Source organism: Micromonospora sp. NPDC005161, from assembly GCF_053599855.1.
This window is the reverse complement of sequence record NZ_JBSFYQ010000001.1, coordinates 115,344-228,900: the sequence shown is the minus strand read 5'-3', so window position 1 is coordinate 228,900 and position 113,557 is coordinate 115,344. Positions and strand designations below refer to the sequence as shown.

The window sequence follows — 113,557 nt, the reverse complement described above, 5'->3', positions numbered from 1 at the left end:
CCGAAACTGCTCGCCTGGGTCCGTGAGGTCGCGGAACTGACCACCCCCGACCGGGTCGTCTGGGTGGACGGGTCCGACGAGGAGTGGCGCCGCCTCACGGATGAGCTGGTCGAGGCCGGCACCCTGATCCGGCTGAACCCGGAGAAGAAGCCCAACTCGTTCTACGCGCGCACCGATCCCACGGACGTCGCCCGGGTCGAGGAGCGCACCTTCATCTGCTCCGTCGACGAGGCGGACGCCGGCCCCACCAACAACTGGATGGCGCCGGCCGAGATGAAGCGGACGATGAACGACCTGTACCGCGGTTCGATGCGCGGTCGCACCATGTACGTCATCCCGTTCGTCATGGGCCCGGTCGAGGCCGAGAGCCCGATGTTCGGCGTCGAGGTCACCGACAGCCCGTACGTGGTCGCCTCGATGCGGATCATGACCCGGATGGGCGCCAGGATCCTCGAGGCGATGGGTGACGACGCGGACTTCGTGCACGCGTTGCACTCGATCGGCGCCCCGCTCGCGCCGGGCCAGGAGGACGTCGCGTGGCCGTGCAACGAGACGAAGTACATCTCGCACTTCCCGGAGACCCGCGAGATCTGGTCGTACGGCTCCGGGTACGGCGGCAACTCGCTGCTCGGCAAGAAGTGCTACTCGCTGCGGATCGCCAGCGTGATGGGGCGCGACGAGGGCTGGCTTGCCGAGCACATGCTGATCCTCAAGATCACCTCGCCGGAGGGGAAGGTCTACCACATCGCGGGGGCGTTCCCCTCCGCCTGCGGCAAGACCAACCTGGCCATGGTGGAGCCGACCATCCCGGGTTGGAAGGTCGAGACCATCGGCGATGACATCGCCTGGATGCGGTTCGGCGAGGACGGTCGCCTCTACGCGGTCAACCCGGAGTACGGCCTCTTCGGCGTCGCGCCGGGCACCGACTGGAAGACCAACGCCAACGCGATGCGGACGCTGGACCGGGGCAACTCCATCTTCACCAACGTGGGCCTCACCGACGATGGGGACATCTGGTGGGAGGGCATGGGCGAGCCTCCGGCGCACCTGATCGACTGGAAGGGCAACGACTGGACGCCGGACAGCGACCGCCTCTCCTCGCACGCGAACAGCCGGTTCTGCACCCCGATCACCCAGTGCCCGATCCTGGCCGAGGACTACTACAACCCCAACGGCGTGCCGATCGACGCCATCCTCTTCGGCGGCCGCCGCCGGGACACCATCCCGCTGGTGACCGAAGCTCGGGACTGGGTGCACGGCGTCTACATGGGTGCGACCCTCTCCTCGGAGACCACCGCCGCCGCGTCCGGCGCGGTCGGCGTGGTGCGTCGGGACCCGATGGCGATGCTGCCGTTCATCGGCTACCACGCCGGTGACTACTTCCGGCACTGGATCGAGATGGGCAAGGGCACCGACGGCGACGAGGCCAAGCTGCCCAAGATCTACTACGTCAACTGGTTCCGTAAGGACCCGGACGGCTCGTTCCTCTGGCCGGGCTTCGGCGAGAACTCCCGGGTGCTGAAGTGGGTCGTCGAGCGGATCGAGGGCCGGGCCGCGGCGGTGGAGACCCCGATCGGCATGGTTCCGGCCCCGGACGCGCTGGACGTCGAGGGCCTGGACATGACCCCGGAGGACGTCCGGATCGCGCTGAAGGTCGACCCGGACGAGTGGCGCAACGAGCTGCCGCTGGTCACCGAGTGGTTCGAGAAGTTCGGTGACAAGCTGCCCGGCGTGCTCTGGGCCGAGCTGGACGCGTTGCGGGCCCGACTGGACGCCGCGCAGCCGCAACGGTAGGTGTGAACATCGCCCCTGCCGGGCATCATCGGATCCCATGAGGACGGCCGCCGAGACCGAGGTCCGGCGGCCGTCCGCCGTCCGGGTGCTGACCATCCTGCTCGCGACGACCGCGGCGGCCACCGTCGTGGTCGAGCTGCTCAACTGGTGGTACGCCCCGGAGCCGGGCTTCGGGCTGGCGGTGCGCACCGGCTGGGCGATGCTGCGCTCGTTCGGTTTCCTGCTGCTGATCGGGCACGTCCGGCGGGGGCGTACGGCCGCCCGCCCGTTCGGGCTGATCCTCGCGGTCACCACGATCTTCGCCGTCGGCCGGCTGATCGTGCCCCGGCAGGGAGTGCCGCCACTGCCCGGGTTGCTCGGCTTCGCCGCGCTCACCGCGCTCTGCGCGGCGGTGGTCTGGCTGCTCTACCACTCGCCGGCGCTGACCGGGCACCTGGTCCGGCACCGGCCGCGACTGGTGATCGACCGGGCCGGCATCTCCTGGCGGGAGACGCCACCGCGCCGGCCGGAGGCCAGTGGCTGGCTGTTGACCAGTCGGGTGGCGGCGTTCACCTACAGCCCGCTGATGCTGGTGCCGGCGCTGGTGGCCGGAGGATCCATCCTGGACGATCGCCTGACCGCGGTGCCGGCCGTGCTGTTCTGGTTCGGCGCCGGGATCACGGCCAGCTACGCGGTGCTGTTCTGCACCGCGTTCCTGATGCGCGGCAAGCACTGGGCGCGCGGCCTGCTGGTCGTCGTCACGATGGCCGTACTCGCCGTGGACCTGCCGCTGTGCTGGTGGCTGTTGGGGCTGGACGGACTGATCCGGGACGGTGGCCCGCTGCTCGCTGCCGCGGCCCTGACGCTGTACGGGCTACGGCGCGCGGCTCGCGCGAAGGATGCCGCGGCCCCGGCCTGACCCCGCGTGGCGCGGCTCCGTTCGGGCCTGCCACGCCTCTCTGGTGCCCTGTCGAGCTGCCCCGGAAATGGGCCGCCGGGCACTTCGGCCGTTTGCGTGGCCCGCTCGCGGGCAGCTTCTCCGGGCACCTGTCGAGCTGCCCCAGAAATGGGCCGCCGGGCACTTCGGCCTTGCATGCCCCACAGGTGGGGCAGCTCTACAGGGCCTGGGACATGCACATACCCCGGGCTGCCGCGGCAGCGTGCGGCACGAGGGGGTGCCGGCCGGTTGGGGCGTTCTGGCCAGATCGGGCGCTTCGGTGTCGGTCGACCCGAGCCGGCAGGAGGCAGGATGGCGGGTGGCGTCGGTCACAGACCGGCGTCGGCGGCACGGGCGGATCGCCGGCGGGGCGGGACGGGCCGCGTCGCACCGGCCGGAGGGAGGCTCGCGGTGGGCGACGAGTTCGACGTGGTGGTGGTGGGAGCGGGGCCGGCCGGAGCGGCCGCCGCGCTGACGGCCCGCCGGGCCGGTGCCAGCGTGCTGCTGCTGGACCGGGCCGACTTTCCCCGGGACAAGGCGTGTGGCGACGGGATCGCCGCGCACTCGGTGGACGTTCTCGCCGAACTGGGGGTGGCCGAGGCGGTGGCGGGCTACGCGCCGCTGCCCGCGCTGCGCATGATCGCCCCGGGCGGGGGCGCGGTGGCGCGGGCGTTGCCCCGCCCGGCGTACACGGTGCCCCGGCAGGTCTTCGACGCGCGGTTGGTGGCGGCCGCGGTGGCCGCCGGCGCGCAGTTGCGCCGGCACACCGTCCGGCGGGTGGAGCCGCGCGCCAACCGGGTGGTGCTCGACGGGGAGTTGTCCGGCCGTGTGGTGGTGGGCGCGGACGGCGCCGGGTCGGTGGTGCGCCGGGCGCTCGGCCACCCGGTGAACCCCGACCGGCACCTGGCGCTGGCCATCCGGGGGTACGCGCCGGCGCTGCCCGGCCCGTCCGAGCAGCTCATCGTCACCTCGCAGGCTCACTGGCCGGCGTACGCCTGGTCGTTCCCGATCGGCGACGGACGGGCGAACGTCGGGTACGGGGAAGTGCTGCGCGGGGAGCCGCTGAGTCGGGCGTACCTGCTGGACCGGCTGGCCGCGCTGCTGCCCGGCACCGACCTCGCGACGGTGACCGCGCTGCGTGCCCACCACCTGCCGTTGTCCACCCACCGGCCGGCACCGGCGCAGGGCCGCACCCTGCTCGCCGGGGACGCGCTGTCGCTGATCAATCCGTTCACCGGGGAGGGCATCTTCTACGCGCTGCTCTCCGGTGCGCTGGCCGGGGCGGCAGCGGCCCGCGCACCCGAGGCCGCCGCCCGCCGCTACGCCGACGGACTCCGTCGCCGCCTCGGCACCCACCTGCGGCACAGCTCGGTGGCGGCCTGGTTGGCGCGGCGCCGGTGGGTGGTCGACGCGGCGGTCCGGGCGGCCCGTCGGGACGATCGGGTGTTCGACGACGTGGTCGAGCTGGGGCTGGGCGACGGGCGGCTCACCGCCCGTACCCTGGCCATGATCGGATTCGGGCTCTCCGGCGGGGATCGGCCTCCGAGGCGGTGATCCGCCCGGCGGGTCGCTACGCTGCTAGGTGATGACGCTGCGGAACCTTATCTACTCCCTGTACGAGCGCCGGCTCACGGCGAAGCTCGCGGGTAAGCCGGTGCCCCGGCACGTCGGGGTGATGTGCGACGGCAACCGTCGGTGGGCGAGGGAGATGGGCTTCGTCGACCCGAACGACGGGCACCGGGTCGGCGCCGCGAAGATCAAGCACGTCCTCGGCTGGTGTGACCAGGCCGGTATCGGGCACGTCACGCTCTACCTGCTGGCCACCGACAACCTGCGCCGGCCGGCCAGCGAGCTGGACCCGCTGCTCAAGATCATTGAGGATCTGGTGGTGGAGCTGGCCGAGGAGGGCAACCCCTGGCGGCTGCGCATCGTCGGGGCGCTCGACCTGCTGCCGGCACAGACCGCGGCGGCGCTCAAGGGCGCCGAGGAGCGCACCCGCGAGCGCAGCGGCGGCGCCGAGGTCAACATCGCGGTGGGCTACGGCGGCCGGCGGGAGATCACCGACGCGGTGCGCTCGCTGTTGCTGGAGCACGCCGCCTCCGGCGGCACCATCGAGGAGTTGGCCGAGGTGCTGGACGTCGAGCACATCGCCGAGCACCTCTACACCCGCGGCCAACCCGACCCCGACCTGGTCATCCGCACCAGCGGCGAGCAGCGGCTGTCCGGCTTCATGCTGTGGCAGTCCGCGCACTCGGAGTTCTACTTCTGCGAGCTCAACTGGCCGGATTTCCGGCACATCGACTTCCTGCGTGCGCTGCGCTCGTACGCCACTCGGCAACGTCGCTACGGCGCCTGACGTCAGGGCAGGTGGGTCAGCGCCCGGGTGAGGAAGTCGCCCAGGGCGGCCGGGGACTCGATGGTCAGATCGGCGGCGTTCGCCACCTCCTGGCCGGTCTCCGGGTTGGCCACCGCCACGCAGACGCCGAAGAAGTCCGGGTCGGCCGCGGCTCGGGCGCGCAGGGCGGCGAAGGCCTTGATGTCCGAGACGTCGTCGCCGAAGTACCAGGCGCCGGTGGCATCCCGGATCACCTCGCCGATCACCATGCCCTTGTCCCCGTCGACCGGCGGCTTGAGCTCCAGCACCATCCGCCCGGCCTGCACACGCAGCCCCAGACGGTCGGCCTGGGCCTGCCCCCACTGCTGCATGGTCGGGCCGAGCTGCGGCGCGGTACGCCAGTGCAGCGCGACGGAGAGCCGCTTGTACTCGACCAGCGTGCCGGGCGGCAGCTCCGCACGGGCCAGGTCGGCCAGCTCCGCCATGGTCGGCACCCAGGGCAGCGCGGTCGGCTCGGTGACCGTCTCTCCGCCGGAGTGGCTGTGCTCCAGCCCGTAGAGGCCGTACAGGTCCACGCCTGCGAGCCCGCCGAGATGGTCCCGGAGGAACTCCACCGGTCGGGCGGAGACGATCGCGACCCGCTGCACCACCGGGGCCAGTGCCTCGATCGCGGCCAGCGCCTTGGGAGCGGGGCGTACCGCGGTCGGATCGTCGTCGACGGGCGCGAGCGTGCCGTCGAAGTCGAAGAAGAGGACGGTCCCGGCGGCCCGGCCGGCGGTGATCCGCCAGGCCTGGTCGGCGTTCAACGGGGTCCTCGGGTGCTGATTGCCCAGATTCAACGGCGGCACGCGCGTCAGCGTACCCCGGCGAAGGAGGCTCATTCCTGGCCGAGCGGGCACACTCGGCGGCGCGTGGTCAGCGTTCGGCGGCTCCTCGTCCGCGACGGCCGAACGGCACCACCGCCGCCTCCTGGCCGTGACTCAGCAGATAACCCTCCACGAACCCGGTGTTGCGATCGCCGGTGTGGTTCTCGATCTCGTTGAGCCGTGCCACCAGGAACTCGGTGAGTGCGCTGATCCGGTCGTTCAGCCGCTCGTGCAGCTCCGCCATGACGGCCAGGATGACCGCGGTGCCGGCGCTGATGAGCACGAGGAGGTTGACGAGCAGCGGAAGCTGCCCGCCGTTGACCACGAGGGTCACCGCGTTGCCGGTCGCCCACAGTGTCATCGACACCGTGGCGACCACGACTGCCAACCACTTCAGGGTCATGGACAGACGCCTCCTTCTGTCCCGCAGGGCTGGGTTCGGCCTTGTCCCGTCCCCCGCCGACGACGAGCCCAAGCAGTACGAATAGGGACGCTAGCGTGCCCGTTCCGGCCCCGGAGCCAAACGAATGAACCTGACCAGGCGTTCTTTCGCCATCTGAGGAACTAGCCGGCCTGATTCCCTCTTTTTCGAACGTCGACCGGCAGCGTCGGGCGATATGCGAGGTATCGAATGGTTTCGCGGATGTGGAACTTCTCCGCGTCCGACACGTTCGGATCGACCAGCCGCCGCAGCAGTGCCTCCACGTCCGGGTCCATCGGCGGTGCCGGTTGGCCGGCGCGCGGGCCCGCGGCGGTGCGGTCCCAGCCGAGGGCGGCGAAGGCCGCGGCGGGGTTCAGCCCCAGACCCTCGCAGAAGGCGACCACACGTTCGGCCTCCGGGTCGCTGGCCCAGTCGCCGCGGACCCACCGGTTGATGGTCTGCCGGGAGACGCCGGTGCGCCGGGACACCTCGGTGCCGCTCCAGGCCCGGGTCGCCCGGGCCTCGTCGAGCGCGCGCCGGACGAAGGTGGCGAAGGCGATCTTCCGCGCATTGGCCGTCTCGGTCACCCCGTGACGGTACGGCCAGTCGGTCGTCGGCGCGCGCCCGGGCGCGCCGTCGTCACGCGAACGTGACGGGTTCTTCGGATTTCCGGTAAACGATCCAGTGCCACTGTTGAGGGGTGTCACCCGGGCAGAATAGATGCCTTTAGGGGCGGCGGTAAACGGACGAAAAGCTGATACTGTCACGCCCATGGGACAATCTACGGTGTGTCACGTGCATGAGACGACTGGTGCTCACATGCGTCACGCCCCCGGCGCGAGGGGGGTGCGGTGACCGAGCTCGCCACCCGAGCCCAGGCCTTCGGGCTGATTGCCGAAGGGGTGGCCGCAGGGCTGACCGCTCCGTGGCGCCTCTACGTCGCCCGAGGCTGCCGCTACCTGTCGCTGAGCGTCGGCGACCGCACCGAGTGGAACGCCTGGCGTACCCATCTCGGTTGCCCGGAGCTGAGCGTGCGGGTCTACGACGCGGGCGGAGAGATCCGCCGCTCCTCCGTGGCCGAGGTCGTGCTGGACGGCTGCCGGATCAGCGTCGAGCTGGTCGAGGAGGTCAGCACCGACGACCTGGACCGGCTGCTCGTCGCGGATCCCACCGCGGTCGAGCCGGAGGAGCGATGACCGGGCGTCCGGGCCGGGCCGGGGCCGCCCGATGAGCCCGTTCCTGGCGGTCTTCCTCGTCCTGGTGCTCGGCGCCACCAGCTACGCGGCCGGCCGGCTGCACGGCCAGCTCAGCTACCGCATCGGCTACCGCTTCGGCTACCGGCAGGGCTACTTCGACGGTGACCGGGGCGCGTGGAACCGACGGCGGCGCGACGCCCAGGCGGCCATCGCCTCCGCCCTGTCGGTCTCCCCCGCGGGCGTCGTGCGCTCAGCGGGCACGGTCGCTCGCCCCGGCACCACCTACACCGGCTCGTCGTTCACGGCGCCGGCCGCCCCGATCACCGGGCGGCACCCGACCGGCACGCTCGTCCGACGGACCGGCTGAGGCCGGTCGGCGAGCCGCCGGGGGCGGTTCCGCCGACCGGCGCCACGAGCGCGGTGCGTCGTCCGCGGCGGACACGCACCGTCGGGGCCACGTCAGACCGGTGACGGTGGCCCCACCGGCCGGGATGCACGCAGGGGGCATGCATCCCGGCCGGTTCCGCCGCGCCCCGTCGGCGCCGGCCCGGCCGCCGCCGCGTCGGGCTGTGCGCGTTCACACGGCGGTCACCGGAGATCCACGATCGCCCTCTAGCCGGGACGGTCCGCCGCCGCTAGCGTCTAGGCATGGCACGGGGTTCTCCCGGGCCAGCCGGTCCGCCCGGATCTGCGACCTCGCGCATGGGGTTCCGCATCCGACCCCGTGTCCCCGGGCACCGGAGGAGGCGGAACACGGGTGGCGGGTGCCCATCCGTCGGAGCAGGCCTGTGACGACTCGCCGTTCGACCGCCGGTGCCGATCAGACCCCGGCCGCGACTGCCACGACCCGCCGCGCCAGCAGGGGCCGCCGTGCGGCGGGCGCCGCGCCGGCCGACCCCAAGGAGCCGCGACCAACCGGCCAGGCCTTCGTCCTGGACACCTCCGTGCTGCTGTCCGACCCGGCGGCCTTCCACCGCTTCGAGGAGCACGAGGTGGTCCTGCCCCTGGTGGTCATCACCGAACTGGAGGGCAAGCGGCACCATCCGGAGCTGGGCTGGTTCGCCCGGCAGTCGCTGCGGATGCTCGACGAACTGCGGATTAGGCACGGGCGACTCGACCACCCGGTGCCCGCCAACGACAACGGCGGCACGTTGCGGGTGGAGCTGAACCACACCGACGACGGGGTGCTGCCGCCCGGGTTCCGCACCGAGAGCAATGACGCCCGGATCCTCTCCGTGGCGCTCAACCTCGCCGCCGAGGGGCGGGAGGTCACCCTGGTCAGCAAGGACATGCCGCTGCGGGTCAAGGCCGCCTCGGTGGGCCTGCGGGCCGACGAGTACCGGCACGGCCAGGCCAGCGACCCGACCTGGACCGGCATGTCCGAGCTGGAGCTGGGCGAGGAGCAGATCGGCCGCCTGTACGCCGGCGAGACGCTCGACGTGGACGAGGCGGGTGGGCTGCCCTGCCACACCGGCCTGGTGCTGCACTCGGGGCGCGGCTCCGCGCTCGGCCGGGTGCTGCCGGACAAGTCGGTCCGGTTGGTCCGGGGTGATCGGGAGGCGTTCGGGCTGCACGGCCGCTCGGCGGAGCAGCGGATCGCCCTCGACCTGCTGCTGGACGAGTCGATCGGGATCGTCTCGCTGGGTGGACGGGCCGGCACCGGCAAGTCGGCGTTGGCGCTCTGCGCGGGCCTGGAGGCGGTGATGGAGCGCCGCCGGCACAAGAAGGTGATCGTGTTCCGCCCGTTGTACGCGGTCGGCGGCCAGGAACTGGGTTATCTGCCCGGGTCGGAGTCGGAGAAGATGTCGCCCTGGGCCCAGGCGGTCTTCGACACGCTCGGCGCGGTGGTGCACGAGAACGTGCTGGAGGAGGTGACCTCGCGGGGCATCCTCGAGGTGCTGCCGTTGACCCACATCCGTGGGCGCAGCCTGCACGACGCCTTCGTGATCGTGGACGAGGCCCAGTCGCTGGAGCGAGGCGTGCTGCTGACGGTGCTGTCCCGGATCGGGCAGGGCTCCCGGGTGGTGCTCACCCACGACGTGGCCCAGCGGGACAATCTGCGGGTCGGGCGGCACGACGGCGTGACCGCGGTGATCGAGGCGCTCAAGGGCCATCCGCTCTTCGCCCATGTCACGCTCAGCCGTTCGGAGCGGTCGCCGATTGCCGCCATGGTGACGGATCTGCTGGAGGACATCCCGCTCTGATGGTGTTTATGTAGGGATTCGTCCGCATTTTCGGTGTGGCGCAGATCACAAACGAGTCGGTTGGTTTCCCATCGGTCTCACTGTGCGCGATGGTGTCCAACGAGCGCCCACGCACCACAGGAATCGTTGATGATCGTTCGTCCCGAGATGGACGACATCGGCGAAGGCCGGTGCGGCGGCGCGACCGGCAACCGGTCGGGGCGCTCGCGGCACGGCTGACGGCCCTCGTGTGGCCGGCGCCGCGCCCCGTCCTTGCCCCCGACGAAGGGACCACTTCGTGAGTCGGCTGTGGAGCCGGTTGGGCGCCCGTACGGCTGCTGTCGCGCTGCTCTCCGTGGGCGTTGCCGGTGGCTTCTACCTGGGCGAAGACCGCGAAACCCAGCAACAGGGCCTGACCGCGCAGGTCGGCCTTGAGGTCGACCGCGCCGATTTCGCCTACCAGCGCGAGCGCCAGGCCGCCCACCGGGTGAAGTTCGCCAAGCAGCGGGCCGCCGAGTACGAGGCCAAGCTGCGGGCGGCCCAGGCCGCCAAGGAGGCCGCCGAGCGGGCCCGCAAGGCCAAGGCCGCCGCGGCGTCGCGCAAGGCGGCCGAGCGGAGGGCGGCGGAGCAGCCCAAGCCGTACGACGGGCCGATCCCGGCGTCCTGCGCCGAGTACAGCGGCAACCGCAAGGTCGGCTGCGCCATGATGATCGAGGCGGGTTTCGGCATCGCCGAGTTCCCGTGCCTGGAGAAGCTCTGGACCAAGGAGAGCGGCTGGAACCACAAGGCCAGCAACTCCGGGTCCGGTGCTTACGGAATTCCGCAGGCCCTGCCGGGCAGCAAGATGGGTACGGTCGCCGACGACTGGCGGACGAACCCGGCCACCCAGATCAAGTGGGGCCTGGGCTACATCAAGGGCAGGTACGACACGCCCTGCGGGGCCTGGGGTTTCTTCCAGAGCAACGGCCACTACTGACGGTGTCGATGGCGGGGCGGGTGGGCGACCATCCGCCCTGCCGTCGTCCGTACCGGGCCGGCGCGGACGGGACGCGAGTGGCGGCCGGCCCCATTTGCTGATAGCAGTTGGGGGGTGACCCTGCACCCTGGAAGCGGCGACCCCCACCGGTTCGGCACCGAGGCGTTCTACGCCGCGCTCGGCCGGGCCTTCGTCGCGATGTGCGCGGTGGTCCCGTTCCTCTTCCTCATCGAGGCCGTCGACCAGGGGCTGGAGTTCGGCCTGGACGCCACCGCCGGCATCATTCCGAAGCGTATCGACGGGCTGGACGGGGTCTTCTTCTCGCCGTTCCTGCACCATGGCTTCGACCACCTCTACAGCAACAGCATCCCGCTGATCCTGCTGGGCACCTTCGTGCTGGCCGCCGGCGCCCGGCGGTTCCTCTGGTCGACCCTGATCATCATCCTGGTCAGTGGGCTCGGCGTCTGGTTCACCGGCTCGCCCAACTCGGTGGTGGTCGGTGCCAGCGGCGTGATCTTCGGATACCTGGGCATCCTGCTCACCCGGGGCATCTTCGAGCGCAGTTGGTGGAACTTCGCCGTCTTCCTGCTGGTTGGTCTGCTCTACGGCTGGCAGCTGGTCGGCATCCTCCCCACCGACGAGCGGATCTCCTGGCAGGGCCACCTGTTCGGGCTGCTGGGCGGGGTGGTGGCCGCGATCCTGTTCCGTCGTCGCCGGCCGGTCGTCGGCGGCTCGGACTACACGGGGTCCACGCTCAGCCTGCCCTGACCGGTTCCCTCGGCGCGCCTCTGGGACGTGCTTGCCGGACCGCCGCCACCCGCCTACCGTCGTGATCAGCAAGCGTTGATCCGTGAGCGGAAAGCGACGGTACGCCATGCGCGAGGTCGATGTCGCCGTGATCGGGGCCGGTCCGGCCGGCCTCTTCGCCGCGTACTACGCCGGGTTCCGAGGGCTGTCGGTGGCGGTGATCGACGCGCTGCCGGAGCCGGGCGGTCAGGTCACCGCGATGTACCCGGAGAAGCTGATCCTCGACGTGGCCGGTTTCCCCGCCGTCAAGGGCCGCGACCTGGTCGCCAACCTGGTGGCTCAGGCCGCCCCGTTCGGCCCGCACTACCTGCTCGGCACCCGGGCCGAGAAGCTGTCGTACGCCGAGGAGCGGCCGGTGCTCGGGCTGGCCGGTGGCGAGCAGCTCGGCTGCGGCGCGGTCGTGATCACCGGCGGCCTGGGCAGCTTCAGCCCTCGGCCGCTGCCCTGCGCCGACAGCGCGCCAGGCGCCGGCATCGTCTACTTCGTACCGGAGCCGGCCGAGTTGGCCGACCGGGACGTGCTGATCGTCGGTGGCGGAGACTCCGCGTTCGACTGGGCGTTGACGCTGCAACCGCTGGCCCGCTCGGTGACCCTGGTGCACCGGCGGGAGAAGTTCCGGGCGCACGCCTCCACGGTCGCCCGGGTGCTGTCGCTGCCGGTGCGGGTGGTGGTCAACGCCGAGGTGACTCGGCTGTTCGGGGAGGCCACGGTGACCGGCGCCGAGGTGACCGTGCGCGGTGGCGCGACCGAGACGCTGCCGGTGGACACGGTGGTGGCCGCGCTCGGCTTCACCGCCGACCTGGGCCCGCTCGCCGAGTGGGGGCTGCGGCTGGACCGCCGGCACATCCTGGTGGACAGCGCCATGGCGACGAACCTGCCCCGGGTCTACGCGGCCGGTGACATCACCGAGTACCCGGGCAAGGTCCGGCTGATCGCGACCGGCTTCGGCGAGGCCGCGACGGCGGTCAACAACGCCGCGGTGGCCATCGACCCGAGCGCCCACCTGTTCCCCGGGCACTCGTCCGACGCCGGCTGACCGCGGTGCCGGCCGCGGACCGGTTCGCGTCGGTGGCGATCACTGCGGGCGGGGCAGACCGATCAGGTCGGCCAGCAGCCCGACCTGGTGGTCGAAGTACGCGTCCCGGTGCGCGACGGTCCGGTTGAGCCGGCCGAACAGCTCGAAGCTGATCAGCCCGAAGAGCTGGGTCCAGCCGGCCATGCCCCGGGCCAGCAGGGCGGGGGGCATTCCGGGGAAGAACGTGTCGGCCAGTTCGGTCAGGTCGTCGTGCAGCGGCGCCGGTAGCTCACCGGCGGGCGGCGGGCTGAGCAGCCCCGCGTCCAGCCCTTCCCGGAGCAGGCCGACCAGGGTCAGTGGGGGGCGCTGGGCCGGGCCGACAGTGTCGTCCGGGGCGGCGTACCCGGGGACCGGGCTGCCGTAGAGCAGCGCGTATTCGGCGGGGTGAGCCAGCGCCCAGTCCCGGGCCGCCCGGCAGGCCGCCTGCCAGCGGGCGCGGAGGTCGAGTCGGTCGGGCACGGCCTCGGCCGCCTCCACCGCGTCGCCGAGTGCGTCGTACGCCTCGATGATCAGCGCGGTGAGCAGGTCGTCCCGGCTCGGGAAGTAGCGGTAGATGGCGGACGAGACCATGCCCATGTCCCGGGCCACGGCGCGCAATGAGAGGTTCGCGCCGTCGGTGGCGAGGTGCCGGCGGGCGACCGCCTTGATCTCGCCGAGCATCTCGGCGCGGACCCGGGCGCGGATCGAGGAAGCGGGCATGGGGCCAGTCTGCCACGGTTTGGAGCACCAATCAAAAAAGAGAGCACTGCTCTTGACTATTGCCACGGTGGCAGGCCATGCTGGACGAGCAACCGAGAGCACCGCTCTCGCTTCATTTCCCCGCTCGGAGGAGTTCCCATGGCACTGCACGTGATCGTCGGCACCGGCCCGGTCGGCACCGCGACCGCCCTTCTTCTCGCCGAACGAGGTGAACGGGTCCGGGTGATCAGCCGCCGAGGCGCCGGGCCGGAGCACCCCGCCATCGAACGGATCGCCGCCGACGCCGCCGACGCCGACCGGCTCAGCGTGCTGACCGACGGCGCGCAGGCGCTGTACAACTGCGCGAACCCGGCCTACCACCGCTGGCCCATCGACTGGCCGCCGCTGGCCGGCGCGCTGCTCGCCGCCGCCGAGCGGACCGGCGCGGTGCTCGCGACGGTCGGCAACCTCTACGGGTACGGACCCGTCGACGGCCCGATGACCGAGCAGACCCCGCCGAACGCGACCGGCACCAAGGGTCGGGTACGCAACCAGATGTGGGCCGACGCGCTCGCCGCCCACCGGGCCGGCCGGGTCCGGGCCACCGAGGTGCGCGGATCGGACTACATCGGCATCGGCGGCACCTCGCTGGCGATGATGGTGCTACCCCGGGTGCTCGCCGGGCAGCGGGTCTTCCTGCCCGTCAACTGGGACGCCCCGCACACCTGGACGTACATCGCCGACGTCGCCCGTACCCTCGTCGCGGCAGCCGCCGAGGAGCGGGCCTGGGGGCGGGCCTGGCACGTGCCCAGCGCGCCGGCCGCGCCGATGCGCGAGCTGGCCACCCGGGCGGCGACGCTGGCCGGCACGCCCACGCCGAAGCTGATCCGGATGCCCTACCCGGTGCTGTGGCTGGGCGGCCTGACCAACCCGTTCATCCGTGAGCTGCGGGAGACCGCCTACCAGTTCGACCGCCCGTTCCTGATGGACTCGACCGCCACCACCGCCACCCTCGGCGTCGAGCCGACCCCCCTGGACCGCGCCCTGAAGGAGATCGTCGAGGCCCTGCACGGCTGAACCCGCACGTCACCCGCCGCGAGACCGGTCCCGCTCAGCGGCGGGCGGGCGGTGCGAGCGCGGCGATCAGCACGGCCACCATGGTCAGCGCGGCCCCGAGCAGGGTGTTCGGGCCCGGGTGCGACGCCGCGGTGGGCAGCAGCAGGTCCAACAGGACGGCCCCCACGATCTGGCCGGCGATGGTGGCCAGGCCGAGCAGCAGCACACCGGTGAAGCGCACGATCGCCGCGGCGATCGCGATGAACACGATGCCGATCGGGCCACCCAGGTAGAGCCACGGTTCGGTCGGCAGGTGGCCGATCGGCCAGCCGCGTACGGCGATGTCGACCGCGAACGCGACGAGCAGGGCGATCGTGCCCACGGTGAAGTTGACCAGGGTGGCGGTCAGGGCGCTGTCGGCCGCGGCCCGGACCCGGCCGTTGACCGCCTGCTGCCACGCGATGCCCACCCCGGCGAGCAGCGGCAGCAGGGCCAGCGCCAGCGCGCCCGGGTCACTGAACCGGTCGCCGACCGCCAGGCCGACCGCCAGCACGGTGAGCACCGCACCGGCCAGCCGCTGCCGGGTGACCGGCTGCCGGCCGGTCGGCCCGATCCCCGCCCGGTCCACCGCGAGACTGCTGCCGGTCTGCCCGGCGACCACCGCCACGGTGAAGACCGCCACGCCCAACGAGCCGATGGTCAGCCCCTGGGTGGCCACCAGGAACGCCCCGCACACCCCGCCGAGGCACTGCCAGGGCCGGAGCGTGCCCGCCGCGAGGGCCGACCGCACCGCGACCAGCCCCCGCCGCCCGCCCGGGGTGGCGGGCACCAGCACCAGCAGCACCAGCAGGCCGACGCCGAACGAGACCACCGCGGCGGCGAAGCCGTCGGCCAGGCGTACCCCCATCTCGCCGTTGATCCGAGACTGCACCGCCACCGCGAGCCCGGAGACCGACGCCAGCCCGACACCGGTGATCCGGCGGGTGGCTGACAGGGTCTGTGGCGTCGCCGTGCCGGTGACACTCACTCCTGCTCGGCCAGTGGACGACCGTCGAAGTCGACCGCGGAGTAGAGCGCCAGCTTCTCCAGCCGGTGGTACGAGTCGATCACGCGGATGGTGCCGCTCTTCGACCGCATCACGATCGACTGGGTGTACGCGCCGCCGGCCCGGTAGCGCACCCCGCGCAGCAGATCCCCGGAGGTGACACCGGTCGCCACGAAGAAGCAGTTGTCCCCGGTGACCAGGTCGTCGGTGCCCAGCACCCGGTCCAGGTCGTGCCCCGCGGCGAGCGCCTTCTCCCGCTCCTCGTCGTCGCGCGGCCAGAGCTTGGCCTGCATCGCCCCGCCCATGCACTTCAGCGCGCAGGCGGAGATGATGCCCTCGGGGGTGCCACCGATGCCCATCAGCACGTCGACGTCCGACTCGCCCCGCGCAGCCGCGATGGAACCGGCGATGTCCCCGTCGGAGATGAACCGGATACCCGCTCCGGCGCGGCGGATCTGCGCGACCAGGTCGTCGTGGCGGCTGCGGTCCAGCACACAGACCGTCACCTCCGAGACGTCGGTGCCCTTGACCTTGGCGATCCGGCGCAGGTTGTCGGCCACCCCGGCGTTGATGTCGATCACGTCGGCGTACGCCGGCCCGACGGCGAGCTTCTCCATGTAGAAGACGGCGCTCGGGTCGAACATCGCGCCGCGCTCGGAGACGGCGAGCACCGCCAGCGCGTTCGGCATGCCCTTGCTCATCAGCGTGGTGCCGTCCACGGGGTCGACCGCGACGTCCACCTCCGGTCCGGTGCCGTCGCCGACCTGTTCGCCGTTGAAGAGCATCGGGGCGTTGTCCTTCTCGCCCTCGCCGATCACCACGACGCCGCGCATCTGGATCGAGTTGATCAGCTTGCGCATGGCGTCGACGGCGGCCCCGTCGCCGCCCTCCTTGTCGCCCCGGCCGACCCAACGGCCAGCGGCCATCGCCGCGGCCTCGGTGACCCGGACCAGGTCGAGGGCAAGGTTACGGTCGAGATCCTGTGGGATCCGCGTCCTGGTGTTCGTCATGACGGCTGCTCCTCCTCGCGACGGTGCGGGGTGGACCGACGGCGGGACGCCTCCCGCTGCCGGCTTTGTCGCTGATCCTCACACGATGGCTGACCCGGCGTCGGCGCGGGGCGGCGATGGGCCGGATACCGCCGGTCGGGCGGCTGCGAAGATAAGAGGGTGGAACCCGCACAGCCAGCCGACCGCGTACCCGACGACCCCACGCCGCCCGGCGGCCAGCCGCCGGCGGACGTCCCCGCCGGTTCCGGTGCTGAGCAGGCCGAGACCGACCGGACGACGCCGCCGGCCGACGAGCCGGCCCTGGTCGCGTCGGGCCCGGCCGCCGGCGAGCGGCCCGCGCCGCCGCCGCCGACAGGATCCGTGAAATCCGAGCGGTCGCCGAAGGACATGGCGATCTCGCTGCTGGTGCTGCTGATCCCGATCGCGCTGCTGTTGGCCTTCTACCGGGGATTCCTCGGCGGCGACGAGCCCACCACGGTCGACCCGGCGCCGGCGATCGAACAGGCCCAGTCGGCGAACGCCTTCCCGGTGAACCAGCCGCAGGGGCTCAGCTCCGGCTGGCGCACGGTCAGCGCCCGCTTCCAGACCGTCGAGGACGGCGCGAATCTGCGCATCGGGTACCTCACCCCGGAGGGGCGGGGCGTCCAGCTGGTGCAGAGCAGCGTGCCGGCGGAGCGGCTGCTCCCCGCCGAGCTGACCGACCAGGGCCAGCCGCAGGGCCCGACGGAGCTGGCCGGACGCACCTGGCAGCGCTACACCGCACGGGGCAACCAGCAGGCGCTGGTGCTGCTGGAGCCGGCCCGGACGGTGCTGGTCATCGGCGACGCCCGGGACAACGAACTCCGCCAACTCGCCGGCTCGTTGCGTTGACGGGCGGGGTGGCCTCGTGCCGCCCCGGTCCCACCGGCGCCGTCCTCCACCGGGCAACCGGACAGAAAGGGTGATTGTCCGACGGGTCGACAGGGAACAGAGAGGGAGTGATCCGGGCGCGCGCACGGCCCGGGTCGCGCGGCGCAGCCGAGGGTGCTGCTGCGTCGCCCGGTTTCCGGCGCCGTCCTGGTCGTCGGGTGACCCCCTTGGGAGACACATATGACTGTTCGACGACTCAGTGCCGGCCTGGTGGCCGCCGCCCTGTTCACGCCCGGCCTGGCCGCCTGCAACAGCAGTGGGACCTCTAGCGCCGGATCGACCGCGTCCCCGACGGTGAGCGCGTCCGGCGTGCCGAGCCCGTCCGGCTCGCCCGTGGCGGGCGACGCCAAGCAGGCCCTGCTCGACTCCACCCGGGAGATCAGCAACGGAAACTTCCGCTTCACCCTCGCCGGCGTCGGCTCCACCGCCGAGGGCCAGGTGCACCAGCCGAGCCAGAGCGCGTCCATGAAGATCGCGCTTGGCGGTCCCTCGTCCGACCTGGCCATGAAGCTCGACGTGATCCACTTCAAGCCGGACAGCTGGGTGAAGCTGGAGCTGACCGGCGCCACCGCCGACAGCCTGCCCGCCATCAAGCGGCTCAACCTCGGCAAGTACCAGCACCTGGACCCGACCCGCATCAAGGGCAACCGGAGCCTCGGCTTCGACTTCGAGAAGGTCGACCCGGCCGGCAGCGCCGTGCTGACCCAGGGCATCACCGAGGTCCGCAGCACCGGCACCGGCACGTACGCCGGCACCATCGACGTCAGCAGGGCGGCCGAGGCCGGCTCGCTGAACGCCGCCACGATCGCCGCGCTGGGCACGCAGGCGAAGACGGTTCCGTTCACCGCGAAGGTGGATCCGCAGGGCCGGCTCAGTGAGCTGGTGCTGCAACTCCCGGCCGCCGGGCAGACCGCGGCGCAGGAGATCCGGATGACGTACTCCGACTACGGTGCCGCCACCGCCGCGCAGAAGCCGCCGGCGAACCAGGTCGTCGAGGCGCCGGCCGAGCTGTACAGCCTGTTCAACTGACGGTCGTACGCGGGTGGGGCGGCTCCGGTCGCCCCACCGGCGGTCAGGAGGCGGACTCCTGCCGGGCCGCTTCGATCCGCGCCCGGGCGCCGTCCAACCACCGCTGGCAGATCACCGCCAGCGCCTCGCCGCGCTCCCAGAGCGCCAGCGACTCCTCCAGGGACGTGCCGCCGGCCTCCAGCCGCTCCACCACCGAGGCCAGCTCGGCACGGGCCTGCTCGTAGCTGAGCCGCTCGTCCGGCCCGGCTTTCGTGTCGTCAGTCATCGCGTCCATCTCAGCACACCACGCTCCGGTCGCCGCGCCCCGCCACTCAGCCGTCCACCGTGGCGGCCAGCTCACCGTCGGCCAGGCGGACGCGCAGCGGGTCGCCCTTGCCGACCTCGGCCGCCGCGCGGACCACGTGGCCGTCCGCGCGCTGCACGATCGCGTACCCCCGGTCGAGGGTGGCCGCGGGTGAGAGGGCGCGTAGCCGGGCCAGGGTGTGCCGCAGCTCGTCGTCGGCCGCACCCAGGCGGTGGGCCAGGCATCGTCCGGCCCGCTGACGCAGCGCACTCAGGTCGGTCGCCCGCTGCTCCACCATCACCTGCGGCCGGGCCAGCACCGGACGGGAACGTAGCCCGTCGAGCCGGTGGGACTCCCGGTCGACCAGGTTGCGCACCGCCCGTTCGAGGCGGTGCCGGGCCTGACCGATGAGGCGTACCTCCTCGGTGAGGTCGGGGACCACCCGCTTGGCCGCGTCGGTCGGGGTGGACGCGCGGACGTCGGCGACGTAGTCGATCAACGGCGCGTCCGTTTCGTGACCGATCGCGCTGACCACCGGGGTGCGGCAGCCGAACACCGCGCGGCAGAGCGCCTCGTCGGAGAAGGGCAGCAGGTCCTCGATGCCGCCGCCACCCCTGGCGATGATGATCACGTCGATGCTCGGGTCGGCGTCCAGCACCTTGAGCGCGTCGATGATCTGCGGCACCGCGGACGGGCCCTGCACGGCCACGTTCACCGTACGGAACTCCACCGCCGGCCACCGTCGCCGTGCGTTGGTCAGCACGTCCCGCTCGGCGGCCGACGCCCTGCCGGTGATCAGCCCGATGCGGCCGGGCAGGAAGGGCAGCCGGCGTTTGCGTGCCCGGTCGAAAAGTCCCTCGGCGGCGAGCAGCTTCTTGAGCTTCTCCAGCCGGGCCAGCAGCTCACCCAGCCCCACCTGGCGGATCTCGTCGGCACGCAGGCTCAGCGTGCCGCGGGCGGCGTAGAACTCCGGTTTGGCGTGCAGCACCACCCGGGCGCCCTCGCGCAGCTCGGGCGCGCCGGCGTCCAGTACGTCCCGGTTGGTGGTGACGGTCAGGCTCAGGTCGGCCGACGGATCACGCAGGGTGAGGAAGACGGTGCTGGCCCCGGGCCGGCGGCTGATCTGCGCCACCTGCCCGTCCACCCACACCCAGCCGAGCTTCGCGATCCAGGCGCCCACCTTCTGGCTGACCACCCGGACCGGCCACGGCTCCTCCGCGCTGCTCCGCGCCCCGTCACTCACCCGCCCACCCTACGACCCACCCACCCCACCGGATCGGCCTCGGGCCTCGGCGCGGCAGGAGGGGCGGGGTCGCGGCCGCTGCCGCCGGGAAATCGGACACGTACGATGGACGGGTGACCGAGGCTCAGGCGACCCCCCAGACCGGTAAGCGCGTGCTCCTGGCCAAGCCCCGCGGCTACTGCGCGGGCGTCGACCGCGCGGTGCAGACCGTCGAGGAGGCGCTGAAGCTCTACGGCGCCCCGATCTACGTCCGCAAGCAGATCGTGCACAACAAGCACGTCGTGCAGACCCTGGAGGCGCAGGGCGCGATCTTCGTGGAGGAGAACGAGGAGGTGCCGGAGGGCGCCACCGTCATCTTCTCCGCGCACGGGGTGGCCCCCGAGGTCTACGAGCAGGCGAAGGCGCGCTCACTGAAGGCCATCGACGCGACCTGCCCGCTGGTCACGAAGGTGCACCAGGAGGCGAAGCGGTTCGCCGCCGAGGACTACGACATCCTGCTGATCGGTCACGAGGGGCACGAGGAGGTCGTCGGCACCGCCGGCGAGGCTCCCGCCCACATCCAGCTGGTGGACGGGCCGGACGGCGTCGACAAGATCACCGTTCGCGACCCGGAGAAGGTGGTCTGGCTCTCCCAGACCACGCTCTCGGTGGACGAGACGTTGGAGACGGTCGCCCGGCTCAAGCAGCGGCTGCCGCTGCTCCAGTCGCCGCCCAGCGACGACATCTGCTACGCGACCTCCAACCGGCAGCACGTGGTCAAGGAGATCGCCCCGGAGTGCGACGTGGTGATCGTCGTCGGCTCGCGAAACTCGTCCAACTCCGTCCGGCTGGTCGAGGTGGCCCTGGACGCCGGCGCCCGCGCCGGTCATCTGGTCGACTTCGCCTACGAGATCGAAGACGCCTGGCTGGCCGACGCCCGTACCGTCGGCGTGACCTCCGGCGCGAGCGTCCCCGAGGACCTGGTCCGGGACGTGCTGGCGCACCTGGCGGCACGCGGTTTCGCCGACGTCGAGGAGATCACCACCGCCAACGAGCGGCTCACCTTCTCGCTGCCGCAGGAGCTGAAGCGGGACATGAAGGCCGCGGCGGCCCGCGGTTGAGTGGTCTCGGCGGGTTTCCGGCGGGAACGCCCCGCCACTCCGGCGCGTCCAAATCGGCATGAGGACCTTTCGGCTCGTCGTCTCCGCCCTGGTGGTCTGCGCGGCGCTGAGCGCCTGCGGCGGCACGGACGGTCCTGCCACCCCCACCCCGAGCGGATCGTCACCGGCCACCGGGCAGCCCAGCCCGTCGGCGGCCGTCCCGCCGACCCCTGGCCCGGTGACACCCACCCCCGCCCCGACGCTCAAGCCACCCGGTGGACCCACCGTCCCGCCGCCCGTCGGAGCCACCGAACTCACCGGCACGATCACCCCTGGCGTGGAGCCGAACTGCGTGCTGCTCGACGGCTACCTGCTGATCGGCGGCCCGCGGGACGTGCTCACCGCCGGTGCCAAGGTGACCGTCACCGGCCGGGTCGAGCCCGGCATGATGACCACCTGCCAGCAGGGCACGCCGTTCGTCGTCGAGAGCGCGCACCGTAGCTGACACGGTGGGCCAGCGGGTAACCCGCCCGGCCGACCGGTCAGCCGCCGGCGAAACCGGTCAGCGGTCGCGGTCGACGGGGACGACGTCGTCCAGCAGCTCGGGAGCCTGCGGCTGACGGGGAGTCAGCTCGACCTGGGCCGGACTGGCCAGTTCCTCGTCCGAGACGCCCAGCTCGGCGAGCTTGCGCGCGCTGACCAGCACTCGGGCCTCCAGCGATCCGACCGCCCGGTTGTACGCCGTCACCGCGCCGGCCAGCGACGAGCCGAGCTTGCCCACGTGGTCGCCGAGCGTGGCGAGCCGCCCGTACAGCTCCCGGGCCAGCGTGTGCACCGCGAGCGCGTTGCGGGCCAGCGCCTCCTGCCGCCAGGAGTAGGCCACCGTGCGGAGCAGGGCGACCAGGGTGGCTGGCGTGGCCAGCACCACGTTGCGGGCGAAGGCGTGCTCCAGCAGCGTCGGGTCACGCTGGAGCGCGACGTCGAGGAACGGGTCGGCGGGCACGAACAGCACCACGAACTCCGGCGAGCTGTCGAACGCGGCCCAGTAGGACTTGGCGGCCAGCGCGTCGACGTGCCCCCGCAGGTGCCGGGCGTGCGCGTCGAGGTGCGTGTCCCGGCCGCGCTCGTCGCGGGCCTCCATCGCGGTGAGGTACGCGTCGAACGGCGCCTTGGCGTCCACCACCACCGACCGGCCGCCGTGCAGCCGGACCACCAGATCCGGGCGGACGACCTGCTCGTCGGTGGCGGCGGTGACCTGCTCGGAGAAGTCGCAGTGCTCCAGCATGCCGGCCGCCTCGACGATCCGGCGTAACTGGTGCTCGCCCCAGCGGCCCCGCACCTGCGGCGCGCGCAGCGCCGCCACCAGCTGCTTGGTCTCGGTGCGCAGCTCGCCGGAGACGGCATTCATCGAGCGGACCTGCTCACGCAGCTCGGCGTACGCGTCGACCCGGTCGTGCTCCAGGTCGGCGACCCGCTGCTCGTAGCGGCGCAGGGTCTCGTGCAGCGGCGCCACCGCGCGGGCCACCGCCTCCTGGGACTGGGCGGTGGCCTCGTAGCTCAGCGCCCGCATGGACTGCTCTAGGCGCCCCTCGCCCTCCCGGGTCGCGGTCAGCGTGGCGTCCAGCCGGGCGATGTCGGCCGCCGACCGGGACCGGGCCGCGAGCCAGCCCACCGCCCCGCCGGCGCCGAGGCACACGATCACCAGGAGCAGCGTCGAGACGTCCATCACCGGAGCTTGCCAGACGGATACGACGTGACGCCCGGGGGTACGTTCGGAGACATGGAACTTCTGCTGTGCCTCGCCATCGTGGTGGTCGGCGTGCTGGGCGCCGCGGCGATCATCCGTGCCCAGGCCACCGCCCGGCAGCGCACCGAACTCGGTGACGCCCGCGCGGAGGCGCAACGCTGGTACGAGCGCCTCGGCGGCCAGTTGATGAACCTGCACGGCGACGAGCCGGCGGTCCGCCAGGCGCTGTCCGACGCCGGTGAGCGGTACAACGCGGCGGGCTCACAGCTGGAGCAGGCGCGTACGCCCAACCAGTTCGCGCTGGCCCGGGAGACCGCGCTGGAGGGGTTGGCGTACATCCGGGCGGCACGGACGGCACTGGGCATCGATCCCGGCCCGGAGGTGCCGCAGTTGGCCGCGGCGCGCGGGGTCGGACAGCTCACCAAGGAGCGGGAGGTCGACGTGCAGGGGCAGACCTTCCGGGCCGGCCCGCAACCCGGCCGGGACACGCCCTACTACTACCCCGGTGGCCGTTACAAGGGCCGGCCGGTGCCGGCGGGCTGGTACTCGACGCCGTGGTGGAAGACCGCGCTGGGCGCCGGCGCCGGTGTGCTCGGCGGCATCCTGATCGCCGACGCGCTGTTCTCGCCCGCCTTCGCGGACCCGGGTTACGGCTACGACGAGGGCTACCAGGAGGGCTTCGGCGACGGCGTCGACCAGGGCGCTGACGGCGGCGACCAGGGCGGTGACGGCGGCGACCAGGGCGGCGACCAGGGCTTCGACGGCGGCGACCAGGGTGGTGGCGACTACGCCGGCGGCGACTACGCGGGCGGCGATTTCGGCGGCGGCGGTGACTTCGGCGGCGGCGGTGACTTCGGCGGCGGCGATTTCGGCGGCGGTGACTTCGGCGGCGGCGATTTCGGCGGCGGTGACTTCGGCGGCGGCGACTGGTGACCGCCGCTGAGTGACACGCGAACAGGCCCCGGTCGAAGGACCGGGGCCTGTTTTGTTGTGCCGTCGCTCAGCCCGTGTTGCGCATTCCGGCGGCGATGCCGTTCACCGTGGTGAGCAGTGCCCGTTCCAGGGCCGTGCCGTCGCTCGGTGCGCGTCGGCCGCCCGGCGCGGTGGCCACCGCCCGTCCGGCGGCACCGGACTCCCGGTACTGCCGCAGCAGCGCCACCTGGAGGTGGTGCAGCGGCTCCAGGTAGGTGTCGCGGACGGCCAGGGTGCGCTGGAGCACCGGCGAGTTCTCCAGCAGGGCGGGCGAGGCGGTCACCGCCAGCACCTCCCGCTTGGTCAGCTCGTACTCCTGCTCGATCTGCTCGAAGATCGGGTGCAGCTTCTTCGGCACCAGCGTCTCGACGTACCGGCGGGCGATGCTCAGGTCGGTCTTGGTCAACATCATCTCGACGTTCGACAGGAACGTGCGGAAGAAGTGCCAGTTGCGGTGCATCTCGGCCAGCACGTCCGCCAGGCCGGCCTCGCGGGCGGCGGCCAGCCCCGCGCCGACGCCGAACCAGCCCGGCACGATCTGCCGCGTCTGCGTCCACCCGAACACCCACGGGATGGCCCGCAGCCCGGACAGCCCGGCACCGGTGTTCGGGCGCTTCGCCGGCCGGGAGCCGATGTTCAGCGCGCCCAGCAGCTCGGTGGGGGTGGACGCCCAGAAGTACGCCGGCAGGTCCGGGTCCTCGACCAGCGACCGGTACGACCGGTACGCAGACTCGGAAACCACGTCCATGGCGGCGTCCCAGCGTTCGAGCATCTCCGCCGGCTGCCGGGGGCCGGTGTGCAGCAGCGTCGCCTGGAGCACCGCGGCGAGGGTGAGCTCCAGGTTCTCCCGGGCCAGCGAGGGCAGGCTGTACTTGTCGGAGATCACCTCGCCCTGCTCGGTCACCTTGATCGCGCCGTCCAGCGTGCCGTACGGCTGGGCCAGGATCGCCTCGTGCGTCGGCCCGCCACCGCGACCCACCGTGCCGCCCCGGCCGTGGAACAGCCGCAGGTGCACGCCGTGCCGGGCGGCCACGTCGCGCAGCGCGCGCTGGGCCCGGTGGATCGACCACTGGCTGGTGGTGATCCCAGCCTCCTTGTTGGAGTCCGAGTAGCCGAGCATGACCTCCTGCACGTCACCCCGGGCGGCCACCAGCGCCCGGTACGCGGGCAGCGACAGCAGTTCGTCGAGAAGTTCACCGCCGGCGTTCAGCTCGGCCGGGGTCTCCAGCAGCGGCACGAACCCGATCCGGGCCCGCCCGCTGTGCACGTCGACCAGCCCGGCCTCGCGGGCCAGCACCACCGCGGCCAGCACGTCGTCCACGCCGAGGGTCATCGAGATGATGTACGACTCGATCACCTCGGTGCCGAACCGGTCCTGCGCCTCCCGGATGGTGCCGAACACGTCGAACGTCTTGCGGGCCGGCTCGGACAGCGGAGTGTCCAGCGTGGACAGCGGTCGGCGGCCGGTCAGCTCGTCGGCGAGCAGCTTGGTGCGCTCCAGGCGGCTCAGCGCCGGATAGTCGGAGACCTCGCCGACCGCACCGTACAGCTGGGCGAGCACCGCGTGGTGTGCCTCGGCGTGCTCCCGGACGTCCATGGTGGCCAGGTGCAGGCCGAACGCGGAGACCGTCCGGATGGTGGAGGCCAGCCGGCCGACTGCGGTGAGCTGCCCGGAGTTACGGGCCAGCGAGGCGCGCAGCAGCTCCAGGTCGGCGATCAGCTCGGCGGAGCCCAGGTAGTCCCGGCCCGGCACGTGCGCGGTGCCCTGGCGCAACCGCTGCCGGGTGTTGGCCAGCTTCGCCTTCACGCAGCGCGCCTTGAGCCGGTACGGCTCCTCGGCGTTGACCCGGCGGAACCGGGGTGCCACCTCGGGCAGCGCGTCCAGGTCGGCGGCGAGGCTGGCGGAGAGGTCCAGTGACACCCCGCGCAACCGGCGCGAGACCGACACCTCGTTGATCAGGTGGTCCATCGCCTTCTCGGTGGCCGCGATGCCGTGCTCGTGCTGAATGGTCAGCACCTCGCGGGTGACCGCCGGGGTGACGAAGGGGTTGCCGTCCCGGTCACCGCCGATCCAGGTGCCGAAGCTCAACGGGCGGGCCGTCGGCGAGGTCTCCACGCCGAGCGTGCGCAGCGTGTCGGCCAGGTCGTCGAGCACCTGGGGGGCGGCCTCGGCGTACAGGTCACGCAGGTAGTAGATCGCGTTGCGGGCCTCGTCGGTCGGGTCCGGCCGGTCCAGCCGCAGCTCGTCGGTCTGCCACATCAGGTCCAGCAGCTCGGCCAGCCGCCGGTTCGCCGGGCCCTCGTCGCTGGCGCCGTAGAGGATCGCGTTGGCGGTCTCGGTGTCCAGTTCGTCGGCGATGGCCCGCAGCTTGGACAGGATCGAGCGGCGGGCCGCCTCGGTGGGGTGCGCGGTGAAGACCGGCCGTACCGCCAGCCGGCGGGCCGCGGCGGCGATCTCTTCCGCCGGCACCCCGCGCTCGGCGATCATCTTGGCCGCCTGGTCCAGCCAGCCGCCCTGCACGGCGCGGCGGCGGCGCAGGTCCCGGCCGCGGTGCACCTGCTCGGTGATGTTGGCCAGGTGGAAGTAGGTGGAGAAGGCGCGGGCCAGCTTGGTGCCGGTGGTCACGTCCAGCCCGCCGAGCCGCTGGGCGGCCGCCGGGGCGTCGGTGCGGACCTGGGCGCGGATCTCCTCGACGAGGTCGAGCAGTGGTCGGCCCTCCTGGCGGGCGAGCGTCTGCCCGAGGAGGGTGCCGAGCCGGCGGATGTCGGCGCGCAGCGCGGCGTCCGGGCCGTCGTGGTCGTGCTGGTCGGTCACGATGCGCTCCTTACGTGAGTACGAAGGACAGCGCTGTCCGACTCCCTGGATGGTATCCGCGCCGGGCCGGATGGCAGGAGGGGCTCTCCGAATGGTGCGCCGTGACGCGGAACACCTCGGAGATCACCTCAACGGCCCGCGATCTTGGTCTTGTCGGTCGGGGCCGGATTCGCCCTGCTCGTGGCGTTTCGCCGGGCGGTAATCCGCTGGCCCCCACCGATACCGTTCGATCATGGATGCGCCGCGATATCCCACCAAACCGAAGCCCGGCGACCGGGTCGCGATCGTCTCACCCTCCGCCGGTCTGCCGGGTCTCTTTCCCCACGTGTACGAGTTGGGGCTGCGCCGGCTGCGCGAGGAGTTCAATCTGGAGCCGGTGGAGTACCCGACCACCCGGGTGATGGGGGCCGACCCGCGCGACCGGGCTCGCGACCTGACCGCCGCGTTCGCCGACCCGACGATCACCGCCGTGCTCGCCACCGTCGGCGGCGAGGACCTGATCACGGTCACCCCGCACCTCGACGACGACGTGCTGCGGTCCAACCCCAAGCCCTACTTCGGGTACTCCGACAACACCAACGTGCTCAACCACCTGTACCGGCTGGGGATCGTGGCGTACCACGGCGGCTCGGTGCTGGTGCACCTCGGCCGGCCGGGCGCACCGCACCCGCTGACCTTCGACTCGCTGCGCGCCGCGCTCTTCACCACCGACTGGTACGACCTCGCCCCGGCCGTCGAGTGGGGTGACGAGCCGCGCGACTGGCGGGACCCGGCGACGCTCGCCGAGGAGCCGGTGATGCTGCCCGGCGAGGGCTGGCACTGGCAGGGCCCGGCGCGCGTGGTCCGGGGACGCACCTGGGGCGGCAACCTGGAGGTGCTCAACTGGTTGCTCGCCGCCGACCGGGTGGCACCGGCGGCGTCGCTGTCCGGCTCGGTGCTGCTGATCGAGACCTCCGAGGAACTGCCCTCGGACACCGAGGTGTACCGGATCCTGCGCAACCTGGGGGAGCGCGGCCTGCTCGCCAGCTTCCCGGCGGTGCTGGTCGGACGGGCCAAGGCATGGGACTTCGACCGGCCGCACACCCTCGACGAACGCCGGGCGTACGCGGCGGCCCAGCGGACCGCGGTGGCCCGGGCCTGCGCCGAGTACGCGCCCGACGCGGTGCTGGTCTTCGACGTCGACCTCGGGCACACCGACCCGCAGCTGATCATCCCGTACGGCGGAGAGATCCTGGTCGACGCTGAGGCCCGACGCATCGCGGTCCGCTACTGACCCGGTCCGGCTGCCCGGCTGGCCCGCCGGCTTTCGCAACTTCAAGGAAGTAGTGGTGTCCCGGCGCACCGGAGGCCACTACTTCCTTGAAGTTGTGTAGATCTTGGGCGCGGGGCGCGGGGCGCGGGGCGCGGGGCGCGGGGCGCGGGGCGGCCGAGGCTCGGACGCCGCGTCCGGTGCGGTGTGACGCGCGCTCAGCCGTCGATGATGGCGAAGGCGCGGACCGGAAAGGTGCCCATGCCGGCGACCCTCGATGGCGCCGCGGTGAACCGGAAGCCGTTCGGCGGCAGGGCGTCCAGGCCGGTCAGGTGCTCCACGATCGGGATGCCCGCGGCGAGCAGCGCGCTGTGCGCGGGGCGTTCACCGCCGGCCGCCGGGCTCATGTCGTCGATGTTGATCGAGTCGATGCCGACCAGTGCCACGCCGGCGTCCACCAGCGCCCGGGCGGCGTCCCCGGTCAGGTGCGGCGCCTCCGGCGCGCCGTACCGCTCGGTGCCGAAGTGCGCATCCCAGCCCGTGTGCAGCAACACCGCGCGCCCGGCCACCTCGTACGGGGCCAGCATCAACCGGTCCACCGCCCGTGTGCCGACCGGCACCCGGACCACCACGCCGGGCAGGTCGGCGAGCCGGTCCAGCGGCACCCCGGCCAGGTCATCGCCGTCGGTCCAGCGGTGTGCGGGGGTGTCCAGGTACGTGCCGGTGTTGGCGATCATGTCGATCCGAGCCACCCGGAACTCGGTGCCCGGCGCATAGCTCGCGCGGGACGCCGCGAACGTGAGCCAGTCGCCGATCCGCGGCCCGGGCCAGCCGGGCAGGGTGGTCATCCCGTCGCTGATCACGTGGCTCAGCTCGACCAGCCGGCGGCCGGCGCCGGTGTCGCCGACGGCGACGCCACGGCCACCCTTGTGCGGCTCCTCGATGATCGTCTTCGCGCTGATCCGGACCTCGGCGACCATCAGCAGCCCGAGATGCCGGACGAACAACGCCGCCAGGTCCTGATCGGTGATCTCTCGACCCGGGATGTCCAGCCGGAACCCCTCGGTGCGCAGCCCACCGCCGTTGGCGAAGCTCACCTCAGCATCGAACTGCGCCCGCCACTGCCCGCCCATACCAAGACCTGATCACGGCCTCCGGTCGCCGTCAAGATCGAACATCCCCGTCCGCCGGGACGGTGTGCAGTTCGGTGGGTACCGGCGGTCCGCCGGCAGGCGGTCGGCCTGACCGTGGCGGCGCCGAGCCGGGTCAGGGCCAAGGCCAGGTCGTGCACATGGCCCGCCCCGGGCAGACGCGGCAGCGGGCAGCGGGGCAGTGGGGGCAGCTGGCAGCGCGGGGTGGCGGGGGCAGCGCAGGTGGCGGGGGCAGCGCGGGCAACGGGGGATGATCCACACAACTTCAGGGAAATAGTTGTCTCCCGGCGCGCGGAGGCCACTACATCCCTGAAGTTGTGCGGATCTTGGGCGCAGGGCGCAGGGCGCAGGGCACGGGCCGCAGGGCACGGGCCGCGGAGGGGGGCACTGGCCGCGGGAGCGGGGCACGGGCCGCGGAGGGGGGCACTGGCCGCGGGAGCGGGGCACGGGCCGCGGGGGCGGGGCGGGGCGCGAGGCTTGGGGCATGGACCTGGGCGGAAGGGGGTGGCTGTCGGTGGACGGGGATAGGCTGGTTGTCGTGCACCCCCCGTCCGACCGGACGAGGGGCAGCCGTCGTGTGCGTCGACTCCCCTGGAAGTGATCACATGCTCACCGGTCTGTTTTCTGCCGCCCTGGCCGACCCCGGGCTGGCCCGGGCGCGTGACCTGGCGCGCTCCGGTGCCGCTCAGGTCGACGGCCTCGACATCACCGCTCCACCGGCGCTGCGCCCGTTCGCGGTGGCCGCCGTCGCGGCCGACCCTGACGGGCCCGGTGGCGGGGCTGGGCGGCCGGTGCTGGCGGTGACCGCCACCACCCGTGAGGCCGACGACCTGGCCGCCGCGCTGGGCGGGCTGCTGCCGGCGGAGCAGGTGGTGGTCTTCCCGTCGTGGGAGACGCTGCCGCACGAGCGGCTCTCCCCGCGTTCGGACACGGTCGGCCGGCGGCTGGCCGTGCTGCGCCGGCTGGCGCACCCGGAGTCGGCTGACGCGCACGGCAGCACGGGGCCGCTGCGGGTGGTGGTGGCCCCGGTTCGTTCGCTGCTCCAACCGCAGCTCAAAGGGCTCGGTGACCTGGAGCCGGTGCAGCTCGCCGCAGGCGAGGAGGCGGATCTGGAGGAGGTCGCCCGCCGGCTGATCGACATGGCGTACGCCCGGGTCGACCTGGTCACCAAGCGCGGCGAGTTCGCGGTGCGTGGCGGCATCCTGGACGTCTTCCCGCCGACCGACGAGCATCCTTCCCGGGTCGAGTTCTGGGGCGACGAGGTGGAGGAGATCCGCACCTTCGCCGTCGCCGACCAGCGGACCATCGAGCAGGTTCCGCTGCTCTGCGCGCCGCCCTGTCGGGAGCTGTTGCTCACGTCGCCGGTCCGTGAGCGGGCCGCCGCGCTCGCCGAGCAGCACCCGGAGCTGGCCGAGATCCTGGACAAGCTGGCCGAGGGCATCCCGGTGGAGGGGATGGAGTCGCTGGCGCCGGTGCTGGTCGGCCCGGACTCGCTGGAGCTGCTGCTGGACGCCATGCCGGCCGGCACCCACGTGCTGCTCTGCGACCCGGAGCGGATCCGCACCCGGGCGCACGACCTGGTGCGTACCTCGGAGGAGTTCCTCCAGGCCAGCTGGGCCGCCGCGGCGGTCGGCGGGCAGGCCCCGGTGGATGTCGGCGCCGCCGCCTTCCGGACCCTGGCCGAGGTGCGGGCCGCCGCCGGCAAGCTCGGCCAGCCGTGGTGGACGCTGTCCCCGTTCGGCCTAATGGAGGCGGAGACCGCCGAGACCCGGCAGCCCTGGGAGGACGCGCCGGAGCAGGCCGCGGTCACTCCGGACGACGCCATCGCGGTGACGCTCTCCGCTCAGCCGGCCCCGCTCTATCACGGTGAGACCGCGCGTGTGGTCGACGACCTCAAGCGCTGGGCCGGCGAGGGCTGGTCGATCGCGCTGGTCTTCGAGGGGCACGGTCCCGCCCAGCGGGCGGTGGAGGTGCTGCGCGACGCCGGGCTGGGCGCCCGGCTCACCGAGGAGATGCCGACAGCCCCCGCCGCCGGCGAGCTGGTGGTCACCTGCGGTGCGCTGAGCAGCGGGTTCGTCGATGAGGCGTCCCGTTTCGTGCTGCTCACCGGCAACGACGTCACCGGGGGTCGGGGCACCTCCACGCGGGACATGCGCAAGATGCCGAGCCGGCGGCGCAACACGATTGACCCGCTGGAGCTCAAGGCCGGCGACCACGTGGTGCACGAGCAGCACGGCATCGGCCGGTACGTCGAGCTGGTGCAGCGCACCGTCAACGGCGCCAGCCGGGAATACCTGGTCATCGAGTACGCGGCCAGCAAGCGCGGCCAGCCCGGCGACCGGCTCTTCGTGCCGACCGACCAGCTGGACCAGCTCTCCCGTTACGTGGGCGGCGAGCAGCCGACCCTGCACAAGATGGGCGGCTCGGACTGGCAGAAGTCCAAGGCCCGGGCGCGCAAGGCGGTCCGGGAGATCGCCGCGCAGCTGATCCAGCTCTACGCCGCCCGCAAGGCGTCCAAGGGTCACTCGTTCGGCCCGGACACGCCGTGGCAGCGGGAGCTGGAGGACGCCTTCCCCTGGCAGGAGACGCCGGATCAGCTCGCCGCGATCGACGAGGTCAAGCGGGACATGGAGCAGACCGTCCCGATGGACCGGTTGATCTGCGGTGATGTCGGCTACGGCAAGACCGAGATCGCGGTCCGGGCGGCGTTCAAGGCGGTACAGGACGGCAAGCAGGTGGCGGTGCTGGTGCCGACCACGCTGCTGGTGCAGCAGCACTACAACACGTTCGCCGAGCGGATGAGCCAGTTCCCGGTGGAGATCCGGCAGCTGTCCCGGTTCCAGACTCCGAAGGAGACCGAGCGGACGCTGGAGATGGTCGCCGACGGCACGGTCGACATCGTCATCGGCACCCACCGGCTGCTCCAGACCGCCACCCGGTTCAAGCAGCTGGGTCTGGTGGTCGTCGATGAGGAGCAGCGCTTCGGTGTCGAGCACAAGGAGCACCTGAAGACGCTGCGGGCCTCGGTCGACGTGCTGAGCATGTCGGCCACCCCGATCCCGCGCACCCTGGAGATGGCTATCACCGGCATCCGGGAGATGTCGACCATCGCCACCCCGCCGGAGGAGCGGCACCCGGTGCTCACCTTCGTGGGCGCGCAGGACGACCGGCAGGTGGCCGCGTCCATCCACCGGGAGCTGCTCCGCGACGGGCAGGTCTTCTACCTGCACAACCGGGTCGAGTCGATCGACCGGGCGGCGCGGCGGCTGCGTGAGCTCGTGCCCGAGGCGCGGGTCGCGGTGGCGCACGGCCAGATGGGCGAGGAGGCCCTGGAGAAGGTCATGGTCGGCTTCTGGGAGAAGGAGTTCGACGTGCTGGTCTGCACCACGATCGTGGAGTCCGGCATCGACATCCCGAACGCCAACACCCTGATCGTGGAGCGGGCCGACCTGCTCGGCCTGGCCCAGCTGCACCAGATCCGTGGCCGGGTCGGCCGGGGCCGGGAGCGGGCGTACGCGTACTTCCTCTACCCGCCGGAGAAGCCGCTCACCGAGCACGCCCACGAGCGGTTGGCGACCATCGCCCAGCACACCGAGCTGGGCGCCGGCATGTACGTGGCGATGAAGGACCTGGAGATCCGGGGCGCCGGCAACCTGCTCGGCGGCGAGCAGTCCGGGCACATCGAGGGTGTCGGCTTCGATCTGTACGTGCGGATGGTCGGCGAGGCGGTCTCCGCGTTCAAGGGCGAGCGGCCGGAGGAGGAGGCCGACGTCAAGATCGACCTGCCGGTCGACGCGCACCTGCCGCACGACTACGTGGGGGTGGAGCGCCTGCGGTTGGAGATGTACCGCAAGCTCGCCGAGGCGCGCGACGAGGAGCGGCTGCGCGAGGTGGTCGCCGAGATGACCGACCGGTACGGCGAGCCACCGGCCCCGGTGCAGAACCTGGTCGCGGTGGCCCGGTTCCGCCTGCTGGCCCGCCGGTACGGCTTGGCCGACGTGTCGATGCAGGGCAAGCACGTCCGGTTCGGGCCGCTGCCGCTGCCCGACTCGAAGCAGCTGCGGCTCAAGCGCTACCACCCGGACGCGGTCTACAAGCAGGCCACCGACCAGGTGAGTGTGCCCCGGCCGAGCACGCGTCGGGTCGGTGGCGAGCCGCTGCGCGACCAGGCTCTGCTGGAGTGGTGCGCCCAGCTCCTCTCCGACGTACTCGGCGCCCCGGCCGTCACGGCGGGGGCGACCGCCTGAGCCGGTGCCGCGTGCGTCGAGCGGCGGCCCGTGGCGCGGGGGCGTGTCGAGCAGGCGCACCCGGTCGCGGGTGCGCGGAGGTGGGGGGCGTCACAGCGACGTGTCCTGCCGTGAGAGAGTGACCGTCATGCGTGCTCGCCGTCTTCTCGCCGTCGCCAGCGTGGCGGTCGGCCTCGTCGTCCTCTCCGGTTGCCGTGCCGAGCCGGGTGTCGCCGCCTACGTCGGTGACTTCCGCATCACGGAGGACGCGCTCACCGCCGCGATGAGCGACCTGCGGACGAAGAACCCGACGCCGAGCGCGTCGGCGACGCCGACCACCGGCGACCAGCCTCCGGTGGAGAAGCCGCCGCTGCCCGATTCGGCGCAGGTGGCAAGCGTGCTGGTGCTGGCCAAGGTGTGCGAGCAGGTCTCCGCCGAGGAGAACTACCAGCCGCGCGGCCAGATCGCGGTCGACCAGGTCGCCCAGCAGCTCGGCCTCTCGCCGGACACCGGTTACGTGCGGCGGATGACCGAGCTCTACACCTGCCTGTCCGGGGTGCCGGTCGGCGAGTCGGTCGCGCCGACCGAGCAGGAGCTGGCCGCGGTGGTGGCGGCGGGCCGCAAGGCGGGCACGATCCCGGCCCAGGTGACCGACCAGGAGGCCGCCAGTCAGCTTGACGGCGACCAACTGCGGGGCGCGTTGGCCACCCGGAAGGCCCTGGGCGAGGCGGTCGATCGTTACGACGTCACGGTCAGCCCGCGGTACCGTCCGCTGGAGTTTCCGCTGCTCACCTTCCCTAACAACGCCCCCGCGGTGAGTGTGCCGCTGGGTGAGCCGGGCTCCGACGCGGTCACGGACATCTCCACTCCGGAGTCGGTCCCGTCGACCGAGACTCCGGAGGCCGAGGGCACGGCCAGCTGAGCATGACGGCACGGATCGTCCTGCTGGTCACCTCGCCCCGGCTGCCGGCCGGTCTGCTGACCTCCGCCGCCTGGGATGTCGTACGCCAGCATCCGGTGTTGACCGGCGCGGAGAGCGAGCTGGCCACGGCCGTGCGCCAGGCGGGCGCGGCGGTCACCGTCGTGGACGGCCCGGCGACGCAGCCGCTGCTGGACACGGTGGCGGCGCACGGCGCCGCGGTGTGGCTGGCCGGGCCGGCCGGCGACGAGTCGCTGGCCCGGGAGTTGGGCCTGCGGCTGGCGCGGGAGCCGGGGCTGGCCGAGTTGGAGCTGATGTACGGCTCGTGGGATCCGCCGGGTGCCCGGCTGCTGGACGCGGTGGCCGTGCTGGACCGCCTGGCCTCGCCGGGCGGCGACCCGTGGAAGCGGGCGCAGACGCACCGCAGCCTCGCCGGTTATCTGCTGGAGGAGAGCTACGAGGCGTACGACGCGATCAGCGCCGGCGACACGGACGCGCTGCGCGAGGAGTTGGGCGACGTGCTGCTTCAGGTGGTGCTGCACGCCCGGCTCGCCGAGGAGTTGCCCGAGGGCGAGCGGTGGAACGTCGACGACGTGGCGGGTGGCCTGGTCGACAAGATGATCCGGCGCAATCCGCACGTCTTCGCCGGCGCGGAGGCGGGCACGCTGGAGGAGATCACCGCCAACTGGGAGCGCATCAAGCGGGCCGAGAAAGCGCGCGACTCGGTGCTGGACGGCGTGGCGCTGAGCCAGCCCGCCCTCGCCCTGGCCGCGACGATCCTGGACCGAGCCGCCCGGGTCGGGCTGGCCGTCCCGCCGCCGCTGGCCGACTCCCAGGTGGACGCGGAGGCCCGACTGGGCGCGAGCCTCCTGGCCACCGTCGCGGCGGCCCGCCAGGCCGACCTGAACCCGGAGGCCGCCCTCCGCCGCACCACCCTGGCCTACGCCGAGGCGGTCCGCGCCGCCGAGCGCACCACCCCACCCACTGCACCCACTCCACCCGCCGACTGACGTTGATCAAGAGGTTTGCGTCAGCTCCAGGCCGGATCCTGACGCAAACCTCTTGATCAACACGGCTGGCCGAGGGGCGGTCGATAGGGTCGGGGGGTGGAAGCGTTTGGGGTTTTGGCGGAGCGGGTCGTCGAGGCGTTGCTGGAGACGCGGCCGGGGGTCGCGACCGCGGCGGGGGACCACCGGTTCGACGACCGGCTGCCGGATCGGTCCGCCGGGGCGATAGCCGGCGATCAGGCGATGCTCTCCGACGCGGCGAACGCACTGTCCGAACTGGACCCCGACTCGCTCGACGTCGAGGAGCAGGTGGACCACGCGCTGCTCACCTCGTTCGTGGACCGGGAGCTGTTCGAGCTGACCGAGATCCGCGCGCACGAGTGGGACCCGCTGCACCACAACCCCGGCCCGCTGCTGCATCCGCTGCTGGCCCGCCCATACGCCTCGGCCGAGGTGCGGCTGAACCACCTGGCCGGTCGGCTCGCCGCCGTACCGGACGCCCTCGCCACCGCCCGCGCGACGCTGCGGGACATGCCGCGGATCCACGCCGAGACGGCGGTCGGGCAGTTCACCGGCACGGCCGCGCTGATCCGCGACGAGCTGCCGCCCCTGCTCGCCCAGTCGCCCGGCAGCCTCGACCGGGTGGAGCCGGCGGCCACCGCGGCGATCGCCGCGCTGGAGGAGTTCGTCGCCTGGCTGCGCATCGGCCTCGCCGCCGACGGCGGCCCCGGCCGTGACCCTCGCCTGGGCCGCCGCCATTGGGAGGCCCGGCTCTGGCACACCCTCGACACCGAGCTGGGCGCCGCCGAGATCCAGCGCCGCGCCTGGGCCAACCTGGACCGGGTCACCGCGGAGATCCGCGAGGCGTCCGTCGAGCTGGTCGGCGGCCGGGCCGACGACGCGACGGTACGCCGGGCGCTGGACCTGCTCGCCGCCGAGCACCCGGACGACCGGACCATCGTCGAGCTGGCCGGGGTGACCCTGGACGAGGCGACCGACTTCGTCCGCGCGCACGATCTGGTCACGCTGGTCGACGACCGATGCGTGATCCAGGAGATGCCGGAGTTCGCCCGGGGTGTCGCGGTGGCGTACTGCGACTCGCCCGGCCCGTTGGAGACCGCGGCGCTGCCGACGTTCTACTGCATCGCACCCACGCCGGCGGACTGGCCGGCGCACCGGGTCGAGTCGTTCTACCGCGAATACAACGATCACATGATCCGCAACCTGACGGTGCACGAGGCGATGCCCGGGCACTTCCTCCAGCTCGCCCACGCCCGCCGCTACGTCGGTGGCACCCGGGTCCGGGCGCTGGCCGAGTCGGGTCCGTTCATCGAGGGCTGGGCCGTGTACGCCGAGGAGCTGATGGCCGGGCTCGGCTTCGGCGGCCTGCCGGTGCGGTTGCAGCAGCTCAAGATGCAGCTGCGGATGACCATCAACGCGCTGCTCGACCAGTTGGTGCACGCCGAGGACCTGCCCGAGGCCGAGGCGATGGCGCTGATGACCGGGCGCGGCTTCCAGGAGGAGGGCGAGGCGGCCGGCAAGTGGCGTCGGTCGCTGCTCACGTCCACCCAGCTCTCCACCTACTTTGTCGGGTACAGCGAGGTGGCCGAAATCGCCAGGGACCGCCCGCACGGGGTGTCGGTGCGTGACTGGCACGACGCGATGCTCGCCCACGACTGCCCGCCCCCGCGCCACCTGCGCTCCCTGCTCGGCGTCTGACCCGCCCCGGTCGGGGCTCGCAGGTCGGTCGCGGTCGCGCCGGTCACCGCCGTCCGGCGGTCACCGTCGCGTCGATCAGCCAGCGCGAGATGGAGTACGCGGGCGGCAGCTCCGCCGGCAGCGCGTCCAGGCCGAACCAGCGGGCCTGGGTCAGCTCGCGCCCGTCGACGACCGGCTCGGCGTGCGGGTCGGCGGCACGGGCGGTGAAGCCGGCGAGCAGCACCCCGGGGCCGGAGATCGCCCACGGCTGGCTGCCGAAGTAGGCCAGCCGGTCGACGCTGAGCCCGACCTCCTCGGCGACCTCCCGGTGCACCGCCGCCTCCAGGGTCTCACCGGCCTCGACGAAGCCGGCCACCAGTGCCCACAACCCGGTCGGCCCGGTGGCGTGCCGGACCAGCAGCAGCTCGTCGGCGCCGCCGGCCGGACCGGCCCGGGTGATCGCGACCAGCACCGCGGCGGAGAGCTGCATCGGCACGTACAGGCCGCAGCCGGGGCAGCGCCGGGCGGTCTCGCCGGGCTGGTCCGTCAGCTCGGCACGGCAGGCGCCGCACCACCGGTGGGTACGCCGCCAGGTGACCACGGCCAACGCCCGCCCGGCCAGCGTGGCGAGCGGCTCGGGCACCTCGGCGGCGAGCGACGCCCAGCCACGCGCCCGGCCGAGGATCCCGTCGGCCGTGGCCAGGTCGGTCGCCCACGCGGGCACCCCGTCGAGGGTGCCCAACGGCACCCACGGGGTCTCGGCGGGCAGATCGGCGACCCGGGCCACCGTCCCGTCGGCGGTGGTCAGCAGCTTCGCCCCGAGCACCGGCAGGGCCAGGTCGGTGGGCTCGGGCGGGCGGCCGAGGTCGGCGCCCGGCTGGAACCCGGTGCGCCGCGCGGTTGGCACGGACCCGACGGCCGGATCGGTCACGACCCGCCCGGCCGCTGGTCCACCACGCTGGCATTGGCGGGCGGGTCGAACGCGTCCTTCGCCACCGTCTCGGAGTAGCTGCTCAGCGCCAGCTCCATCGGCTTGCCGTCGACAGCCCCGGTGAAGCTGCCGAGCACGCCGTCGGTGGTCACGCAGGCCGTGAGGTCGCCGTCCGCCCGCTGCACCTCGACGCAGGTGGCGTGGTGCCCGGCGACGGTGGTGTCGCTCTGCTTGATGACCGCCTGCGGGTCGAGCGCGGCGGCGGTCAGCAGCCCGACCACCACCGGCGGGGTGACCAGACCCTGCTGGTTCGCCTCGGCGAAGAGCGCGACGGTGGGTCTGCTGCCCGGGGTGGGTGGCGTGACCAGCGTGCACGCCGTACGGCCGTCGGTCGTCGTGCACCGGGTGACGCCGTCCGGGGTGACGGTGAGTCGTCCGCCCGGGTAGCTGTACGCGGAGCGGGCCGGATCCTGGGCCTGCACGATCGCGGCGGTCTCTCCGCCGGGGAGCTGGTATTCGGCCGAGTAGGTCAGCTCCAGCGCCCGGTCGAGCCGGACGGCGAGGTCGTTGACCAGATCGGAGCGGCCCATGGCGCGTCCGGCGTCCTCGAATGTCTGACAGCCGGTGACCGTGAGCGACGCGATGACCGACACGGCGAGCATGCGGAGGGTGGTCGAGGCGGCGGGCATGGCGACCAGCCTGGTGGATGGGGTCCGCGCAGCGCAAACCCGTTGCCGGTTGAGGCCCGGAAATCCGGGAATGTCCGTCACCGTGGGGCGACTCGGGTACGCGGGCGACGCCGTGCCCGTTCCCGTGGCCCGATACGCTGCGTTCAACACCTGCCTCAGCCGCACCGTCGCGGCCCACCCACGGACCGGATCACAACAACGAGGAGCGACTCAGTGGCAACCATCGAGGGAATCGTCGCCCGGGAGATTCTCGACTCGCGGGGCAACCCGACGGTCGAGGTCGAGGTCGGCCTGGACGACGGCACGGTGGCCCGCGCCGCCGTGCCCTCCGGCGCCTCCACCGGCGCCTTCGAGGCGATCGAGCTGCGCGACGGTGACGCCGACCGCTACCAGGGCAAGGGCGTGGAGAAGGCGGTCTCCAACGTCGAAGACAAGATCGTCGACCAGATCATCGGGTACGAGGCCAGCGAGCAGCGGCTGATCGACCAGAAGATGCTCGACATCGACGGCACCGACAGCAAGTCGGAGCTGGGCGCGAACGCCATCCTCGGCGTCTCCCTCGCGGTCGCGAAGGCCGCCGCCGGCAGCGCCGAGCTGAGCCTCTTCCGCTACCTGGGCGGCCCGAACGCGCACCTCCTGCCGGTGCCGATGATGAACATCCTCAACGGTGGCGCGCACGCCGACTCCAACGTCGACATCCAGGAATTCATGATCGCGCCGATCGGCGCGCCCACCTTCCGTGAGGCGCTGCGCTCCGGCGCGGAGGTCTACCATGCGCTCAAGTCGGTGCTGAAGAAGAAGGGCCTGTCGACCGGGCTCGGCGACGAGGGTGGCTTCGCGCCGAACCTGCCGACCAACGCCGCGGCGCTGGACCTGATCGCCGAGGCGGTCGAGAAGGCCGGCTACCGGCTGGGCAGCGACATCGTGTTCGCGCTCGACGTGGCGGCCACGGAGTTCTTCGACAACGGCACCTACACCTTCGAGGGTGCCGCGAAGTCCGCCGAGGACATGAGCACCTACTACACGAAGCTGGCCGACGAGTACCCGATCGTGTCGATCGAGGACCCGCTGGCGGAGGACGACTGGAGCGGCTGGCAGACGCTGACCGCCTCGATCGGCGACCGGGTGCAGATCGTCGGTGACGACCTGTTCGTCACCAACCCGCAGCGCATCGCCCGTGGCATCGCGGAGAAGTCGGCGAACGCGGTCCTGGTCAAGGTCAACCAGATCGGTTCGCTGACCGAGACCCTGGACGCGGTGGACCTGGCCCACCGGGCCGGTTTCAAGTGCATGATGAGCCACCGTTCGGGCGAGACCGAGGACACCACCATCGCCGACCTGGCGGTGGCCACCGGCTGCGGCCAGATCAAGACCGGCGCGCCGGCCCGCTCGGACCGGGTCGCCAAGTACAACCAGCTGCTCCGGATCGAGGAGGAGCTGGCCGACGCGGCGCGCTACGCCGGCGTCGGCGCGTTCCCGCGCTACCGTTCGGCCTGAGACGCGGAAGCCTCGGGGGAGGGGTGTGACGATGCAGCAGCGCCGCACACCGGGTGGTCAGCGCCCCGCCCGCCGGCCGGGTCAGTCCGGTCGGCCGGGTGGCGGCCGCGCCACACGGGGATCGGTCCGCGAGGCAGGCGTACGCGCCGAGCCGCGCGGCACCGCTGGTCGGGCGCCGGGCGCGGCCCGGGGGGCCGAGGGGGTTCGCTCCGCGAACCGTCCGGCCGCCGCTCGGCGTACCGCCGCCGGTGGTGCCGTCAAACGGCTCGCCGCACCCCACCCCCGTCGCTTCACCGGCCGGGCCACCGTGCTGTTCGCGGTCCTGATCGCGCTCGCTCTGGCCTACACCTACCCGGTCCGGGTCTACCTGGACCAGCAGGCCGACATCGAGCGGATGGAGGCCGCCCAGGCGGCGCAGGAAGAAGAGATCGGCAAGCTCGCCGCTGAGGCCGCCAAATGGCAGGACGACGAGTACATCAAGACCCAGGCCCGGGAACGGTTCTTCATGGGCCGGCCGGGCGAGAAGATGATGGTGGTGCTCCACGACCCGGAGGGCGCTGCCCGGGACGCCGGAAAGTCGGCCGGACCGGCGGCCCCGGCCGGTCCGGTGACCTGGTACGACACGCTCTGGTCGAGCGTTCAGGCGGCGGACAGCCAGCAGCCGGGCAAGTGAACCACCGACCAGCGCACCAGGAGAGATGGGCACCGTGACTGTCGCACCACCGCCGGAGTCGGCGGCGGATTCCGTACCCCTGCCGCACCGCGAGCCGGCCACCGAGGCCGACCTGGCCGCGGTGGGCGCGCAGCTCGGCCGCCCGCCCCGTGGGACCCGGGCGGTGGCGCACCGCTGCCCGTGTGGTCTGCCGGACGTGGTGGAGACGACGCCCCGCCTCGCCGACGGCACGCCGTTCCCGACGTTGTACTACCTGACGTGCCCGCGGGCCACGGCGGCGTGCAGCCGGCTGGAATCGGGCGGGCTGATGAAGGAGATGGCCGACCGGCTGACGACGGATCCCGAGCTGGCCGCCCACTACCGGGCGGCGCACGAGGACTACCTCGCCCGTCGCGAGGCGATCGGCGAGGTGCCTGAGATCGCCGGCATCTCGGCCGGCGGCATGCCGGGCCGGGTGAAGTGCCTGCACGTGCACCTGGGGCACGCGTTGGGTGCCGGCCCCGGGGTGAACCCGTTCGGTGACGAGACGCTGGCGCTGGTCGAACCCTGGTGGACGGCCGGCCCGTGCGTGGACGTGCCGGCGGGCGAATGAGTGCGGACGCCGGGTCGTCGGCACCGGTTGCCGAGAGCCAGATTCTGGTGCGGCGGGCCCGCACCGGGGATGTTCGTGGCATCCGGCGGCTGGTCGACACGTACACCGACGACCGGCGGTTGCTGAGCAAGGCCACCGTCACCCTCTACGAGGACGTGCAGGAGTTCCGGGTGGCGGTCCGCGCCGAGGACGGCGCCGTGGTGGGCTGCGGCGCGCTGCACGTGATGTGGGAGGACCTGGCCGAGATCCGCACCGTCGCGGTGGATCCGTCCTGCCGGGGCCAGCGGATCGGGCACCGGCTGGTCGGTGAGCTGATCGACGCGGCTCGGGAGCTGGGCGTGGCCCGGATCTTCGTGCTCACCTTCGAGACCCGGTTCTTCGCCTCGTTCGGGTTCCAGGCGATCGACGGCGCGCCGGTGCCGCAGCCGGTCTATGAGCAGCTGCTGCGCTCGTACGACGAGGGTGTCGCGGAGTTCCTGGACCTGGAGCGGGTGAAGCCGAACACGCTGGGCAACACCCGGATGCTGCTGCGGCTCTAGGGGGTGGCCTTGCGGGGGTGCGCGGCGAAGAACCCCCACATCAGGTCGGTGGCCGACAGACCCGCGGTGGGTGCGGCGAGCTGACCGGTTGTCGCTCCCGGCCAGCTGTGGCCCATGCTGGCGATCGTGTAGACGCTGACCTCGCTGCCGTCCGCGCAGCCGGCCACGGTCCGGGTCACCCCCGGCACTCCGGACGCCTTCGGGCTGGGCTTGCACCGGAGTCGCTGCTGCCAGGTCCGCATGCCCGCCTGGAAGACCGATTCGTACCGGTCCTGCGCGCCGATGAAGGTGATCACCGAAACCGGTCTCTTCGGTACGTAGTCGTCGGCCGTGGTCAGGGGACCGCTGTACCCGCCGCTGACCACCCCGATCGCGGCGAACCGGCCCGCACCCTCCACCGCCGTCCGGAAACTCATGTCGGCGCCGTTCGAGATGCCGGGTGAGGAAGACCCGGGTCGGGTCCACCCGCCAGGTCTGCACCAGGTGGTCGGTGAGGGCGTTGAGGAAGCCGACGTCGTCCGCCTTGCCGCAGCAGACCAGCGCGTTGAAGCCGCCACCCTGCCCGTCGGGGTAGGCGACCAGGACGTTGTCCTTGTCGGCCTTGGCGTCCAGGCCGGTCAGCTCCCGGATGGAGGGGCCGGTTCCGGGATAGAAGTGCAGCGCGATGACCAGTGCGGGCGACCGGCTCGGGTCGTACCCGTCTGGTGCGTGCAGCAGGTAGGCGCGGTCCAGCCCGTTGTGCTTCAGGGTGAGCCGGTGATCGCCCGGCGCTGGGCGTGACGCGGAGGGTGCGGCTGGCGGGGTCGACGAGGGCTGCCCCCGCTCGCAGGCCGCGACGGCCACGATGAGGCAGAGCCCCGTCAACACTGCCATCGTCCGACGCACGCCGGCCCACCCCCCGTCGATCCCGACGTCCACACTGGAGGCGGCCGGCGTGCGGATCAACCCTTTCGGTCCTGGCCGAAGGCAGGCAGGCTGTCCCCATGCTTCGCCTCCAGCTCGGGCCGGCGGATCTGTGCCGGGTGCGGCTCGCCGACCGGCTGCACCCGGTCGGGACCGCGCTGCTGGCCGGTCAGTGGCTGCGTGATCCCACGGTCGCGGTGATGGCGCCGTCCCTGGCCGAGCAGGCAGGGGCTGTCGAGGCCTCCGGCGTCGCCCAGGCCGCCACCGCGACCCTGCGGCACCTCCTGCCCGGTCGGGGGAGCCTGCCGGATTTCGTCACACCCTTCGACGGCCTGGAGTCGGTGACGGCCGGTCTCGAGGCGATCCGGGCCACTCCGGCGCGCCGGGTCCGGGCCGAGGTCGCCGCCGCGTACGCCGATGTGGCCGCCAGCCCGCTGCGGCGACGGTTCGCGACGGCCGACCCGGAGACGCTGGACCTGTTCGGCGGGGCCGTGCGCACCTGGTTCGAGGCCGTCCTGGCACCGCACTGGCCCGATCTGCTGGCGGCGCACCGCCAGCAGGTGATCTGCGCCAGCCAGCGGTTGGCGCGGCACGGCCTGGCCAGCCTCTTCGACGGTCTGCACCCGGCGATCCGGTGGCGGGAGCCGGTGCTGGAGGTGCGGACCTGGTGGCACGGGGAGCTGACCGGCACCGGGCACGGGCTCATCCTGTTGCCCTCCCCGTTGGCTGGTCCCCGCCCCCGGGTGCTGGTCGAGCCGGGTCGGCCGATCCTGCTCGTCTACCCGGTGCCGATGCCGCGCCGGGCCGCTTCCGCGGGGGTCGACTCCCTCGGGCGGCTGCTCGGCACCACTCGGGCGCTGGTGCTCCGCCGGCTCGCGGACGACGGCGGGCTGACCACGACGGTGCTGGCCCGGGCCGTCGGGATCAGTCTCAGCTCGACGTCGGAGCACGCCAGCGCGCTGAGGTCGGCCGGGTTGATCGCCAGCGAGCGGGACGGCGGGGCCGTCCGGCACCACCTGACACCGCTCGGCGCGCACCTGCTGGTCGCCGGCTCGGAGTCGTCGGTGTCGGACCTCTCCGCGGTGTGGCCTTCGGCCGGACAACCCGCCGGGCGACCGCCTGGCCTGCCGTAGGGTTGCTGCCGTGACGACGCGTGTGGCGGCCATCGACTGCGGGACCAACTCGATCCGACTGCTGGTCGCCGGATTGCCCGACCCATCGGCCGGGCCGCAGGCGCCGCTGACCGACCTGACCCGACGGATGGAGATCGTCCGGCTGGGGCAGGGCGTGGACCGGACCGGCCGGTTGGCGCCGGAGGCGATCGAGCGGACCAGGGTGGCACTGGCGTCGTACGCCGCCGACATCGAGAAGCTGGGTGCGGAGCGGGTGCGGATGTGCGCCACCTCGGCCTCCCGGGACGCGGCCAACGCCGACGACTTCACCGAGATGGTGCGGCGCACCCTCGGGGTCGCGCCCGAGGTGGTCAGCGGTGACGAGGAGGCGCGGCTGTCCTTCACCGGCGCGGTGCGGGGGCTTCCCGCGGACGCGAAGGAGCCGTTCCTGGTCGTGGACATCGGCGGCGGCTCCACCGAGTTCGTGGTCGGTGACCGGGCCGGCGGGGTGCGGGCCGCGATCTCGGTGGACATCGGGTGTGTCCGGATGACCGAGCGGCATCTGCCGGGCGATCCGCCGACGCCGGAGCAGGTCGCCGCCGCGCAGGCCGACATCGTGGCGGCGGTGGACCGGGCGCTCGCGGCGGTGCCCGGCCGGGAGGCGGCCACGCTGGTCGGTCTCGCCGGGTCGGTCACGACCGTGGTCGCCGTGGCCCAGGGTCTGCGGGAGTACGACCCGGAGCTGATCCACCACGCCCGGGTCTCCTACGAAGCGGTGGCCGAGGTGACGGCCGACCTGCTGGGTCGAACCCGCGAGCAGCGGCTGGCGATCCCGGTGATGCATCCGGGCCGGGCCGACGTGATCGGCGCGGGTGCGCTGGTGCTCCGCGTGATCATGGAGCGGGCCGGCATGCCGTCGGTGGTCGCCTCGGAGCACGACATCCTCGACGGCATCGCCTGGAGTCTTCAGTGAAGACATCACACTGATCGTCGTCGAACTGTGACGACGCTGAGGCCCTGAGTCGACGCTGAGCTGTGACCGTCGGAGGATGGGCCTTCAAGCGCGGACGACGCGCCGGGCGGCTGCTGTGCTGGCCGTGGCGGCATTCGTACTCGGCGGTTTGACCTCCTGCTCGCCGGAGAGGAAGGGCATCACCGGCCTGACCGTTGACGCCGCTGGCCGCCCGCTCGCGGCGCTGGCCTGGTGTTCGGACCGGCCGCCCGACGTCGTGGTGCTCTTCTCCGTCAGGGAGTCGACGTCGCCAAAACCGTCGGGTCGGGCGACCCCGTCGGGTCGGGCGACGCCGTGGCCGAAGTGGCCGGGGCGGAACTTCACCGTGCCACGTGCCGCGACTTCGCCCACCACCGTGCCCCTGGATGGCTTCCCACCGGAGTCGATTGCTGACCCGGACGGTGCCTTCGACATGTACGGAGTCGCTGACGACAGCAGCTTCACTACGCACCGGGTGAGCTTCCGCCTCGGCGAACTGACCGAACTGGCGTCCGGATCGGTCCTGGTCACCGCCATCGTCCGCGGCGAGGAGGTGCAGGAAGTTCTCTCCCTCGAGGAGTTCGCGCATCGGGGAGAGAACGAATGCTGATGGGGCGAACGAGGCTGAATCGTTGACGCTATTTCGCATTGCACAGTAGTGTGCAGTGCGTGGACACCACACAGTTACTGAAGGGCGTGCTCGATCTGGCCGTCCTGGCCGTGCTCCGAGAGGAGGACGGCTACGGCTACGACATCCTGCGCCGGCTCCGCGAGGCCGGGCTGGAGGAGGTCGGCGACGCCTCGGTCTACGGCACGCTGCGCCGCCTCTTCGGCGCCGGCCTGCTCACCACCTACGTCGTGCCGAGCGAATCCGGGCCGCACCGCAAGTACTACGCACTCAACGCGGCCGGGCGCGACCAGTTGACCCGCTCCGGCAAGCTCTGGCGCTCGTTCGCCACCACCATGGACAGTCTGCTCGACGATCGGGGGATGGCGGCATGACCGTCACGGGGCAGGAAATCACGGACTATGTCGCGCGGGTCCGAGCGGCGCTGGCCGACCTGCCGCCCACCCAGCGCGACGAGCTGACCGAGGATCTGGCCGATCACCTCGCCGAGGTGGCCGCCGAGGCCGGCGGCACCCTCGTCGAGCGGCTTGGGGAGCCCGAGACGTACGCCGCCGAGCTGCGCGCCGCGGCCGGCGCACCGGGCGGCGGGCGCAACCTCGACCAGCGGGTCGCCACCGCGGTGGTCCGGGCCCGCAGGCGACTGCGCTCGATCGACTCCCGGCTCGGCCCACCGCTGGGGTACGAGACGGCCAGCGACTTCCTCCGGTTGCTGCGTCCCGGCTGGTGGGTGCTGCGCGGCTACCTGGCGGCGATGCTGATCACCATGATCACCACTGGTGGTGGCTTCGGGCTGCTGCCCCGGTTCGGTGGAGAGCTGCTCGGCGGCCTGATCATGCTGGTCGGTCTCGTGCTCGCCTCGATCTGGCTCGGCCGCCGCTCCGAGCGGTTGACCCGCTGGCCGCGTTGGGCACTGCACGCCGGCAGCCTGGTGCTCGTGTTCTTCGCAATCGCCACGCTGGCGAACGCCGAGGACCGGCTCGGCTACAGCGACTACTACTACGACCAGACCTCGGTCGACAGCCAGTACAGCCGGGTCCGGGATGTCTTCGTCTACGACCGCGAGGGCCGGCTCGTGGAGAACGCCCGGCTCTTCGACCAGAACGGTGACCCGATCCGGCTCGGCTACCCGGACTGCGCGGACCCCGCCGACGTCTATGGCAAGCCGCTGCTGCGGGCGTACCCGTACTGCCCGGACCAGGCACCCTTCGGCCCCCGGGCTCCGGGCGCGCCGGCGCCGACGGTCCCGCCCGCGCCGCCGACGACGGCCCCGACCGTGACGCCCGAGCCGACCGGGACGGCCACCGGTGGGCCGACGGTGGGTCCGACCGCGACGCCGACCGGCACACCGATCCCCACCGCGACGGGCTGAACGACGATGTGAATTGGATCATGCATACGAAGCTGGGAAATAGCTGAACGGACGAGGCGAGCGGGACGACGCCGGAAATCAATGATCGTTACGGTGTCGTCTGCTCATCAACCCCTCGGAAGGAACCCCCGTGTCAGAGCAGGTTGCACCGCCCCCCGCGTCCGACGTCGCGCCGCCCCAGCCGGCCGTCGAGACGCCGTCGCCGGTCGAGCCGGAGGCGAAGAAGCCCGGTGCAAAGAAGGCCCTCGGCATCATCGGCGCGATCCTCGTGTTCGTCGTCATCGCCGGCCTGAAGTTCGGCGTCGCCAGCGCCATCGGCAACTTCCTGAACAAGGACGAGACCGCCGACGCCAAGGCCGGCGACTGCATCGCCGAGCTGCCCGAGGTCACCGGCACCGAGGAGGAGGAGGTCGACGGCGCCAAGGTCGTCGAGTGCACCTCCACCGACGCGGCGTACAACGTGGTCGGTCGCGTTGATGGGCAGACCGAGGCGCAGGCCAAGGCCGGCACCGCGTGTGACGAGTACCTCAAGGAGGGCGAGGAGGGGTACGTCTTCTACAGCATCGAGCCGGGCAAGACGGGCTACCTGCTCTGCCTGACCAAGAAGGCCTGACCGGAGCGTCAGCAGCAGGGCAACGGCACCGACGGCGGTGGGGGAACGGTCCCCGCCGCCGTCGGCGTACGCGGAGTCACGACCCGGCGAACGGGAGGTGAATGCCACTGTTCCCGTGTCTTCCCCGGCGACGGCGCGGCATGGCAGGCTACCGGCACGTAGGACCACTGGGCGACCAGCCAACGATGACTGACCGCTAGGAGGACGGGCCGATGGGCGAGATGGTGAGCTACCGCAGCAACGGGGGCATGAGCGAGGGGTATCTCGCGATACCTGCCAGCGGCGTCGCCAGCCCCGCCGTCATCGTCATCCAGGAGTGGTGGGGCCTGGTCCCGCACATCCGGTCGGTGGCGGACCGGTTCGCCGAGGCCGGCTTCGTGGCCCTCGCCCCGGACTTCTACCACGGTGAGACCACCAGTGAGCCGGACGAGGCGCAGCGGCTGCTGATGGCCATGCGGATGGACGAGGCGGCGAAGGACATCGCCGGCGCGGCCGACTACCTCGCCGGCCGACCGGAGGTCACCGGCAAGGTAGGGGCGGTGGGCTTCTGCGCCGGCGGCAGCCTGGCTCTCTGGTCGGCGACGCTCTCCGAGCGCATCGTCGCCAGCGTGGGTTTCTACCCCGTGCTGCCCTGGGAGTCGATGCGCCCCGACTGGGTCGACTACGCCGGCAAGTCCGCCGTCATCCACTGCTCTGAAGAGGACGGCACGTCGGCCGCCGAGGGCGTGCAGACCGCCCGCCGGGCCATCGAGGAGGCCGGCGGCACCTGCCACCTCTACGACTACCCGGGCACCTCGCACGCCTTCTTCAACGACGACCGGCCGGAGGCGTTCGACCAGCGCGCCGCCGCCAGCGCCTGGGCCCGCACCCTGGAACTCTTCCGGGCCAAGCTTGGCTGAGTCGCGTACCCCCGATCAGGTGGTCGCCCGCGCCGTGCGGGCGACCGACCTGGCCGATCTGGACGCGGCGGTCAGCGACTGTTTCGCCTGCCCGCGGCTCGTCCGCTGGCGGGAGGAGGTGGCCCGCACACGCCGGGCCGCCTTCCGTGACCAGGAGTACTGGGGACGGCCGGTCCCGGGCTTCGGCGCCGCCGACGCGCGGATCGCCATCCTCGGCCTGGCGCCCGCCGCGCACGGTGGCAACCGCACCGGCCGGATCTTCACCGGCGACCGGTCGGGTGACGTGCTGTTCGCCGCCCTGCACCGGGCCGGGCTGGCCAACCAGCCGACCAGCGTCGCCGCCGACGACGGGCTGGCTCTGCGCGACACCCGCATCTTCTCGGCCGTCCGGTGCGCGCCGCCGGACAACAAGCCCACCCCGGATGAGCGGGACACCTGCGCGCCCTGGCTGCACCGCGAGGTCGCGCTCATCCGGCCCACCCTGCGCGTCGTGGTCGCGCTGGGCGCGTTCGCCTGGGCGGCGTGGTGGCCGGTGCTGCACCAGGTGTACGGGCAGCGCCCGCCCAGCCCGCGACCGAGGTTCGGCCATGGGGCACACTGGTCCGGCACGGCCGCACCGGAATTGCTTGGCTGTTACCACGTCAGCCAGCAGAACACCTTCACCGGGCGGCTGACACCAGGGATGCTGGACGACGTCTTCGGCCGGGCCAGGCAGCTGGCCGGAGTGGACTGAGAGTGCGTGGGGCGGTGGCCATGACGGACGGAACGCGCCCGCCCACGCCGTACCCCGCCGAGGAGCCCGGGGTGCTGCGCCAGGTGTTCGGCCTGCTCCGCCGGTGGTGGCCGGTGGGTGCGGTCGCCGTTCTGCTCGCCGGGGCCGCGCTGGCCTCCGCGCACTCGTCGATCGGGGCCAGCCGGATCCCCCCGGCCGCGGAGAACGTCCCCTGGGTCCCCGAGTATCCGACGGCGGAGCCATCGCCGTCGATTCCGGTGGAGCCGCGCGACGCCGGCGAGGCCACCCAGGCGCACATCCCGCAGTGGATCGCCACCGTGGCGATGGTGCTGCTCGGGCTGGCCATCGCCGCCGTGTTGGGTTACCTCACCTGGATCCTCGTTCGCGGCGCGGTGCGCCGTACCACCCGGGCACTGCCGGCGCAGCGGGGCCGGCGTACCGCCGAGGGCACCGCCCGCGAGGTGGTCGCCGCGCTCGACGCCGGCCTTGTGGAGCTGGACGACCGGGACACCGATCCCCGGGTCGCGGTGATCGCCTGCTGGGTACGACTGGAGGAGGCCGCCGCCACCGCCGGTGTTCCCCGGCGGCCCGGTGACACTCCCACCGACCTGGTCACCCGGCTGCTGCGCGGCGACCCGTCGGCCGGGGTGCCGGCGATCGTCAGCGCCGATGTGCTGGCCGAGTTCGCGCACGTCTACCGGGAGGCCCGGTACGCCACCCGCCCGGTCGACGAACGCACCCGCGACCAGGCCCGAGCCGCGCTGCGCCGGTTGCGCCACGAACTGGCCGCGGTGGCCCCCAGCCAGGAGGTGCCTGCTTGAGCACCACCAGCATCGACGACCTGCTCGCCTTCGAGGAGGAACCGGCACCGGCCGACCCGCAGTCGCGGGGCGGGCCGGCCCGCCTGGTGCTGCGCTCGCTCGCGATCGCGGCCGCCCTGGTCGCGGTGCTCGTCGCCGGGCTGCGCGCCATCGGCCTCCAGGTCTCCCTGCCCGTGCTGATCGCCGGGGTGCTCGCCGTGCTGGCGGTCCGCCGGGTGACCGGCCTGCTCGCGCCGCCACCCCCGCCGCCGCCGAGCGGTCGGATGACGACGGGCGAGGAGGACGGCAGCTACAACTGGGGCTCCCGGGACGCGCTGCGCACCGCGATCAACCGCTGGGAATGGCCACTCGACTGGTCCACGACGCGACCCGAACGCTTCACCAGCGTGGTCCTGCCCCGGATCGGTGAACTCGCCGACGAGCGGATGCGCCTGAAGCACGGCGTGACCCGTGAGTCGGACCCGGGCCGCGCCCGTGTCCTGCTGGGCGACCGGCTGTGGACGTTCCTGGAAAACCCGCCCCGCCGCCCCCCGTCGCCGCGCGACCTCGCGGTGATCGTCGCCGAACTGGAGCAGATCTGATGAACGACGTGGACCCGAGCATGCCCGCCGCCGAGGTCGGCCGTCTGGCCCGGGCGGTGCTGGACGCGGTCGGCACCGTCGTGGTCGGCAAGCGGGACGCGTTGGAGCTGGTCCTCGCCGGCATCCTGGCCGGTGGGCACGTCCTGCTGGAGGATCTGCCGGGTCTGGGCAAGACGCTCACCGCGCGCTCGTTCGCCCAGGCGCTCGGGCTGGACTTCCGCCGGCTCCAGTTCACCCCGGACCTGCTCCCCGCCGACGTCACCGGCTCGTTCCTCTACGACCAGCGCAACGGCGACTTCACCTTCCGGGCCGGCCCGGTCTTCACCAACCTCCTCCTCGCCGACGAGATCAACCGGACGCCCCCGAAGACCCAGTCCGCGCTGCTGGAGGCGATGCAGGAGAAGCAGGTCTCGGTGGAGGGCGTGACCTACAAGCTGGACGAGCCGTTCCACGTGCTGGCCACCGCCAACCCGATCGAGTACGAGGGCACCTATCCGCTGCCCGAGGCGCAGCTGGACCGGTTCCTGCTCCGGGTCTCCTTCGGCTACCCGGAGCACGACGAGGAGTGGGAGGTGCTGCGCCGCCGGATGGGCCGCCGCCGCGAGGAGGCGGAGATCAAGCCGGTGGTCGACGCGGCCACCCTGCGGTCGATGCAGGCCGCCCTGGAGGACGTGGTGGTGGAGGACTCCGTGGGCCGCTACATCGTGGCGCTCACCGCGGCCACCCGGGAGCACCCGTCGGTGCTGGTCGGCGCGTCGCCGCGGGGCTCGCTGGCGCTGCTGCTGCTGGCCCGGGTCCGTGCGGTGTTCGGCGGCCGGGACTACGTCGTGCCGGAGGACGTCAAGGAGGTGGCGGCGCCCGCGCTGGCCCACCGGATCACCCTGCGCCCGGAGATGTGGCTGCGGCGGGTCGACCCGGCGTTCGTGGTCGGCGAGGTGCTGGAGGGCACTCCGGCGCCGGCCAGCGGCGCGCTGCCCAGCTACGCCGCCGGCGGGCCCCGGCGCTGATGACCGGACCGACCGTGCCCGCGCCGAGATCCGCCGAGCCGGAACCGGCCACCGGCTGGGCGCCCACCTGGGCACTCGGCCGGGCGGCGCTGCTCGCCGGCCTGTTGCTGGTGGCGGGGGTGCTGCTGGGGCGGGTCGACCTGATCGTGCTGGCCGCCCCGTTCGCGCTCGGCACCGCGTACGCGCTGCGCCGCCGACCCTCCGCGCTACCGCAGGTGTGGATCACCCCGGGTGACGACGGGCCGATGGTCGAGGGCGGCGCGGTGACGGCGGCGGTGAGCGTCGGCAACCCGGACACGGTTGACTACGACCTCGTGGTGGTGCGGTCCCGGGTCTCGCCGTGGCTGCGGATCGAGCGGGCCGGCTTCGCCCTCGACGGGTCGCACGACGATGCGACGCACAACGGTGCTGCCGCACCGGCCGGTGGCGCGGGGCGCTCGGTGGCCGATCGGCCGTTCGTGACGTCGGTGCCCAGGGCGACGGCGGTGGACCTCGGCCTGGCCGGCAGGGCCCTGCGCTGGGGTCGGCACCCGGTCGGTCCGGCCGGCGCGCGGGTCGCCACGGCGGGTGGCCTGCTGGTCTCCCGGGCGGTGATCACCGAGCTGGTCCGGGTCCGGGTCTATCCGCGAACCGAACCGTTCGAGGCGGTGAAGGCGATGCCCCGAGCCGCCGGCCTGGTCGGGGCGCACCACTCCCGCCGGCCCGGCGAGGGCGGCGAGCTGGCCGGCGTACGGATCTTCGCGCCCGGCGACCGGCTGCGCCGCATCGACTGGCGGGTTTCGCTGCGCGCCCGGCAACTGCACGTGGCGTCCACCCTCTCCGACCGGGACGCCGAGGTGGTGGTGCTGCTCGACGTGCTCGCCGAGGCAGGCCGCTCGGGCGGGGTGGGCGGCGCCGCCTCGGTGCTGGACACCACGGTGCGGGCCACCGCCGCGATCGCCGAGCACTACCTGCACCGGGGCGACCGGGTCTCGCTGCTGGAGTACGGGCCCGCCGCGCGGCGGCTGCGCCCGGCCGCCGGTCGCCGGCAGTACCTGACCGTGCTGGAGTGGCTGCTCGACGTACGCGCCCAGGCCTCCCAGCACGAGCCGTACGACCAGGTGTTCGGCCCGCAGCTGCTCTCCTCGGACGCGCTGGTGGTGGTGCTCACTCCGCTGCTGGACGAGCGGTCGGCGCAGATGCTGGCCCGGCTGGCCCGCGCCGGGCGGTTCGTGGTGGCGGTCGACACGCTGCCGACCGACCTGACGCCGCCGAAGGACCGGGGCTGGGCCGAGGTGGCGTACCGGCTGTGGCGGCTGGACCGGGAAATCATGATCGGGCAGCTCCGGGAGCACGGCGTGCCCGTGGTGCGCTGGGCGGGCGCCGGCAGCCTCGACCAGGTGCTGCGGGACGTGGCGCGGCTGGCGATGGCCCCGAGGGTCGGTGCCCGGTGAGCGGGGGTGGGCACAGATGATCGACGCCGTCACCGGGCGGGTCAGGGCGGCCCAGGACGCCTTCGCCCGGATCAGCGCCGCCCCGCTCATGGTTCGGGCCGGGATCTTCGTCACCGTGCTGGCCGGGTTTGCGCTGGCGTTCCCCGCCGAGGTGCTGTCCGGCCGGCCGCTCGGCTTCCTGGCGGTGGCCGCGCTGCTGCCCGCGGTGGGTCCGCGTCGGGTCTGGCCGACCTTCGCGGCGCTGGTGATGGTCGGCGGCTGGCTACTCGCCACCGACGGTTACGGCCGGCCGGTGGCGCTCTGGCGGCTGCTCGCTCTCGCCGCGCTGCTCTACCTGGGGCACACCCTCTGCGCGTTGGCCGCGCTGCTGCCCTACGACGCGGTGGTGGACCCGGAGCTGATCACGCGCTGGCTGCTGCGGGCGGCCGCGGTGCTGCTGGGTACCGCCGTGCTGGGGGTGCTGCTGTTGCAGGTCGCGGGCCTGGGTGGGGAGAGCGGCCACCAGTGGGTCACCGTGCTCGGGTTACTCGTGGCGGTGGGGATAGCAGCATTGCTGGGCTGGCTCCTGCGACGCGGGTAGATTGTGTGTCGACCAGGGTTATCCAGGTCACAGGGGTTGTGCTCCGTCACAGATGGGGGGCGCGAGCGGGATTACCTGAGCCGACCGGGGAAAGATAGATGACGTGAATCCGAAGCGGATCCTTGTGGTGGGTGCCGGGCACGTCGGTCTCTATGCCGCCCTGCGCCTGTCGAAGAAGCTCAGCTCCCGTGAGGCTGAGGTCATCGTGGTGGACCCCCAGCCGCACATGACGTACCAGCCGTTCCTGCCCGAGGCCGCGGCCGGCAACATCTCCCCCCGGCACTCCGTGGTGCCGCTGCGGCGGGAGTTGCAGCGGTGCACGGTGGTGGCGGGCACGGTCACCCGTGTCGAACACGATCGCAAGGTGGCGACCGTGCAGCCGATCGTCGGCCCGGCCCGGGAGATCCCGTACGACCACGTGGTCGTGGCCCCGGGCTCGGTGTCCCGGACGCTGCCGATCCCCGGCCTGCACGAGCATGGCATCGGGTTCAAGACCATCGGCGAGGCGATCTACCTTCGCAACCACGTGCTGGACCGGCTGGACGTGGCGGCCGTCACCCCGGATCCGGACGTCCGCCGGTCGGCGCTGACCTTCACCTTCGTCGGTGGTGGCTACGCCGGCATCGAGGCGCTCGCCGAGATGGAGGACATGGCCCGCGACGCCCTGCGCTACTACCCGGAGCTGAAGCCCGAGGAGATGCGCTGGGTGCTCGTCGAGGCCACCCAGCGGGTGCTGCCCGAGGTGGACCGGGACATGGGCGCCTACACGGTGCAGCAGCTGCTCAAGCGGAACATGGACATCCGGCTGGACACCCGGCTGGAGTCCTGCGTCGACGGGGTGGTCAAGCTCTCCGACGGCGACAGCTTCCGCTCCGACACGATTGTCTGGACGGCCGGCGTGAAGCCGTCGCCGATGCTGGACGCCACCGACTTCCCGCGCGACGACCGGCGGCGGGTCACCTGCCTGCCCACCCTTCAGGTGGTCGACGGTGACCGGGTTGTCGAGGGCGCGTGGAGCGCCGGCGACTGCGCCGCGGTGCCCGACCTGACCAAGGAGCCGGGCAACTTCTGCTCGCCGAGCGCCCAGCATGCGGTGCGTGAGGCCGCCCGGATGGCCGACAACATCGTGGCGGTGATCCGGGGCCGCGAGCCGGTCAACTACAAGCACAAGCACGTCGGCAGCGTGGCCAGCCTCGGGCTGCACAAGGGCGTCGCCCAGGTGTACGGCGTGAAGATGACCGGCTGGCCGGCCTGGTTCATGCACCGGACGTACCACATGAGCCGGATCCCGTCGTTCAACCGCAAGGTCCGGGTGGTGGTGGACTGGTCGCTGGCGTTCTTCCTCAAGCGTGAGGTGGTCGCCCTGGGCCAGCTGCACGACCCGCGCGAGGAGTTCGTCGAGGCGTCCCAGCCGGTCGGCGTCCCCCGCGTCTGACCCGATCGACGACAAGGGGCCCTGCCGTGTTGGCGGGGCCCCTTGTCGTACGCGGTCAGACCCGCCAGGTCCAGGCGTCGGCGATCCGGGTGGCTGGGCCGTAGAGCTGCTCCAGGGTCGCGCGCAGGCTGTCCGCGTGTGGGGCGTCGTCCGCCAGCGCCACACAGGACGCACCCCAGAAGTCGGCGTCCCGGGCGGCCTGCCGGCGCTGCTCGTCGCCGATGGCCGGCTGGTCGCCGCGCCGCGCGACGTCCGCCAGCAGGGCCGAGGTGGGCTGCTTGAAGGTGCCCATCGCCGCGGTGCCGCCCCGACCGTACGGGCCGATGAAGAATCCCTCGGGCAGGCCGAAGCCCGCGTCGGCGGCGGCTGCCCAACGCATCGGCCACGGTTCCTTGGGCGTGGGCAGCGGCACCGGGACCAGCACCCCGCCGGGCTGGACGCACTGCCGCCAGTGCCCGCCGGTGACGAACTCCGGCACGGCGGGCCGCTCGGCCGTCGGCAGCGGGGCCGGGAAGATCGGCAGCAGCGCCGCGACGACGGCCAGCGGCACCAGCCGCCGCGCCCGACCGGTGCTCCGGAGGGCCTTGTCGAGCGCCAGCACCAGCAGCGTCGCGATGATCGGGAGCAGCGCCAGGCCGAACCGCATCGGCAGCGCGCCGTCCACCACCGGCAGCCCGGCCAGCAGGGCGTACGGGCCGGGCAGTGCCGTCCTGGTGCCGCCGAGCACCACTTCCGGGCCGAGCGAGAGCGCACCCATCACCAGCGCCGCGACCACGCAGGCGAGCACCAGTCGCCGCCGCCCCGCCCAGATCCAGATCGCGCTGGCCGCGGTGACCAGCAGCAGCGGCCAGCCGAGGAAGGTGTTGTACTCGGCCGGGCCGGTGGTCAGTCGGGCGGACTCGGCGCTGCCGGCCACCGACAGTGGGGAGACGGTCCACCAACTGCTCAGGTCGGCGGAGAAGTAGGCCGGACTGAACATTCCGTCGGCGACCCCCTGCGGCCCGGCGAACTGGAACCACAGCGGATATCCGAGCACCAGCAGGGCCAGCCCGGCGGCGACGGCCAGCCCGCCGGCGAAGTTGGGCAGCGCCCGACGGGCCAGGTCCCGGTCCGCCACGGCGTAGCTGACCGCCATCACCAGCAGTGTGACGGCGGCGAGGAAGAGCACCTCCTCGCCGATGAAGACCTGCGCGGTGACCGCCGCGGCCAGCCCGGCCGCGGAGCTGAGCATGCGCCGCCGGTCCGGCCCGGCGACCAGGCGGCGGGACCCGGTGGGCGGCGTGGGCCCCGGGTCGGACGCCCGCAGCAGCCGGACCACCAGCCAGATGATCACCGGCACCAGCCACTGGGCGGTCATGTGCAGGTGGCTGTTGGTCTGCGAGATCATGCCGGGGCCGAACCCGCACAGCCCTCCGCCGAGGGCGGCGGCGAGCCGCCGGGCGCGCATCGCCCGGTGGAACAGCAGGTACCAGGCGACGGCGGTGCCGGCCAGGTTGGCCGCGGCGAGCAGCGCGAAGGTGACCGGCGCGCCGAGCAGCAGGGTGATCGGCGCGCAGACGATGCCGAGCGCGATGACCGTGGTGTTGGTCATCAGGTTGACCCCGTCGGGGGCGTTGAGCCGGTCGGTGAGCAGACTGAAGTCACCGAGCAGCGCGCGCGCGTCGACCGCGAGGAACCACTCGTAGAGGGTCTGGTCCTCGGGGTTCAGCGCCAGCGTCCGGCCGGCCGGGTCGGGCCACAGTCCGTGGGTGAGCCAGCCGGCCACCACCGTGCAGATCAGCGCGACGAGCAGGTCCCCCCGGTGCCGGCGGACGGCGGCCAGCAGCCGGACGGCCCAGGCTTGGCGGTTGACCTGATCGGCGAGGCGGAAGGCCTGCTCAGGGGCGGCGTCGGGGGCCGTGGGGGCTGCGCTGCTCACGGCATCGACCCTAATGCGGCCAGGCTGGTGGGGTACGCCGGGTCGCCGCGAACCGGCTACGGTGACACTGCACCGTGCGTGTCGGCGCGCCGGTGCCACCCGCCCGGGTGGTGGAACGGCAGACACGGCCGCCTTAAAAGCGGCTGCCGCAAGGCGTGCGGGTTCGACCCCCGCCCCGGGCACCAGCGGGCTGAACGCATTCTCATTCGTGATCACCATGAGTTGGTCGGGCCGTTTACTCTTGGAGGGCACGTTCACGTGCAAACGACCCCCTGAGGGAGGCCAGACAGTGAAGACCTCGAACCCGGTGCTCGCCCGGCTCGGCCAGGCGGCCGAGCGGGAGCGCTCCGCCGGGTACGCCCCGACCGGGCCGTACGGACAGCCCGGCATTCCGCAGCAGTACCCGTCCCAGGCCGGTTACCCGGTCGCGCCGCCAACCGTGGCGCCCATGACCGTCGACGACGTGGTGGTCAAGACCGTCGCCCTGCTCGGCATCCTCGGCATCACCGCCGCGGCCGCCTGGGTGCTCGTGCCCGACGCGCTGGTCGGTGCCGCCTGGATCGGCGCGGCGGTCGTCGGCCTGGTGCTCGGCCTGATCATCTCGTTCTCCCGGATGGCCAACCCGGCGCTGGTCATCACGTACGCGGTCGTCGAGGGCGTCTTCGTCGGCATGGTCAGCAAGGCGTTCGAGACGGCGTACGACGGCATCGTGCTCCAGGCCGCCGCGGCCAGCTTCGGCATCTTCTTCCTGATGGCGATGCTCTACCGGGCGAAGGTCATCCGGGCCACCCCGGCCTTCGTCAAGGGCATGATCGCGGTGATGACCGGCCTCTTCGCGGTCATGCTGATCAACCTGGTGCTGGCGCTGTTCGGCGTCAACACCGGCCTGCGCGACGGCAGCCCGCTGGCGATCGGCTTCAGCCTGGTGTGCATCGTGGTCGCCTCGCTGAGCTTCGTGCTCAGCTTCAAGGAGATCGAGGACGGCGTCCGGATGGGCCTGCCGCAGCGCTACTCCTGGACGGCCGCCTTCGGCATCCTGGTCAGCCTGGTCTGGCTCTACATCGAGATCCTGCGACTGCTGAGCTACTTCCAGGGCGACGACTGACGTCGTCCGCGCTGCCGACCGGCGCCCGCCCCCGCTCCTGGGGGCGGGCGCCGTCGTCTGCGCCGGCCGTGCCGTTTGCCCGCCGCCGCCGGTCCGCCCGGGGCAGAGTGACTGCGAGGGGTACGCGGGCGAAGGAGGCGGCGGTGCGCAGCAACAACCCGGTGCTCAACCGGCTGGACGAGACCGGCCGGTTGGAAGCCCGGGTGCTCGGTGCCCGTGACGTCGAGCCGATGACCGTCGACGACGTGGTGGTCCGCACCGTCGGGTTGCTGCTGCTCACCGGCGTGGCGGCGGCGGTCTCCTGGGCGGTGGTGCCGGAGGCGGTCTGGGTGCCCGCCGCGCTGGCCGGCAGCGCTCTCGCGTCGATCGCGCTGGTCCTGGTCATCTCGCTGCGCGGGATCACCAACCCGGTGCCGATCGTCGGCTACGCCCTGCTCCAGGGGCTGCTGCTGGGGGTGGCCAGCCGTGCCTTCGAGCTGGTCTATCCGGGCATCGTGGTGCAGGCGGTGGCCGGCACCTTCGGCGTCTTCCTCGGCATGGCGGCGCTCTACCGGGCCCGGATCATCCGGGCGACGCCCCGGCTGGCCCGCGTGGTGATCGGCACGCTGCTCGGCATCGCCGTGCTCAGCGTGGTCAACCTGGTGTCGTACCTGATCTCCGGGCGGCCGGGGCTGGCGGTTTACAGCGTCAGCGGAGAGGTGGGCTGGCTGCCGTACGCCTTCTCGGTCGTGGCGATCATCGCCGGCGCGCTCAGCTTCATCCTCGACTTCGACCTCGTCGAGCGTTCGGTGCGCGACGGCCGACCCCGCCGGTACGCGTGGTTGAGCGCGTTCGGCCTGCTCACCGGGCTGGTCTTTCTCTACTGGCAGCTGCTGCGGCTGCTCAGCTACCTGCGCCGCTGACCGGCCGACGTGACTCGCCCGGCGTCGGCCGTAGACTCGGCGGCGATGAGCACAGCGGAGTTGGACCAGGCCGTACGGCTGCTGGTCCGTCAGGTCGGGCACTGGGAGCAGCCCCGCTGGGCGGCGGTCGCGACCACCGGCAACATGTCCCGCGCCGACCTGGTGCACCGGCTCGTGCAGGAGATCGCCAACCTGGCCGCCGACGCCGAGGGCGAACCCCGCCGGGTGGTGCCCCGGCTGGACAACGACCTGGCCCTGCCCGACCAGGTGCGGGTGGTGGTGGCGGACCTGGTCGCCGCCGGGCCGGGTGCGGAGGTGCTGGCGCGGGCCGCCGCCGAGGTGACGGCGACCCGCAGCGCGCTCTGAGCGACGGTCGGCTCAGCTGAGCCGTTCCAGCACCATGGCCATGCCCTGACCGCCGCCGACGCACATCGTCTCCAGGCCGATGGTCTTGTCGTGGCACTCGAGTGCGTTGAGCAGGGTGCCGGTGATCCGGGCGCCGGTCATGCCGAACGGGTGGCCGACGGCGATCGCGCCGCCCATCACGTTCAGCTTCTCCTCCGGGATGCCCAGCTCCCGGTAGGAGGGGATGACCTGCGCGGCGAACGCCTCGTTGATCTCGACCAGGTCGACGTCGTCGATGGTCATGCCGGCCCGGCGCAACGCCTGCCGGGACGCCTCGACCGGACCGAGGCCCATGATCTCCGGCGACAACGCGGTCACGCCGGTGGAGACGATCCGGGCCAGCGGGGTCAGCCCGAGCTCCTCGGCCCGCTGCGCGCTCATCACCACCACGGCGGCGGCGCCGTCGTTGAGCGGGCAGCAGTTGCCGGCGGTGATCCGGCCGTCCGGACGGAACACCGGCTTCAGGCCGGCCACGCCCTCCAGGTTGACCCCCGCCCGGGGGCCGTCGTCGGTGCTCACCACCGTGCCGTCCGGCGTGGTGACCGGCGTGATCTCCCGGGCCCAGAAACCGTCGGCGATGGCCTTCTCGGCGAGGTTCTGACTGCGGACGCCGAACGCGTCCATGTCGGCGCGGCTGACGTCGTACACCTGGGCCAGGTTCTCCGCGGTCTGCCCCATGGTCAGGTAGATGTCCGGCAGCTCGCCGGACTCGCGCGGGTCGGCCCACACCTCGGCGCCGCCCTGCGCGCGACGCTTCGAGCGTTCGCCGGCCGCCGCGAAGCGCGGGTTTTCCCAGCCGCCGCCGACCAGCGCCTGCGCCTCGGGGGGCAGCCCGTCGGAGCTGCCCCGGGCGTACCGGGAGACCATCTCCACGCCGGCGGAGACGAACACGTCGCCCTCGCCGGCCCGGATCGCGTGCATGGCCATCCGGGTGGTCTGCAAGGAGGAGGCGCAGTATCGGGTCAGCGTGGCGCCGGGCACGGTGTCCAGCCCGAGCAGGGTGGCCACCACGCGGGCCATGTTGAAGCCCTGCTCGCCGCCGGGCAGGCCGCACCCGAGGTAGAGATCGTCGATCGTGGTCGGGTCGAGCTGGGGGATCTTGTCCAGGGCCGCCTGGACGATGGTCGCGGCGAGGTCGTCGGAGCGGACGTCGCGCAGGGATCCCTTGTGCGCCCGGCCGATGGGGGAGCGGGCGGTGGCGACGATGACGGCGTCGCGGGACGACTCAATCGGCATGGACCCACGTTAACCCGCCGGTAACTTGGCGCGGAAGGAGCCGGCCCGGCGGGAAATGTCACCCCGAGCCGCGTCGATCTAGCGTCGGGAGGCGACCGCCGCGGCGGCCGCGACGGCGGGGAGCAGGGCGTGCGCCCACACCCGGTAGCCGTCGGCGGAGGGATGGAAGCCGTCGTGGCAGAGCGTCCCCGCGTCGGCCCGGAACACCGGCCCGGTCTCGGTGGCCAGATCGACCACCGCGCCGCCGGCATCGAGCACGGCCGTCGTCTGGGCGCGGGCCACGCGGCGCCCGGACCAGCCGACCAGCTGGCGCAACGGGGGCGCGATGGCCCGTACGGCGCCGAGGTCGGGGCAGGTGCCCACCACCACCTCGACCCGCGCCTCGCGCAGTCGGTGCACCGCCGCACCGAGATACGCCGACGCGTCGGCGGGCCGACGCAGCCCGGTGGCGTCGTTCGCCCCGATCAGGACCAGCGCCACGTCGGGCCGCTCGCCGAGCAGGGCCCGCGCCACCTGGGTGGTCAGGTCCGTCGAGCGGGACCCGGAGACGCCGACGCTGGACAGGTGCACCCGCCGCCCGGCGGGGCCCTCGGCGAGCAGGTTGGCCAACTGCCCGCCGATGGTGTCCTCGAGCCGGTCGACGCCCACGCCCAACGCCGACGAGTCGCCGAGCAGCACCAGCCGCAGCGGTGGAGCGTCAGCCCGACCGATCGTGGCCCGCAGCGCCAGCCCCAGCTCCGGCTGGGCGTAGCGCCGGTGCCGGGCGACGAACGCCTCGCCGGCCAGGACGGCAGCGCCGCCCACGGTGCCGGCGAGCAGCGAGAGCGCCGCCGCCCGACCCAGTCGGACCGGGAAACCGGCGGTCACGTCCCGCTCGCTGCGCTCGTTCATGCCAGTCCCTCCACTGTCGAGGTGTCCGGGGCGGACCCGCGTTGCGGCACCGCACCGACACCGAAGAACGCCCGGCGGCGCAGCTGCGCCCACCGGCCGGCCGGCCCGTGGTCGTGGCCCCGGACCTGGGTGCCGCTGACCTCCGTGCCGGCGTGCCGGGCCGCCTCCTGCGCGGCCTCCGGCAGCGACCGTACGCCCTCGCCCGGTGTCGGTGTGACCCGTCGTTCCTGCCCCGTGCCGAGCGCGGAGAGCATCGTCGGCAGCAGCGCGGCGGCAGCCACCGCGTACCCCTCGGCGGAGGGATGGAACCGGTCCCAGGCGAACATCCGGTGCGGCTCGGCGGCGAAGCGGGGGCCGAGCAGGTCACCGAGGGAGACCGTCCAGCCGCCAGCCTCGACCACGGCCACCGTCTGGGCGGCGGCGAGCTGTCGGCTCCACCGGTGCGCCAGCCAGCGCAGCGGTGGCTGGATCGGACGGATCGCGCCCAGGTCGGGGCAAGTGCCGACGACCACCTCGCAACCGGCGTCGCGCAGCGTGCGGACCGCCTCGACCAGGTAGCGCACGGCCAGCCCGCGCGGGGTGCGGTTGGTGATGTCGTTGCCGCCGATCAGGATCACCGCGATGTCGGGCTCGCGCTCCAGCGCCGCCTCCACCTGGTGCCGGAGCACTGCCGAGATGGCCCCGACCACCGCGAAGCGGTGCACCCGCACCGGCCGGTGCAGCCGTCGGGACAGACCGGTGGCGAGCAGCGCGCCCGGCGTCTCCCGGCGGCGGTGGACCCCGTAGCCGGCCGCCGACGAGTCACCGAGCACGACCATGGTGAGCGCCGCGCCAGGGAACTTGGCGCCGTAGAGCCCGTCGCAGCGCGGCGGCGGCGCCTCGGCCATCGGGATGGTGCGCCGGGCCTGGCGGGCCTGGCCGAGCAGCACCCCGCCGGTCGCGATCGCGGCCGCCGCGATGGCGCCCGTCCCGATGGCTGCCAGCCAGGCGACCCGCCGGGCCTGCCGCCAGCGCGGATCAACGGGTACGACGGAACCAGCCACCCCCATTCCACGACATTATCTCGCCGGGCCGACACGCCGCTGTCGTCGTGACGGCTCGCGGGTGCCTGGAAACCGACGCGACGGGGTACCTGTCCGGGGGAGGCCGGCCGACTTGCGCCGACCCGTCACGCTGATCCGGCGGAGAGGAGCGCGACGATGGGGAAGACACTGAAGCGCAGCGCGGCGTTCGCGGCCCTGGCCCGGGCGTTGGCGGCCGGGGCACGCGGCGGGCCGTCGCTGGGCGCCCGGTTGGCGGCGTTGCCCCGGATGATCCGGGCCACCGCCCGTGGGCAGTACGACGGCGGCCTCCGGCTGGCCCTGATGACCGCGGCGACGGCGTACATCGTCTCGCCGATCGACCTGCTCCCCGAGATCCCACTGGCGATCTTCGGGCTGGCCGACGACGCGGTCATGATCACCTGGCTGGCCGGGAGCGTGCTCGCCGAGACGGACCGTTTCCTGGAGTGGGAGGCCCGGCGCAGCTCGGTCATCCCCGGGGGGCTGGTGCCCTGACGGCACGTACCCTGGGCGGCGAGGAAACGTCTGCCCGGCCGCCATCGCCGGCGCCGCAACGGAGGGCACACCGTGCAGTACTACGACAACGTCGTCGACATGATCGGCAACACCCCGCTGGTACGTCTGCGTAACGTCACCGAGGGCATCCAGGCCACCGTGCTCGCCAAGGTCGAGTACGTCAACCCGGGCGGTTCGGTGAAGGACCGGATCGCGCTGCGGATGGTGGAGGACGCCGAGGCGGCCGGCCTTCTCAAGCCCGGCGGCACCATCGTCGAGCCGACCAGCGGCAACACCGGTGTCGGGCTGGCCCTGGTGGCCCAGCTCAAGGGCTACCGCTGCGTCTTCGTCTGCCCCGACAAGGTCAGCCAGGACAAGCAGGACGTGCTGCGGGCGTACGGCGCCGAGGTGGTCGTCTGCCCGACCGCCGTCGCCCCGGAGGACCCGCGCTCGTACTACAACGTCTCCGACCGGCTGACCCGGGAGATCCCCGGCGCCTGGAAGCCGAACCAGTACAGCAACCCGGCCAACCCGCGCTCGCACTACGAGACGACCGGCCCGGAGCTGTGGAAGCAGACCGAGGGCGGGCTCACCCACTTCGTGGCGGGCGTCGGCACCGGCGGCACCATCTCCGGCATCGGCCGCTACCTCAAGGAGGCCTCCGAGGGCCGGGTGCGGATCATCGGAGCCGACCCGGAGGGCTCGGTCTACTCCGGCGGCACCGGCCGGCCGTACCTCGTGGAGGGCGTCGGCGAGGACTTCTGGCCGGAGACGTACGACCGGGGTGTCGCCGACGAGATCGTCGAGGTCTCCGACAAGGCGTCCTTCGAGATGACCAGGCGGCTGGCACGCGAGGAGGGGCTGCTGGTCGGCGGCTCCTGCGGGATGGCTGTGGTCGCCGCGCTGGAGGTGGCTCGTCGGGCCGGCCCGGACGACGTGGTGGTCGTGCTGCTGCCGGACGGCGGCCGGGGCTACCTGTCCAAGATCTTCAACGACTCGTGGATGGCCCGGTACGGCTTCCTCGACAACTCCGGCACCGAGCCGACGGTGGCCGACGCGCTGGCCAGCAAGCCGGGCGGGCTGCCCGAGCTGGTGCACGTGCACCCGACCGAGACGGTCCGCGACGCGATCGACTACATGCGCGAGTACGGCGTCTCGCAGCTGCCGGTGCTCAAGGCCGAGCCGCCGGTGGTGACCGGCGAGGTCGCCGGCTCCATCGCCGAGCGGGACCTGCTCGACGCGCTCTTCACCGGTCAGGCGCACCTGCACGACACCATCGAGCGACACATGGGCGACCCGCTGCCGATGATCGGTGGTGGCCAGCCGGTCAGCGAGGCCGTCGGCCTGCTGGAGAAGTCCGACGCCGCCCTGGTCCTCGTCGACGGCAAGCCCAAGGGCGTCCTCACCCGCCAGGACCTCCTGGCCCACCTGGGCGCCCACTGAGCGATAAGGAAGGGCACCTTATTAACGCCTCGTGTAGAGCAGGGGCCCCTTGTTAACGCTCCGGCCGCCGGGCGCCCGGCGGCCGGAGCGTCAGGCACGCAGCTCGGTAGGGACCGCGACGACGTCGACGAACGCGCCCTTGCGCAACACGGTCACCGGCAGCCGGACGCCGATGGCCGGGCCGAGCATCAACCGCTGCAACCCCTGGCCGTCGGCCACGGGTCGCCCGCCCGCGCTGAGAATGATGTCGCCCAGGTAGAGACCGGCCACGCCGGCCGGGCTGCCTGGCACCACCTCCACCACGCGCAGCCCGCGTCGCTGGCCGGTACGTGCGGTCACCTCTGGCGGCAGCGGAACGGGTACGCCCGCCACGCCGAGCCAGGCCCGTCGGACCCGGCCGGCGGTGGTCAACTCGGCGATGATCTGCCGGGTGGTGGCGTTGATCGGCACCGCCAGTCCCAGTCCGTAGCCGGCGACGGCGGTGTTCACGCCGATCACCCGCCCGGCGGAGTCGGCCAGCGCGCCGCCGGAGTTGCCGGGGTTGAGCGCCGCGTCGGTCTGGATCACGTCCTCGATCAGCCGGGTGACCCGCCCGTCCCGGGCGGGCAGCGAGCGGCCGAGCCCGGAGACCACCCCGGCGGTCACCGAACCAGCCAGCCCCATCGGGTTGCCAACGGCCACCACCAGCTGGCCGATCCGCAGTGCGTCGGCGTCGCCCAGCTCCACCGGTGGCACGGTGGTCTCGTCGACTCGCAGCACGGCGAGGTCGGAGAGCGGGTCGGCGCCGACCACCCGGAACGTCGTCTCGGTGCCGTCGCCGAACGCCGCCGAGCCGTCCGCGGCACCCTGCACGACGTGTGCGCTGGTCAGCAGCAGACCGTCGGTGCCCACGGTGACCGCGGAGCCGGCGCCGCGTGCGGTCCGCACCGACAGCGCGGCCACACTGGGCAGCACCCGGGCCGCCACGGTCGTGACCACCTGGGAGTACGCGTCCAGCGCGGCCTCCTCGGCCGGGCCGGACCTGGTGTGACCGGTGTCCATGCACCCGGCAACGCCGCCCGTGGCGCCGGCATGCCCTGATCCGCCGACAGCGAACATCGACCTGCGCCGTGTTAATAAGGGGCCCCTGTACAACCGGAGGCGTTAATAAGGTGCCCTTCCTTACACCGTCAGCGGGCGGGTGTAGCGGAGTTGCGGGGTGGGGGCGGAGCCGATGTACTCCTCGCGTTCGGCGCCGGTGGGGGTCCAGCCGCCGCGTTCGTAGAAGGCGCGGGCGTGGGCGTTGTCCCGGAGCACCCAGAGCACCGCTCGCCGCCAGCCCCCGGCCCGCATGGCGTCCAGCGCGTCCACCATCAGCGCGCGGCCGGTGCCCCGCCCCTGCTCGGCCGGGTCCAGGTGGATCGCGTTGAGCAGCCCGGTCGCCGGGTCGTCCTCGTCGTCCGGGCCCAGGTAGCTGAACCCGACCAGCGTCCCGGCGCGTTCCGCCACGGTCAGCTGGTGGGTGTCCCGCTCCCAGCTCCACCGCTCGGTCCAGTACCGGCCCATCGCCTCCGGCGTCGGGTCGGCCAGCGCCTCGGCGGGCAGGAAGGAGGAGTACGCGGCGACCCGCGAGCGCTGGTGCAGGGCACCCACCCCCATGAGGTCGTCACCGGTGGCGGGGCGGAGCGTGACGGTCACCCGGCCGAGGCTACCCGGCGTGGTGGGAGCTGCACCGTGGTCAGATCCTCGGCGATGATCAGGTCGCCGTCGAAGTGCTCGCGCGCCTCGTCGTGGAACCGGCGCGGGTCCGGGTAACGCTGGGAGAAGTGGGTGAGCAGCAGCCGCCGTACCCCCGACTCGGTCGCCACCCGGGCGGCCTGCGCCGCGGTCAGATGGCCGACCTCGGCGGCGAGCGCGGCCTCCGACTCCAGAAAGGTCGACTCGATGACCAGCAGGTCGGCGTGTTCGGCGAGGGCGTAGACCCCGTCGCAGAGGCCGGTGTCCATCACGAAGGCGAACCGCTGCCCCGGTCGGGGCACGCTCACCTCGTCCCGGCTGACGCGACGCCCGTCCAGGTCGAGGTGGCCGACGCGGATCAGCTCGCCGATGGCCGGCCCGGCGATGCCGTACGCGGCCAGCTTCTCCGGCAGCATCCGGTAGCCGTCCGGCTCGACCAGCCGGTAGCCGTACGTCTCGATGGGGTGCCGCAGCCGGCGGGCCTCCAGCGTGCCGCATCCCAGGGTGATCCGCTGCCCGTCGGCCTCGATCGGCTCGACCCGCAGCTCGGCGGTCTCGTAGAAGGAGGTGGCGTGCCGCAGCCGGGCGAAGTATTCGGCGCCGCCGGCCGGGAAGTGCACGGCGACCGGGTGCGCCACCCGGTCCAGTGAGAGCCGCTGGATGGTGCCGGGCAGGCCGAGGCAGTGGTCGCCGTGGAAGTGGGTGACGCAGATCCGGGTCAGGTCGGTGGCGGTGACCGTGGTGTGCAGCAGTTGCCGCTGGCTGCCCTCGCCCGGGTCGAAGAGGATCACCTCGTCGTCCCAGCGCAGCACGTACCCGTTGTGGTTGCGCTGGCGGGTCGGCGCCTGACTGGCCGTCCCCAGGACCACCAGCTCGCGCATGGACATCGCGGGTCCTCCGGCTGAGCTGACCGGCCCGACCGCTGCCGGCAGATGAAGCGACCCCCGGGGTGTTCCGCGCTTTCGCGCGGGCCGGCTGGACTGGGCCGGCACCCCGGGGGTCGGGTGGCTGTCATGGATTCGCCGCACCGCTGCCACACGGTCTCGACGTTGGTACTGGTGCCCGCCTCGCGGCGGACCGATCACTGTCGAGGACAGCGGCTAGCGGACAGCCACCTCACGAGTCCGATTGCTATACAAGTCTGGACCACCTCCTTTCACGTGTACCGCCACGCTATCGAGTCCCCGGCGGGCTCGGCAACGGATTTCGATCACACGCCGGACGGGAATGCCCGGCCGCCTCTCGGCGGCCGGGCATCGTGGTCGTGCGGGTTGCTGACGGTCAGCCGGCGGTACGGGCCACACCGACCGGGCAGCTCAGCCCGTTCGGGCCGTGGTTGCAGTACCCGTTCGGGTTCTTCGTCGGCGCCAGGTACTGCTGGTGGTAGTCCTCGGCGAAGTAGTAGCTGCCGAGCGGGGCGATCTCCGTGGTGATGTCACCCTTGCCGGCCCGCTTCACGATCGGCTGGAACGCGTCCCGGGACGACTCCGCGACGGCCCGCTGCTCGTCGGTGGTCGTGTAGATCGCCGACCGGTACTGGGTGCCCACGTCGTTGCCCTGGCGCATGCCCTGGGTCGGGTCGTGGTTCTCCCAGAAGACCTTCAGCAGGTCCTCATACGCGATCTTGCTCGGGTCGTAGACCACCTGGACGACCTCGGCGTGCCCGGTCCGGCCGGAACACGCCTCCTCGTAGGTCGGGTGCCTGGTGATGCCACCCGCGTAGCCGGCGGAGGTGGTGAACACCCCGGGCAGCGTCCAGAACAGCCGCTCGGCGCCCCAGAAGCAGCCCATACCGAAGACGGCGACCTGGAGTCCCTCCGGGTACGGGCCCTTCAGCGGGGTCCCCAGCACCTCGTGCCGGTCGGCGACCGGCATGGGGATCGGGCGGCCCGGCAGGGCCTGGTCGGGGGTGGGCAGCTCAGCCTTGGACTGGCGAAGGAACACGGTGGAACTCCTCTCGTACCTCTGCCGCATGCAACCCGGTGGGCCCAGGTTCCTTACCCGCCCAGGCTGGAGTCAGCCCGGCGGCCGGGACGGGCGTGGCAGGGCGTCGGCCACCCGGGCCGCGATGTCTCGGGCGTCCTGATCGGCGGGGTAGCGGGTACGCGGCCAGAAGAAGCCGCGCAGCCCGTCCCCCTTGGTCCGAGGAACCACGTGGGTGTGCAGGTGCGGCACCGATTGGGACACCTTGTTGTTGATCGCCACGAACGTCCCACCGGCCCCCAGGCCGGTCTCCACCGCCACCGCCAGCCGCTGGACCAGGGCGAAGTAGCCCGGCAGCAGCTCGGCCGGCAGCTCGGCCAGGGTCACCAGGTGGACCCGGGGCACCACCAGCACGTGCCCCGTGAAGACCGGGCGGGTGTCCAGGAACGCCACCCCGTCCGACTCGTCGGTCACCCGGAACGCGGGCACCTCGCCGGCCACGATTCCGCAGAACACGCACCCGCTCATCGGCCCAGGCTAATGCCGACTGCCCGGCCCCGCCCCGAAGCGCCGGGCGGGGCACTAGCCTCACCAGCATGAACCACGGCTTCGAGACGCTCGCCATTCACGCCGGTCAGGACCCTGAGGCCCGCACCGGCGCGGTGATTCCACCGATCTACCAGACCAGCACGTACGCGCAGGACGCCGTCGGCGCGCCCCGGCTCGGCTACGAGTACAGCCGCTCCGGCAACCCGACCCGCGACGCCCTCCAGGAGTGCCTGGCCGCGCTCGAGGGCGGGCCGGTGGGGCTCGCCTTCGCCAGCGGCCTGGCCGCCGAGGACACCCTGCTGCGGGCCCTCTGCCAGCCGGGCGACCACGTGGTCATCCCGGACGACGCGTACGGCGGCACGTATCGGCTCTTCGCCCGTGTCTCCCAGCGGTGGGGCCTGGAGTTCACCCCGGCCAAGGTGTCCGACGCGGCCGCGGTCCGGGCCGCCGTGCAGCCGGGCCGTACGAAGATCGTCTGGGTGGAGACGCCGACCAACCCACTGCTCGGCATCGCCGACATCGCCGCCCTGGCCGGCGTGGCGCACGACGCGGGCGCGCTGCTGGTGGTCGACAACACCTTCGCCTCGCCGTACCTGCAGCAGCCGATCGCGCACGGCGCGGACGTCGTGGTGCACTCCACCACCAAGTACATCGGTGGCCACTCCGACGTGGTCGGTGGCGCGCTCGTCGTCGCCGACGCCGCGCTCGGAGAGGAGCTGCGCTACCACCAGAACGCGATGGGCGCGATCAACGGGCCGTTCGACGCCTGGCTCACCCTGCGCGGCATCAAGACCCTCGGGGTACGGATGGACCGGCACTGCGACAACGCCGAGCGGCTCGCCGGGTACCTCGACGGGCACGCCAAGGTGGCCCAGGTGATCTACCCCGGGCTGCCCTCCCACCCCGGTCACGAGGTGGCCGCCAAGCAGATGCGCCGGTTCGGCGGCATGATCTCCTTCCGGGCCGCCGGCGGCGAGGACCACGCGGTGGAGATCTGCAATCGGGCCAAGCTCTTCGTGCTCGCCGAGTCGCTGGGCGGGGTGGAATCCCTGATCGAGCACCCGGGCCGGATGACACACGCAAGTGCTGCCGGCTCGCCGCTTGAAGTTCCCGGCGATCTCGTGCGACTGTCTGTCGGCATCGAGACGGTCGACGACCTGCTCGCCGATCTGGAGCAGGCACTGGGCTGACCGCTGGGGAAGGATGGCCGTGCAGGACATCATGGCGACCTGGGTCGGGGCGACCGCCAAGCAGATCGCCCGGGGCGTACGCAGGGGCGACGTCTCGGCCACCCAGGTCGTCGCCGACCACCTCGAGTACATCGCGCGGGCCGACGGCGAGCTGGCCGCGTTCCGCGCCGTGCGCGGCGGTGAGGCGATCACCGAGGCGGAGAAGGTCGACGAGCAGGAGGACCTGGCCAACCTGCCGCTGGCCGGGGTGCCGGTGGCGGTCAAGGAGAACACTCCGGTCGCCGGCCTGCCCACCTGGAACGGCTCTGCCGCGGTGCGTACCGACGTGGCGGAGGCCGACCACGAGGTGGTGCGCCGCCTGCGCGGCGCCGGCGCGGTGATCCTCGGCGTGACCCGGATGCCCGAGCTGGGGCTGTGGGCGCTCACCGACGACAACAGCGCGGTGACGCGCAATCCGTGGGACAGCGGGCGTACCCCCGGCGGCTCGTCCGGCGGCGCCGCCGCCGCGGTGGCCGCCGGGCTGGTGCCGATCGCGCACGGCAACGACGGCCTCGGTTCAATCCGGATCCCGGCGGCGTGCTGTGGCCTGGTCGGGCTCAAGCCCGGCCGGGGCGTGGTCCCGTGCCAGCTCGGCGCGGACGACTGGTTCGGCCTCACCGAGCACGGCATGTTGACCAGCACGGTGGCCGACGCGGCGGTTGGCTTCTCGGTGCTCGCCGGTCGGCGGCCGGAGAAGCTCGTCCCGCCGCAGCGGCTGCGGGTGGGCGTCTCGCTGCGCTCCCCGGTGCGCGGTGTCTCGCCGGACGCACCCAACCGCGACGCGGTCGCCGCCGCCGGCCGGCTGCTGGCGGCCGCCGGGCACGACACCGTGCCGGCCGATCCGGTCTATCCCACCGCGCTCGGCCTGCAGGGCATCGCCACCTGGTTCGCCGCCGCGGCCGCCGACGTCCGGGCCGCCGGGCTGGACCGGCGCGACCTGCAACGGCGTACCCGGCGCCACGTCGGGCTGGGGGAGTGGGCGCAGCGTCGCGGCTACGTCCGGGAGGCCGACCGGGCCGCCTGGCGGCAGCGGTCGATCGACTTCTTCACCGACCACTCCGTCGACCTGCTGCTCACCCCGGCGCTGGCCAGCGCGCCGCCGGAGGCCGCACGCTGGTCCGACCGGTCCTGGCGGGCGAACATGACGGCCAACATCAGGTACGCCCCGTACGCGGCACCGTGGAACATCGCCGGTCTGCCGGCGATCGTGGTGCCGGTGGGTCGCCGCCCGGACGGGCTGCCCGTCGCCGTGCAGCTGGTCGGTCCGCCCGGCTCGGAGCTGCTGCTGCTCGGCGTGGCCGGTCAGTTCGAGATGGCCGCGCCGTGGTCGCGCCACGCCCCCGGCTATCCCCGGGTCGGAACGGGGTCGCCGGCCACCGCATGATCGTCTACGGTGTGCGCGCATCGTCGCGCGGACCGGGGGACATCAATGCGCTGCCAGACCTGCGGGGACGCCACGCCCCCCGAACACAACGAATGCCAGCGTTGCCACACTCCGCTCGGCCAGCCCGCCGTCACTCCGGGGCTGCCGACCTACTCCGTACGCGGCATCGGCCTGGCTGCCGGCATCGCGGTCGGCGCTACCGCTGTGCTGTACCTAGTGGCGGCACTCGCTTCGCTGGTGGGGCTGGCGATGGCCCGGCAGGCCCGGGCCGACGGTGACCCGGATCTGCTGCTCGCCGCGGTGGTCGTCGAGGCGCTGTTGGCGCTGCCCATGGTGGCCGCGTACCTCACCGCCGCCGTACTGGTGATCATCTGGACGTGGCGGGCGCGGAAGAACATCGAGGCGTTCCCGGGTGCGCTGCCGACGCTCGGGGCCGGCTGGGCGATCGCCGGCTGGCTGGTGCCGTTCGCGAACTTCGTGATGCCGGCCCGGGTGGTGGCCAACGTGGCCCGGGACAGCCTTTGGCGGCGGTTCACGCCGGACCTGGTGTACGTCTGGTGGGCCGCCTGGTTGGTGTTCAGCGTCGGCGAGCGGTTTGTCAGTCGCCGCGACAGCCAGGCGTACGACAGGCTGCCGGAGACCCCTTCCACCGACGCCGACTACCAGGCGTACCTCGACTACTATCCGGACTCTCTGCTCCGCCACGCCGTGCCCGCGGTGGCCTGCGTGGTCGCCGCCGTGGCGCTGATCGTGCTGGTCCGGCGGATCTCCACCATGCAGGAGGCGCGGATCGCCCGGGGAATGCCGGCCTGGCCGACGACCGCCCAGGGCTGGCCGATGTCCCCGACTCTCGGGGCGCCGGCGCCGGGCGGACCCGTGCCGGCCGTTCTGCCCCCGGCGACCCCGGTGTCGCCGCAGGAGGCGCCGGGGGCGGGTGGCACGATCGGGGCATGACGGAACTGGTCGGTCTCGACGACGTGCGGGCCGCGCGGGAACTGCTCGCCGGCGTCACCCGGACCACCCCGCTGGAGCCCTCCCGGCCGCTGAGCGCGGCGCTGGGCGGGCCGACGTGGCTGAAGTGCGAGAACTTGCAGCGCGCCGGTTCGTACAAGGTGCGCGGCGCGTACGTGCGGATCTCCCGGCTGTCGGCGGCGGAGCGGGAACGCGGTGTGGTCGCGGCGAGCGCGGGCAACCATGCGCAGGGCGTGGCGCTGGCCGCCGGGCTGGTCGGCACTCACGCGACGGTCTTCATGCCGGTCAACGCGCCGTTGCCGAAGGTGGCGGCCACCAAGGGGTACGGCGCGCAGGTCGAGTTGGCCGGCAACACGGTCGACGAGGCGCTGGTCGCCGCGCACACGTACGCCGAGCGCATCGGTGCGGTGCTGATCCACCCGTTCGACCACCCGGACGTGATCGCCGGCCAGGGCACGGTGGCGCTGGAGATCCTCGAACAGTGCCCGGATGTGCGGACCATCATCACCGGGGTGGGCGGCGGCGGCCTGATCTCGGGCATGGCGGTGGCCGCCAAGGCGCTGCGACCCGACGTCCGCATCATCGGTGTGCAGGCGGCCGGCGCAGCGGCCTTCCCGCCCTCACTGGTGGCCGGGGAACCGGTCCGGTTGCCGGCCTTCTCCACCATCGCGGACGGCATCGCTGTCGGCCGGCCGGGGGAGCTCACCTTCAGCCACGTCCGCAAGCTTGTCGACGAGATCGTCACGGTCTCCGAGGAGGACATCTCCCGGGCTCTGCTGATGCTGCTGGAGCGGGGCAAGCAGGTGGTCGAGCCGGCCGGCGCGGTCGGCGTGGCCGCGCTGCTGGCCGGTGTGGTGCAGGTGGAGGCCCCGGTGGTGGCGGTGCTCTCCGGCGGCAACATCGACCCGCTGCTGATGCTGCGGGTGATCGAGCACGGTCTGGCCGCCGCGGGTCGCTACCTGCGGGTGACGGTGCGCTGCTCGGACCGGCCCGGGCAGTTGGCCTCGCTGCTCAGCCAGATCGCCGAGCACCGGGCCAACGTGGTGGACGTGGAGCACCAGCGGGCCAACCCGCACCTCGGCCTCGGCGAGGTGGAGGTGGCGCTGTCGGTGGAGACGCGGGGCGTGGAGCACTCGGACACCCTGATCAGCGCGCTGCGAGCCAGCGGTTACCAGGTGGTCTTCGCCGGCGAGGCGTGACACCCGCGGGTGCCACGCCCCGGCGGCGGTACGCCGCAGCGCATGGTGGGGCCGGTGGCGATCAGCCGGAGAACGGCTCGAAACTGACCACGGTCACCTTGATGTCGGCGCCGCTCGGCGCCGTGTAGGTGCAGGTCTGCCCGGGCCGACCGCCCAGGATCGCCTTGCCGAGCGCCGACTCGGGGCTGTAGACGGTCAGGTCGGTGGTGGCCGCGATCTCCCGGGAGCCGAGCAGGAAGGTCTCGGTGTCCTCGGTGTCGTCGTCGAAGTAGATCGTCACCACCATGCCGGGGGACACCGCGTCCGTCGTCGGCGCCTCGCCGACCTTGGCGGTGCGCAGCAGCTCCTGCAGGTAGCGGATCCGGCCCTCGGCCTTGCCCTGCTCCTCGCGGGCGGCGTGGTAGCCGCCGTTCTCCCGCAGGTCGCCCTCCTCGCGCCGGGCGTTGATCTCCGCGGCGATCGCCGGACGGTTGGCGATGTGCTCGTCGAGCTCGGCCTGGAGGCGGTCGTACGCGTCCTGGGACAGCCAGGTGGCGGGCGCCTCGTTGCCAGTGGACACAGGCGTTCTCCTCAGTTGTGCGTGGCTGGCTGACAGGTGAACTACCAAGTTACCAGTGCGGTACGACACAGGGTGTCGACGATCACCGCTGGTGTCCGTATCCGACGCCGGGGGTAGGTGCCCGTTCAGGCCCGTCACGGCGGCCGGCCGCGGTGCCGTCCTGGCAGCTCAGGCCGGAGCCCGGCAGCGCAGCACCTCGCCGATGAACGGCCGCGCGGTGGTGGTCAGTCGGTGCCGGGCGGTCACGTGCCGGTCACCGGGCTCGGCGGTCACCGTGACCTCCTCGCGGGCCACCTCGGCGCCGGCGCGGTCCCGGGCGCGCAGCGCGCAGACCGCCGATCCGCCCGATGGCACGGTCACCCGGAAGTCGACCAGCACCTGGTTGTCCGTGATGTCGGTGTAGGTGATCACCTGGGCGTCGTAGACGGGATCGCCGTACTGCCGGTAGAGCCGGACCGAGATCAGGCTCAGGGCTCCCACCAGCACCAGCAGCGCCAGCGCGGCCAGCAGCGTGCGGCGGCGCCCACCGCCGGTCGCCCGACGACGGCCGTAGCGGCCGGCCGGGAAAGCCGGCGCGCCCGATGAAATTGTGGCGTGCGTCTCGGTCACCGGCGGGTATCTCCTGGCGTTGTTGTCGGCGGCATCAGCAAGAATGACAGAGTCCATCCTCCCAGCCCGGCTCAGCGGCAGGAATGGCAGGTCGGCCCCCATGGTGTCGACCGCCGACCGGGTGTGGAGGATTCCGGCAGGTCAGCCGGTCGAGCCCGGTCGGGTCCACCGGCCGGCACAGACGAGGAGTGCCGAAGTTGGCAGAACAGCTGCGTCTCATGGCCGTCCACGCGCACCCGGACGACGAGTCGAGCAAGGGTGCGGCGACCATGGCGAAGTACGTCGCCGAGGGCGTGGATGTCCTGGTCGTGACGTGCACCGGCGGGGAGCGCGGCAGCGTGCTCAACCCCAAGCTCGACCGCCCCGATGTCTGGGCCAACATCGGCGAGATCCGCCGCGCCGAGATGGACGCCGCCCGGGCGATCCTCGGCGTCGACCAGGCGTGGCTCGGCTTCGTCGACTCCGGGCTGCCCGAGGGCGATCCACTGCCACCGCTGCCCGAGGGTTGCTTCGCCCTCCAGGACGTCGAGGTGGCCGCCGGTCCGCTGGTGCGGCTGATGCGCGAGTTCCGCCCGCACGTGGTCACCACGTACGACGAGGAGGGCGGCTACCCGCACCCCGACCACATCATGTGCCACAAGGTGAGCGTGGCCGCCTTCGAGGCGGCCGGCGACCCGGAGCGCTACCCGGAGCTGGGCGCCCCGTGGCAGCCCCTGAAGCTCTACTACGACATCGGCTTCTCCAAGGCCAAGATCATGGCGTTGCACGAGGGCATGCTCGCCGCCGGCAAGGAGTCGCCGTACGAGGAGTGGCTCAAGCGCTGGGAGGAGCGGCCGGACAAGGGCCCCCGGATCACGACCCGGGTGGAGTGCGCCGAATACTTCTCGGTCCGCGACGACGCGCTACGCGCCCACGCCACCCAGGTCGACCCGGACGGCTTCTGGTTCCACGTGCCGATGGAGCTCCAGCAGCGCGCCTGGCCGACGGAGGACTACGAGCTAGCCCGGTCGGTGGTGGACAGCCCGATGCCCGAGTCCGACCTGTTCGCGGGTGTGCGGGAGACGGCGCACGCGCGCTGATTCCGCGCGGGGCTACCCTGGTAAGTAACCGCACATCGGAGGAACGCCATGCTGACCGCTACCCAGGTGCTCGCGGAGAACAACTTCGGGGACACCCGCACGGGTGGCCTGGCCGGCCCGATGGGCCTGTTCCTCATCCTGCTGTTGGCCACCGCGACCATCCTGCTGATCCGCAACATGAACGCCCGGCTGCGCCGGCTGCCCGACCGGTTTCCGCAGCAGACGCCGCCGACCGACCCGACCAGGGCCGAAGCGACAGTCGCCGATCCGACAGACGGGACCGGAGCGCGTGATTCCTCCACGCCCGCTCCCAACGGGCACCAGCAGCACCGGAACGGGTAGTCCGCGCATGATTCACGCCGAACCGGGTGGTCGCCCCCTGTTGCGACCACCCGGTTTGGCTTAGCCTTCCGCCGGGGGGACCAAAAGTCCTTGAGCTGTGTGCGGGAGGGGGCGCCGATGACAGTCACAGCACCGGCCGCCCGCCGTACCGCCGTCGGTCCGTCGGCTGACGGGGGAGGTCGATGACCTCCGGCCCGGCCGGCGACCCGTTCGACCGGCTCGGGGTGCGCGGCACGCCTGCCCGGCTGCTCGTGCTCACCGCGGCCGTGACGCTGACCGCCCTGGTCGCCGCCGCGGTCGGGTTGACCCTTCCGCACCGGCTGCCGGCCGACGATCCGCTCGGCGGTCCGGCCCGCTTCGGCATCGCCGTCGCCGTCTTCGCCGTCGCCCAGTTCGCGCGGCTGCGGTTCCGCTCGGCCGCCGGCATGGTCAGCATCACCTGGGGCGAGGCGGCCCTGATCGTCTGCCTCTACCTGGCGCCGGCCGGCTGGCTGCCGGCGGCCACCCTGCTCGGCGCCGGGCTGGCCTGGACGGCGCACTCACTGCACAACGACCGCCGTCCGGCACTGGAGATCGTCCGGATCGCCGCGTCGCTGGCCGCCGCGTCGGCACTGGCCGTGTCCGTGGCCACCGCGCTGGGCCACCCGCTGCTCGCCGCGCCCACCCCGATGCTGGCGCTGGCCGTGATCGCGGGCTCGGTGACGTACCTCCTGGTGACCGCCTGGCTCGGTGGGGTGACGCTGGGCCTGCGGCACGGGCTGCCGATCGGGCCACCGCTGCTCGCCGCTCTGCGCGGCAAGTTGCTGATGTTCGTCGGCAACGTGGCGGTCGGCCTGGTGGTGATCGCGCTGCTGGAGCTCGACCCGCGCTGGTTGCTGCTGCTCCCACCGCTGCTCTGGCTGCTCCAGCAGACCTACCGTTACCGGCTGCGCGCCGACCAGGAACGCCGGACGTGGCGGGCCTTCGCCGAGGCCACCGCGGCCCTCAACCAGCTCGACGAGCGGGGCGTGGCCAGCGCTGCGGTGACCGGCGCGCTGGCGCTGTTCAGCGCTGAGCTGGTCGATGTGGACGTGGCCCGGGCCGACGGCCGGTGGCGCCGCTACCGGGGCGACGCCGGCGGCCAGTTGGTCGACCGTGAGGTGGGCCCGCCGGACCGGTCGGAACCCGGCGAGGACGAGCTGATCCGTCCGCTGTCGGTGGGTGCCGCGCCGGTCGGTCGGCTGCGGGTCCGGTTCCCCCGGTCCGCTCCGCCCACCGCCCGGGAACACGACGCGGTGGCCGCGTTCGGCGACGCGCTCGCCGCCGCGCTGCACGACGCCGCGACCCACCGCGAACTGCGGCTGGTCACCGCCCGGTCGTCGTACGAGGCGGTGCACGACCCGCTCACCGGGCTGGCCAACCGGGCCGCCATGCTCGGCAAGGGTGATCAGGCGCTGCGGCAGCTCGCGCACGACCACCCGGTGGCGCTGCTGCTGCTGGACATCAACCAGTTCAAGGAGGTCAACGACACGCTGGGGCACGCCGCGGGCGACCAACTGCTGCGGCTGACGGCGAACCGGCTCAGCGCGTTGGCCCGCCCCGGTGACCTGCTCGGCCGGCTCGGCGGCGACGAGTTCGCTCTGCTGCTCACCTCGGTGCCGGTGCTCGGCGACCGGGCCGCACCGATGGCGCACGCGCTACGCCAGGCCCGGGAGATCGCCGAACGGCTGGCCGCGCCCACCGAGGTGGCCGGGGTACGGATGTCGATCGAGGTCTCCGTCGGGGTGGTCGTGGCCGACGCCGGCACCGCCGACCTGACGGAGCTGCTGCGCCGGGCCGACATCGCGATGTACCAGGCGAAGGAGGGCGGCGGCAGTGTGGCCGCGTACGACGGTGCCCGGGACGCGGCCAGCACCGACCAACTGGCCCTGCTGGCCGAGCTGCGCGAGGCGCTGAAGGTCGACGACCAACTGGTGCTGGCACTGCAGCCGGCGGTCGACCTGGCCACCGGCGCGCCGACCGGTGTGGAGGCGCTGATCCGGTGGCGGCATCCCCGGCGCGGCTGGCTGGGCCCGGCCGACTTCATCCGTCCCGTGGAGAACAGCGAGCAGCTCGGCACCTTCACCCGGTACGTGCTGGACAAGGCCCTCAGCGTGGCCGCCGACTGGGCCCAGGAGGGGCTCGACGTCCCGATCTCGGTGAACCTGTCGGCGCGTAGCCTGCTCGACCCCCGGCTGCCGGCGGAGATCGCCGACGCGCTGCGCCGGCACCAGGTGCCGCCGCACCGGCTGGTCCTGGAGATCACCGAGACGGTGGTGATGAGCGAGCTGGAGGTCATCGACGAGGTGCTGGCCACGCTCCGGTCGATGGGTGTGCAGCTCGCGGTGGACGATTTCGGCACCGGCTTCTCCTCGCTGACCTTCCTCACCCGGATCGCGGTGGACGAGTTGAAGGTGGACCGCTCCTTCGTGATCCGGATGGCGGACTCGCCGGAGGCGGCGGCGATCGTACGGACCACCGTGGGTCTCGCCCACGAGCTGGGGCTGCGGGTGGTGGCCGAGGGGGTGGAGACCGCCGAGCAGCGGCTGGCCCTGGCCGAGCTGGGCTGCACCTCCGCGCAGGGCTACCACTTCTTCAAGCCGATGCCGGCCGACAAGATCAATGCGGTGCTCGGGTCGCTGCGCGACTCCGCGGAGTCGAACGTCTTCCGGCTCCGCGCCGACGGCGCCTCCTGACCGTCAGCCCGGCTCGGGCCGGGGTGCTCGGCGGGTGACCGCCCGGCGTGACCGACCGGGGCTGGTTATGGTCGTCGGGTGAACCGACTCGCCGGCGCCACCAGTCCCTACCTGCTCCAGCACGCCGACAACCCGGTCGACTGGTGGCCCTGGTGCGATGAGGCGTTCGCCGAGGCGAAGCGGCGCGACGTGCCGGTGCTGATCTCGGTGGGCTACGCCGCCTGCCACTGGTGCCACGTGATGGCGCACGAGTCGTTCGAGAACGAGCACGTCGGCGCCCTGCTGAACGACGACTTCGTGTCGATCAAGGTGGACCGTGAGGAACGCCCGGACGTCGACGCCGTCTACATGACCGCCACCCAGGCGATGACCGGTCAGGGCGGCTGGCCGATGACCGTCTTCGCCACCCCGGACGGCACCCCGTTCTTCTGCGGCACCTACTTCCCCCGCGAGAACTTCGTCCGGTTGCTCCAGTCCGTCGCCACCGCGTGGCGGGACCAGCGCGAGGAGGTGCTGCGCCAGGGCGCCGCGGTGGTCGAGGCGATCGGCGGCGCCCAGGCCGTGGGCGGGCCCAGCACGCCGCTGGACGCCCCGCTGCTCGACGCCGCTGCCGCCAACCTGGCCGGCGAGTACGACGCGACCAACGGCGGCTTCGGGCGCGCCCCGAAGTTCCCGCCGCACATGAACCTGCTCTTCCTGTTGCGTCACCACCAGCGGACGGGCGACCCGCGCAGCCTGGAGATCGTCCGGCACACCGCCGAGGCGATGGCCCGGGGCGGCATCTACGACCAGCTCGCCGGAGGCTTCGCCCGGTACTCGGTGGACGCGCACTGGACGGTGCCGCACTTCGAGAAGATGCTCTACGACAACGCGCTGCTGCTGCGGGTCTACACCCAGCTCTGGCGGCTGACCGGCGACCCGCTGGCCCGCCGGGTCGCCCGGGACACCGCCCGCTTCCTCGCCGACGAACTGCACCGGCCGGGAGAGGGCTTCGCGTCCGCGCTGGACGCCGACACCGAGGGCGTCGAGGGGCTCACCTACGCCTGGACGCCGGCCCAACTCGTCGAGGTGCTGGGCGAGGAGGACGGCCACTGGGCCGCCGATCTCTTCGCCGTCACGGTCGAGGGCACGTTCGAACACGGCACGAGCGTGCTCCGGCTCGCCCGGGACGTTGACGACGTCGCGCCGGAGATCCGGGCTCGCTGGCAGCAGGTGGTGGGGCGGCTGCTCACGGCCCGCGACAACCGGCCACAACCGGCCCGTGACGACAAGGTGGTGGCGGCCTGGAACGGCCTGGCGATCACCGCCCTCGTCGAGTTCCAGCAGGTCGTCGCGCTGTACGCGTCGCCGCAGGACGAGGACGTCAACCTGATGGAGGGCGTCGTCATCGTCGCCGACGGCGCGATGCGCGACGCCGCCGAGCACCTGGCCACCGTGCACCTGGTCGATGGCCGGTTGCGCCGGGTCTCCCGGGGCGGTGCGGTCGGTGAACCGGCCGGCGTACTGGAGGACTACGGCTGCGTGGCCGAGGCGTTCTGCGCGCTGCACCAGCTCACCGGCGAGGGGCGCTGGCTCACCCTGGCCGGCGGGCTGCTGGACACCGCGCTGGAGCACTTCGCCGCGCCCGGCGGCGCCTTCTACGACACCGCCGACGACGCGGAGCGGCTCGTCACCCGCCCGGCGGACCCGACCGACAACGCCACCCCGTCCGGTCGGTCGGCGCTGACCGCCGGGCTGGTCGCGTACACGGCGCTGACCGGTGAGCCCCGCTACCGGGAGGCCGCCGAGGTGGCGCTCGGCACGGTCGCGCCGATCGTCGGGCAGCACGCCCGGTTCACCGGGTACGCGGCCACGGTCGGCGAGGCGCTGCTCTCCGGGCCGTACGAGATCGCCGTGGCGACCGACGACCCGGCCGGCGACCCGCTGGTGGCGGCGGCCCACCGGCACGCCCCGCCCGGCGCAGTGGTGGTCGCCGGGCGCCCGGACCAGCCCGGGGTGCCGCTGCTGGCCGACCGCCCGCTGGTCGACGGGCGGTCCGCCGCGTACGTCTGCCGGGGCTTCGTCTGCCAGCGCCCGGTCACGTCGGTCGAGGAGCTGGTCGCCGAGCTCCGCTGAGCACACCGCGACCGACGTAGCGCCCGGTAGTTGCCCGCGACCAGGGCCCGGTGGTGGTCGGCGCTTCCCGGACGGACCCAGCCGCGCGAGCGCCGGCCCTGCGGGTGGCCGCGCCGGCGGCCCGGATAGGCTGGCCGCGCTATGGATTCCCGTACCGGTCTGCCTGTTGTCGGCATGGTGGGTGGCGGCCAGCTGGCCCGGATGACCCACCAGGCCGCGATCGCCCTCGGCCAGTCACTGCGCGTACTCGCGGTCGCCCCCGACGACGGCGCGGCGCTGGTCGCCGCCGACGTCCAGTACGGCGACCACACCGACCTGGCCGCACTGCGCACCTTCGCCAAGGGCTGCGACGTGGTCACCTTCGACCACGAGCACGTGCCCACCGAGCACATCCGCACGTTGGCGGCGGAGGGCGTGACCCTGCACCCCCCGGCGGACGCGCTGTTGCACGCCCAGGACAAGCGGATCATGCGGGAACGCCTGGCCGAGCTGGGCGCGCCCAACCCGGCGTGGCAGCCGGTGGGTGACCCCGCCGACCTGGTCGGCTTCGGCGAGCAGGTCGGCTGGCCGGTGGTGCTCAAGGCGGCCCAGGGTGGCTACGACGGCCGAGGGGTCTGGCTGGTCGACGACGCCACCCAGGCCACCGAGCTGGCCCGGACGCTGCTCGCCGGCGGCACCCGGCTGATCGTCGAGGAGCGGGTGCCGCTGCGCCGGGAGCTGGCCGTGCAGGTGGCCCGCTCGCCGTTCGGCCAGGTGGCCGCGTACCCCGTCGTCGAGACGGTGCAGCGGGACGGCATCTGCGTGGAGGTGCTGGCCCCGGCGCCCGGCCTGGACGAGGAACTGGCGGTCACCGCCCAGCAGCTCGCCATCGACCTGGCCACCGCGCTCGGCGTGGTCGGCCTGCTCGCGGTGGAACTCTTCGAGGTGCGCGACGCGGCCGGCCGACCGGCGATCGTGGTCAACGAGCTGGCGATGCGTCCGCACAACTCCGGGCACTGGACCATCGAGGGGGCCCGGACCTCCCAGTTCGAGCAGCACCTGCGGGCGGTGCTCGACTACCCGATGGGTGACACGGCGCTGGCCGCGCCGGTCGTGGTGATGGCGAACGTGCTCGGCGGCGAGCCGGGCGGGATGTCGATCGACGAGCGGCTGCACCACCTCTTCGCGGCCGAGCCGGGGGCCAAGGTGCACCTCTACGGCAAGCAGGTGCGGCCCGGCCGCAAGATCGGGCACGTCACGGTGCTCGGCGACGACCTGGACGACGTACGGGCGCGGGCCGCCCGGGCCGCGCGCTGGCTGCGCGAGGGGCACGAGTGACCGCGAAGCGTGCGCCGGCGAGCCCCGCGGTCGCGAACGGAGGGGGTACCGGAGTGAGCACGGTTGGGCTGATCATGGGCAGTGACTCGGACTGGCCGACCATGCGGGCCGCCGCCGAGGTGCTGGACGACTTCGGGGTGCCGTACGAGGTCCGCGTGATCTCGGCGCACCGGACTCCGGTTGCCATGATCGAGTACGGCCGCGACGCCGCTGACCGGGGCCTCAAGGTGATCATCGCCGGTGCCGGTGGGGCCGCGGCGCTGCCCGGCATGGTGGCTTCGGTGACCCCGCTGCCGGTGATCGGCGTTCCGGTGCCGTTGAAGCACCTCGACGGCATGGACTCGCTGCTGTCCATCGTGCAGATGCCCGCCGGGATCCCGGTGGCCACCGTCTCGATCGGCAACGCCCGCAACGCCGGCCTGCTGGCCGTGCGGATCCTCGGCGCGGCCGACGAGCACCTGCGCGCCAAGATGACGACCTACCAGCAGGACCTGGAAAACCTGGTAGCCGCCAAGGAAGCCGCCCTCCAGGCCACCCTGAGCTAACCCGGGGCGTGCCCCGGCCATCGGGGGTCATGGCCGGTGGTTCGGGCCGTGGGGGTTTCGGGGGGAGCCCACCCGCTCCGGGCGGTCAGGCTTGATCCCGCCGCGGGCCGGCGGCCGGCTCGGCGAACCAGGGCCGCAGCGGGCGGACCCGCAGCGGGGGCGGCGCCCGCGCACGCACCCGCCCCGCTCACCGCAGCCGACGTACGTACCCGGCACGCCGCCCCGCAACCGACGCACGTACCCGGCACGCTCAGCGTGCCCACTCATTCACGCCGCAGGGACCCTCAGATTCATCTCATGCCGCGTAGGGCGGTTTGTAGGCGTTCCTGGGCGCGGCGGCGGCGTTCGTTGCTGGCGCCGAGGATCAGCAACAGGATGCCCACCGGGATCAGCGCCAGCCACGGGCCGAGGCTGAACAGCGCGTGGATCGCGGTGATCGCGGTGACCGACGCGCCGACGATCACCGGGGCCTGCTGCCGGCTGGACGAGCCGAAGACCAGCACCGCGACCGCGCCGAGCAGCAGCAGCATCTGTCGCAGCGTGCTGGACTCGGTGGCCAGCACGATCGCCAGGGTGGGCACGAACGCGGCGACCAGGGCCGGCCCGTACGCCACCCAACTGCTCATGTCGGACCGCTGGCGCAGCTCCAGCACCCCGACCAGCAGGGCCAGCGCGGCGAAGGGCAGCGTGTACGCCTCGGGCAGCGCCACGTCGGCGACACGCATCAGGATCCACCAGGCGGTGATCTCGCAGGCCACCACCGCCCAGAACAGGATCCGCCGTTCCACCGGCCGGCGACCGGGTCGTGTCGCCGCGACCCCGAGGACCGCGCCCCAGGCGGCCAGCAGGGCGGCGATGTGCCGGGGCGAGTCGAAGGCGAGGGCCAGCGCGATCAGCGCCGCCGCGTATCCGCTCCATTCCACGGTCGCGGCCTCGCGTTGGGCCTCCGGACGGCGAAGCCGGGGCAGGGTCGCCGCGAACACCTGCAGGACCGCTCCGACCGCGAGGACCCCGAACGCGGACCAGACCGCGGCCAGCCCGGCGACCAGGCCAGCGGTGAGCACGAAGAGCTGCGCCATCAGCGAGGCGAAGAGCCAGCCGAGAATGCGGGCCCGTTGGGTGGTGCCGTACAGCGCCGCCACCACGCCCACGCCGACCGCGCCGCCGAGGGTGAACAGGGTCAGCTCCCGGGTGGCCAGGCTGCCAGCCAGCCCCGCGCCCCCGGCGGCCAGGCCGATGACGAAGACCAGCACCCGGGTCAGCCGCAGCGAGCGGGCCGGCTCGACCAGCGGCGGAGGCGGGGTCAGTGCGAGGCCGAGCATCGCGATGGTGAAGACCGAGAGCGCGGCGAGGGCGCTCGCCGGCCAACCGTTGCCCAGCGCGATGGGGGCGATCAGCAGCGTGACGGCGGCGCCGGGCAGCACCACCGGCACGGCCCGGGACCGCCGTCCGCCGCTGAACCCGGTGGCGGCCAGCGCCGCGGTCGCGGTGAGCAGCAGCGCGGTCAGCACGTGGGTCGGGTCGACGACGTCCGGCGGCGGGGTGAGCAGTTCCGGTGGCGGACCCTGCCAGATGCGGGTCAGCGTGCGGTGCGGATCGACCAGGGCGGTGACCAGGGCGGGTGTGATCGAGGCGAGCGCGAGGGCGGTCGGCAGGGCCGCCGCGGCCAGCGCGCCGGCGGACGGGCTGACCCGCCACCGCCGCCGCTCCGAGTCGTCCGGCAACCGCCGTAGCGCGCCGTCGAGCAGCACCGCCCAGCGCCGGACCGGCTGGGCCGAGCCGGTCGGCGGCACGGTGGCCGCGCGGATCAGCTCGGCCAGTACGCCGAGCAGCGCCGCGGCGGCCGCGTAGACGCCCGAGGCGAGGCCGGTGGGGATGGCCGCCAGCGCGCTGATGGTGGCCCCGCCGACCACGGCCACACTGACCCAGGGCAGGTATTGCGGGACGTGTCGGCGGACCGCGGCCACGGCGGCCAGGCCGAGGCTGGACGCGGCCAGCGCGGCGGTCAGCACCACCTGTGCCGAGTGTTCGAACTCGGCGGCCAGCGCCGCCAACGCGCCGGGCAGGGCCAGCAGCGCCGCGCCGACCGCCGCACCGCCGATCTGCACCAGGTGCGGCGGCATCCCCTCGGTCGCGATGTCGGTCACCTGCGGGCCGGCCAGCACGCGGGCCAGCGCGGCCACCACGACGCCGATCAGCGCGATGCTGCCCAGCGCCAGCGCGGTGGTCCACGGCCGGACCAGGCCGGTGCCGGCGGCGTGCAGCGCGACCACGCCGGCCACGGTGGCCCGGGACAGGCCGGCCCGGGCCTCCTCCGTCGCCACCGCGGCCATCCCGTAGACCGTGGCGACCATTCCGCCAACCAGGACCGGTGTCCACCAGGGCAGGTCGAACGCGGCGGGCGCGCCGATCGTGGCCAGCACCACCGCGGCGCCGGACACGTCCCACCGCCATGGAGGCGGGAGCAGAATGCCGGCGGCGACGGCCAGCAGGGCCAGCGCGACCGGGGCCTGCCAGGTGGCGCCACCGGTCGGCGCGGCCGGCCAGCCGCTCAGGTCGCCGTCCCAGATCGGGCCGGGGGTCGCCAGCACACCGAGCCCACCGCGCAGCGCCGTCCAACCGGCGAATACGCCGATCAGCAGGCCGCCGACGGTGATGCCGAGGATGGGCCCGCGCCGCCACTCCTCGGGCATGGCGCGGGCGCCGACGGCGACCACCAGCACCAGGCCGGCGGCGACCGCCAACTGCCCGCCCGGGGTCAGCACAGCGGCGATCCGGACCAGTGTGGCGATAAGGGCGGTGGTGACCGCTGCGGCGGCCAGGTCCGAGCCGTCCAGGGTGAGGTCGGAGCGCCGGCCGGCGTCGATCGACGGTGCCAGGAAGAGCAGCACAGCGGCGACCAGCAGCAGGGCGCCGACCCACGCGTCGGCGACGGTCGCCCCGGGCGCGCCGAAGGCGGCGGCGGTGACCACCAGAGCGCCCAGCCCGGTGCCGACGGACAGCGGCGCCGGGATGCGCCGCTGGGACACCTGCACCACAGCGGCGTAGCCGAGGGTCACGCAGACCGCGAGGAAACTCGCGGCCAGCACCGGGACGGTCACCTCGCGCAGGCTGGCCGGGGTGGGCGTCGGGTCGGTGGGCACGGTGGCCGCCACGAACGCGGCGACGGCCCCGGGCAGCGCGAACGCCGCGCCCCCGGCGGCCCAGGCGGACACCGTGTCGGCGGCGGCCGAGGCGATCCGGACCCGGGGCGCCAACGCGACCAGAGCGCCGGCCGCGAAGAGGGTGAGCAGGACCGCGGCGGTGAGCGTCGGCCCGGCCAGGCTGGCGCCCGCTCCGAACAGGCCCACCACGGCGGCCCCGACGGCGTGCGCCAGCGCGGCCCGGCTGGTCCGCGCGGAGAGGCCGATCACCCCGATGCCGACGGCGGTGAGCACCATCGGCCAGGGTGCCGACGCCCAGCCGAGACCGAACGAGGCCGGCACCGCCAGCGCGGTCAGCGCCGCACCGGCGACGGCGAACTCGCGGCGGATGTCCGGCGGCAGGGCCAGCACCGCGGCGATGGTGAGCAGGAACGCGGCGGCTGCGAGCTGCCAGGTGGTCGGGCCGACCGCGGCGGCCAGCTCGGCCGGGTACCGGTCGAGGTCGGCGCCCCAGGCGGGCAGCGACGCCCGGACCGGGGCCACGCCGGCGCGCAGCGCGCCCCCGGCGACCACCAGCCCGCTGACGGTGAGCGCCACCGCCGAGGCGACCTGCGGGCCGCGCCGGGCGGCCTCGGGGACCGCGCGCACGGCCAGCCCGGTCACCGTGATGACCGCCGCGATCAGCAGCAGAGCCCGGCCGGGCAGCGCCACCGAGGCGATCCGGCCGAGCGTCCCGATCACGGCCAGGGTGAGGATGCCGGCCGCGACGTCGGGCAGCGGTGGGCGGCGCAGCACCAGCGCGCCGCCCAACCCGACCGTGGCGGCCAGCAGCAGCGCCATCCCGGCGCCCGCCGCCGCCGGCACGGTCTCCGCCCGGAGCAGGGCGGTGACGGCGTACGCCAGGGCGACGGCGACCGCCACCCCGTGGAGCAGCCAGATCAGCTCGCGCAGACCGGGCACCGGGCGCACCGGCCGGGTGACGGCGGCCCCCGGGTCGGCATCGATCAGCTCGGCGGCCTCCTCCGGGTCGCCCTCGGGCCGGCTCTCGGCGTCGCGTTGCCGGGGCGCTGGCGGCGTGCCCGGGTCCGGGAGGTCCTGCCGGACGGGTCGCTCCACCGTCACCCCGGAGCGGGTCAGCCAGAGGTCGAGGAGGGCGACCAGGGTGAGCACCACGGCCCAGCCGCCCGGCCCGGTGATCCGGTCGTACGCCAGCAGCGGCAGCACCGGCTGCGCGGCGAGCACGGTGGCGAACCGGGGTGTGCGCAGGCCCGTCCAGCCGGCGTACCCGAACGCGACGGCGGCGGTGACCGCGAAGATCACTCCGGCGAAGATCGCACCGGAGGCGCCGCCGTTGCCGATCCGGTCCACCGCCCACAGGGCGTTTCCGGCAAGCGGCACCAGCAGCAGGCCGACCGCGGAGATCGTCTCGGCGGTCGAGGTGAGACCGCGTCGGGCCAGCGCCGGCGGGGCGAGCAGCATCAGCACCGTGGCGAGGAGCAGGATGCCGAGCCGGGCCAGCGCGTCCATCGAGCTGGTCGCCACCGCGGCGAAGACCACCGCGGCCACCCCGAGCAGCAGCGCGCCCAGCCCGAGCGGGATGTTCTGCACCTCGCGGGAGGACGCCTCCGGGGGGTGCTCGGGGTCGTCCGCGTCGAGCCAGGACGCCTGGGGCGGAAGCGGTGGCTGGTCCTCCCCGGTGGGTGGGGTGCCCTGACGGGGCACCCGGGGCGGGGCGCCGGTGGCGGCGGTCGGCGGCCGGCGGCTGGGACGGCGGCGCAGCACCCGCCGCGGCCTGGTGGCCTGCTTGACTCGTTCCTCACCGGCGTGCGCGAGGATGTCCCGCTGGAAGAGCGCGGCCTGCATCTTGGCGGCGATCTGCCGCTGCTCGCGGGCGATGGCGGCGTCGCGCGCCTTCATCTCCGCGATCGAGCGCTCGATGTCGGCCAGGTGTTCGACCCACTGGGCCTGATCGGCCCCGCAGTGCGGGCAGCGGACGGCCGGCTTGATCTCCCGGCCGCACGAGGAGCACTGAAAGGTCGCCACGACACCCCTCCACCCGCACTGTGGACTCCCACTGTCGCAGCATGCCCAAAGCTGGCGCGGATTTCGACACTTGTCGGCGGGTCCGGGGCAAACAACGACACCGGCCGGCCACGGAGAGGCACTCCGCGACCGGCCGGTGGGTGCGATCCGTCAGGGGCGGCCCATGCCCCGGTACTCCCAGCCGGCCTGGGTCCACAGTGCGGAGTCGAGGCAGTTGCGGCCGTCGACCACCTTGCGACCGGCGACCAGCTCGCCGAGGGCGACCGGGTCGGCGTTGCGGAAGTCGGCCCACTCGGTGAGGACGCAGACCAGGTCGGCTCCGGTGACCGCCTCGTTGATGCCGGTCTCGTAGGTGAGCTCGGGTACCGCGCGGCGCGCGTTCTCGGTGCCCTGCGGGTCGTACACGTGCACGTCGGCGCCGGCCTTCTGCAACAGCGCGGCGACGGCGAGCGCCGGGGCGTCGCGGACGTCGTCGGTGTTGGGCTTGAAGGTGGCGCCCAGCACGGCGATCCGGGTGCCGGAGAAGTCCGGGCCGGCCGGCCCGGAGCGGCGGCCGAGCAGGTCCGCGGCGAGCTGGAGCACCCGGGTACGGCGGCGCAGGTTGATCAGGTCGACCTCGTGCAGGAAGCGCAGCGCCTCCCCGGCGCCCAGCTCCTGAGCCCGCGCCTGGAAGGCCCGAATGTCCTTGGGCAGGCAGGCGCCGCCGAAGCCGAGGCCGGCCTGGAGGAACCGGTTGCCGATCCGCGGGTCGTAGCCGATCGCCCGGGCCAGCTGGGTGACGTCGCCGCCGGAGGCCTCGCAGACCTCGGCCATCGCGTTGATGAAGGAGATCTTGGTGGCCAGGAACGCGTTTGCGGCGACCTTGACCAGCTCGGCGGTCGCGAAGTCGGTGACCACGAGGGGCACCTCGCGGTCCTCGGTGGCGGCCAGGTCGAACACGCCCTTGTGCGCGGCGTAGAGCATGCCGTTGGCCCACTCGCTCTTCACGCCGACCACGATCCGGTTCGGGCGCAGCACGTCGTCGACGGCGAAGCCCTCCTGGAGGAACTCGGGGCTCCACGCCACCTCGACACCCAGGTCGTTGGGGGTGTGCTTGCCGACCAGCTGCTCCACCCAGTCGGCGGTGCCCACCGGCACGGTGGACTTGCCGACGATCAGGGACTTGCGGGTCAGGTGCTGCGCCAGGCTGGTCACCGACGCCTCGACGTACGACAGGTCGGCGCCCATTCCGTCGGCCCGCTGGGGGGTGCCGACGCAGATGAAGTGCACGTCGCCGAACTCGGCGGTCTCCGCGATGTCGGTGCTGAACCGCAGCCGGCCGGCGGCCAGGTTGCGCTTGAGCAGCTCGTCCAGGCCCGGCTCGTGGATCGGCACCTGACCGGCGTTCAGCATCGCGATCTTGTCGGCGTCCACGTCGAAGCCGAGCACCTCGTACCCCAGCTCGGCATAGCAGATGGCGTACGTCGCACCCAGGTAACCGGTCCCCAGGAACGTCACCCGCGGACGGGGCGCGCCCGAGGGCGGCGTCACCGTGGCGATGGCGGGGGTCGGCTGGATGGTGGGATAGGGGATCGTCACGCCTGTCTTCTCCGCTCGCACTGGCGGCGCTTCGTCGCGTCGCATTCTGCTGCGGCGCCTGGCCGGGCACCGGAGGGGTGGCTCATTGTCTGTCTTCCATCATCGCTCGGCGGCCGGGATGCTCCGTCGAACCTGTACCTACGCGCCGGTAACATCCACCCGAACTGCAGTCGCTATCCTTCAGTCTGCGCGGTCGAGGTCAGGCGAGGCTACAGACTGCGCATGATAGCGGTGAAGAGGAGGGCCAACGTGGCCGCAGGCGAGTCGTTCGACGTCTACCGGTTGCCGGAGGAACACGAGGCGATCCGGGAGGCGGTCCGGGAGGTCTGCACGGCGAAGGTGGCTCCGCACGCCGCCGAGGCCGACGACACCGGTGAGTTCCCGAAGGCGTCCTACGACGCTCTGCGGGCGGCCGACTTCCACGCCCCGCACATCCCCGAGGAGTACGGCGGCGCGGGCGCGGACGCGCTGGCCACCGCCATCGTGATCGAGGAGGTGGCGCGGGCCTGCGCGTCCTCCTCCCTGATCCCGGCGGTCAACAAGCTCGGCACGATGCCGCTGCTGCTGTCCGGCTCCGAGGAGCTCAAGCGGCGTTACCTGACGCCGGTGGCGGCTGGGGACGCGATGTTCTCGTACTGCCTCTCCGAGCCGGAGGCGGGCAGCGACGCGGCCTCGATGACCACCCGCGCGGTGCGTGACGGGGATCACTGGGTGCTCAACGGGGTGAAGCGCTGGATCACCAACGCCGGTGTCTCCGAGTTCTACACCGTCTTCGCGGTCACCGATCCGACCGCCCGGTCCCGGGGAATCTCGGCCTTCGTGGTCGAGAAGTCCGATGCCGGTGTGAGCTTCGGCGCGCCGGAGAAGAAGCTCGGCATCAAAGGCTCGCCCACCCGCGAGGTCTACCTGGACAACGTACGCATTCCGGCGGATCGCATCATCGGCGCGGAGGGCACCGGCTTCGCCACCGCGATGCGGACCCTCGACCACACCCGGGTCACCATCGCCGCTCAGGCCATCGGGATCGCGCAGGGCGCGCTCGACTACGCCAAGGGGTACGTCGCCGAGCGCCGGCAGTTCGGCAAGGCGGTCGCCGAGTTCCAGGGCGTCCAGTTCATGCTCGCCGACATGGGCATGAAGCTTGAGGCGGCCCGGCAGCTCACCTACGCCGCGGCCGGCAAGTCCGAGCGCGGCGACGCGGACCTGACGTACTTCGGCGCGGCGGCCAAGTGCTTCGCCTCGGACGCCGCCATGGAGATCACCACCGACGCGGTGCAGCTGCTCGGGGGCTACGGCTACACGCGGGATTACCCCGTCGAGCGGATGATGCGGGACGCCAAGATCACCCAGATCTACGAGGGCACCAACCAGGTGCAGCGGATCGTCATGGCGCGGCAACTGCTCAGCGGCGCTGTCTAGACGCCCGCCACCCGACCGTCGAGACCGACCGCCTCACCGCCGCCCGGCGGTGAGGCGGTCGGCGTTCGTACGTGAGTCCCCACACACCGACATCGTTGAACCGGTCAACGATGTTGGGGAGAAGGGAGAATCACCGAGCCTGATCGACCGATCATCCCGTTCACCCTGGCCGGCGCGTCCGCCGCCACCCTGCCTCGCCATCCACTCGCTGCCCAACGGCGGGCACGCCCAACGACGTCCTACGCCACGCAGAGAGATCGAGATGATGAAGCAGTTGGTGGAGAAGACCGGCCCCGACACCGCCTTCGAGCGGGAGGTGCTGCCCGGCGACCGGATGAGCAACCGACAGCGGGCGCAACTCGTGCTCGTGCTGGGCGCGATGATCGCGATCGGGCCGCTGACCATCGACATGTACCTGCCGGCGCTGCCCGCCATCACGGCCGGCCTGCAGACCACCGAGACCGCGGTGCAGTTGACGCTGACGGGCACGCTGCTCGGCCTCGCGCTGGGCCAGTTGCTCGTCGGGCCGCTCTCCGACGTGGTCGGGCGGCGGGCGCCCCTGCTGGCCGGGCTGGCCCTGCACGTTGCGGCATCCGTGCTGTGCGTGTTCGCACCCACCATCGCCGTGCTCGGCGTGCTGCGCGTCCTGCAGGGGCTCGGGGTGGCGGCCGCCACCGTGGTCGCCACCGCGGTCGTGCGCGACCTGTTCAGTGGCGCCTCGTTCGCCCGGATCTTCTCCCGGCTGATGCTGGTCATGGGACTGGCCCCGATCCTCGCGCCGACCCTGGGCAGCGGCCTGCTGCGCTGGACCGAATGGCGGGGCGTCTTCGCGGCGCTGGCCGTGCTCGGCGCGCTGCTGATCGTCGTCGCCGCGTTGCGGCTGCCGGAGACCCTTCCCGTGGCGCGCCGTCGGCGCGGCGGCGTGGGGGCGACCCTGCGGGACTACCGGCGGCTGCTCAACGACCGGGCGTTCGTCGGTCTGGTGCTGGTCGCCGGGCTGGCCATGGCCGCGCTGTTCGCGTACGTCTCCGGGTCGTCCTTCGTGCTCCAGGAGCAGTACGGCCTCAACGAGCAGCAGTTCGGGCTGGCCTTCGGGGCGGGCGCGGTCGGTCTGATCGGGGCCACCCAGTTCAACGTCCGGCTGCTGCGCCGCTACACCCCGCAGCAGATCCTGATCAGCGCCCTGATCGCCGGGACCGCGGCCGGGCTGCTGCTGGTGATGTTCGCCGCGACCGGCCTCGGTGGTCTGGGCACGCTGCTCGCGTCGCTGTGGCTGGTCCTCGCCGCGGCGGGCCTGGCCCTGCCGAACGCGCCGGCGCTGGCGATGACCCGGCACAGCGAGGCCGCCGGAACCGCCGCCGCGCTGCTCGGCGCCGTGCAGTTCGGCATCGGTGCGCTGTCGGCGCCCCTGGTCGGCCTGTTCGGCACCGGGAGCGTGCCGATGGCGATCGTGATCGCGGGCGGCATGGCCGCGGCGACGCTGGTCATGCTCCTCGTCGTTCCCCGCGCCGAGCTCGGCGCCGTCGACCCGGACCTGGCCGTCGCACTGCACTAGGTGTTCTGTCCAGAGAGGTTGGGGGCGGGCCGGTCGCCCGGCCCGCCCCACGGTCAACGGATCTCGGTGGTGTCCTCAGGCCGCGGCTGGCCGCGCGGCGGCGCGGACCACGGCGACTCGCCACCCACCCGACGGGGCAGTGGGTCGGTCGGCGTCGGATCGGCCGGGTAACCCAGGCTGGGCGGGGTGGCGTCGCGCTCGGCGGGCTCGGGCGGTGGCCAGTCGGTCAGGGTGAAGTCGTCGCTCCGGGGGCCACCCGTCGACGCCGGTGCCGTGGCCGGCTCGGTCACCGGACGCGGCCACTGCTGCCAACGTTGCCTGCTGAACGCCGCCATCAGCAGCAGCAGGCCGATCAGGAAGAGGGTGCCGTTCTCCACCGGAAGACGCAGCGGCAGGGGATCGCCGAGAACCTTCCACCCGTGCGGGATCGCGTCCCGCACCTCGAACGGCGCCACGAACATCCCGACGTACGGGGTGACCAGCAGCAGCCCGGCCACCAGCGTGCCCAGCGGCGAGACGCGCAGTGTGCCGAGAAGGCCCAGCAGGACACCGCCGACACCGAGGTACACGGCCGGCTCGATCAGGTTGGCGGTGTTGAACGTGCCGATCTCCACCCAGCGGTCGACCGTCCGGCTCGACCCGTCCTGCCCGAGTGTGACCAGTACCCAGGTGATGGGCACCACCACCAGCCCGGCGAGGAAGCTCCAGAGATGTCGCATCCGCGCACCGTACCGTTTCCGGCATGACCGAGCACCTCTCCGCCGCTCCGACCGGCAAGCCGACGTCGTACTCCCGCGTCACCCTGAGCAAGATCATGACCGCCGTCGACGTGAACCTGTACGGCACCGTGCACGGCGGGGTCCTGATGAAGTTCGTCGACGACGTGGCGGGGGCCGCGGCCGCCCGGCACAGCGGCGGGACCGCGGTGACGGCGGCGATCGACGAGATCGTCTTCTCCGAGGCGGTCCGGGTCGGCGACCTGGTGCACGCGCACGCCCAGGTGAACTGGACCGGGCAGACCTCGATGGAGGTGGGCGTGCGGGTGGTCGCCGAACGGTGGGACTCCGCCGAGGACGCGCCGGTCCGGGTGGCCACCGCGTACCTGGTCTTCGTCGGAGTGGACGTGGGCGGAGCCCCGCGGGCGGTCCGCCCGGTGCTCCCCGAGACGCCGGAGGACGAGCGCCGGTACCGGGAGGCCGAGATCCGCCGTGCGCACCGCCTCGCCCGCCGCCGCGCCATCCAGGCCCACCGCGCCGGCTGAGCTGTCCTCGCTGCTTCCCACATGCGTGGGTGGGGTGGAGTGTGGGGTGGGCACGCATCGGTGCTCGTACCCGGTGCGCAGAATGGCGCTTCGAGGTAGGGCAAGATGGCGCCACGGCCCATTCACAGTGTCGTGCCGGGCCAGGGGAGGGTGGAGCAGTGGGTGATGTGCTGTGGACGCCGCCGGCGGACGTACGCGAGCGGTCCCGGATCGGCGGCTACCTGCGCTGGCTGCGAGAGCACCGCGGGCTGGACTTCGCTGACTACGACGCGCTGTGGCGCTGGTCGGTCACCGACCTGGACGGGTTCTGGCGATCCATCTGGGACCACTTCGAGGTGGTGGCGCACACCCCGCCGACCGCCACGCTGGCCGAGCGGGGGATGCCCGGTGCCCGCTGGTTCCCCGGGGCCACGCTGAACTACGCGGAGAACGTGCTGCGGATGCCGGGGCGGACCGACGACGACCCGGTGGTGATCGCGCACGGGCAGACCCGCGCGCCGGTCACGCTGACCGCCGGGGAGCTGCGCGAGCAGGTCCGCCGGGTGGCGGCCGGGCTGCGCCGGCTCGGCGTCACCGCCGGTGACCGGGTGGCGGCGTACGCCCCGAACATTCCTGAGACGTACGTCCTGCTGCTGGCCACCGCCAGCCTGGGGGCGACCTTCTCGTCCTGCGCACCCGAGTTCGGCACCCGCAGCGTCACCGACCGCTGGCAGCAGATCGAGCCGACCGTGCTGGTCGCCGTGGACGGCTACCGGTACGGCGACAAGCCGGTGGACCGCCGCGCCGAGGTCGCCGCCATCCGGGCCGCCCTGCCGTCGGTGCGGCACACCGTCAGCATCGGCTACCTGGACCCGAAGGCCGCCCCGGAGGACGCGCTGGGCTGGGCCGACCTGGCCGCGCCCACCGACGAGCCACTGACGTTCACGCCGGTGCCGTTCGACCACCCGCTGTACGTGCTCTACTCCTCGGGCACCACCGGGCTGCCCAAGCCGATCGTGCACGGCCACGGCGGCATCCTGCTGGAGCACCTGAAGATGCTCGCCCTGCACCACGACCTGGGCCCGGCCGACCGGTTCTTCTGGTTCACCACCACCGGGTGGATGATGTGGAACTTCCTGGTCTCCGGCCCGGCGGTCGGCGCGACCATCGTGCTCTTCGACGGCAACCCGGGCCACCCCGACCTGGGTGGGCTGTGGCGGCTGGCGGCGGAGACCGGCACCACGTACTTCGGCACCTCGGCGCCGTTCCTGCTGGCCTGCCGCAAGGCCGGGCTGGTGCCGCGGGAGGTCGCGGACCTGTCCGCGCTGCGCGCGGTCGGCTCCACCGGTGCGCCGCTGCCCGCCGAGGGCTTCACCTGGGTGTACGAGACCGTCGGCGACAACCTCCAACTCCAGTCCCTGTCGGGCGGCACCGACGTGTGCACCGGCTTCGTCGGCGGGGTGCCGCTGCTGCCGGTGTACGCCGGCGAGATCGCCTGCCGGGCGTTGGGCGCCAAGGTGGAGGCTCGCTCCGCCGACGGCACCCCGGTGATCGGCGAGCTGGGTGAGCTGGTGATCACCGAGCCGATGCCGAGCATGCCGGTGGGCTTCTGGAACGACCCGGACGGCACCCGCTACCGGGAGGCCTACTTCGACGTCTACCCGGGCGTCTGGCGGCACGGCGACTGGATCACCATCAACGACCGGGGCGGCTGCGTGATCACCGGACGCTCGGACGCCACCCTCAACCGTGGCGGGGTGCGGCTGGGCACCGCCGAGTTCTACTCCGTGGTCGAGGGGCTGGACGAGGTGGTCGACTCGGTCGTCGTGCACCTGGAGGACGACGAGGGCGGTGCCGGCGAGCTGCTGCTCTTCGTGGTGCTCGCCGAGGGTCTGGAGCTGGACGACCCGATGCGCGCGAAGATCTGCCGCGAGCTGCGCACGGCGCTGTCCCCCCGGCACGTGCCCGACGAGATCCACCAGGTGCGCGCGGTGCCCCGCACCCTCTCGGCGAAGAAGCTGGAGGTTCCGGTCAAGAAGATCCTCACCGGCACCCCGGTCGACCAGGCCGCCGCCAAGGGTGCCCTGGCCAACCCCGAGTCCCTGACGTCCTTCGCCACCTTCGCCGAACGCCGAGCCACCGACAACACGCCTGCCTGAAAACTGCGGTCACACCCGCGGGCCCTGCACGCCGCCGGACGCCCAGCCGGGTCACGGGAGGGTGTGGGTGACCTTTTCCGTGGTTTGGCGGGTGGCCAGGCGGGCCGGGTCGAGGTTCGCGCAGAGGACGACGGTGGCGGCCCGAGTGAGCGGGGCCAGCAGCCAGTCGACCGGGTCGGGGTACCGGGCGGCGTCGATGAGGACGCGAGCGCCGGCCTCGATGCCCAGCTCCGCGGCGCGGGCCTCGGCGCGGGCCAGCAGGGGAGCGTCAGCGGGGCCCGGTCCGGGCTGCGGGGTGAAGTGGTCGCCGTGCCGGCGCACCTCCACCACGTAGTCGCCGAACCCGGGTGGCACCTGCCGCAGCGGGGCGGCGAGCGGCGACAGCCCCAGGGCGTACCGCTCACCGGCGGACCAGGACTGCGCCTCGTCGAGGCGGTCGGCGGCGGCGAAGAGCACGTCCACGTCGCCCGGCGTGTCGACCACGCTCAGCTTGGCCGACCAGCAGCCCAGCAGCACCGCCGCGGTCTGCCAGTGCGGCGGCAGGAGCACGCCGGCCGGATCACCCAGGGCGAGGGCCACCTCGTCGACGAGGAGGTTGGCGGTCTTCGCCACCCAGTTCGCCAGTGTGGCGCCGGAGAGTTCGGTGCGGTCGCCGCTGCCGTCGTCGTACCAGGTCAGCAACGGTCGGGTCGGGTCGGTCGCGATCGCGTCGGCGAACACCTGGGCAATGTTGTCGGCCATCGGCGCGAACGATACGCCCCTGTGGGCCGTACTCGAAGACGATGACAAGTCGGCGTACCGTCGGGTCGCAGTCAGCGTCGGCCCCGTGCTCCGGCGTAGGCTTGCCCCCCGGAGTGTTGTTCCCCACGGACCCGCCAGTGCAAGGAGTCGCCCCGTGACCGCCGGTCGCCCGCCCCGCGTGCTCATCGACGCCACGAGTGTCCCCGCCGACCGTGGTGGTGTCGGTCGATACGTCGACGGTCTGCTCGGTGCCCTCGGCAAGGTGTGTGGGTCGGGGGTGGAGCTGGCGGTGGTCAGCCTCCGCACCGACCTCGAGCGGTACACGCGAATGCTGCCCGGCGCGGAGATCATCCCCGCCCCGGCCGCCGTCGCGCACCGCCCAGCGCGGCTCGCCTGGGAGCAGACCGGCCTGCCGCTGCTCGCTCAGCAGGTCGGCGCGCAAGTCCTGCACTCGCCCTTCTACACCTGCCCGCTGCGGGCCGGGTGCCCGGTTACGGTCACCGTGCACGACGCGACGTTCTTCACCGAGCCGGAGCACTACGACAAGTCCCGCCGGACCTTCTTCCGCAGCGCCATCAAGACCTCGTTGCGCCGGGCGGACCGGGTGATCGTGCCCAGCAAGGCCACCCGGGACGAGCTGATCCGGCTGCTCGACGCCGACCCGACCCGGATCGACGTGGCCTACCACGGGGTCGACCACGCCGCCTTCCACGCGCCCAGCGAGGAGGAGAAGGCCCGGGTGCGCGCCCGCCTGGGGTTGGGCAACAGCAGCTACATCGCCTTCCTCGGCGCCAAGGAGCCGCGCAAGAACGTACCCAACCTGATCCGCGGTTGGGCCCGGGCGGTGGCCGACCGGGTCGACCCACCGGCCCTGGTGATCGCCGGTGGCCAGGGGCACGACGACGACATCGACCGGGCGGTGGCCGAGGTCCCGTCCCACCTGCGGCTGCTGCGCCCCGGCTACCTGCGCTACGGCGACCTGCCCGGCTTCCTCGGCGGCGCGCTGGTCGCGGCCTACCCCTCCTACGGCGAGGGGTTCGGGCTGCCGATCCTGGAGGCGATGGCCTGCGCCGCCCCCGTGCTGACCACGCCCCGGCTCTCGCTGCCCGAGGTGGGCGGCGACGCCGTCGCGTACACCTCGGAGGATCCGGAGCAGATCGGCACCGACCTGGCCGCCCTGCTGGACGACGAGCAGCGCCGATTGTCGCTGGCGAAGGCCGGTTTCGACCGGGCCAAGGAGTTCACCTGGGAGTCCAGCGCCGAGGTGCACATCGCCGCGTGGAGCCGCGCCCGGTCGTGACCGTCCGGGCGCCGGATGGCGAGCCGCCCACCCTGCCGGGGTCCGTCGGGCATGATGTGCGGATGCTCTATGCGGTCATCCCGGCGGGTGGCAGCGGCACGAGGTTGTGGCCGTTGTCCCGAGCTGGTCATCCCAAGTTCCTCCATCCGCTGACCGGCTCCAACGCGTCGCTTCTCCAGGCGACCGTGGCGCGGCTGGCGCCGCTGACCACACCGGACCGCATCCTCGTGGTCACCGGAGCCGCGCACGTCGCGGCGGTGGCCCGGCAGCTGACCGGGTTGCCCGAGGAGAACATCCTGGTCGAGCCCTCACCCCGGGACTCCTGCGCGGCGATCGCGCTGGCCGCCGCGGTGATCGCGCTGCGCGATCCGGACGCGGTGATGGGCAGCTTCGCTGCCGACCACTTGATCGGCGACCCGGAGAGCTGGGTGCGAACGGTCCGGGAGGCGGTCCGCGGAGCGGAGCAGGGCATGCTGATGACGGTCGGGATCACCCCGACCCGGCCGGAGACCGGCTACGGCTACCTGGAGACCGGCGATCCGGTTGAGGACGCCCCGTGGCGTCCGGTGGCCGAGTTCAAGGAGAAGCCGGCCGCCGAGGTCGCCGAGGCGTACGTCCGTTCGGGCCGGCACCTGTGGAACGCGAGCATGTTCGTCTGGCGGGTGGACGTGTTCCTCGCCGAACTGCTCCGCCAGCAGCCGGCCCTGCACGCCGGGGTCACCGCGATCGCCGCCGCCTGGGGCACCCCGGAGCAGGACGATGTGCTCGGTACGGTCTGGCCGACCCTGCCGAAGATCTCCGTCGACTACGCGGTGATGGAGGGCGCGGCTACCGCGGGCCGGGTGGCGACCGTGCCGGGCGACTTCGGCTGGAACGACGTCGGCGACTTCCACACCCTCGGCGAGGTGCTGCCGGCCGACGCGTCGGGCAACGTGGTGCTCGGCGCCGACGCCAAGCCGGGAGTGCTGCTGCGGGACAGCGCCAACCTGGTGGTGGTGCCGCAGTCCGGCCGGTTGGTGGCTGCCCTCGGGGTGCGTGACCTGATCGTGGTGGACACCCCGGACGCGGTGCTGGTTTGCCCGCGGGATCGGGCCCAGGACGTCAAGGCCCTGGTCGACGAGCTCAAGGAGCGAGGCGAAGAGGGCTACGTCTGAGAGCCGCGAGGGCCGGCGCGACCAGTTGCACGGTCCCGCCGGCCAGTGGCTCGGGGAGGCGGTCCGGCGGGAACCACCCCAGCGCCTCGGCCTCGTCGCTGACCTGCTCGACGGCGCCGGGCGGGGCGAGCACGGCGAACCGGACGTCGTGGTGCAGGGAGCCGCCCTGGCAACCCACCGGGTGGATGTCCACGTCGATCGGCACCGGGTCGATGCGTAGGCCGGCGATCCCGGACTCCTCGGTGGCCTCGCGTAGCGCGGCGCCGGCCAGGGTCCGGTCGGTCGGCTCGCAGTGTCCGCCGAGCTGCACCCAGCGCCCGAACTTGCCGTGCAGGCAGAGCAGCACCCGCGAGCCGGTGGCGTCCAGCACCAGCACGCTGGCGGTGATGTGCCCGGGGCGGTGCGGCCGACTCATCGTGACGGGCCCGCCGTCGAGCAGTTCGCGGGTTCGGTCCCGAGCGGCGGCAGCGGCCGGGCTGGTGGGCCGCCAGCCGTCGAGCAGCGCGATGGCGTCGGAGTGCAGCGCCGCGTACGTCTCGGAGTCGGTCGGGTGGGCGGAGGATCCGGTGAGCGCGGTGTCGGGCACGCCGCCACTCTACGAGCGGCACGCTCCGTACGCTGGCGCGGTGAGCCTGCGAGTCCTCGAAATCGTGGCGTCGCTGCGCGTGCACGGCGGGGTGACCGGACGGCACCTCTGCGGAGCAAGGGCCGCAGACCCTCGTGGTGCCGCCCGATCACCGGTCCTCCCCCGGTCCCGGTGCCAGGCACCGCGCGCGTACGTGACGCGTGGGTGCCGTGCTCGGGCACTGGAAGCATGCCGAACCGGCCCGGGAAGCGTCGAGGTTTTTCAGTCCAGACTTAAAGATGGAGATAAGTGCCGGCCAGGTAGAGTCGAACAGCCACCCGGCATCCCCCTGCCCGGCGGCTCAGGAGCGCTGCATGCTGAAGATCCACTTTTCTGGCGAGGACATCCTCCGGACCCGGGTGGCGCCGGCGGCGGACCCGGTCTGGGAGTTGGTCCTCAGCCTGCACCTGTTGCAGGGCCGCGGCCGTGACCCGCTGACGGAGAACTGGCGGCGCACGGTGTCCCGAGGGCTGCGCCAGGACGCCGCCTCCGACCAGCTCCGGCTGCTCTTCGTCCTGAGCCCGCCGCGCGGCTACTTCCCCGACTTCCTCACCCCGTACGCCAGCGTCGACGGCTTCGAGGCCGGGCTGGAAGCGGTCCGCAGCACCCCGACGGAGCGGCTGCACCGCGACCTGAGCGTGCTGGCCACCGAGAACCCGCTGCCATCCTCGGCCGGCGCGCTGGCCCGGGGCGAGGTGGGGGCGTTGCGTCACCTCGCCGAGTCGATGGAGCAGTACCGGTCGTTGGCGATCAACCCGTACTGGAGCCGGATCCAGTCCGCGGTGGCGGCGGACCGGTCCCGCCGGGCCCGGGCCCTGCTCGACGGTGGCATGGAGGGGCTGCTCACCAGCCTCCGGCCGGCAATGCGCTGGGAGAACCGGGTGCTCGAGGTCCGCGACTACCCGCACAGCCGGGAGCTGCACCTGGACGGTCGGGGTCTGCTGCTCGTGCCGTCGTTCTTCTGCGCCGCCACCCCGGTCGCCCTGCTCGACCCGGCGCTGCCGCCGGTTCTGGTCTACCCGGTGGACCGGCTGGGTGGACTGGTGGCGGCCGACGGGGCCGGTCCGGCCGGCCGCGACTCGCTCGCCGCGCTGCTCGGCCGGACCAGGGCGGCGGTGTTGCAGGCCAGCGACGACGGCTGCACCACGGGAGAGGTGGCCCGCAAGCTCAACATCTCACCGGCGGCGGCCAGTCAGCACGCGACCGTGTTGCGCAACGCCGGCCTGCTGGTCAGCCAGCGGGACCGCAACACCGTGCTGCACACGTTGACCCCGCTCGGCCGGGCCATGCTGGACGCCTGACCCGGCCGGTTGCCCGTCAGAGGGCGAGTGTGGCGCTGGCCGGGCTGCCGGCCGGCGGGGGCAGCAGGGTCGACCCGACACCCTCCGCCGCCAGGGCGACCTGCAGACGGTGCAGGTCGGCGCCGAAGCGGACCAGGTCCATCGGGTCCACCGGAGCCGGTGGCGAGCCGAGCACCAGGGCGGTTGCGCCGTCCGGCCAGCCGGGCACCTTGGCGACCAGGCCGGCACGTACGTCCGCCTCGTCGACCAGGGTGAAGACCGTGCCGGGGGCGACCACCCCGGCGACCGCGTCGATCGCACGCCGCGCGGCGGCCGGGTCGGCCGGCGTGGGACCGGGAGCGTCGGTCAGAGTGGCGGCGTCGGCCAGCCCCGCCGCCCGCGCCTCGGCGGTCCCGAGCGAGAAGAGGTCCTGCGCCGCATCGCGGACCAGCGCCTGCGCCCCGGCGGAGTCGTCCGGGCCGGTGGCGGAGAGGTAGCCGCGCACCACCGCCACCGGGACCTGGTCGCACTTGCCCTTGATCAGCTCGCCGGCGCCCGCCAGCTCGTCCACCACGGCCATCTGGGTCAGCTGCAGCTCGTTGCCGTACGGGTCAACCTCGCCACGGTGGTCCCGGATGGCCGGCATCCCGGCCACCCCGAGCGCCACGTCGGTCAGCCCGTTGCGCCAGGGCCGGCCCATGGTGTCGCTGATGATCACTGCGACGTCCAGGTCGTAGAGCGCCCGCAACGCGGCGCGCAGCGCCCGGGCCGAGGCGTCCGGATCCACCGGCAGCAGCACCAGCCGGGTCTTGTCCACGTTCGACGCGTCGATGCCGGCGGACGCCATCACGAAGCCGTGGTGGGTCTGCACGATCCGGGTCGGCCCCCGGCTGGCCACCACCCGCGCCGTCTCGGAAGCCAGCACCTCGTCGCGCGCGGCGAGCCGCTCGGGTCCGTCCGCCGGGACGTCGACCAACCGCCCCTCCGCCTTGGAGACAATCTTGCTGGTGACGACCAGCACGTCGCCGTCGCGCAGCCAGGGCGCGGCGCCGGCGATCAGCGCCGCCAGGTCGTCGCCCTCGGTCACGTGGCCGATGCCCAGCACCGGCAGGATCTCCAGCCTCACGTCAACTCCACCGCGGCGCGGACCATCGCCGCCGTCGCCGCCTCGTCGGTCATCAGCAACGGCACCGCGCGGACCGTCACCTCCGGTACCAGCGTGCCCGCGTCCTCCTCGGCCACCAGCCAGCCGTCCAGCAGCCCGCCGGCCGCCCGGCCGCCGTAGAGCCGGCCCACCCCGGCCGCGCTGCACTCGACACCGAGCACGGAGAGGCAGCGGTCGGCCATCCCGCGGACCGGCGCTCCGCCGATGATCGGAGAGACGCCCACCACCGGGGCCGGGCCCGCCGCCACCGCCTCCCGAAGCCCCGGCACGGCCAGCACCGGCGCCACGCTCACCACCGGGTTGCTCGGCGCGATCAGCACCAGGTCGGCCGCGCCGATCGCCTCCAGGACCCCGGGCGCCGGCTTGGCCGTCTCGGCGCCCACGAAGACGAAACGATGGGTGGGGATGTCCGCCCGGTACCGCACCCACCACTCCTGAAAGTGGATCGCCCGCTGGCCCTGGTCATCCTCAACCGTGCCGGCGCTGTTCGCGACTGCGGGGCTCGCAAGCTCACTCCTCGCGCTCACGATGGCATGCGTCTCCAGCCGGTCGTCGGTCGCCGGGAGCAGGCGTACGCCCGGCTCCCAGCGGGTCGCCAGCGCCTCGGTGACCGCGTGCAACGGGTAGCCGGCGTTGAGCATGGTGCTGCGCACCAGGTGGGTGGCGATGTCCTTGTCGCCGAGGCCGAACCAGGTCGGCTCCGCCCCGTACGCGGCCAGCTCCTCCTTGACCGTCCAGCTCTCCCCGACCCGGCCCCAGCCCCGCTCGGGATCGGCGCCGCCGCCGAGGGTGTACATGACGCTGTCCAGGTCGGGACAGATCTTCAACCCGTGCAGCCACAGGTCGTCGCCGACGTTGACGACGGCGGTCACCTCGGCGCCGACCTCTCGGGCGTACGCCCGGACGCCGAGCAGGAACCGGGCGCCGCCGATGCCGCCAGCCAGAACCACGATGCGCATGTCGACCATCCTCGCGCACGTGACGCCTCCGGTCCGCCGGTGGTCCGGGAGACTAGGCTCACGTGCGCCCTGTCCGTCCATGCCCCGAGGGGGAGTTCGTGACCAGCCCCGCCGAGCCCGCGTCCACCGACGCGACCCAGGCCCGCCAGCTGACCAAGCCACTACGCGAACTGGGTGCGCTCGCGCTGCTCGGCGCCAACGCGGTGTTCCTCTTCGTGGGCCTGCTCCGGCTGCTCAGCCCGAACGACTACAGCTCGTTCACCGACCGTGCGGGCAGCACCTTCTTCACGTTCATCGGGTTGGAAGCGGTGGGCCTGCCACTGCTGGCCGTGCTGCTGGCCACCCACGTCTCGCCGGTGCTGCCGAAGGCGAAGCTGATCACCCAGATGGCCCTCGGCGAGTACGCGGTCAGCGCGCTGCTCGGCGGGCTGACCATGCTGATCTGGACGGTGGGCCGGCTGGCCGAGGCCGAGGTGCTCGACGCGCTGCTCGGCGTGCTCACCCGGTTCGCCTGGCTGATGATCTTCGCGGCCGCCGCCTGGGTGGTCTACGCGGTCTGGCGGAAGCTGTACTACGTGCCGCGGCCGAAGCCCCAGCCGGGCGTCTACGGCCAGCCCCAGCCGGGCTGGCCGCAGCAGCAGGGCGGCTGGCCCGCCCCGGGGCAGCCCGGAGCCCAGCCGGGCGGCGGTTGGCCCGCCCCGGGCCAGCCGGGCGGGTACCCGCAGGGGCAGCACCCGGGCCAGTACGGCCAGCCCTCGCCGCCGTTCGGGTCGGCACCGCAGTCGGCACCGCCGTTCGGGTCCGCGCCGCAGTCGCCGCCGCCGGTCAACCCGGCCCCGCAGTCCGCCCCGCCGTTCGCGCCAGCCCCGCAGTCCGCGCCGCCGTTCGGCCAGCCGCCGTCGGCGGACCCGACCCAGGCGATTCCGCGCCAATCCGCCGACCCCACCCAGGCGATCCCCCGCCCCGGCGACACGGACGCCGACCGCACCCAGCACATCAACCCAGGAGACAACCCCCAACAACCACCCCGCTGACCCCCCCTCACGGCCCCCGGCCGCGCACCCCCGTTGATCATGAAGTTGTTGTCCGTCGGCACGGCGTGTCGTGGCAATAACTCCATGATCAACGAGGGTGGTCCGGGGGGGGTGGTCCGGGGGTGGTCCGGGGGAGCGGGCGCGGGTGTCAGTGGGGACCGGTGGGGTGGGTGGGGGCAGCGCATAGGCTGAGCGGATGGTTGATCGCACCCACTCCGGCCCGAGCGAGGCGAGCGTGCGGCGTGCCCTGGGTCGGGCCGCGACCGGGCGGGCGCTGGACGTCGACGAGGCGACGGCGCTGCTGTCCGCCCGCGGGGACGCGCTCGACGAGCTGCTTCGGGTGGCCGGTGGCATCCGCGACGCCGGGCTGCGTGAGGCTGGGCGGCCGGGCGTGGTCACGTACTCCAAGAAGGTCTTCATCCCGCTGACCCGGCTCTGCCGGGACCGCTGCCACTACTGCACGTTCGCCACGGTGCCGCACCGGCTGCCGGCGCCGTTCCTGGATCGCGACGAGGTGCTGGCCATCGCCCGGGCGGGTGCCGCGCAGGGCTGCAAGGAGGCCCTGTTCACCCTCGGCGACCGGCCGGAGGAGCGCTGGCCGGCGGCGCGGAGCTGGCTGGATGAGCGTGGCTACGACTCCACTCTGGACTATCTGCGCGCTTGCGCGGTGGCGGTGCTGGAGGAGACCGGGCTGTTGCCCCACCTCAACCCCGGGGTGCTGTCCTGGTCGGAGCTGCAACGGCTCAAGCCGGTCGCGCCGAGCATGGGCATGATGCTGGAGACCACGGCGACCCGGCTCTGGTCGGAGCCGGGCGGCCCGCACTTCGGCTCGCCCGACAAGGAACCGGCGATCCGGCTGCGGGTGCTCGACGACGCGGGCCGGGTCGGGGTTCCGTTCACCACCGGCATCCTGATCGGCATCGGGGAAACCCCGGCCGAGCGGGTGGACGCGCTCTTCGCGATCCGTCGCGCGCACCGGGAGTACGGGCACCTCCAGGAGGTGATCGTGCAGAACTTCCGCGCCAAGCCGGACACCGCGATGCGCGGGATGCCCGACGCGGAGCTGCACGACCTGGCCACGACGGTGGCGGTGGCCCGGCTGCTGCTCGGGCCGAAGGCCCGCATCCAGGCTCCGCCGAACCTCATCGCCGGCGAGTACGACCTGCTGCTGCGGGCCGGCATCGACGACTGGGGCGGTGTCTCCCCGCTCACCCCGGATCACGTCAACCCGGAACGCCCCTGGCCGCAGATCGAGGAGTTGGCCCGGCACACCGAGCTGGCCGGGTTCACCCTGCGCGAGCGGCTGACCATCTACCCCGAGTATGTGCGCGCCGGTGACCCGTGGCTCGACCCGCGGCTGCTGCCGCACGTGGGCGCGCTGGCCGATTCGGGCTCTGGGCTGGCGGTCGAGTCGGCCCGCCCGCAGGGTCGCCCCTGGCAGGAGCCGGAGGAGGTGTTCGGCGGCCGGACCGACCTGCACACGACCATCGACACCGCCGGTCGTACGGAGGACCGGCGTGGCGACTTCGACAGCGTCTACGGCGACTGGGCGGAGGTGGCCACGAAGGTGACCGCCGGGCCGACCGCCCTGGCCGGTGACCACGACCTGCGGGCCGGGCTGCGGCTCGCCGCCGACGACCCGGCCGCGCTGCTGGAGCCGGGGCACGCCGATGCGGCGCTGGCGCTGTTCGGGGCGGACGGGCCGGCGCTCGACGAGTTGTGCCGGCTCGCCGACGACGTGCGTCGCAGCGCGGTCGGCGACGACGTCACCTACGTGGTCAATCGCAACATCAACTTCAGCAACGTCTGCTACGTCGGCTGCCGGTTCTGTGCCTTCGCCCAGCGCGAGCGGGACGCCGACGCGTACCGTCTCTCCGTCGATCAGGTCGCCGACCGGGCCGAGCAGGCGTGGGCGGCCGGCGCCAGCGAGGTCTGCCTTCAGGGCGGCATCGACCCGAAGATGCCCGTCACCGGGTACGCCGACATCGTGCGTGCGATCAAGGCGCGGGTGCCGGGGATGCACGTGCACGCGTTCTCCCCGATGGAGATCGTCACCGCCGCAGCGAAGGCGGGCGTGCCGGTGCGCGAGTGGTTGACCCAGTTGCGCGAGGCCGGGCTGGACACCATCCCGGGCACGGCCGCGGAGATCCTCGACGACGACGTGCGCTGGGTGTTGACCAAGGGCAAACTCCCGGCCGCCGCCTGGGTCGAGGTGGTCAGCACCGCCCACGAGCTGGGCATCCGGTCCAGCTCCACCATGATGTACGGCCACGTCGACCATCCCGGGCAGTGGCTGGCGCACTTCCGGGTGCTGGCGGGCGTGCAGGACCGCACCGGCGGGTTCACCGAGTTCGTCGCGCTGCCGTTCGTGCACACCAACGCCCCGATCTACCTGGCCGGCATCGCCCGGCCCGGGCCGACCTGGCGCGAGAACCGGGTGGTGCACGCGATGTCCCGGCTGCTGTTGCACGGGCGGATCGACAACATTCAGTGCTCCTGGGTGAAGCTGGGCGACGAGGGCACGGTGGCGATGCTCCAGGGCGGCTGCAACGACCTGGGCGGCACGCTGATGGAGGAGACGATCTCCCGGATGGCCGGCTCGGACAACGGGTCGGCGCGTACCGAGGAGCAGTTGCGGGCGATCGCCACGGCCGCCGGTCGGCCGGCCCGCAAGCGCACGACCGCGTACGGTCACGTCCGGCCCTGAGTTCGAACCTTTTCCCGCCGCCGGCCGTACCAAGCGGTGCCGGTGGCGGTCGCGGCGAGGATCGCCGCCGGCGTCCCAGGGCCCGGCGGCGTCGGTAGGCGGCACGGGACCCGTCCGTCGCCGCGGGCGCGTTCGCGCCACCGCCGGAAAGGTTGCCCATGACCAGTGATCAGCGGAAGCGGCCCTGGCCGCGACTGACCCGCCGGCAGACGTTGACCGCCGCGGCCAGCGCCACCCTCGGCGCCGCCGCGCTCACCGTGCCGGGCCTGTCGGCCGCGCAGAACGCTCCGGGCGCGGCCGGGCGGGCCGACGACCCGATCGTCGTGCACCTGCGGGACGCCGCCTCCGGAACGATGGACGTCTTCGTCGGTGACTCCCGGATCGAGGTACGCGACCGCGGCCTGGCGGATCGGCTGCGGCGCGCCGCCCGGCGCTGACCCGACGTTCCGCTCGCCATCCTGTCCCCGCCCAGTGAGGTTGGTCCGCCATGTCTTCCCACCGCGAGGCCCCGGAGATAGCCAAGGATCCGGTCGCCGACAGCTCCGACCTGTACGCGTTCGTCAGCCCCGACAAGCCCGACTCGGTCACGCTGATCGCCAACTACGTGCCGTTGCAGCTCCCCTCCGGGGGCCCGAACTTCTTCGAGTTCGGCGACGACGTGCGGTACGAGATCCATATTGACAACGACGGCGACGGCAGTCCGGATGTCACCTACCGGTTCGAATTCACGACCGAGATCACCAATCCGAACAGCTTTCTCTACAACACCGGCCCGATCGATTCGCTGGACAGCGAGAACTGGAACCGGCGGCAGTTCTACAGCCTGACCCGGATCGCCGACGGCCGGGAGCATCGGCTCGCGCACAAGCTGCCCTGCCCGCCGTGCAACGTCGGCCCGCTGTCCACCCCGAAGTACGCGGAGCTGGTGCGGCAGGCCACCTACTCGCTCTCCACCGGGGAGCGGGTCTTCGCCGGGCAGCGCGCGGACGGCTTCTTCGTCGACCTGGGTGCGATCTTCGACCTCGGCACGCTGCGGCCGTTCCAGCAGCTGCACGTGGCCGGCAAGAAGGTCTTCAAGGCCGAGGGGGAGCCGGTCAACGCCACCGACCGGATGAACGTGCACAGCATCGCCGTGCAGGTGCCGCTGAGCCGAGTGCGCCGTCGCGCCAACCGGTACGGCGCCGGTGACCGCGCGTCGGTGATCGGCGTGTGGACGTCGGCGTCGCGCCGGCAGGTCCGGGTGCTGGGCGACCGGGCGGCCGCAGACACCGCCGCCGGTCCGTTCACGCAGGTCTCCCGGCTGGGCAACCCGTTGTTCAACGAGGTCATCGTGCCGATGTCCAAGAAGGACCTGTGGAACTCCCTTCCGCCGTCGGAGGACAAGCGGTTCCTGCGGTTCGTCGAGCAGCCGGAGTTGGCCGCGCTGTTGCCGGCGCTCTACCCGGACGTCTTTCCCAACCTGGACAAGCTCAGCAAGGCGAAGAAGCCCCGGGCGGATCTGGTGGCGATCCTGCTCACCGGCGTGCCGGCCGGGCTGATCGACGGCTTCACCAACGCCACCGGCGACGTGCAGGCCGACATGCTGCGGCTGAACACCGGGATCCCGCCCACCCGGCGCCCGGACCGCTTCGGCGTGCTCGGCGGTGACCTGGCGGGCTTCCCGAACGGCCGGCGGGTCGCCGACGACGTGGTCAGCATCGCGCTGCGGGCGATCGCCGGGCTGACCGTCCCGCTGGTGGACAAGACATTCCGCCCGGACGCGGCGACCGCCGCTCTCACCCCCGGGCTGAGCGCCGCCGACGTGACCGCACCGTTCCTCGGAAACTTCCCCTACCTGGGTACGCCGTACGGCGGGTTCAACAACCCGCCGGCGTCGTCCTGACCGCGGGGAGCGGCGGATGCACGAGCACGCGTACGGGCCGTCGGAGACCGGGAGCGTCGTTCTCGATCTGGGCGGCGAGACCGGCGCCCTGATCATTCACACCGGCCGGGATCTGCACGGCCGGGAAATCGAGATCAGTCGGGCCGAGGACCGGCGGACCCACTCGGCGGTGCGGGAGCGCCGGGTGCGGGACGGCTCGTTCCACAGTGCGGTCTACCCCGATCTTCCCGCCGGCATCTATACCGTCTGGTGGGACGAGAGTGCGCCCGTGGGGACGGTTACCGTCCATGGTGGAGCGATTGCCGAGTTTGTGTGGCCGAGCAGCGTGTTCGGGGTTGCCGGCTGACCAAATCGGCTCCCTCTTTCCGTCGCGCCCCGTCCACAATGTGGACGGGGCGCGTGCGGTGTCTGTCGCTCGACGGGCGGTCTGGGCCGCGCCGCGTTAACCTGTCTCCCACCAAGATCAGCTTTGTTGGGAGGGGGCGTCCGGTGCTCCAGGCGTCGTCGCGGGGGCGGCCAGCCGAGGGAGCGCCACGGCAGAAAAGTCGGGCAACTCGCCGGAGAGGGCGTTACTCGGCCGGGGTCTGAATCGATAGGGCAGGTTGCGAGGCTGGACGGCCCGAGTGGCCGGCCGGGGGTGTCGGGAGGGCGACTCCATTATCAAGTTTGGCTTGACGGCGCACGCATTACACGCGTGTAATTTGAATGGGGTTGTTCGCACGGAACGCAACAAAATGGGACCGGACGGACAAGCACGCCTTTCGCGTGGGGGGTTGCAGCGGCGATGACGCCGGTGCGCGACAAGGAGGCATTTGATGGACGGCCAGCTTGAGGTGGCCGACCTGCTCGGAAACGCGCCGGAGTGGCAGGAGCGGGCGCTGTGCTCGCAGACCGACCCCGAGGCGTTCTTTCCCGAGAAGGGCGGCTCGACCCGCGAGGCGAAGCGAATCTGCTCGCGCTGCGAGGTCAAGACCGAATGCCTCGAATACGCTCTCGGTCACGACGAGCGGTTCGGCATCTGGGGTGGGCTCTCAGAGCGGGAACGGCGCAAGTTGAAGCGGCGGGCCGCCTGAGCGGTGCGGAGTCGGGGCGGTGGGGGCCGCCCGGCTCGCCCGCGCGGGGACGGCTCAGGCCAGCTCGTCGGGGTCGACCCCGAGCAGGTTCGCCACCTGTTCGATGATCACGTCATGCACCAGGTCGGCGAGGTCCTCGCGGTCCATCGCCCGGAACTCCAGAGGTCGCCGGTACAGCACGATCCGTGGCGGGACCTCCTGTCGGCCCGGACGGCCCGGCAGGAGCCGGGCCAGCGGGACCTCGCCGTCCTCCAGCACATCGGAGTCGTAGACGTTCAGATCCGGCGGGACGTCCTCGACCGCGAACTCGACACCGGCCAACTCCTTGGCGAACCGGCGCTCCAGCGTCTCGACGGTGTCCAGGACCAGGTCGTCGAAGACCTCCGCCTTGGTCCGCGCCAGCGGCACGGTCGCCGGTACCAACCGCCCACGCAGCCCGCGCCCGTGCCGGTCACGGTGGGCGCGTCGGCCGGAACCGGGGCGGCGGTGTTCCGGGCTCGTCATGAGGGAAAGGGTAGCCCCCGCGTCGGGCTGGCCAGCGGCAGCGCCGCTCCCGTGGCGCGGCGTGAGCCGGGCGGGTGGATTGTGATCACCACGACGGGCGTGTCGCAACGCGAAGCGATGCGCCGGACCCGGTAATGGAGATACCCTGCCGCCGTGAGGTCACCACGGCGCTGCTCCCGTAACGGCTGCCCCCGGCAAGCGGTCGCCACATTGACCTATGTCTACAACGAGTCGACAGCGGTGGTGGGTCCGCTGGCGGCCTTCGCCGAGCCGCACACGTACGACCTGTGTGAGCCGCACGCCCGCAGCCTGACCGCGCCGCGGGGCTGGGACGTGGTCCGGCACGAGGGCGAGTTCGAGCCGCCGCCGCCCACCACGGACGACCTGGTCGCGCTCGCCGAGGCGGTCCGCGAGGCCGCCCGCCCGGCCCCGAGGCCCCCCGAGGACCCGCGCGACCGGTCCCACCCCGACCAGTCCCACTCCACCGGCCGCCGAGGCCACCTCCGCGTAATCCCCCCCAACCACTAACCCCCACCCCTGCCCGGGGCGGGGTGGGGTTAGTTGCCTAGGAGGCGGGAGAGGGCTTTTGCCTGGCGGGAGGGGCGGTTGGTGCGGAGTTCCGTTGCGTCCGCCTTGGTCATCACGCGTAGGGCGGTGTTGACGGCCAGCCAGCGGATGGGCTCGGGCTCCCAGCGGGGGGAGCGACGGTTGACCCAGGGCAGGGCGGTCCGCTCGGTGCGTTCGCCGCGGATCAGGTCCGCCAGGGTGCGGCCGGCGAGGTTGCTGGAGCCCACCCCGTCCCCGACGTAGCCGCCCGCCCAGGCCAGCCCGCTGGCCCGGTCGAAGCCGACCGAGGCCGCCCAGTCCCGGGCCACCCCGAGCGGGCCACCCCACGTGTGCGTCACCGGCACGTCCGGGCCGAGCACCGGGAAGAGCTCCCCGAGCGTCCGCCGCAGCGCCGCGAAGACCCGTGGCTCCCGGTCGTAGCCGGGGGAGACCCGCGACCCGAAATGGTACGGAGCGCCACGCCCGCCGAAGGCCAGCCGGCCGTCCGCGGTCCGCTGGCCGTAGATGATCACGTGCCGGTGGTCGGAGAACGTCTCGCGCTGGGCGAGCCCGATCCGCGCCCAGGTCTCCGCCGGCAGCGGCTCGGTGGCCACCATCAGCGAGTACACCGGTGCCACGGCCCGTCGCTGACCGGGCAGCGTGGGCGTGTACCCCTCGGTCGCCCGGACCACCACCGGGGCCCATACCGTCCCGGCCGCGGTGACCGCCGCACCGGCCCGGATCGCGGCGACCGGCGTCCGCTCGTGGATGGTGACCCCGAGCCGTTCCACCACCCGGGCCAGGCCACGGACCAGCTTCGCCGGGTGCACGGCGGCACAGTGCGGGGTGTACGTCCCACCGCGTACCCCCTCGGCGGCGCAGCGGGCGGCGGCCTCGCCGGCATCGAGCAGTGCCAGGTGCTCCGGGCCGAAGCCGAACGCGCGGGCCTCGTCCACGGCGGCCCGGGCCCGGGCGAGCTGGGGGCCGGTGCGGGCCAGGGTGACCGTCCCGCCGTCCGCCCAGTCGCAGTCGATGCCCTCCGCCGCGACCACCCGGCCGACCTCGCGCACCGTCTCGTGCAGGGCCCACTGCATGGCGATTGCCGCGTCCCGGTTGTGCCGGCGGGCCAGGCCGGTCAGCGAGGTGGGGAAGAGCGCCGAGCACCAGCCGCCGTTGCGGCCGGACGCGCCGTACCCGGCGATCTCCTTCTCCAGCACGATGATCCGCAGCGCCGGCTCGGCCCGAGCCAGGTGGTACGCCGTCCACAGCCCGGTGTAGCCGGCGCCCACGATCACCACGTCGGCGTCCGCGTCGCCGGGCAGCGCCGGTCGCGGGGTCAGTGGCTCGTCCAAGGTGGACAGCCAGTGCGACAGCTCCCGGTAGTGCCCGGCGGGGTCGCCGCTCAGAGTCGTGCCCATGCCTCGGTGAGCACCGTACGCAGGATCTGCTCGATCTCGTCGAAGTGCTGCTGCTCGGCGATCAGCGGCGGGGCGAGCTGCACGACGGGGTCGCCACGGTCGTCGGCGCGGCAGTAGAGCCCGGCCTGGAACAGGGCCGTGGAGAGGAAGCCACGCAGCAACCGCTCCGACTCGGCCTCGTCGAAGGTCTTCCGGGTCGTCTTGTCCTTGACCAGCTCTATCCCGTAGAAGTAGCCGTCCCCGCGGACGTCACCGACGATCGGCAGGTCGTTGAGCTTCTCCAGAGTGGACCGGAACGCGTCCTCGTTGGCCCGTACGTGCCCGATGAGGTCCTCGCGGGCGAAGACCTCCAGGTTGGCCAGGGCGACCGCGCAGGAGACCGGGTGGCCACCGAAGGTCACCCCGTGGGCGAACATGCCGGTCTCGGTGAGGAACGGCTCCATCAGCCGTTCGCTGGCGATCATCGCGCCGAGCGGGGCGTACCCGGAGGTGATGCCCTTCGCGGTGGTGATGATGTCCGGCTGGTAGCCGTAGCGCACGGCGCCGAAGTATTCGCCGAGCCGCCCCCACGAGCAGATCACCTCGTCGGAGACGAGCAGCACGTCGTACGCGTCGCAGATCTCCCGGACCCGCTCGAAGTAGCCGGGAGGGGGTGGGAAGCAGCCGCCGGAGTTCTGCACCGGCTCCAGGAAGACCGCGGCGACCGTGTCCGGCCCCTCCCGCTCGATCGCCCGGCCGATCTCGTCGGCGGCCCAGCGGCCGAACGCCTCGGGGTCGTCGCCGTGCTCCGGCGCCCGGTAGAAGTTGGTGTTCGGCACCTTGATGGCCCCGGGCACCAGCGGCTCGAAGTCGCTCTTGATGCCGGGCAACCCGGTGATCGACAGCGCGCCCATGGAGGTGCCGTGGTAGGCGATGTAGCGGCTGATCACCTTGTACTTGTTGGGCTGGCCGGTGCGCTTGAAGTAGGCCCGGGCCAGCTTCCACGCCGCCTCGACGGCCTCGGAGCCGCCGGTGGTGAAGAAGACCCGGTTCAGGTCACCGGGGGTGAGCGAGGCGATCCGCTCGGCCAGTTCGACGGCCTTGGGGTGGGCGTACGACCAGAGCGGGAAGTAGGCCAGCTCGCCGGCCTGCTTGGCGGCCGCCTCGGCCAGTTCGGTGCGGCCATGGCCGGCGTTGACGACGAAGAGCCCGGCGAGCCCGTCCAGGTAGCGGCGGCCCTGCGCGTCCCACACGTACGCGCCCTCGCCGCGCACGATGGTCGGCACCTCGCCGGCGGAGTAGCTCGCCATCCGGGTGAAGTGCATCCAGAGGTGGTCGGTGGCGTTGGCCATGTCAGCCCCATCGGTCGTCGGGCCGGTCAAAGGGGTGAGGCCGGCCGCTCTGCCCACGGTTATCGCACAGTAGGAGTCGGCGACGCAAGTGTGATCGGTTGTACTCGGGCCTGCCGGCGACGAATTCAGCGAGCATGAGCCTCGGTGGCGACGGAATCCGCACGGTGGTCCCGGCCCTGTTCGTCGCCGCCCGGACGGCCGGGTGACCCTGGTTCGCGGTCCTTTGCTCTGCTTCAACGGACGCAACACCGCACGTCCGGTATCCGGACACCGGGTGTTGCG

At 72.9% G+C, this 113,557-nt stretch carries 103 protein-coding genes and 1 tRNA gene (1 of these 104 running past the window's edge); 69 read left to right on the top strand and 35 right to left on the bottom strand.

Going from position 1 to position 113,557, the window contains the following annotated elements; genetic code table 11:
- The 4 genes from ACWD5O_RS01065 to ACWD5O_RS01050 form a co-directional block, all read left to right on the top strand.
- On the top strand, nt 1–1,794 hold the 3' portion of the coding sequence (locus ACWD5O_RS01065) for a phosphoenolpyruvate carboxykinase (GTP) (protein WP_354962671.1). It extends 51 nt beyond the left edge of the window; only the last 1,794 of its 1,845 coding nucleotides appear in the window; its start codon lies beyond the left edge, outside the window; it ends in the stop codon at nt 1,792–1,794.
- A 37-nt stretch (nt 1,795–1,831) separates the two neighbouring features.
- Nucleotides 1,832–2,692, top strand: a complete 861-nt coding sequence (locus ACWD5O_RS01060) for a hypothetical protein (protein WP_450004279.1) — start codon at nt 1,832–1,834, stop codon at nt 2,690–2,692.
- Nucleotides 2,693–3,022: 330 nt separating this feature from the next.
- Entirely contained in the window at nt 3,023–4,264 is a 1,242-nt protein-coding gene (locus tag ACWD5O_RS01055; RefSeq protein ID WP_450004280.1) for an NAD(P)/FAD-dependent oxidoreductase, read from the top strand.
- 31 nt (nt 4,265–4,295) lie between these two features.
- Nucleotides 4,296–5,066: an isoprenyl transferase gene (locus ACWD5O_RS01050; protein WP_450084252.1), complete on the top strand. Its 771-nt coding sequence runs from the start codon at nt 4,296–4,298 to the stop codon at nt 5,064–5,066.
- A gap of 2 nt (nt 5,067–5,068) precedes the next feature.
- Here ACWD5O_RS01050 and otsB read toward each other — a convergent pair whose 3' ends face one another.
- The 3 genes from otsB to ACWD5O_RS01035 all read right to left on the bottom strand — a co-directional run bounded on the left by otsB (nt 5,069) and on the right by ACWD5O_RS01035 (nt 6,919).
- Entirely contained in the window at nt 5,069–5,893 is an 825-nt protein-coding gene (gene otsB / locus ACWD5O_RS01045) for a trehalose-phosphatase (RefSeq protein ID WP_450084251.1), read from the bottom strand.
- Nucleotides 5,894–5,960: 67 nt separating this feature from the next.
- Nucleotides 5,961–6,314, bottom strand: coding sequence for a hypothetical protein (locus ACWD5O_RS01040; RefSeq protein WP_354962675.1), 354 nt, complete (start codon nt 6,312–6,314; stop codon nt 5,961–5,963).
- A 161-nt stretch (nt 6,315–6,475) separates the two neighbouring features.
- Nucleotides 6,476–6,919: an XRE family transcriptional regulator gene (locus tag ACWD5O_RS01035; protein WP_089021730.1), complete on the bottom strand. Its 444-nt coding sequence runs from the start codon at nt 6,917–6,919 to the stop codon at nt 6,476–6,478.
- Between the two features lie 264 nt (nt 6,920–7,183).
- Between ACWD5O_RS01035 and ACWD5O_RS01030 the strand changes: the two genes are divergently transcribed.
- From ACWD5O_RS01030 to ACWD5O_RS01005, 6 genes are all read left to right on the top strand, one after another.
- Nucleotides 7,184–7,528, top strand: a complete 345-nt coding sequence (locus ACWD5O_RS01030) for a hypothetical protein (protein ID WP_354962676.1) — start codon at nt 7,184–7,186, stop codon at nt 7,526–7,528.
- 31 nt (nt 7,529–7,559) lie between these two features.
- Nucleotides 7,560–7,895 (top strand): hypothetical protein, encoded by a 336-nt coding sequence (locus tag ACWD5O_RS01025; RefSeq protein ID WP_074316807.1) that lies wholly within the window; start codon nt 7,560–7,562, stop codon nt 7,893–7,895.
- Between the two features lie 421 nt (nt 7,896–8,316).
- On the top strand, nt 8,317–9,732 hold the full coding sequence (locus ACWD5O_RS01020) for a PhoH family protein (RefSeq protein ID WP_354962677.1): 1,416 nt from the start codon (nt 8,317–8,319) through the stop codon (nt 9,730–9,732).
- 277 nt (nt 9,733–10,009) lie between these two features.
- Nucleotides 10,010–10,687: an aggregation-promoting factor C-terminal-like domain-containing protein gene (locus ACWD5O_RS01015; protein ID WP_354962678.1), complete on the top strand. Its 678-nt coding sequence runs from the start codon at nt 10,010–10,012 to the stop codon at nt 10,685–10,687.
- A 114-nt stretch (nt 10,688–10,801) separates the two neighbouring features.
- Entirely contained in the window at nt 10,802–11,455 is a 654-nt protein-coding gene (locus ACWD5O_RS01010; RefSeq protein WP_089017719.1) for a rhomboid family intramembrane serine protease, read from the top strand.
- Nucleotides 11,456–11,561: 106 nt separating this feature from the next.
- Complete coding sequence (locus ACWD5O_RS01005) at nt 11,562–12,530, top strand: NAD(P)/FAD-dependent oxidoreductase (protein ID WP_449936633.1); 969 nt, start codon at nt 11,562–11,564, stop codon at nt 12,528–12,530.
- A gap of 39 nt (nt 12,531–12,569) precedes the next feature.
- Here ACWD5O_RS01005 and ACWD5O_RS01000 read toward each other — a convergent pair whose 3' ends face one another.
- A complete protein-coding gene (locus ACWD5O_RS01000; protein WP_354962679.1) occupies nt 12,570–13,268 on the bottom strand; it encodes a TetR/AcrR family transcriptional regulator in 699 nt (232 codons plus the stop codon).
- Nucleotides 13,269–13,406: 138 nt separating this feature from the next.
- On the opposite strand from ACWD5O_RS01000, the gene ACWD5O_RS00995 reads away from it, so the two are divergent.
- A complete protein-coding gene (locus ACWD5O_RS00995) occupies nt 13,407–14,324 on the top strand; it encodes an NAD-dependent epimerase/dehydratase family protein (RefSeq protein ID WP_450084250.1) in 918 nt (305 codons plus the stop codon).
- A 34-nt stretch (nt 14,325–14,358) separates the two neighbouring features.
- Here the strand turns inward: ACWD5O_RS00995 and ACWD5O_RS00990 are convergent, their stop codons facing one another.
- On the bottom strand, nt 14,359–15,330 hold the full coding sequence (locus ACWD5O_RS00990) for a DMT family transporter (RefSeq protein WP_450084249.1): 972 nt from the start codon (nt 15,328–15,330) through the stop codon (nt 14,359–14,361).
- Nucleotides 15,327–16,358 (bottom strand): class II fructose-bisphosphatase, encoded by a 1,032-nt coding sequence (gene glpX / locus ACWD5O_RS00985; RefSeq protein WP_354962682.1) that lies wholly within the window; start codon nt 16,356–16,358, stop codon nt 15,327–15,329. Before glpX ends, ACWD5O_RS00990 begins: the two co-directional genes overlap by 4 nt.
- A gap of 159 nt (nt 16,359–16,517) precedes the next feature.
- Between glpX and ACWD5O_RS00980 the strand changes: the two genes are divergently transcribed.
- Nucleotides 16,518–17,228: a DUF4245 domain-containing protein gene (locus ACWD5O_RS00980; RefSeq protein ID WP_354962683.1), complete on the top strand. Its 711-nt coding sequence runs from the start codon at nt 16,518–16,520 to the stop codon at nt 17,226–17,228.
- A gap of 219 nt (nt 17,229–17,447) precedes the next feature.
- Nucleotides 17,448–18,296 (top strand): hypothetical protein, encoded by an 849-nt coding sequence (locus ACWD5O_RS00975; protein WP_450084248.1) that lies wholly within the window; start codon nt 17,448–17,450, stop codon nt 18,294–18,296.
- Between the two features lie 43 nt (nt 18,297–18,339).
- Here ACWD5O_RS00975 and ACWD5O_RS00970 read toward each other — a convergent pair whose 3' ends face one another.
- Nucleotides 18,340–18,561 (bottom strand): exodeoxyribonuclease VII small subunit, encoded by a 222-nt coding sequence (locus ACWD5O_RS00970; protein ID WP_354962685.1) that lies wholly within the window; start codon nt 18,559–18,561, stop codon nt 18,340–18,342.
- Nucleotides 18,562–18,607: 46 nt separating this feature from the next.
- Entirely contained in the window at nt 18,608–19,822 is a 1,215-nt protein-coding gene (gene xseA / locus ACWD5O_RS00965; protein ID WP_354962686.1) for an exodeoxyribonuclease VII large subunit, read from the bottom strand.
- A 113-nt stretch (nt 19,823–19,935) separates the two neighbouring features.
- Here xseA and ACWD5O_RS00960 point away from each other — a divergent pair, with 113 nt between their 5' ends.
- Nucleotides 19,936–20,922, top strand: coding sequence for a 4-hydroxy-3-methylbut-2-enyl diphosphate reductase (locus tag ACWD5O_RS00960; RefSeq protein WP_450084247.1), 987 nt, complete (start codon nt 19,936–19,938; stop codon nt 20,920–20,922).
- Nucleotides 20,923–20,980: 58 nt separating this feature from the next.
- Nucleotides 20,981–21,406, top strand: a complete 426-nt coding sequence (locus ACWD5O_RS00955; RefSeq protein ID WP_354962688.1) for a hypothetical protein — start codon at nt 20,981–20,983, stop codon at nt 21,404–21,406.
- A 57-nt stretch (nt 21,407–21,463) separates the two neighbouring features.
- Here ACWD5O_RS00955 and ACWD5O_RS00950 read toward each other — a convergent pair whose 3' ends face one another.
- A complete protein-coding gene (locus tag ACWD5O_RS00950) occupies nt 21,464–22,627 on the bottom strand; it encodes a DNA recombination protein RmuC (RefSeq protein ID WP_089017708.1) in 1,164 nt (387 codons plus the stop codon).
- A 54-nt stretch (nt 22,628–22,681) separates the two neighbouring features.
- Between ACWD5O_RS00950 and ACWD5O_RS00945 the strand changes: the two genes are divergently transcribed.
- Complete coding sequence (locus ACWD5O_RS00945) at nt 22,682–23,581, top strand: hypothetical protein (protein ID WP_450004287.1); 900 nt, start codon at nt 22,682–22,684, stop codon at nt 23,579–23,581.
- Nucleotides 23,582–23,648: 67 nt separating this feature from the next.
- Here ACWD5O_RS00945 and ppc read toward each other — a convergent pair whose 3' ends face one another.
- Nucleotides 23,649–26,435 carry a phosphoenolpyruvate carboxylase gene (ppc, locus tag ACWD5O_RS00940; protein WP_354962690.1) on the bottom strand — a complete coding sequence of 929 codons (2,787 nt, stop codon included), beginning with the start codon at nt 26,433–26,435 and terminating at the stop codon, nt 23,649–23,651.
- A gap of 232 nt (nt 26,436–26,667) precedes the next feature.
- Between ppc and ACWD5O_RS00935 the strand changes: the two genes are divergently transcribed.
- On the top strand, nt 26,668–27,708 hold the full coding sequence (locus tag ACWD5O_RS00935; protein WP_450004288.1) for a S66 family peptidase: 1,041 nt from the start codon (nt 26,668–26,670) through the stop codon (nt 27,706–27,708).
- A gap of 194 nt (nt 27,709–27,902) precedes the next feature.
- On the opposite strand, the gene ACWD5O_RS00930 is transcribed toward ACWD5O_RS00935, so the two are convergent.
- Nucleotides 27,903–28,817, bottom strand: coding sequence for a cyclase family protein (locus ACWD5O_RS00930; RefSeq protein WP_450084246.1), 915 nt, complete (start codon nt 28,815–28,817; stop codon nt 27,903–27,905).
- A 623-nt stretch (nt 28,818–29,440) separates the two neighbouring features.
- On the opposite strand from ACWD5O_RS00930, the gene mfd reads away from it, so the two are divergent.
- The 4 genes from mfd to ACWD5O_RS00910 all read left to right on the top strand — a co-directional run bounded on the left by mfd (nt 29,441) and on the right by ACWD5O_RS00910 (nt 36,706).
- Nucleotides 29,441–33,082, top strand: a complete 3,642-nt coding sequence (mfd, locus tag ACWD5O_RS00925) for a transcription-repair coupling factor (protein WP_450004290.1) — start codon at nt 29,441–29,443, stop codon at nt 33,080–33,082.
- A 127-nt stretch (nt 33,083–33,209) separates the two neighbouring features.
- On the top strand, nt 33,210–33,983 hold the full coding sequence (locus ACWD5O_RS00920; protein ID WP_354962694.1) for a hypothetical protein: 774 nt from the start codon (nt 33,210–33,212) through the stop codon (nt 33,981–33,983).
- 2 nt (nt 33,984–33,985) lie between these two features.
- Nucleotides 33,986–34,990 carry a nucleoside triphosphate pyrophosphohydrolase gene (locus tag ACWD5O_RS00915; protein WP_450004291.1) on the top strand — a complete coding sequence of 335 codons (1,005 nt, stop codon included), beginning with the start codon at nt 33,986–33,988 and terminating at the stop codon, nt 34,988–34,990.
- A 96-nt stretch (nt 34,991–35,086) separates the two neighbouring features.
- The gene (locus ACWD5O_RS00910) at nt 35,087–36,706 is read left to right on the top strand and encodes a DUF885 domain-containing protein (protein ID WP_450004292.1); all 1,620 of its coding nucleotides are present in this window, start codon (nt 35,087–35,089) and stop codon (nt 36,704–36,706) included.
- A 43-nt stretch (nt 36,707–36,749) separates the two neighbouring features.
- On the opposite strand, the gene nudC is transcribed toward ACWD5O_RS00910, so the two are convergent.
- Together nudC and ACWD5O_RS00900 are read right to left on the bottom strand one after the other, a co-directional pair.
- Nucleotides 36,750–37,592, bottom strand: a complete 843-nt coding sequence (gene nudC, locus ACWD5O_RS00905) for an NAD(+) diphosphatase (protein WP_450004293.1) — start codon at nt 37,590–37,592, stop codon at nt 36,750–36,752.
- A 20-nt stretch (nt 37,593–37,612) separates the two neighbouring features.
- Entirely contained in the window at nt 37,613–38,305 is a 693-nt protein-coding gene (locus ACWD5O_RS00900) for a hypothetical protein (protein ID WP_450004294.1), read from the bottom strand.
- Nucleotides 38,306–38,518: 213 nt separating this feature from the next.
- Between ACWD5O_RS00900 and eno the strand changes: the two genes are divergently transcribed.
- From eno to ACWD5O_RS00880, 4 genes are read left to right on the top strand one after another with little or no spacing between them, the layout of a single operon-like run.
- Nucleotides 38,519–39,802 carry a phosphopyruvate hydratase gene (eno, locus tag ACWD5O_RS00895; protein ID WP_354962699.1) on the top strand — a complete coding sequence of 428 codons (1,284 nt, stop codon included), beginning with the start codon at nt 38,519–38,521 and terminating at the stop codon, nt 39,800–39,802.
- A gap of 31 nt (nt 39,803–39,833) precedes the next feature.
- Nucleotides 39,834–40,475: an FtsB family cell division protein gene (locus ACWD5O_RS00890; protein ID WP_354962943.1), complete on the top strand. Its 642-nt coding sequence runs from the start codon at nt 39,834–39,836 to the stop codon at nt 40,473–40,475.
- Between the two features lie 34 nt (nt 40,476–40,509).
- Nucleotides 40,510–41,067, top strand: coding sequence for a DUF501 domain-containing protein (locus ACWD5O_RS00885; protein ID WP_354962700.1), 558 nt, complete (start codon nt 40,510–40,512; stop codon nt 41,065–41,067).
- Entirely contained in the window at nt 41,064–41,606 is a 543-nt protein-coding gene (locus ACWD5O_RS00880) for an amino-acid N-acetyltransferase (protein ID WP_354962701.1), read from the top strand. Before ACWD5O_RS00885 ends, ACWD5O_RS00880 begins: the two co-directional genes overlap by 4 nt.
- Here ACWD5O_RS00880 and ACWD5O_RS00875 read toward each other — a convergent pair.
- The gene (locus tag ACWD5O_RS00875; protein ID WP_450084245.1) at nt 41,603–42,022 is read right to left on the bottom strand and encodes an alpha/beta hydrolase family esterase; all 420 of its coding nucleotides are present in this window, start codon (nt 42,020–42,022) and stop codon (nt 41,603–41,605) included. The genes ACWD5O_RS00880 and ACWD5O_RS00875 overlap by 4 nt on opposite strands.
- A 567-nt stretch (nt 42,023–42,589) precedes the next feature.
- On the opposite strand from ACWD5O_RS00875, the gene ACWD5O_RS00870 reads away from it, so the two are divergent.
- The 14 genes from ACWD5O_RS00870 (at nt 42,590) to ACWD5O_RS00805 (ending at nt 54,711) form a co-directional block, all read left to right on the top strand.
- Nucleotides 42,590–43,642, top strand: coding sequence for an ArsR/SmtB family transcription factor (locus ACWD5O_RS00870; RefSeq protein ID WP_450004296.1), 1,053 nt, complete (start codon nt 42,590–42,592; stop codon nt 43,640–43,642).
- Nucleotides 43,643–43,664: 22 nt separating this feature from the next.
- A complete protein-coding gene (locus ACWD5O_RS00865) occupies nt 43,665–44,594 on the top strand; it encodes a Ppx/GppA phosphatase family protein (RefSeq protein WP_354962944.1) in 930 nt (309 codons plus the stop codon).
- Nucleotides 44,595–44,709: 115 nt separating this feature from the next.
- Nucleotides 44,710–45,222 carry a response regulator gene (locus tag ACWD5O_RS00860; RefSeq protein WP_354962704.1) on the top strand — a complete coding sequence of 171 codons (513 nt, stop codon included), beginning with the start codon at nt 44,710–44,712 and terminating at the stop codon, nt 45,220–45,222.
- Nucleotides 45,223–45,281: 59 nt separating this feature from the next.
- Nucleotides 45,282–45,614 (top strand): PadR family transcriptional regulator, encoded by a 333-nt coding sequence (locus ACWD5O_RS00855; protein ID WP_354962705.1) that lies wholly within the window; start codon nt 45,282–45,284, stop codon nt 45,612–45,614.
- Nucleotides 45,611–46,609: an HAAS signaling domain-containing protein gene (locus tag ACWD5O_RS00850; protein WP_450084244.1), complete on the top strand. Its 999-nt coding sequence runs from the start codon at nt 45,611–45,613 to the stop codon at nt 46,607–46,609. Before ACWD5O_RS00855 ends, ACWD5O_RS00850 begins: the two co-directional genes overlap by 4 nt.
- Before the next feature lie 130 nt (nt 46,610–46,739).
- Complete coding sequence (locus ACWD5O_RS00845) at nt 46,740–47,222, top strand: LppU/SCO3897 family protein (RefSeq protein WP_354962707.1); 483 nt, start codon at nt 46,740–46,742, stop codon at nt 47,220–47,222.
- A gap of 212 nt (nt 47,223–47,434) precedes the next feature.
- Nucleotides 47,435–48,121: a dienelactone hydrolase family protein gene (locus ACWD5O_RS00840; protein WP_354962708.1), complete on the top strand. Its 687-nt coding sequence runs from the start codon at nt 47,435–47,437 to the stop codon at nt 48,119–48,121.
- Nucleotides 48,114–48,854: a uracil-DNA glycosylase gene (locus tag ACWD5O_RS00835; protein WP_450084243.1), complete on the top strand. Its 741-nt coding sequence runs from the start codon at nt 48,114–48,116 to the stop codon at nt 48,852–48,854. The genes ACWD5O_RS00840 and ACWD5O_RS00835 overlap by 8 nt, the downstream gene beginning before the upstream one ends.
- Before the next feature lie 20 nt (nt 48,855–48,874).
- The gene (locus ACWD5O_RS00830; RefSeq protein ID WP_450004300.1) at nt 48,875–49,675 is read left to right on the top strand and encodes a DUF4129 domain-containing protein; all 801 of its coding nucleotides are present in this window, start codon (nt 48,875–48,877) and stop codon (nt 49,673–49,675) included.
- Nucleotides 49,672–50,256, top strand: coding sequence for a hypothetical protein (locus ACWD5O_RS00825; protein WP_354962710.1), 585 nt, complete (start codon nt 49,672–49,674; stop codon nt 50,254–50,256). Before ACWD5O_RS00830 ends, ACWD5O_RS00825 begins: the two co-directional genes overlap by 4 nt.
- A complete protein-coding gene (locus tag ACWD5O_RS00820; RefSeq protein ID WP_450004301.1) occupies nt 50,256–51,263 on the top strand; it encodes an AAA family ATPase in 1,008 nt (335 codons plus the stop codon). Before ACWD5O_RS00825 ends, ACWD5O_RS00820 begins: the two co-directional genes overlap by 1 nt.
- Nucleotides 51,263–52,696, top strand: a complete 1,434-nt coding sequence (locus ACWD5O_RS00815; RefSeq protein WP_450084242.1) for a DUF58 domain-containing protein — start codon at nt 51,263–51,265, stop codon at nt 52,694–52,696. The genes ACWD5O_RS00820 and ACWD5O_RS00815 overlap by 1 nt, the downstream gene beginning before the upstream one ends.
- Nucleotides 52,697–52,715: 19 nt before the next feature.
- Nucleotides 52,716–53,276 carry a hypothetical protein gene (locus tag ACWD5O_RS00810; RefSeq protein ID WP_450004374.1) on the top strand — a complete coding sequence of 187 codons (561 nt, stop codon included), beginning with the start codon at nt 52,716–52,718 and terminating at the stop codon, nt 53,274–53,276.
- A gap of 103 nt (nt 53,277–53,379) precedes the next feature.
- Nucleotides 53,380–54,711 carry an NAD(P)/FAD-dependent oxidoreductase gene (locus ACWD5O_RS00805; protein ID WP_449936603.1) on the top strand — a complete coding sequence of 444 codons (1,332 nt, stop codon included), beginning with the start codon at nt 53,380–53,382 and terminating at the stop codon, nt 54,709–54,711.
- A gap of 55 nt (nt 54,712–54,766) precedes the next feature.
- Here the strand turns inward: ACWD5O_RS00805 and ACWD5O_RS00800 are convergent, their stop codons facing one another.
- Nucleotides 54,767–56,629, bottom strand: coding sequence for a hypothetical protein (locus ACWD5O_RS00800; protein ID WP_450004303.1), 1,863 nt, complete (start codon nt 56,627–56,629; stop codon nt 54,767–54,769).
- 101 nt (nt 56,630–56,730) lie between these two features.
- Between ACWD5O_RS00800 and ACWD5O_RS00795 the strand changes: the two genes are divergently transcribed.
- The 4 genes from ACWD5O_RS00795 (at nt 56,731) to ACWD5O_RS00780 (ending at nt 59,002) form a co-directional block, all read left to right on the top strand.
- A tRNA-Leu gene (locus ACWD5O_RS00795) sits at nt 56,731–56,814 on the top strand.
- A 104-nt stretch (nt 56,815–56,918) separates the two neighbouring features.
- Nucleotides 56,919–57,734 carry a Bax inhibitor-1/YccA family protein gene (locus ACWD5O_RS00790; RefSeq protein WP_354962716.1) on the top strand — a complete coding sequence of 272 codons (816 nt, stop codon included), beginning with the start codon at nt 56,919–56,921 and terminating at the stop codon, nt 57,732–57,734.
- Between the two features lie 143 nt (nt 57,735–57,877).
- Nucleotides 57,878–58,636: a Bax inhibitor-1/YccA family protein gene (locus tag ACWD5O_RS00785; RefSeq protein ID WP_354962717.1), complete on the top strand. Its 759-nt coding sequence runs from the start codon at nt 57,878–57,880 to the stop codon at nt 58,634–58,636.
- 45 nt (nt 58,637–58,681) lie between these two features.
- Nucleotides 58,682–59,002: a hypothetical protein gene (locus ACWD5O_RS00780; protein ID WP_450004304.1), complete on the top strand. Its 321-nt coding sequence runs from the start codon at nt 58,682–58,684 to the stop codon at nt 59,000–59,002.
- Nucleotides 59,003–59,014: 12 nt separating this feature from the next.
- Here ACWD5O_RS00780 and ACWD5O_RS00775 read toward each other — a convergent pair whose 3' ends face one another.
- The 3 genes from ACWD5O_RS00775 to ACWD5O_RS00765 form a co-directional block, all read right to left on the bottom strand.
- Nucleotides 59,015–60,277 carry an acetyl-CoA C-acetyltransferase gene (locus tag ACWD5O_RS00775; protein WP_450004305.1) on the bottom strand — a complete coding sequence of 421 codons (1,263 nt, stop codon included), beginning with the start codon at nt 60,275–60,277 and terminating at the stop codon, nt 59,015–59,017.
- A 78-nt stretch (nt 60,278–60,355) separates the two neighbouring features.
- The gene (locus ACWD5O_RS00770) at nt 60,356–61,168 is read right to left on the bottom strand and encodes an SGNH/GDSL hydrolase family protein (protein WP_449936613.1); all 813 of its coding nucleotides are present in this window, start codon (nt 61,166–61,168) and stop codon (nt 60,356–60,358) included.
- Nucleotides 61,165–62,217, bottom strand: a complete 1,053-nt coding sequence (locus ACWD5O_RS00765; RefSeq protein WP_450004306.1) for an SGNH/GDSL hydrolase family protein — start codon at nt 62,215–62,217, stop codon at nt 61,165–61,167. The genes ACWD5O_RS00770 and ACWD5O_RS00765 overlap by 4 nt, the downstream gene beginning before the upstream one ends.
- 150 nt (nt 62,218–62,367) lie before the next feature.
- Between ACWD5O_RS00765 and ACWD5O_RS00760 the strand changes: the two genes are divergently transcribed.
- Entirely contained in the window at nt 62,368–62,724 is a 357-nt protein-coding gene (locus ACWD5O_RS00760) for a YkvA family protein (RefSeq protein ID WP_354962722.1), read from the top strand.
- A gap of 72 nt (nt 62,725–62,796) precedes the next feature.
- Nucleotides 62,797–64,167: a cystathionine beta-synthase gene (locus ACWD5O_RS00755; protein WP_210911327.1), complete on the top strand. Its 1,371-nt coding sequence runs from the start codon at nt 62,797–62,799 to the stop codon at nt 64,165–64,167.
- Between the two features lie 90 nt (nt 64,168–64,257).
- On the opposite strand, the gene ACWD5O_RS00750 is transcribed toward ACWD5O_RS00755, so the two are convergent.
- The 5 genes from ACWD5O_RS00750 to ACWD5O_RS00730 form a co-directional block, all read right to left on the bottom strand.
- Complete coding sequence (locus ACWD5O_RS00750; RefSeq protein ID WP_450004307.1) at nt 64,258–65,208, bottom strand: S1C family serine protease; 951 nt, start codon at nt 65,206–65,208, stop codon at nt 64,258–64,260.
- Nucleotides 65,209–65,328: 120 nt separating this feature from the next.
- The gene (locus tag ACWD5O_RS00745; protein WP_387323300.1) at nt 65,329–65,844 is read right to left on the bottom strand and encodes a GNAT family N-acetyltransferase; all 516 of its coding nucleotides are present in this window, start codon (nt 65,842–65,844) and stop codon (nt 65,329–65,331) included.
- A complete protein-coding gene (locus tag ACWD5O_RS00740) occupies nt 65,841–66,770 on the bottom strand; it encodes a ribonuclease Z (protein WP_354962726.1) in 930 nt (309 codons plus the stop codon). The genes ACWD5O_RS00745 and ACWD5O_RS00740 overlap by 4 nt, the downstream gene beginning before the upstream one ends.
- Nucleotides 66,771–67,164: 394 nt before the next feature.
- Nucleotides 67,165–67,827 carry a peptide-methionine (S)-S-oxide reductase MsrA gene (gene msrA / locus ACWD5O_RS00735; protein WP_450004308.1) on the bottom strand — a complete coding sequence of 221 codons (663 nt, stop codon included), beginning with the start codon at nt 67,825–67,827 and terminating at the stop codon, nt 67,165–67,167.
- A 72-nt stretch (nt 67,828–67,899) separates the two neighbouring features.
- Complete coding sequence (locus tag ACWD5O_RS00730; protein WP_450084241.1) at nt 67,900–68,334, bottom strand: HIT family protein; 435 nt, start codon at nt 68,332–68,334, stop codon at nt 67,900–67,902.
- A 68-nt stretch (nt 68,335–68,402) separates the two neighbouring features.
- Between ACWD5O_RS00730 and ACWD5O_RS00725 the strand changes: the two genes are divergently transcribed.
- Genes ACWD5O_RS00725 through ilvA form a run of 4 tightly spaced genes read left to right on the top strand, consistent with a single transcriptional unit; the run spans nt 68,403 to nt 73,139 of the window.
- Nucleotides 68,403–69,545 carry a cystathionine gamma-synthase gene (locus tag ACWD5O_RS00725; protein WP_354962729.1) on the top strand — a complete coding sequence of 381 codons (1,143 nt, stop codon included), beginning with the start codon at nt 68,403–68,405 and terminating at the stop codon, nt 69,543–69,545.
- 13 nt (nt 69,546–69,558) lie between these two features.
- On the top strand, nt 69,559–70,968 hold the full coding sequence (locus tag ACWD5O_RS00720) for an amidase (protein WP_354962730.1): 1,410 nt from the start codon (nt 69,559–69,561) through the stop codon (nt 70,966–70,968).
- 45 nt (nt 70,969–71,013) lie between these two features.
- Nucleotides 71,014–71,922, top strand: a complete 909-nt coding sequence (locus ACWD5O_RS00715) for a DUF4328 domain-containing protein (protein WP_450004310.1) — start codon at nt 71,014–71,016, stop codon at nt 71,920–71,922.
- On the top strand, nt 71,919–73,139 hold the full coding sequence (ilvA, locus tag ACWD5O_RS00710; RefSeq protein WP_450004311.1) for a threonine ammonia-lyase: 1,221 nt from the start codon (nt 71,919–71,921) through the stop codon (nt 73,137–73,139). The genes ACWD5O_RS00715 and ilvA overlap by 4 nt, the downstream gene beginning before the upstream one ends.
- Nucleotides 73,140–73,200: 61 nt before the next feature.
- Here the strand turns inward: ilvA and greA are convergent, their stop codons facing one another.
- Together greA and ACWD5O_RS00700 are read right to left on the bottom strand one after the other, a co-directional pair.
- Nucleotides 73,201–73,698, bottom strand: a complete 498-nt coding sequence (gene greA, locus ACWD5O_RS00705) for a transcription elongation factor GreA (RefSeq protein WP_089017664.1) — start codon at nt 73,696–73,698, stop codon at nt 73,201–73,203.
- A gap of 168 nt (nt 73,699–73,866) precedes the next feature.
- Complete coding sequence (locus ACWD5O_RS00700; RefSeq protein WP_354962733.1) at nt 73,867–74,307, bottom strand: DUF4307 domain-containing protein; 441 nt, start codon at nt 74,305–74,307, stop codon at nt 73,867–73,869.
- Between the two features lie 197 nt (nt 74,308–74,504).
- On the opposite strand from ACWD5O_RS00700, the gene mca reads away from it, so the two are divergent.
- The 6 genes from mca (at nt 74,505) to purE (ending at nt 82,419) form a co-directional block, all read left to right on the top strand.
- A complete protein-coding gene (gene mca, locus ACWD5O_RS00695) occupies nt 74,505–75,386 on the top strand; it encodes a mycothiol conjugate amidase Mca (protein ID WP_354962734.1) in 882 nt (293 codons plus the stop codon).
- A gap of 48 nt (nt 75,387–75,434) precedes the next feature.
- Nucleotides 75,435–75,728: a hypothetical protein gene (locus ACWD5O_RS00690; protein WP_354962735.1), complete on the top strand. Its 294-nt coding sequence runs from the start codon at nt 75,435–75,437 to the stop codon at nt 75,726–75,728.
- Between the two features lie 182 nt (nt 75,729–75,910).
- A complete protein-coding gene (locus ACWD5O_RS00685; protein ID WP_450084240.1) occupies nt 75,911–78,442 on the top strand; it encodes a putative bifunctional diguanylate cyclase/phosphodiesterase in 2,532 nt (843 codons plus the stop codon).
- 78 nt (nt 78,443–78,520) lie between these two features.
- Nucleotides 78,521–80,557 carry a thioredoxin domain-containing protein gene (locus ACWD5O_RS00680; protein WP_354962737.1) on the top strand — a complete coding sequence of 679 codons (2,037 nt, stop codon included), beginning with the start codon at nt 78,521–78,523 and terminating at the stop codon, nt 80,555–80,557.
- A 141-nt stretch (nt 80,558–80,698) separates the two neighbouring features.
- Complete coding sequence (locus ACWD5O_RS00675) at nt 80,699–81,874, top strand: 5-(carboxyamino)imidazole ribonucleotide synthase (RefSeq protein WP_450084239.1); 1,176 nt, start codon at nt 80,699–80,701, stop codon at nt 81,872–81,874.
- Between the two features lie 53 nt (nt 81,875–81,927).
- Nucleotides 81,928–82,419, top strand: a complete 492-nt coding sequence (purE, locus tag ACWD5O_RS00670; protein ID WP_354962739.1) for a 5-(carboxyamino)imidazole ribonucleotide mutase — start codon at nt 81,928–81,930, stop codon at nt 82,417–82,419.
- 290 nt (nt 82,420–82,709) lie between these two features.
- Here the strand turns inward: purE and ACWD5O_RS00665 are convergent, their stop codons facing one another.
- Nucleotides 82,710–87,605 carry an SCO7613 C-terminal domain-containing membrane protein gene (locus ACWD5O_RS00665; protein ID WP_450084238.1) on the bottom strand — a complete coding sequence of 1,632 codons (4,896 nt, stop codon included), beginning with the start codon at nt 87,603–87,605 and terminating at the stop codon, nt 82,710–82,712.
- A 150-nt stretch (nt 87,606–87,755) separates the two neighbouring features.
- Nucleotides 87,756–89,183, bottom strand: a complete 1,428-nt coding sequence (locus ACWD5O_RS00660; RefSeq protein ID WP_354962741.1) for a UDP-glucose dehydrogenase family protein — start codon at nt 89,181–89,183, stop codon at nt 87,756–87,758.
- A gap of 249 nt (nt 89,184–89,432) precedes the next feature.
- Between ACWD5O_RS00660 and ACWD5O_RS00655 the strand changes: the two genes are divergently transcribed.
- Nucleotides 89,433–90,602 carry an acyl-CoA dehydrogenase family protein gene (locus ACWD5O_RS00655; protein WP_354962742.1) on the top strand — a complete coding sequence of 390 codons (1,170 nt, stop codon included), beginning with the start codon at nt 89,433–89,435 and terminating at the stop codon, nt 90,600–90,602.
- A 262-nt stretch (nt 90,603–90,864) separates the two neighbouring features.
- Nucleotides 90,865–92,157 carry a multidrug effflux MFS transporter gene (locus ACWD5O_RS00650; protein ID WP_354962743.1) on the top strand — a complete coding sequence of 431 codons (1,293 nt, stop codon included), beginning with the start codon at nt 90,865–90,867 and terminating at the stop codon, nt 92,155–92,157.
- Between the two features lie 53 nt (nt 92,158–92,210).
- On the opposite strand, the gene ACWD5O_RS00645 is transcribed toward ACWD5O_RS00650, so the two are convergent.
- The gene (locus tag ACWD5O_RS00645) at nt 92,211–92,876 is read right to left on the bottom strand and encodes a hypothetical protein (protein ID WP_387323328.1); all 666 of its coding nucleotides are present in this window, start codon (nt 92,874–92,876) and stop codon (nt 92,211–92,213) included.
- A gap of 23 nt (nt 92,877–92,899) precedes the next feature.
- Here ACWD5O_RS00645 and ACWD5O_RS00640 point away from each other — a divergent pair, with 23 nt between their 5' ends.
- Both ACWD5O_RS00640 and ACWD5O_RS00635 read left to right on the top strand, forming a co-directional pair.
- Nucleotides 92,900–93,418 (top strand): acyl-CoA thioesterase, encoded by a 519-nt coding sequence (locus ACWD5O_RS00640; RefSeq protein ID WP_354962745.1) that lies wholly within the window; start codon nt 92,900–92,902, stop codon nt 93,416–93,418.
- Between the two features lie 158 nt (nt 93,419–93,576).
- The gene (locus ACWD5O_RS00635) at nt 93,577–95,556 is read left to right on the top strand and encodes an acetoacetate--CoA ligase (RefSeq protein WP_450084237.1); all 1,980 of its coding nucleotides are present in this window, start codon (nt 93,577–93,579) and stop codon (nt 95,554–95,556) included.
- A 51-nt stretch (nt 95,557–95,607) separates the two neighbouring features.
- Here ACWD5O_RS00635 and ACWD5O_RS00630 read toward each other — a convergent pair whose 3' ends face one another.
- On the bottom strand, nt 95,608–96,297 hold the full coding sequence (locus ACWD5O_RS00630) for a TIGR03089 family protein (RefSeq protein WP_354962747.1): 690 nt from the start codon (nt 96,295–96,297) through the stop codon (nt 95,608–95,610).
- A 154-nt stretch (nt 96,298–96,451) separates the two neighbouring features.
- On the opposite strand from ACWD5O_RS00630, the gene ACWD5O_RS00625 reads away from it, so the two are divergent.
- A complete protein-coding gene (locus ACWD5O_RS00625) occupies nt 96,452–97,597 on the top strand; it encodes a glycosyltransferase family 4 protein (RefSeq protein ID WP_354962748.1) in 1,146 nt (381 codons plus the stop codon).
- 62 nt (nt 97,598–97,659) lie between these two features.
- Complete coding sequence (locus ACWD5O_RS00620) at nt 97,660–98,751, top strand: mannose-1-phosphate guanylyltransferase (protein ID WP_354962749.1); 1,092 nt, start codon at nt 97,660–97,662, stop codon at nt 98,749–98,751.
- On the opposite strand, the gene ACWD5O_RS00615 is transcribed toward ACWD5O_RS00620, so the two are convergent.
- Nucleotides 98,720–99,337, bottom strand: coding sequence for an NUDIX hydrolase (locus tag ACWD5O_RS00615; RefSeq protein ID WP_354962750.1), 618 nt, complete (start codon nt 99,335–99,337; stop codon nt 98,720–98,722). The two genes, ACWD5O_RS00620 and ACWD5O_RS00615, sit on opposite strands and share 32 nt — an antisense overlap.
- Nucleotides 99,338–99,690: 353 nt before the next feature.
- Here ACWD5O_RS00615 and ACWD5O_RS00610 point away from each other — a divergent pair, with 353 nt between their 5' ends.
- Nucleotides 99,691–100,677, top strand: a complete 987-nt coding sequence (locus ACWD5O_RS00610) for a winged helix-turn-helix domain-containing protein (protein ID WP_387323335.1) — start codon at nt 99,691–99,693, stop codon at nt 100,675–100,677.
- A gap of 16 nt (nt 100,678–100,693) precedes the next feature.
- Here ACWD5O_RS00610 and ACWD5O_RS00605 read toward each other — a convergent pair whose 3' ends face one another.
- Both ACWD5O_RS00605 and cofD read right to left on the bottom strand, forming a co-directional pair.
- Nucleotides 100,694–101,782 carry a coenzyme F420-0:L-glutamate ligase gene (locus tag ACWD5O_RS00605; RefSeq protein ID WP_450084236.1) on the bottom strand — a complete coding sequence of 363 codons (1,089 nt, stop codon included), beginning with the start codon at nt 101,780–101,782 and terminating at the stop codon, nt 100,694–100,696.
- Nucleotides 101,779–102,780, bottom strand: a complete 1,002-nt coding sequence (gene cofD, locus ACWD5O_RS00600; protein ID WP_449935993.1) for a 2-phospho-L-lactate transferase — start codon at nt 102,778–102,780, stop codon at nt 101,779–101,781. The genes ACWD5O_RS00605 and cofD overlap by 4 nt, the downstream gene beginning before the upstream one ends.
- A gap of 98 nt (nt 102,781–102,878) precedes the next feature.
- Here cofD and ACWD5O_RS00595 point away from each other — a divergent pair, with 98 nt between their 5' ends.
- From ACWD5O_RS00595 to ACWD5O_RS00570, 6 genes are all read left to right on the top strand, one after another.
- Nucleotides 102,879–103,814, top strand: coding sequence for a hypothetical protein (locus ACWD5O_RS00595; protein ID WP_354962754.1), 936 nt, complete (start codon nt 102,879–102,881; stop codon nt 103,812–103,814).
- Between the two features lie 196 nt (nt 103,815–104,010).
- Complete coding sequence (locus ACWD5O_RS00590) at nt 104,011–106,521, top strand: bifunctional FO biosynthesis protein CofGH (protein WP_450084235.1); 2,511 nt, start codon at nt 104,011–104,013, stop codon at nt 106,519–106,521.
- Nucleotides 106,522–106,679: 158 nt separating this feature from the next.
- Nucleotides 106,680–106,958, top strand: a complete 279-nt coding sequence (locus ACWD5O_RS00585; RefSeq protein WP_074316956.1) for a hypothetical protein — start codon at nt 106,680–106,682, stop codon at nt 106,956–106,958.
- A 50-nt stretch (nt 106,959–107,008) separates the two neighbouring features.
- Entirely contained in the window at nt 107,009–108,403 is a 1,395-nt protein-coding gene (locus ACWD5O_RS00580; protein WP_450084234.1) for a DUF4331 domain-containing protein, read from the top strand.
- A 16-nt stretch (nt 108,404–108,419) separates the two neighbouring features.
- Entirely contained in the window at nt 108,420–108,749 is a 330-nt protein-coding gene (locus ACWD5O_RS00575; RefSeq protein ID WP_450084233.1) for a phospholipase, read from the top strand.
- A 469-nt stretch (nt 108,750–109,218) separates the two neighbouring features.
- Nucleotides 109,219–109,476 carry a WhiB family transcriptional regulator gene (locus tag ACWD5O_RS00570; protein WP_007455784.1) on the top strand — a complete coding sequence of 86 codons (258 nt, stop codon included), beginning with the start codon at nt 109,219–109,221 and terminating at the stop codon, nt 109,474–109,476.
- 54 nt (nt 109,477–109,530) lie between these two features.
- On the opposite strand, the gene ACWD5O_RS00565 is transcribed toward ACWD5O_RS00570, so the two are convergent.
- Entirely contained in the window at nt 109,531–109,980 is a 450-nt protein-coding gene (locus ACWD5O_RS00565) for a metallopeptidase family protein (protein ID WP_074316962.1), read from the bottom strand.
- A gap of 153 nt (nt 109,981–110,133) precedes the next feature.
- Between ACWD5O_RS00565 and ACWD5O_RS00560 the strand changes: the two genes are divergently transcribed.
- Nucleotides 110,134–110,508 carry a DUF3499 domain-containing protein gene (locus tag ACWD5O_RS00560; RefSeq protein ID WP_354962758.1) on the top strand — a complete coding sequence of 125 codons (375 nt, stop codon included), beginning with the start codon at nt 110,134–110,136 and terminating at the stop codon, nt 110,506–110,508.
- 29 nt (nt 110,509–110,537) lie between these two features.
- On the opposite strand, the gene ACWD5O_RS00555 is transcribed toward ACWD5O_RS00560, so the two are convergent.
- Nucleotides 110,538–111,944 (bottom strand): NAD(P)/FAD-dependent oxidoreductase, encoded by a 1,407-nt coding sequence (locus ACWD5O_RS00555; protein WP_450084232.1) that lies wholly within the window; start codon nt 111,942–111,944, stop codon nt 110,538–110,540.
- The gene (locus ACWD5O_RS00550) at nt 111,929–113,275 is read right to left on the bottom strand and encodes an aspartate aminotransferase family protein (protein ID WP_450084231.1); all 1,347 of its coding nucleotides are present in this window, start codon (nt 113,273–113,275) and stop codon (nt 111,929–111,931) included. Before ACWD5O_RS00550 ends, ACWD5O_RS00555 begins: the two co-directional genes overlap by 16 nt.
- Nucleotides 113,276–113,557 lie beyond the last annotated feature (282 nt).

Bases quoted from the DNA above. Each gene is read 5' to 3' on its own strand.
- ACWD5O_RS00975 (WP_450084248.1), top strand. From the start codon at position 17,448: ATGACTGTTCGACGACTCAGTGCCGGCCTGGTGGCCGCCGCCCTGTTC.
- ACWD5O_RS00715 (WP_450004310.1), top strand. From the start codon at position 71,014: ATGCGCTGCCAGACCTGCGGGGACGCCACGCCCCCCGAACACAACGAA.
- ACWD5O_RS01060 (WP_450004279.1), top strand. From the start codon at position 1,832: ATGAGGACGGCCGCCGAGACCGAGGTCCGGCGGCCGTCCGCCGTCCGG.
- ACWD5O_RS00645 (WP_387323328.1), bottom strand. From the start codon at position 92,876: ATGCGACATCTCTGGAGCTTCCTCGCCGGGCTGGTGGTGGTGCCCATC.
- ACWD5O_RS00570 (WP_007455784.1), top strand. From the start codon at position 109,219: ATGGACGGCCAGCTTGAGGTGGCCGACCTGCTCGGAAACGCGCCGGAG.
- ACWD5O_RS01005 (WP_449936633.1), top strand. From the start codon at position 11,562: ATGCGCGAGGTCGATGTCGCCGTGATCGGGGCCGGTCCGGCCGGCCTC.
- ACWD5O_RS00760 (WP_354962722.1), top strand. From the start codon at position 62,368: ATGGGGAAGACACTGAAGCGCAGCGCGGCGTTCGCGGCCCTGGCCCGG.
- ACWD5O_RS00780 (WP_450004304.1), top strand. From the start codon at position 58,682: ATGAGCACAGCGGAGTTGGACCAGGCCGTACGGCTGCTGGTCCGTCAG.
- ACWD5O_RS00550 (WP_450084231.1), bottom strand. From the start codon at position 113,275: ATGGCCAACGCCACCGACCACCTCTGGATGCACTTCACCCGGATGGCG.
- ACWD5O_RS00610 (WP_387323335.1), top strand. From the start codon at position 99,691: ATGCTGAAGATCCACTTTTCTGGCGAGGACATCCTCCGGACCCGGGTG.
- ACWD5O_RS00740 (WP_354962726.1), bottom strand. From the start codon at position 66,770: ATGTCCATGCGCGAGCTGGTGGTCCTGGGGACGGCCAGTCAGGCGCCG.
- ACWD5O_RS00720 (WP_354962730.1), top strand. From the start codon at position 69,559: ATGGCCGTGCAGGACATCATGGCGACCTGGGTCGGGGCGACCGCCAAG.
- cofD (WP_449935993.1), bottom strand. From the start codon at position 102,780: ATGCGCATCGTGGTTCTGGCTGGCGGCATCGGCGGCGCCCGGTTCCTG.
- ACWD5O_RS00565 (WP_074316962.1), bottom strand. From the start codon at position 109,980: ATGACGAGCCCGGAACACCGCCGCCCCGGTTCCGGCCGACGCGCCCAC.
- ACWD5O_RS01050 (WP_450084252.1), top strand. From the start codon at position 4,296: ATGACGCTGCGGAACCTTATCTACTCCCTGTACGAGCGCCGGCTCACG.
- ACWD5O_RS00970 (WP_354962685.1), bottom strand. From the start codon at position 18,561: ATGACTGACGACACGAAAGCCGGGCCGGACGAGCGGCTCAGCTACGAG.
- ACWD5O_RS00890 (WP_354962943.1), top strand. From the start codon at position 39,834: ATGCAGCAGCGCCGCACACCGGGTGGTCAGCGCCCCGCCCGCCGGCCG.
- ACWD5O_RS00770 (WP_449936613.1), bottom strand. From the start codon at position 61,168: ATGAACGAGCGCAGCGAGCGGGACGTGACCGCCGGTTTCCCGGTCCGA.
- ACWD5O_RS00640 (WP_354962745.1), top strand. From the start codon at position 92,900: ATGACCGAGCACCTCTCCGCCGCTCCGACCGGCAAGCCGACGTCGTAC.
- ACWD5O_RS00575 (WP_450084233.1), top strand. From the start codon at position 108,420: ATGCACGAGCACGCGTACGGGCCGTCGGAGACCGGGAGCGTCGTTCTC.
- ACWD5O_RS00580 (WP_450084234.1), top strand. From the start codon at position 107,009: ATGTCTTCCCACCGCGAGGCCCCGGAGATAGCCAAGGATCCGGTCGCC.
- ACWD5O_RS00750 (WP_450004307.1), bottom strand. From the start codon at position 65,208: ATGGACACCGGTCACACCAGGTCCGGCCCGGCCGAGGAGGCCGCGCTG.
- ACWD5O_RS00590 (WP_450084235.1), top strand. From the start codon at position 104,011: ATGGTTGATCGCACCCACTCCGGCCCGAGCGAGGCGAGCGTGCGGCGT.
- ACWD5O_RS00685 (WP_450084240.1), top strand. From the start codon at position 75,911: ATGACCTCCGGCCCGGCCGGCGACCCGTTCGACCGGCTCGGGGTGCGC.
- ACWD5O_RS00840 (WP_354962708.1), top strand. From the start codon at position 47,435: ATGGGCGAGATGGTGAGCTACCGCAGCAACGGGGGCATGAGCGAGGGG.
- ACWD5O_RS00850 (WP_450084244.1), top strand. From the start codon at position 45,611: ATGACCGTCACGGGGCAGGAAATCACGGACTATGTCGCGCGGGTCCGA.
- ACWD5O_RS01000 (WP_354962679.1), bottom strand. From the start codon at position 13,268: ATGCCCGCTTCCTCGATCCGCGCCCGGGTCCGCGCCGAGATGCTCGGC.
- ACWD5O_RS00815 (WP_450084242.1), top strand. From the start codon at position 51,263: ATGACCGGACCGACCGTGCCCGCGCCGAGATCCGCCGAGCCGGAACCG.
- ACWD5O_RS00585 (WP_074316956.1), top strand. From the start codon at position 106,680: ATGACCAGTGATCAGCGGAAGCGGCCCTGGCCGCGACTGACCCGCCGG.
- ACWD5O_RS00920 (WP_354962694.1), top strand. From the start codon at position 33,210: ATGCGTGCTCGCCGTCTTCTCGCCGTCGCCAGCGTGGCGGTCGGCCTC.
- ACWD5O_RS00830 (WP_450004300.1), top strand. From the start codon at position 48,875: ATGACGGACGGAACGCGCCCGCCCACGCCGTACCCCGCCGAGGAGCCC.
- ACWD5O_RS00555 (WP_450084232.1), bottom strand. From the start codon at position 111,944: ATGGGCACGACTCTGAGCGGCGACCCCGCCGGGCACTACCGGGAGCTG.
- ACWD5O_RS01025 (WP_074316807.1), top strand. From the start codon at position 7,560: ATGAGCCCGTTCCTGGCGGTCTTCCTCGTCCTGGTGCTCGGCGCCACC.
- ACWD5O_RS01055 (WP_450004280.1), top strand. From the start codon at position 3,023: ATGGCGGGTGGCGTCGGTCACAGACCGGCGTCGGCGGCACGGGCGGAT.
- ACWD5O_RS00880 (WP_354962701.1), top strand. From the start codon at position 41,064: ATGAGTGCGGACGCCGGGTCGTCGGCACCGGTTGCCGAGAGCCAGATT.
- ACWD5O_RS00730 (WP_450084241.1), bottom strand. From the start codon at position 68,334: ATGAGCGGGTGCGTGTTCTGCGGAATCGTGGCCGGCGAGGTGCCCGCG.
- ACWD5O_RS00950 (WP_089017708.1), bottom strand. From the start codon at position 22,627: ATGGACGTCTCGACGCTGCTCCTGGTGATCGTGTGCCTCGGCGCCGGC.
- ACWD5O_RS00725 (WP_354962729.1), top strand. From the start codon at position 68,403: ATGAACCACGGCTTCGAGACGCTCGCCATTCACGCCGGTCAGGACCCT.
- ACWD5O_RS00955 (WP_354962688.1), top strand. From the start codon at position 20,981: ATGAGGACCTTTCGGCTCGTCGTCTCCGCCCTGGTGGTCTGCGCGGCG.
- ACWD5O_RS00765 (WP_450004306.1), bottom strand. From the start codon at position 62,217: ATGGGGGTGGCTGGTTCCGTCGTACCCGTTGATCCGCGCTGGCGGCAG.
- ACWD5O_RS00875 (WP_450084245.1), bottom strand. From the start codon at position 42,022: ATGAGTTTCCGGACGGCGGTGGAGGGTGCGGGCCGGTTCGCCGCGATC.
- ACWD5O_RS00675 (WP_450084239.1), top strand. From the start codon at position 80,699: ATGGATTCCCGTACCGGTCTGCCTGTTGTCGGCATGGTGGGTGGCGGC.
- ACWD5O_RS00820 (WP_450004301.1), top strand. From the start codon at position 50,256: ATGAACGACGTGGACCCGAGCATGCCCGCCGCCGAGGTCGGCCGTCTG.
- ACWD5O_RS00870 (WP_450004296.1), top strand. From the start codon at position 42,590: ATGCTTCGCCTCCAGCTCGGGCCGGCGGATCTGTGCCGGGTGCGGCTC.
- ACWD5O_RS00690 (WP_354962735.1), top strand. From the start codon at position 75,435: ATGCTGACCGCTACCCAGGTGCTCGCGGAGAACAACTTCGGGGACACC.
- ACWD5O_RS00650 (WP_354962743.1), top strand. From the start codon at position 90,865: ATGATGAAGCAGTTGGTGGAGAAGACCGGCCCCGACACCGCCTTCGAG.
- ACWD5O_RS00775 (WP_450004305.1), bottom strand. From the start codon at position 60,277: ATGCCGATTGAGTCGTCCCGCGACGCCGTCATCGTCGCCACCGCCCGC.
- ACWD5O_RS00995 (WP_450084250.1), top strand. From the start codon at position 13,407: ATGGCACTGCACGTGATCGTCGGCACCGGCCCGGTCGGCACCGCGACC.
- ACWD5O_RS00945 (WP_450004287.1), top strand. From the start codon at position 22,682: ATGGAACTTCTGCTGTGCCTCGCCATCGTGGTGGTCGGCGTGCTGGGC.
- ACWD5O_RS00935 (WP_450004288.1), top strand. From the start codon at position 26,668: ATGGATGCGCCGCGATATCCCACCAAACCGAAGCCCGGCGACCGGGTC.
- mfd (WP_450004290.1), top strand. From the start codon at position 29,441: ATGCTCACCGGTCTGTTTTCTGCCGCCCTGGCCGACCCCGGGCTGGCC.
- ACWD5O_RS01040 (WP_354962675.1), bottom strand. From the start codon at position 6,314: ATGACCCTGAAGTGGTTGGCAGTCGTGGTCGCCACGGTGTCGATGACA.
- ACWD5O_RS00900 (WP_450004294.1), bottom strand. From the start codon at position 38,305: ATGCCCGCCGCCTCGACCACCCTCCGCATGCTCGCCGTGTCGGTCATC.
- ACWD5O_RS00915 (WP_450004291.1), top strand. From the start codon at position 33,986: ATGACGGCACGGATCGTCCTGCTGGTCACCTCGCCCCGGCTGCCGGCC.
- ACWD5O_RS00630 (WP_354962747.1), bottom strand. From the start codon at position 96,297: ATGGCCGACAACATTGCCCAGGTGTTCGCCGACGCGATCGCGACCGAC.
- ACWD5O_RS00930 (WP_450084246.1), bottom strand. From the start codon at position 28,817: ATGGGCGGGCAGTGGCGGGCGCAGTTCGATGCTGAGGTGAGCTTCGCC.
- ACWD5O_RS00620 (WP_354962749.1), top strand. From the start codon at position 97,660: ATGCTCTATGCGGTCATCCCGGCGGGTGGCAGCGGCACGAGGTTGTGG.
- glpX (WP_354962682.1), bottom strand. From the start codon at position 16,358: ATGACGAACACCAGGACGCGGATCCCACAGGATCTCGACCGTAACCTT.
- ilvA (WP_450004311.1), top strand. From the start codon at position 71,919: ATGACGGAACTGGTCGGTCTCGACGACGTGCGGGCCGCGCGGGAACTG.